Genomic DNA, 115,343 nt, shown 5'->3' on the forward strand with positions numbered 1-115,343 from the left:
CCATAAATCGCCCGCATTACCTTATCGTTTTGAGTTTCCGGGCTTGGATATAAGACGTCTAAATGATCCAGGTACTTTTCGAAAAGACCTGTTTCCAAAGTTCCACTAGTAGCCAGAACTCCGATTTTTTTAGCGCTTGGATAATTATCACTTATATATTTTTTTAATTCCAGAAAGGCATTTAGCAGTGGAAAAGAAACTTCCCTTTGAACTTGCTCAATAAAGTAATGAGCAGTCATGCATGGAATACACGCTACTTCAACTTCTAACTTTTCCAGATTTTTTGCCGCATCCACCATTTGAGGGACGGGATTTGGCCCTCTCCCTGCAATTGCTTCTGTCCGGTCTGGGATTTTTGCATTGCTGTCAATGATTACACGGAAGTGTTCCTGGTCCTTTGTTGCATGAGTAGCTCGAATGATTTTCATATAACATTCAGCTGTTGCCTCCGGTCCCATTCCACCTAATATACCTATAACCTTGTCATTCATATAATGCCTCCTTACGAACGACTGTATTGTGGTCTGTGATGTTTACAAGATTCCTGCTACTCTGTTCTTCAGAGGCTTGAATAATTTTTCTTCATCCATCTCAGGACGCTTTTCACTTAGCTGTTCTAATGCAATTTTCGCTCCTGGGTCCATGCCCTGACAACCAGCTAATAAGACTACATCGTCTTTTTCAGCTTCTGAAATGGCATGGTTGATTGCATCATCGATTTTTCTATACAAGTGAACTTTTATTCCTGCCTTATCCATCACATCTTGGAATACACGCAATTCTTCTTCAGTCACTTTATCTTTCTCTGAGACATGGGGTTCACTCAAGGTTGCAATGACTTCCCTCAACCCTAAAGTTTCAGCCCACTCAGCAATTGCTTCTGCATTCTCGCGGTTGACCGTGACTCCACGACTTCCTCTTATAGCATAAACAAGTTTCAAATTGGAGTATTCCATTTGTTGCAGCGTACTTAAAGTTACATTGATGTTTCCATAATTAGCGAAGTGATCATCAAGTATTTTGAAGTCATCTTCAAACACCATTTCGAAACGGCGCTCTACACCACCAAATGCTTTCAACCCTTTCTGAATTGTCGAAACCGGGACTTCATTCAATAATCCTGCCGCAATAGCAGCCATTGAATTGTATACAGAATGGTACCCTGGTGTTGACAGCTCAACATCGAACTCCATCGGTTCATATGAGGTGTCACCAACCTTAAACGGCTTCCTTACTTCCACCGTAAATTTGGCGCGTCCAGAAGAAAGGTCAAGATCCTTACATACTAAGTCGCCGTCCCTCGTTTCTACACTGTAAGTTAATACATTAGCTTCGGTTTCTTCTACAAGGGAAGCAGAATATGGATCATCTAAGTTCAATATCGCCCATTTACCAGGACCAGCCTCCCTGATGAGGCTTGCTTTACAATTGAAATACTCTTCAAAAGAACCGTGTAAATCGATATGTTCCCGACTAATATTATTTAACGCGACGATATCAAAATCTACACTGCCGACCCGGCTTAAATCTAATGCTGATGATGACACTTCCATTGTAACGTGGGAAACATTCTGCTCTCTCATTTGTGCAAAATAGTGGTGCAGATCCAATGATTCGGGAGTTGTCAATTTTGTAGGTTCTGAATAGTCTCCGAACTTCACAACGACTGTGCCGATAAGACCTGTGTTCAACCCATGTTCCTCAAGAATCGCATTGGTCATAAACGAAGTGGAAGTTTTACCATTTGTTGCTGTTATTCCGATCGTCTTTAACGCTTGAGACGGATGACCATAATAGGCATCACTCATTGCCGCTAATGCCTTACGACTATCTTCCACACGAAACTGAGGGATATCCTGCCAGTCTTCTTGATAATCCTCTACAACAAGGGCAGAAGCACCTTTAGATACAGCTTCTAAAATATACGCATGCCCGTCGGTTTTAAAACCTTTTATACATACAAAAACATTTCCTTTTTCTACTGACTTGGAATTATAAGCAAGACCTGTAACTTCTAGATCTTTTTCATTCCAAGACTCCAACACATTAACGGATTTTAGCAAGTCGTAAAGTTTAGCCATTCTATCTACCTTCCTACTCTATTGATAACTTGTCCAACATTGGACCAGACGTATATTCATACTTAATACTTTTCGTATCACTTTAATTTTTTGTAACGGTCTACGCTGAGGTATTCCCCGCTTCCACCTATGATTAAACCGTCAACTCCGCTTTATAACCTTACCTTTAACTAAACCGAACATTTTTTTACCGAATGCCATAGCAGGTTTAGGGTCTTTAGGATCCCATATCGCTGGAGCTTTTGGACGGAAATAGGAGGTGATTACTTGTTTGATGGATAACTGACCTGTTTTGATGTATTCCCTGACAGCTAACAGATCCTCATAGGCATACCAGAACACCATGTTCTTATCTTCTTCGACAGCCTTCGGATCAAGTGGTTCTCCGATAAGCTCACGGTAAGTGATCCATGGAATATTGATTCCGGTCTTGTATAATAAATGGTTCAAGTTCGTAATCCTGACATTGATTTCAATCAAGTAGTAACGCCCTGTTTGAGCATCCTTCTTAAATTCAATTTCTGCAAAACCTTTGTATCCAATTCCTTCAAGAAATTTCGCTCCAAGCTCATACAACTCCGGCACATGCTTTTGTTGAGTATATACGGAAGCCCCGTAATTGATAGGGAACTGACGGAGCTTTTGGCAGGTAACCCAATGGGTAACCTTCGAATCCTGATTCAAATACGCATCGAACGTATACATGTGGTCATCAAATCCAGGAATGATTCTCTGAACGATGACTTCGATATTGGACTCTTTCGCCAAATTAACTTTTTCAACCAATTCTTCTTTATTGTAAACCTTGAATAATTTTCTTCTAAATTTAGAAACAAAGGCAGGGGAATCAACCGGTTTTACTAAACACGGATAGTCCATCATCTCTTCAACTTTTTCAACAAAGTTTTCCTGGTAAACATTCACGGTTTCAGGTACAGCCACTCCATGTTGAGAAGCTAACGTGTGAAGTGTACCCTTATCCATAATCTTTGTATAAAGTCCCTGCTCTTTTTGTGGAATGAGAAAATGCTCTCGTAATTCAGGTAGATAGTCATCCACAAATTCGACATATGGGTCAGCTGTCGGGATCAGCACCGGAGTATGATCCTGTCTTTTTGAATAATCAATCAAAAATGATAAAAGTCCTTCAGGATCCTCTTTATAATGTGGTCCTATCAATGCTTCCGAGCAGTACTTCGACTCTAATCCATAAGCACCATCCCAGGAATAATCCACGGCTGCCACGTGTACATCGTGTACACCTAAACAGCGGATCGTGCTTAAACCGATATAATAATTCGCACCTAGAACAACCGCTTTGTTTTTCATTCATATACCCCTTTTTCAACGAGTCACTTTCAATGTCTTATACTCATTTTTCCGAAACTACTTAAACATACCTATTTTATCATAATCTTAACTGTAAAAAAATGATGACGCCCCGTCTTCCATTTGATGATACCAATAATTAAGGTGACCTTCCTGTGATGGAAGGTCACCTTAATGTCAATAATGGTTGGGTCTTGAGAATTCCATTTCTGGTGTAAATTCAGGTTTTGAAGATTTATATTCAACTTTCTTCAACCTTGTCACCAATTTATCTATAGAATAGAGGGCCAAAAACGTAATCAAAACAGTCAGTGATAACATGAATAAAGATGTAACCATGTCTCTTGTTTCCCCTTCTTTTTATATTGGAATAAATATCATAAAATCCTTTTATATAGTATCAAATTTTAGCGTGATGTAAAATAATATTCTTATTTCTTTCAAATACTTAAAAATAATAAAAATAGCGAATCAATCCTCCAAAAAATGATTTTTTTATAAGTTCTTATGCAACAAATGGGGCGCTGCAATAGAAAGAAATAAAAAAACGCGCTTCTCTTCGAAGCGCGGAACCTGACTACTGCTTACCCAGTTTTTCATAATAATCGCAAACCGTTTCTATGCCTTTTCTGAAGTTTTCAAGATGGAAATGTTCATTAGGCGCATGAAGGTTTTCCGATGGCAGACCAAACCCCATCAAGACTACCGGTGATTTCAATACACGTGCAAACACCTCTACTATTGGAATGGAACCTCCTTCTTTAGGAAACAGAGGCCGGGTTCCATACACCTTTTCATATGCCTCTGCAGCTGTTTGAATCATAGGGTCCTGTGAATCCAGTGATACGGGGCTGGCTTGAATGTACTTTATCAGTTCTGCTTTGGCTCCAGTCGGGCATTGTTTTGTTACATAATCCGTTAATAATTCATAAATTTTTTCTGGATCTTGGTCACCCACCAATCGGCAGCTGATTTTAGCACTTGCCTCACAGGGAACAATCGTTTTCAGTCCTTCCCCCTGAAACCCTCCTGTAACTCCGTTGATTTCCAGTGTGGGACGCACCCCTACTCGTTCTTGGAACGTAAATCCTTCTTCACCAAATAAAGCATCCAACCCTAATTCTTGTTTGATCCGCTCTTCATCAAAAGGAACTTCAGCCACTTCTTTCTTTAATTTTTCCGTTGGCTCAGGTACTCCTTCATAAAAACCTTCAACAGCTACTTTACCGCTTGAATCATGCAGTGAATTTAGAATTGTTACTAAGGCGTGTACGGAATTAGGGACAGCCCCCCCATAAGTTCCAGAATGTAAGTCTGTATTGGCGGTTTTCACTGTGAGCTCCATAGCCAGAGCTCCCCGCAATGACGTGCAAATAGCAGGCTGTCCTTTGTCAATAAAGGAAGTATCACTGACGACCACTGCATCTGCATGCAACTTCTCTTCATTTTCGTTAATATATGGAGGCAGATGAGGGCTGGCCACCTCTTCTTCTCCTTCAATGCATAACTTCACATTTATCGGGAGCTCTCCATATTCTTCAAACAACATTTCAAGTGCTTTTATGTGAATAAATAGCTGCCCTTTATCATCTGTAGCTCCTCTGGCATAGATCTTATCGTCTTTAATGACCGGTTCGAAGGGAGGGGTTTCCCATAAGTCAACTGGGTCTTCAGGTTGAACATCGTAATGTCCATAGATCAATACAGTCGGTTTACCTTCTGCATGAAGCCAGTCTCCATATACAATTGGATGCCCATCAGTCTGAATCACTTCTACATGCTCCAAACCGATCCGCTGCAATGATTGTGCCGTCCACCGTGCTGCCTCTTGAACATCCTGTTTGTGCTCTGACTTGGAAGAAATGCTGGGAATGGATAAGAAATCTTTCAACTCTTCTAAAAACCTTTGATTATGTAAATCACTGACTCGTTTCACAATTATTCCTCCTTTATTCATATTATAAGCGACCCGCCACATACATAACAGCAGATAAGAAAGTAAAAAACTCACCATAGAGGTGAGTTTTTTAAGGGATTATAATAGAGAAATAATAAAACCGATGACGACGACCAAACCAATAATCATTAAAATTGTACGAATCATTTGACCACCTTCTTTTCGTTTATTTATTACTCCATTCCTTACAATCTATACAATGAAACAGGTTTTCTTCGTTTTATAACAAAATGCCCAACAAATTAACCTTACACCAGGTTGCGATTCCAGTGTCTATGAGCTTCAACAGCTTTAGTAAAGGTGCTTATAAATGTGTCGGCATCATCTTCGGCAACCACCCCTTCATGGTTTAGTACATCACCTTTTTCAAGGAAAGATACACCTTGGTGGGTAGCACCTATAGGTTTATAATGTTTAAAAGCTTCATGGATATAATATTCAGTACTCTGAGTGAAAGCTTTATCATGGGATTTTCCTCCGATGATATAGACAGCATCGAAAAGGACTGGGTCAGCTGTCGTAAATGTATGGTCTATTTTCAATTCAACCCCATCTGACCCACTCAATACACCTTGTTTGTTACTGATAATAGAAGTTTTCAATCCTTTGTCTGCCAGACCATCAAGAACTTTCTCAACTTCCTCGCCATTAAACCCTTCACCCATAACCACTGCAACTTGTCTTGTTTCTGCTTTGAAGTTCGTATTCGCCTGGCTTAATGCAGGAGAGGCTTTAGAGGTGGTCGACCCTCCACTGACTGGTGGTTTAACTCCAATATTCTCAGCGAACCCTTGAGCAAGCTCAAGACTTACATTTGAAAACATCTCCACCACCTGCTCTCTTACTGACTCACTTTCAACTTTACCAAGCTCAAAGCTGAAGGCCTGGATCAAATGGTCTTTCTCATGCGCACTCATACTGTTCCAGAATAAAGCCGCTTGAGAGAAATGGTCTTTGAAGCTTTCACTACGCGCCCTCACTTTGCGCCCTTCTACTTTTTCATGGTAATGTTCATATCCTCCCTCTTCCGGTGAGGCTGTTTCGGGAGTATTATTTGCAAGAGAATTGTTATGGTAACTGACCTGCCCCTGATTGATCGTATGGCGGCCATAGCCGTCCCGCTGATTATTGTGAAAAGGACAGACAGGCTTATTTATCGGTAGCTCGTGAAAATTAGGACCCCCAAGCCGGATCAGCTGTGTATCTGTATAAGAGAATAAGCGTCCTTGTAGAAGCGGATCATTCGAAAAATCAATACCTGGAACTACATGACCCGGATGAAAAGCGACCTGTTCGTTTTCTGCAAATACGTTATCTACATTCCGGTTCAATGTCATTTTCCCTACAATTTCAACCGGAACATCTTCTTCAGGCCAGAGCTTGGTCGGGTCTAAAATATCGAAGTCGAATTTGTCTTCATCCGCTTCAGCAATAACTTGAATACCTAATTCGTACTCAGGAAAGTCCCCATCTTCTATTGAGTTGTATAAGTCCCCCCGATGGAAATCAGGGTTTTTTCCGGAAATTTTCTGGGCTTCATCCCAAACCAGTGAGTGAGCACCCAGCACCGGTTTCCAATGAAACTTGACGAAATGAGACTTTCCTTCGGCATTCACAAGTCGGAACGTATGTACACCGAATCCCTCCATCATACGGAAGCTTCTCGGAATAGCGCGATCTGACATCGTCCACATCACCATATGGGCAGACTCCTGATTGTTCGCTACAAAATCCCAAAACGTGTCATGAGCAGAAGCTCCCTGTGGCATACCGTTATGCGGCTCAGGTTTGACTGCATGAACTAGATCTGGGAACTTAATCGCATCTTGGATAAAGAATACAGGAATGTTGTTTCCGACTAAGTCATAATTCCCCTCATCCGTATAAAATTTAGTCGCAAATCCACGGGCATCTCTTACTGTTTCTGCAGAACCTTTGGATCCTGCAACTGTAGAAAACCTTACGAAGACAGGCGTAGTCTTCGAGGTATCATTTAAAAAGTCAGCTTTTGTATAGTTCTCCAGTGATTTGTACAACTCAAATTCTCCGTGCGCAGAAAAACCACGAGCATGAACGACTCGTTCAGGAATACGTTCATGATCGAAATGTGTCATTTTCTCACGGAAATGAAAATCTTCCATTAGTGTCGGTCCACGTTCACCGGCTTTAAGAGAAAACTCATCTTCCGACATCTTCAGGCCCTGGTTCGTCGTTAAATGCTTTCCCCGGTCATCGACTCTGCTTTCATCAAGTTGTTCGTTCTTCTTAGAATTGTTGACGTTATGTTTACTCAACAAGAGTTCCTCCCCTTCAAAAAATTCCATTTATTTCATCTTTTACGTCTTCCCTCACCTGCTTATCGTTAAACTATTTGAGACTTTATGATAATAAACCTCTACTTCGTATACTTAAGTAGGACGGCCTGTTGTGGCGGGCAGTTATAGATGGCTTTGGATAGAAGCATTCTTTATGAAGTAGTAAGATTGGACTTCAAGTGAATTGAAATTGAACATGAAAAAACCCAGAGTAGAGACTCTGAGTTTTTTAAAATCTTTCCATATGAATATTGTCTTACTTTTCTACTACGATTGAAGATATTTCGATTAAGGCAGTTGAGTGCTTCCCATCATATATCGATCCACTTCACGGGCAGCTTCACGTCCTTCATTAATCGCCCAAACGATCAAGCTCTGCCCTCTTCTCATATCTCCTGCAGCGAATACTCCGTCGATATTCGTTTTGTACTTTCCATATTGAGCAGCTACATTTGTTCGTACTGTCGTTTCTACTCCAAGCTTATCAATCAAGTCTTGTTCAGGTCCGCTGAAACCAATAGCCAGTAACACCAAATCCGCAGGCCATACTTTTTCTGTTCCAGGAATTTCTGTTCTCACTTTATTGCCTTCATCATCATAAGAAAGAGCGACATTGATGGTATGAACTTCTTTAATACGTCCATTTTCATCCCCGACGAACTTTTTAGTCATGACAGCATATGCTCTTGGGTCATCGCCGAATAAAGCTTCTGCTTCTTTTTGTCCATACTCCACACGGTGAATCATTGGATACTGCGGCCAAGGGTTTTCTTCATTGTCCCGCACTGATCCTTTTTTATCGTATATATCAAATTGAGTGAGGCTCTTGCACCCATGTCGAAGAGAAGTTGAAATACAATCGGTACCTGTATCTCCACCACCGATAACGATGACATCTTTTCCTTTTGCACTGATATAGTTTCCATCTGCATGATCGGAATCAAGCAGACTTTTTGTATTTGCATGCAGGAAATCCATAGCATAATGGATACCCTTCAGATTACGCCCATCAACCTCAAGGTTCCTGGGAGTGGTAGCTCCTCCACAAAGAACGACGGAGTCGTACTCTTCCCGAAGTCTGGAAACAGGGTAATCTCTCCCTACTTCTGTATTCGTGAAGAAATGAATGCCTTCTTCTTCTAAGATATTTACTCTGCGTTCGACTACCGAATAAGGTAATTTCATTTCAGGAATGCCGTATGTCAACAAACCACCAACACGGTCATTTCGCTCATACACAGTCACCCAATGTCCTGCCTTATTCAGTTGAGCAGCTGCAGCCAAGCCTGCTGGCCCAGATCCGACAACGGCCACTTTTTTACCCGTTCTCTTCTCTGGAGGCTCCGGTTTCACCCATCCTTCATCGAAGCCTTTTTCTATAATCGAACGTTCTACTGATCGAATAGCTACTGGTGGTTCATTGATCCCCAGCACACATGCACCTTCACAAGGTGCCGGGCAGGCAAACCCGGTGAACTCAGGAAAGTTGTTCATTTCATGCTCTTTCTCAAGTGCTTCTTTCCATTGACCACGGTAGACTAAATCGTTCCATTCTGGAATCAAATGATAAACAGGGCACCCCGTAGTGATTCCATTGATCTCCATTCCGGAGTGACATGTAGGAACGCCACAATCCATGCACCGCGCCCCTTGTTTCTGCACTTCTTCGTCTGACATAGGTAGTGTATAGTCGTCCCAGTCTTTCGTACGTGTTGCAGGATCACGTTCAGGTATCGATTGGCGTTCGTATTCCTTGAATCCTGTCGACTTTCCCATAAAATCTCCCCCCTCAGTTATTTCACGGTCTCTACAGGTTTATTACTTTCTTCAAATGCTGTCATTTCAGCATCAAATTTCTCCATTCCACTCTCTTTGAGGTGTTTGATTCGTTCTTGCATTGCCAAGTAATCACGAGGTACAACTCGTACAAATCTATGGACATAATGGTTCCAATTGTTTAAGATCCGCTGAGCAAGGCCACTGTTCGTGTATTGGACATGCTTTTCTATCATTTCATAAAGTTCCTGAATCTCTTCGGCATTGGACAACGATTGTAAATGGACAAGGTCCTTATTACACTTCGTTTCAAATGGTTGTTCAGATTCATCCAACACATATGCAACTCCTCCGGACATCCCGGCTGCAAAGTTTCGTCCTGTCCCTCCGAGCACAACAACCTTTCCACCTGTCATATATTCACATCCGTGGTCTCCTACACCTTCGACGACTACATGAGCACCACTATTACGCACACAAAAACGCTCGCCGGCTAGTCCGTTAATATATGCTTCACCCGAAGAAGCCCCATAAAAAGAAACATTACCGATAATCGTATTTTCTTCAGGTGCAAATGTAGATCTCGGAGATGGATGTACAATGATTTTTCCGCCGGATAACCCTTTTCCGACATAATCATTTGAATCTCCGACCAGTCGTAGCGTCATGCCTTTTGGAATGAAGGCTCCGAAGCTTTGGCCGGCTGACCCTTTGAATGTCAATTGAATGGTATCTTCCGGCAAACCTTCCTCTCCGTACTTCCGAGTCACTTCACTCCCCAGAAGGGTACCTGTAACACGGTGGATGTTCCTGATTGAACCCGTTGCTTGTACAGGCTCACCTGTCTCAATGGCCTGCTTACATAAAGGAATCAGTTCTTCTATATCCAAAGTTTTTTCCAATTGGTGATCCTGAGTTTCTGTTGCATAGCGTCCATAGTTGTCTGGAACTTGTGGTTGATAAAGAAGAGCGGAAAGATCGATCCCCTTCGCTTTCCAATGATCAACAGCTTCATTTGTTTCTAATACATCGGTACGACCGATCATTTCGTTGATGGAACGGAAACCGAGTTCTGCCATCAATTCTCGTGTCTCTTGAGCAATAAAACGCATGAAGTTTTCCAAATGGTCGGCTTCACCTGTGAACTTCTTCCTCAATTCTGGATCCTGCGTTGCTACACCCACAGGGCAGGTGTTCAAGTGACAGACACGCATCATGACACAACCTAAGACCACCAAAGGTGCTGTTGAGAATCCATACTCTTCTGCTCCAAGTAAAGTAGCGACAACAACATCCCTGCCCGTCATCATTTTCCCGTCTGTTTCAACAACTATACGATCTCTCAAACGGTCAAGGACAAGGGTTTGATGTGTTTCTGCCAATCCGATTTCCCATGGAAGTCCAGTGTGTTTAATACTTGTTCGAGGAGCGGCTCCGGTTCCTCCATCATAACCACTGATCAAAACTAAATCTGCACGACCTTTTGCCACACCTGCAGCTATAGTACCTACCCCGACCGCAGATACGAGCTTCACACTGATTCTCGCTTTTGGATTGGCATTCTTAAGGTTATAAATAAGTTCAGCCAAATCCTCGATCGAGTAAATATCATGGTGAGGTGGCGGCGAGATCAATTCGACCCCGGGAGTCGACCCACGGACTTCTGCAATCCAAGGGTATACTTTCTTTCCAGGAAGGTGTCCTCCTTCTCCCGGTTTTGCTCCTTGAGCAATCTTTATTTGAATTTCATCCGCATTCACTAAGTAGTTGCTCGTGACTCCGAAACGTCCGGATGCTACTTGCTTGATTGAACTTCTACGCAGGTCTCCATTTTCGTCAGGTGTAAAACGGTCAGGGTCTTCTCCTCCTTCACCCGTATTACTCCTTCCTCCTACACGGTTCATGGCAACAGCTAAAGCTTCGTGTGCTTCCTTGCTAATGGAACCGTAAGACATGGCACCTGTTTTGAACCTCTTACAAATATCCTCAACAGACTCCACTTCATCTATTGGAATGGAAGGACGGTCTTTGAAAGATAACAGGCCTCTCAGAGACTGCAGGTTATTCTTTTCATCTGTGAGCAATTGTGAGTATTGCTTATATAATTTGTAGTCGTTCTTACGACAAGCGTGCTGAAGAGTAGCAATCGTTTGTGGATTGTATTGATGATCTTCACCGTTTTTACGGTACTGGAATTCATCCCCCGCTTCTAATGTGCGGTTTCCTCCACGTTTTTCACTGTAGGCGACTTCGTGACGCATCAATACTTCCTTCTCGATGATATCTAAACCAATTCCACCTAAGCGTGAAGATGTACGAGTAAAGTACTGATCGATGACATCCTTATGAATACCAACCGCTTCAAAAATCTGCGCTCCACGGTAACTTTGAATCGTAGAGATCCCCATCTTTGATAAAACTTTTATTATTCCGTCTGTAACAGCTTTTACATATGTTTCAACCGCAATGTCATGGGATTCAACTTCCAAATCGCCACGATCCTTTAGATGACGCAGTGATTCAAATGCCAGGTATGGATTGATTCCTTCCGCTCCATAACCTAAGAGAGTTGCAAAATGATGGACTTCGCGAGCTTCCCCAGTCTCAATCAGGATGCTGACTTTCGTTCGTGTTCCTTGTTTGATCAAATGGTGGTGCAGTCCTGATACAGCAAGCAAAGCAGGGATAGCCGCATACTCTTTACCCATACCTCTGTCTGAAAGCATCAATAATGTCGTTCCATCTTCGATGGCCTGATCCGCTTCTTCGAATAGACGGTCGAGCGCTTCTTTCATTTTATTTTCTTTCGCTTCAAATAAAATGGAGAACGTTTTCGGTTTGAAACCATCTATTGTTTGTTGTCGTAATTGTTCAAACTGAACGTTGGTCAAGATGGGCGTCTCTAACCGAATCTGCCGGCAGCTTTCAGGTTTCGGATCCACAAGGTTACCTTCAGCACCTATAGTCGTTTCCACCATTGTAATCAATGATTCTCTGATAGCATCAATAGGAGGATTCGTTACTTGTGCGAATAACTGTTTAAAATAGCTGTACAATAGTTGCGGTTTCTTAGAGAGCACCGCTAATGGAGAGTCATAGCCCATTGACCCGACTGGATCTTTTTTGCCTGTCACAAGCGGCATAAGAATTTTATTCAATTCTTCATTCGTATAGCCGAATGCAAGCTGTTTATCAATCAGTGATTCAACAGGACGATGCTCAACCGTCGGCTGTGGAAGGTCTTCCAAATTGAACTTATGCTCATCGATCCATTCTTTATATGGCTGCTCTCTGGAAATTTCAAGCTTGATTTCTTCATCTGGTATGATTTTGCCCTTTTCAAGATCGACAAGCAGCATTTTTCCAGGGTGGAGGCGGTCTTTGTATAAGATATCGTCTGCAAAGATATCCAAAGCTCCTACTTCAGAACCAAGTACGATCATTCCATCTTTCGTTACGTAATAACGGGCAGGTCGAAGGCCATTCCTATCGAGACAGGCTCCGATCTGCTTACCGTCTGTGTAAGCAAGTGCAGCCGGTCCATCCCACGGCTCCATCAAGCAGCTGTGATATTCATAGAAATTCTTTTTATCTTCTTGAATCGTTTCATCATTAGACCATGGTTCCGGCACCATCATCATTGCCGTGTGAGCAAGAGAGCGACCAGAGAGGTATAAAAACTCAAATGCATTATCAAACATAGAGGAGTCACTACCATTGGAGTCGATGACAGGAAGGATTTTCTGAAGATCCTCATCACTGAAATATTTAGAGGAGCATAACTCTTGGCGAGCCCTCATCCAATTGACGTTTCCTCTTAAGGTATTGAATTCCCCATTGTGGATGGTATAACGGTTTGGGTGTGAACGTTTCCAACTAGGGAAGGTGTTCGTACTGAAACGAGAGTGCACTAATGCGAGGGCAGTCTTAAAATCAGGGTGGTTCAAATCAATATAAAAAGAATCCAATTGCTCAGGAATTAACATCCCTTTGTAAACAATTGTATTTGAAGACAAACTGCTGATATAGAAGTCATCAAAACCATCTCTACTCGAGATCTCAATCTCTGCCCTTTTTCTTATAATGTATAGACGTCTTTCCAAGTCCATTTGATTATTTATGTTATCTGCAGGCGCTACAAAGGCTTGAAGAATATAAGGTTTCGTTTTCTTCGCATCTTTCCCTACAAAGGAATCATTGATAGGAACTGTTCGCCAGCCTAAAAATTTCTGCCCTTCTTCGTGGACGATCTTTTCAAAGGTACGTCTGCATTCCATACGCTTATCACGGTCTTCAGGAAGGAATAACATACCGATCCCATACTTCCCGGCATTCGGTAGTTCAATATCTTCTTTTTCACATTGCTTCTCAAAAAAATGATGCGGAATTTGTGTTAAGATTCCTGCACCATCACCGGTACTTACATCTGCGGACTGACCTCCGCGGTGTTCAAGGTTACATAAAATTGTGACAGCATTTTCAACGATGCTATGAGATTTCGTACCGTCAATGTTGGCAATCATCCCTATTCCACAGGCTTCATGTTCGTTCTCAGGGTGATATAACCCTTGAGGTACTGGATATCCATGTTTCTGCATAATCATTCCCCCTGATCAGCTATTTGATTGATTTTAGTCGATTATAAAAAATTCTGTCTTTTCAGTTTTTTACTAGTATAGCACGAAAAAACCTTCGTATCATGCTTGAACAGCGTGTTTAGAGGGAATTTTCATTAAAATTTGACAATTTAAAATGCACCTGAACTCTTATATATAGATGATGTAAGCGCAACCATATTTTTCGCTTAAAATTTTTCAAATTTTTTCTGAAATTAACTCAAAATCACTTAATTTCATTCTTGAAAATGTATAAAACAGTCGCTTATTGTATAAAAATACACCTTTACTGAATGAACTCTTATTGAAATCATTTATAAAACACTAAAAGGGTAGGATGAGGAAAAATTACTCATTTCATCCATGAATTGTATGGATTTAAAGGAAACGAAGGTGAAATTGAAGAAAGAAACAAACAGGGAGGTTCACCTACTATGAATTTAAGAATAAGAGACTATGGAGTAAAGATTGGATCACTAGAAACAGGAAAACTGAATAAAATCACAGATGTAGCAGGTGTCAAAGTAGGGCATACGACCTTAAGTGAAGGAAGCTGTCAAACTGGTGTCACAGCAGTCATCCCCCATGAACGAAACCTTTTCAAAGAAAAATTGATTGCTTCCACTCACGTGATTAATGGTTTCGGAAAAACTATGGGGACCATACAAATCAAAGAACTTGGTACCCTTGAAACTCCGATTGTACTAACTAACACATTAAATATAGGTGTGGCAGCCGAAGCAGTCATGGAAAAAACTCTTGAAACAAACCCTGACATAGGCCGTTCTACAGGAAGTATCAACCCTGTGGTCGGAGAGTGCAATGATATGTATCTAAACGATTTACGGGCGATGTTTGTTGAGAAAGAACACGTACATAAAGCTATGACAGAGACCAAGATTGATTTTGAAGAAGGTTGTGTAGGGGCCGGTACAGGAATGCTCTGTTACTCATTAAAAGGCGGGGTCGGTTCATCTTCCAGAACAATTCCGCTGGAGCATGGAAACTACACGCTTGGAGTTCTTGTGGTCACCAATTTCGGCTACATCAGTGACTTGAGAATTGATGGGAAACCTGTCGGAGAGCAATTAAGCAGGTATGTCATTCCTTCTGGAGAAACAAAGGATCGAGGATCGATCATGGTGATCATTGCAACTGATCTGCCTGTTTCAGAGCGCCAGCTAAATCGAATCATTAAAAGAAGTGTTACCGGACTGTCCCGGACAGGTTCTGTCATCACTACGGGGAGCGGAGAGGTCGCCATCGGCTTTTCTACAGCAAATAAAATCCCTCATGAACCCAATGGAGACTTACTCTCGACCTCCACAATTCATGATGATGAAATCGATGAAGCTTTCAGAGCAGTAGGGGAAGCGACGGAAGAAGCTGTTTTGAACGCGCTGATTATGGCAACTCCTGTTAAGGGGAGAGGTGGAAATGAACGGCCTACCCTTTCAGAGCTTATTGAAAAATATAACTTATCCCTAAACTAAGAAAACCCCGGTCAAGGACCGGGGTTTTCATTTAAGCAGCCTTACTTGCTCCGCCACCATGTTTGCGATGATAAATGACATTGATTTCAGCTCCTACCATCAAAATAATGCCCGTAAGGAAGAACCATAGCATTAAGATGATGACGCCGCCTAAACTGCCGTATGTTGCTGTATAGTTACCGAAATTGCTTACGTAAAAGGAGAATGCTAAAGAAATGACCTGCCATAATATTGATGTGATAATAGCTCCAGGTAAGACATGTTTAAATGGAATGTTTTTGTTAGGAGCAAAATGATATAAAGCCATCAAAATGGCACTCATTACTACAATTCCAATTGCCCATCTTAAAACTTGGAAAAAGATTACTGTCTGATCAGGCAGATTCAACGTACGATCGATGGCACCAATAATTACGTCCCCAAAGACAGGCAAAGCCAGGGCTACAACAAATCCAATAATCATTCCAAGTGTAAGAATGATAGAAAGCAGCCTTACTTTTATAAAAGAACGCGTCTCTTCGACGTCGTACGCTTCATTTGCTGATTTAATAAAAGCATTAATTCCGCTTGAAGCTGACCACAGAGTACCAAGTATACCAACGGTCAATAAGCCGCCGTTAGGTTTATCAACGACATTAATAATATTTTCTCGAAATACTTCTGCCGTGTCTTCAGGAAGAAAATTGGTAACAGTGTTCATAGCGGCTTCCGCACTAATGTTCAAGTAAGGAAGAATCGACAAGAGTAATATAAGCATAGGCACGATTGATAATAGATAATAATAGGCTTGGGCAGCCCCTAATAAGGGAATATTATCCTTTTGAAATTCTTCAATCAAATCTTTTACATAGTTCACAACCTTCTTCACTATTTAAGCCTCCTCCAACATCTTCTAGTAGTCTATCCCCTTTTTGACTACTTATTAACCTATGAATCGTTTGAAAATGTGTTTAAATATGGAAGCAGGGCTATTCTTTCCTTTTCGAAGAGGCTCTTATATTCATGGATTCTCTATATTTTGCCACCGTTCTCCTTGATATGGTAACAGGGTGAATTTCCTTGATTTTATTGACGATCTGTTGATCAGAAAGTGGATTGCCCTTATCTTCACCCTCAATCAAACGCTTTATCATTTGTTTCACTTCACTGGAAGAGATGGGAACATCCCTCCCATTCTTTAATCCTGGTGTGAAAAATGCTTTCAAATCATAAGTCCCTCTTGGAGTTTGTATAACTTTATGAGCAACTGCCCGACTTACTGTAGACTCATGTACCCCAATCATTTCGCCCACTTGTTTATAATTCATAGGAACCAGGTGGTTTCCATAAAAGAATGAAGATTGCTTATAGAGTATAGCTTCGACCACTTGGATAATTGTTGCTCTCCTTTGTTCGATACTATTCATTAACCAACGAGCTTCCTTGTAACAATCTTCTATGAAACTTTTCGCATCAGAGTTTATATCCGTAAGAGATGCAAGCTGTGAATTTAGGTTTATTAGAGGAGTTAAGGAATTTGTGTCTTTCAGAAAAAACTCTCCCCCCTTCTCTTCAACGATGATATCCGGAATCAAATAGTCTACAAATCGGTTTCCTTCATCGACCTTTGGTTGAGGGTTTAAGTTTTTCAAGAGCGAAAAGGCTGCTTTCACTTCTTCCTCACTGACATTCAGATTTTGAGCAATAAACTTCCATTTCCGATCAGACGCCTCTTCAAGATAATCGGACACTAGCTTATGTAGTATATAATTGGAAGGATAGTCATTTTCAATTTGATAGAGTAAGTACTCCCTCATATTAAAACAGCCAAGTCCCATAGATTCATATACTTTAAGTTTGGTTATCTGTTTCTCTATCTCTGAACGGGTAGACGACATAGATGCAGCGATTTCTTCAATGGTAAGTGGGAGAAATCCTTTCTCATCCAGATTTAATATTAGATACTCCATGATTTGAAAAGGTTTTATGTTTTCTTCATTCCACTTGAAATAATCAATTATTTTTTCCCTCCACCCTTGTTCGCTCTCTACAAAGATACCAGCAGGGTTAAACATAGGCCTGGTTCGCGAAGGTGTCCCGTTGATCCCCCTTGGATTTTCAATGGAAATAAGAGGGTTTTCCAATGACTTTTCTTCTATAAATTCTATAAGTTGAGCTTGAGAATACTGCAGAATTGTGACCGCCTGACGCATTTCTGTAGACATATATAGTTTTGTCGTTTGATTTTGAGTTAATTGAAGCTTCATGTTGAACTTCCTCCCACTCGTTGTCAGCGCTTTCAATGTAATTTAATTCTATTATAACAAAGTAGGAGGACCGGAATGAACGCTGCTGAGGGATATAATTTTCATCTCTATTCTCACAAAAAAACCGACACCTGAAGGCATCGGCATTAATTGTTTCACGTGAAACAATAGATTATAAAACATATTTGGCTAAAGTCTTTTGAACTTCCTGGATAGGACTGTCTTTTTTGAATAGCTTTCCAATCGGTTCATTGGTGCCGGATAACCAGATTTTCAATTCAGAATCCAAATCGAAGCCACCCGCTGTTTCTACACTGAAATGGGTTATGCTTTTGTAGGGAATGGAGTGATATTCTACTTTTTTACCTGTCATTCCTTGTTTATCTATCAATAATAAACGTTTATTCGTAAATATAAATGAATCTCTCAATACTTTATATCCACTTTGAACTTCTTCTTGATCGACTAAAATATCTTTGATTTCTCTCTCCAATTTATCTTTATCCACTTCGCTGGCGTTACCCATCAGTCCGTCTAAAAAGCCCATTCAGCTCTCCTCCCTTAATGGAGATGTCTTAACAGCATACATTCACAAGGGGCTAAATCAATCGTTAATTTACCCTTCTTCGCCTTGAAAATCCTTTTCTTATTCTCAAGCTCCTGCCACTTCCCTCTTTCAACATTGAGACTGACTTTCTTTTGTTCATGATAGCTGCGGTTCATAATATAGATGAACTGCTCATTGTTTGCTTGTTCACCAAATACATCTTTTTCATTCGAAATCCATCGTTCAAACCCGTACACATCACTATTCACAGCAAATGAGTTCCAATTACCGGTTCTCAACGCTGCGTGTTCTTTACGCCACTTTCCGATATCCTTATACCACTCGATTAACGTCGGGTCTTCTCTACCCCAAGGATAAGGCTTTCGATTATCAGGATCAGCACCACCAGTAAGACCCGCTTCATCCCCGTAGTATAGTGACGGAATTCCAGGGAATGTATACATCCATAAGCTTAATGCTTTGATCTGCTTTTTCACGATGTTTTCCTTTTCTTCTTCTCCAAAATGATCAGGCAGATAACCATCCAGCATCGTTTTGATTCTTTCGACGTCATGACTGGATAACATGTTCATCAACGCATAGAAGTATTGCAAAGGATAGTGTTCGGAAAGAGTCTTCAAACGTCGGTCCACGTAAAGAGCATCAATATCACCTTTCATAAAGTCCAGCATCAATTTACGCATCGGATAATTCATCACTGAATCAAGAACTCCACCTAAAAAGTAATCCCTTCTGTTCCCACCGGAAATTTTATTGGATGCATCTTCCCAGACTTCTCCGAGAAGTACACTGGATGGATCATGAGATTTCAACTGACTGTTGATCTGCTTGATCAAGTCATCCGTCAGTTCATCTGCAACATCCAGTCTCCAATGCTTCATCCCTGAATTCTGCCATGTTTTTATGACACTATCCGGGTTATGGATCAAGAAGTCCTGATAATCCTTATTCTCTTTATTCAGTGTAGGAAGCGTCCCCACACCCCACCACGCTTCATAATCATTCGGGTAGTTATAAAACTGGTACCAAGGGTAATAAGGAGAATCCTTAGATTGATAAGCTCCTAAAGAGTCATATTCCCCTTCTCGGTTGAAATAGATACTATTGCTGCCAGTATGGCTGAACACTCCATCCAGCATTATCTCTATACCGTGTTGACCAGCTTTTTCAATGAGTTCTTCAAAATCTTCTTTGCTCCCTAAAAGAGGGTCAATGGTATGGTAATCCCCGGTGTCGTATCGATGATTACTTTCTGCTTCGAAGATAGGGTTCAAATAGATGACAGTTACCCCTAATGACTGAATATAGTCCAGCTTTTCAGTAATACCTTTGAGGTTTCCTCCGAAGAAGTCCCAGCGTATGACTTCTCCTCTCTCATTTCTGATGTATATCGGATCGTTTTCCCAATGTGCATGAACCAAGCTTGATTTAGGGGCCTTGCTCCTATCTATTTCTCCCGCTGCATAAAATCGATCAGGAAAAATTTGATACATCGTTGCATGTTTCCACCAATCCGGAGTCTCATAATCCGGATCATAAACAGTGATCTGCCAGGAAGGAGGGATATGGTCATAAACTTTGCCCTCTCCACTTTCAAAAATGTTCTCCCTGCCATAAAAAATCTTTCCATCTTCCAGTACTATTTCGAAGAAGTACCAAATCAATTGGGGCTTCTTCGGCATTTCTACAGTCGTTTCATAGGAGTTGTAGTGGTGTTCTTCACTATAAAGATCCATCATCTTCGTCCGTTCATGATCTGTCCTATCCAGGATGTAATGTAAAATGACACGTGTTACCCGGAAATGTTCATGTACATCAATGGTCAAAGAAACATTCGAACCCTTCGGTGCTGCACCGAAAGGCTCTCTGTATTTCAAGTCAAAACTATTGTGATACACATCATAATGTCTCACGATTGGTCCCTCCAAAACATCATTTCAGCATTTGAACACGTTCAATATTCCAAATTTGAGAGGCGTATTCTTGTATCGTACGATCACTGGAGAAGTGGCCGGATTGGGCGATGTTAACCAGGCTCTTTGCGTTCCAGAGTCTCTTATTTTGGTAATCCTGACTCACTTTTCTTTGAGCCATTACATAATCCGCGAAATCTTTCAAAACGAAGTACTCATCGTTATGGTGGATAAGAGCTTCGTAAATCGGCTGAAAATCCATCTCTCCCTTAGAAAAAGGACTATAGTGAATGAGTTGTTCTAATGTATGCCGCAAACGTTCATCTTGGTCAGAAACCTGTTTGGAGGAATACCCTCCAGTTCGGTAATACTCAAGGACCTCTTCTGAACTCAGACCAAATGTATAAATATTTTCATCACCTACAAGATCATGGATTTCTACATTCGCTCCATCCATCGTTCCGATCGTTAGTGCTCCATTCATCATGAACTTCATATTCCCCGTCCCGGATGCTTCTTTACTTGCAGTGGAAATTTGTTCACTGACGTTGCTTGCAGGAATGATTTTTTCAGCTGTTGAGACCGAATAGTTCGGTAAGAATACAACTTTGATTTTGTCATTGACCTCATCATCTTTGTTGATTACTGCTGCGATTCTATTAATGAGCTGGATGACCTTCTTGGCAAAATAATATCCTGAGGCTGCTTTTGCCCCGAAAAAGAAGGTTCTAGGTACCATATCCAGGGTAGGATCCGCCTTTAACTCGTTGTATAAGTGCATAATATGAAGAGCATTAAGCAATTGACGTTTGTACCCATGTAATCTTTTAATATGGACATCGAAGATAGATTGCGGGTCTACGGTAATCCCTTGAGTTTCTTTAACCCAATCAGCAAGTGCGATCTTATTGTTCTGTTTAACGTCATCAAGACGGTCTAAAAATGACAAGTCTTCTTTCTTCTTCAAGAGGTCCTTCAAACGATCCGGTTCATTCATCCACTGATCGCCGATAGCTTCTGTAATTAAATTGCTCAATGGTTTATTTGCATGCATCAGCCAGCGACGGTGGGTAATGCCATTCGTTTTATTATTGAATTTACTAGGAAATGTTTCATAAAAACTCTTCATTTCACGTTTCTTAAGTATCTCTGTGTGCAATTTTGCGACACCGTTAATACTGTGACTGCCTACAATGGATAAATGGGCCATTTTCACCTGCCCATCTGCTACAATCGCTAAATTAGCGATGCGGTCAAAGTCACCGGGATATGTTTTCCATAACGCCTGGCAGAACCGTTCATTTATTTCTTCTATAATCATGAATAGTCGTGGAAGCAGAGTTCGAACTGTATTGACCGGCCACGATTCTAAAGCCTCACTTAGTGTCGTGTGATTCGTGTAGGAGACGACAGATTGAGTAATCTCCCAGGCTTGGTCCCAGCCGAGACCTTTTTCATCGACTAATATCCTCATAAGTTCGGGAATCACTAGGGCAGGGTGTGTATCGTTGATGTGGATAGCTGTTTTGTCAGAGAATGCAGACCAAGGGAGGCCTGTTTTTTCAAATGATTGTATGATGGATTGAACGCCTGCAGAAACAAGGAAATATTCTTGTTTCAACCTCAATCTACGTCCTTCTTCTGTGGAATCATCCGGATACAAGAACTCTGATACCGACTCTAAAGCCCGTCTGTGATTCAAGAAGTAACCCATTTCGTTTTTTCTCTTCGCTCTGACCATAATGTCTTCTGTCGTGGCTTCTGCAGACCACAACCGAAGCGTATTCACAGTTTCATTATTATAGCCTACAATCGGTACATCGTATGGAACTGCACGGATTTTCTCATAATCAACATACTCAAATTTCCAATTTCCAGAAGAATCTTCTTTGAAATCGACATAGCCTTCGTATTTCACTTCGATCGCTTCTTCAGGTCTCCGCACTTCCCATATGAAGTCTTTGGAAAGCCATTCATCCGGCAGCTCTACCTGCTTGCCGTCGATGATATGTTGATCGAACATACCATATCGATAGCGCATTCCATATCCATGTCCAGCTAAATTCAGAGAAGCTAATGAGTCCAGAAAACAAGCAGCCAGTCGTCCGAGACCACCGTTACCAAGCCCTGCGTCATTTTCGTTTTCTTCAAGGCTGTCGAGGGACAATCCCAAATCTTCCAATCCATCCTGTACAAGCTTTAAAAGATTCATATTCAGTAAATTGTTCCCCAGTAATCTCCCCATCAAAAACTCCATGGAAAAATAATAAACCTGCTTCGTTTGGTCTTTTTGATACCGCTCTTCCGTCTCCATCCATTTCTTGGTTATTTCATCTTTCACCAAAGCACCGAGCGCTCGGTATGTGTCGTACTCTGAAGCTGTCTCTACTTTTTTCCCGAAGTTCGTTTTCAACTTCTCAACCAGTGCCTGTTTGAACATCTCTTTATTGCTGAACATTACCAATAAGTTCTCCCCCTCTAATGAAAAGCTATTCAAGCATCGTTTGATACAAATCCATATATTGGTTTGCGGAATCTTTCCATGTAAACTTGCTCTTACAAATATTCTTGACTAACTTCTGCCATTCAGACTGGTCCTGATAGAATTCAAGTGCGCGACGAATCGTATACAACATATCGTGCGCATTATAATTAGCAAATGTGAATCCATTCCCCTCTCCGGTCGACTTGTCGTACGATTGAACTGTATCTGCAAGTCCTCCTGTTTCACGAACAATCGGTGCAGATAAGTATCTTAATGCTATCAATTGACCAATTCCACATGGTTCAAAGCGGGAAGGCATCAGGAACATATCGCTTGCAGCATATATTTGTCTTGAGAGTGCTTCTGAGAAGGTAATATTCGTTGACATTTTTTCTGGGTGTCGGTCTTGGACCCACTGGAGCATCTGCTCGTATTGATATTCCCCTGTACCCAATAAGACGATTTGCAAATCATCGTGATACAATAATTCATCAATTACACGCCCGATAAGGTCGAATCCTTTTTGTTCAACCAGCCTGGAAACGATGCCAATCATAGGAACATCTTTTCTTACAGGAAGACCCAGCTTCTCTTGCAGCCACATTTTATTCTGAGCTTTCTTGATCAACGAACTTCGGTAGGGAAACTCGAGCGCTTCATCTTTTAACGGATTGTAATCTTGGTCATCAATTCCGTTTACTATACCAACCAACTCATCGGTGCGCTTTCTCAACACTCCATCAAGGTTCTCCCCGAAATAAGGCGTCTGGATCTCTTCAGCGTACGTTTCACTGACCGTCGTAATGAAGTCAGAAAAGTTCAAAGCAGCTTTCATAAAATTAATGTTTCCATAAAATTCTAACGTGTCGTCTCGCAGCATGCTTTCATCGAAATCCATTAAATCATGCAAAACTGACGGCGCGAACACACCTTGATACTTCAAGTTGTGAATGGTAAATGCCGTTTTCATACCCTGGAACTTCTCTACATCTTTGTAATGGGTGTGCAGATAAAGAGGGATTAAACCTGTGTGCCAATCATGGCAGTGCAGAACGTCAGGCGTCCAATCCAAATCGATTAACATTTCCATGACTGCACGGTTGAAAAATACGAATCGCTCTGCTTCATCATCAAATCCGTATAAATTGGATCGCTTGAAGTAATACTCGTTATCTATGAAATAGACAGGGATTCCGTCATATTCGATATATTCAATGCCTGCATATTGATTGCGCCAGCCTAACTGCACATTCAGTTCCCCCAGGTGGGTCAGTTGCATCTTCCATTCATCAGACATATTTTCATACTTAGGAAGAACAACGCGGGCATCCACCCCTTCTTTTTTCAACGCCTGAGGAAGAGATCCCAGCACATCTGCCAATCCTCCTGTTTTTATAAAAGGCGTACATTCTGATCCGATCATCAATACATTCACACTGATACACTCCTTCATATTGTGAAATCGCTCACTTATATATCTATGATTTTCCCTTTCACTGTTTAAGTGAAAGGGACTGCCTCTAGACAGCCCCTTACCCCATTTATTTACATACTTTTTCTTTTCGGTACCACGTAAGGCTTCTCAGGGGCACCAATAAGTGTACGGCCCTTCGAAATCGTACAATCTTTATCCAGAATGACATTTTCAAGCACTGCATCACTTTCAATCTCGCATCTCTGCATGATGATGGAGTTTTTAATTACAGCCCCTTCTGCAACTTTCACACCTCTGAACAAAATGCTGTCTTCCACATGACCTTCAATTTCACAACCGTTCGCTACTAAAGTATTTGTTACGTTGGAAGAAGACAAATACTTGGAAGGTGCTTCGTTTTTCACCTTCGTGTAGATCGGGTTATCGTCATTAAATAAACGATCATGTTCTGTCTCGTTCAACAGATTAAAGCTGTTGCGGTGATAGCTTTCTACGGAATTAATCAACGCATGAGCTCCGACATATTCATGTGCATTCACTTTCAAACGGTCCAGCTGCGCTTTGATTCCATCTTGGAAAAAGTGTGAACAACCATGTGCAATACACTGTTCTATCAATTCATGAAGAAGGTTCTTGTCTATTAGATACATATCCATATAGACGTTTTTGTTTTTCAAATCATTATTTATAGAAGTGACGCGATGATTTTCATCGATTTCAAGCTTATGGGCACTCTGATGTTCAGGGTAGAGTTCATCCACTTTTGTATAAACCACGGTGACGTCTGCCCCGGACTCTTTATGGTCTGCAAGAACATTTTGATAATCGATATTGCAGATATTTTGCGAACCGGATACGACAATATAGTCTGCCAGCGTACGATTAATAAAGTCGATGTTGTTATGGAAATGCTGCAAATCTCCTTGAGAGATATCAGTAGGGTCATTCCAATCTGGAGGAAGGATGAATAAACCTCCACGTTTACGGTCTAAATCCCACGCCTTTCCCTGCTCGAGATGATCCATCAATGAGCGGTATTTGCGACGGGCAAAAACCGCTACGGAATCAAAACGGGAGTTTGTCATATTCGAGATAGCAAAGTCGATCATCCGGTAACGTCCTGCAAATGGGACAGCTGCTCCACACCGGAAGTAAGTCAGTTCATCCAACATATCTTGTTCATGATCCAAATTTATAATTCCAGCTACACGATCCATAAAATATAGAAGCCTCCTCTTAGCAATTGGTTACATAACTTGAAGCAAGGACACTGCCTTCTTCAGCTACAAGTGTGATTTCACTATCAGGTGCCGGGTCTCCAATAACAGCCCCATCTTCGATGACTGCACCCTTGGAAATGATCGCACGATGGATTTTTACATTTTTGCCGATTTTCACATCAGGCATAATGACTGAATCTTTAATTATTGAATCTTCATCAACGTGTACACCATAGAAAACGATAGATGTGTCCACAGTGCCTTTGATACGGCACCCTTCATTGATTAATGCATTATTGACCTTCGCCTGAGGAGCAATATACTGCGGAGGCTGATTCGGGTTTTTAGAATAAATTCTCCATCGTTGATCGCTTAGATCCAGCTCAGGCTCCTTTTTCAATAAATCCATATTGGCCTGCCATAAGCTTTCTACCGTTCCTACATCTTTCCAATATCCTTCAAATGTATAAGCCATAAGTTTTTTATAATCATGAAGCAAAGCAGGGATGATATCTTTTCCGAAGTCATGAGAAGAGTTTTCGTTTTCTGCATCATCCACTAAGTACTGCTTCAGTACATCCCAGCGGAAAATATAAACGCCCATAGAAGCTAAATTGCTTTTAGGTTCAGCCGGCTTTTCATCAAACTCGGTAATACGACCGTTTTCGTCTGTGTTCATGATTCCGAATCGACTTGCATCTTCCCAAGGGACTTCTATGACAGAAATCGTAGCGTCCGCTCCTGAAGCTTTATGATGATCCAGCATGGCGCTGTAATCCATTCGGTAAATATGATCACCCGATAAAACCAATACGTGCTCGGGATCATGTTGGTTCAAGAACTTGATATTCCGATAAATCGCATTTGCAGTTCCTGTATACCAACCGCCACCTTCTGCCTGCATGAATGGCGGAAGGACAGAGACTCCTCCGAATTTCCGGTCAAGGTCCCACGTATCTCCAATTCCGATGTAGTCATTCAAAATCAAAGGTTCGTATTGGGTCAATACGCCTACTGTGTCGATTCCAGAGTTTGTACAATTACTCAGTGGAAAATCGATAATCCGATATTTACCTCCGAAATAAACAGCAGGTTTAGCAATTTGTTTCGTCAAGGATTTAAGTCTCGTTCCCTGCCCACCAGCTAAAAGCATTGCTACGCATTCTTTGTTTTTCATGATTTTTCCTCCTTGGATACTGAAGTTCTTTTTAAGAAGCTCACGCCGAGTGGGGGAATCGTCATGGATATATGTTGGTCTTGTCCTTGCCAAGGTTCAGAAATAGTTTGCAGTGCTAAACCATTTGTTTGACCAGAACCTCCGAAGTGTTCCGCATCACTCGAGAATATTTCTTTGTATGAGCCATGTTTCGGTACGCCTACTTTATAATCGTGATAAACTTCAGGAGTGAAATTACAGACCACGATCAATTCTTCGTTTGAACTACGGCCATTACGCGCGAATGACACAATGCTCTGCTCATAATTATTTGGATCGATCCAACTGAACCCTTCCTCTTTATGATCCAGCTCCCATAATGAAGGATTGTCGTTATATAATTGATGCAATTGCTTCATGTATTCCTTAATCGCAGAATGTGAGTCGTAACCCAGAAGCTCCCAATCCAAGTCCTCTAAATCTTTCCACTCATCGAACTGACCGAATTCACTACCCATGAATAATAACTTCTTGCCTGGGTGTGCATACATATAGCCAAGGAAAGCACGAAGGTTTGCGAATTTCTGCCAGTAATCCCCCGGCATTTTATTTAATAACGATTTCTTTCCATGAACGACTTCATCATGAGAGATCGGGAGTACAAAATTCTCAGAGAAGGCATAAAAAAGTGAGAATGTAATCAGGTTGTGGTGGTACTTGCGGTGGATTGGATCAAGCTCCATATACTTGAGCATGTCATTCATCCATCCCATGTTCCACTTGTAGTTGAATCCAAGCCCTCCTATATAAGTCGGAGCACTGACAAGCGGCCACGAAGTTGACTCTTCAGCCATCATCAGAGTATCGGGTATTTCTTCAAACACAGCTTCATTCATTTTCTTAATGAAAGATACAGCTTCTAAATTTTCACGACCGCCGTATTCATTCAATTCCCACTGCCCATCTTCTTTACCGAAATCCAAGTAAAGCATGCTTGCTACTGCATCTACCCGGAGCCCGTCCAAGTGATATTCCTTCAACCAGTAAATGGCGTTGGAGATTAAAAAGCTTTGAACTTCATTTCGAGCAAAGTCGAAGGTTAACGTGCCCCATTGTGTCTTTTCTGCCTTACCAGGGTTTTCATATTCATAAAGATGCTCTCCATCAAACCTTCTTAATCCGTGCTCATCTTTACAGAAATGGCCTGGAACCCAATCCAGGATCACTCCGATTCCATGCTGGTGGCACTGGTCGACGAAGTATTTGAAATCATCAGGAGAACCATAACGCGAAGTTACTGCAAAGTAGCCTGTGATTTGATAACCCCAGGATCTGTCGAAGGGGTGTTCCATAATGGGGAGTAACTCAATATGGGTATAGCCAAGCTCTTTCACATAAGGAATGACCATATCAGCATATTCACGGAAGTTATAGAAGACCTCCGGTTCTATGTATCTCCACGATCCCAGATGAATTTCATATATCGACATTGGGGATTCATAAGGATTTTTGGCTTTTCGTTCCTTCATCCAATCTTCATCGTTCCAAGTATAGTTATCCAATGAATGAACAACTGAAGCTGTATCCGGACGAAGTTCACTTGAAAAAGCATAAGGATCCGCTTTCAACCTCAAGTGACCATGTGGTGTCAATATTTCGTATTTATAGATGACACCTGCTTCCAACCCAGGAATGAATGTCATCCAAATTCCATTACCATTCACTTTTTCCATAGGATGCTCTCTGCCATCCCAGTCATTGAAGGTACCTACTACACTTACTTGTTGAGCGTTCGGAGCCCACACAGCAAAACGTATGCCCTTTTCACCATTTCTGGTTTCAACATGAGCACCAAGAAGCTGGTAGCTGTACCTCAGATTCCCCTGATGAAATAAATATATGTCGTGTTCTAAAGCTGTGTCATTAACCACGCCACCACTCCTCTTACAAAGAAATTTATGTTTAAAATATTTGAAAAACATGTAGAATTTTTTAATCTCTATATTAATCATAAAATTCCAACTGTGCTTTTACAATTAAAATTAGGAAAAAATTCTGAAAAGTTTTGTCGATAAATAGGGCTTTTTGTAAACGTTTTATTAAGCTTCTTAATATATCTACAAAGATAGCGCTTACAACATTTTGGAGGGTCTTAGAGAAAAAAAAGAAAAAAAGTAGTATTATAGTGAGGAAAATAATTACAAAAACATTTATCTTTCTAATGTCACCTTTGGATGGACATGTGATATCAAAACCTATAAACTACACTACCTTCTATTACGCTTATTCAAACCCAATATTTTCTAGGTGGCAGATTTCACCTGATGCTCCGGCCACGCAACTTCCATATACAGGAAGACTCAAGGTGGGAATTCAAGGAAATTATTCCATGAGTAAATGTGTTTCATTGGTTAATGTTAGTGGTATAGCAAACTAAACATGTAGAAGAGGTGATAGAGAAATGACATTAGCAGGCATCAGTTTACTTATTATTGCATTATCTTTTGCATTCATAGCTGTTTTTGTTGTAAAAACATTAAAAGCTGCCTCCTCCACCATGACGAGCGTGTCAAACACCTTAGAAAAAGTAGAAGGTCAAATGCAGGGAATCACATCCGAGTCTGAAAATTTATTGAAAAAAACCAATAACATCGCATCAGACTTAGAGAAGAAAACCCAGTCCATCAACGGATTTGTAGATTCTTTACAAAATGTCGGGTCCACTATGGGAAATGTTAACCACACCTTGAATGGTATGGCCGAAAGTGTAGCCCACGCTTCTGATCGATCCAGCGATCAAGTAGCAAAAGCGATGCGATGGGGAGATGCAGCGATAGAATTATACTTAAGATGGAAAACCAAAAAGAATAATACAGGAAAGAGAGGGTAAAAGATGGACTTTTTAGGAATTGGAGTACTAATTATAGGAATTGCTTTCGCCGTTGTATCTATTTTTATAATAAAAGCGTTGAATAACTTGGCAAAAGTTCTTGGCGGAGTGAATAAAACCGTAGAACAACTTCCGGAACAGCTTGATTCTGTAATGAAGGAAACATCGAATGTCATCCACAATAGTAATGATACGTTAGCCGACGTCAATGAAAAAATCCGAGCTTTAAGTCCATTGTTTTACATTGTCGGGGACATTGGAGAATCCTCCAGGAAATTAACGTCGTCCCTGGTTGATATAACTTATTCAATGAAAAATAGTACGCACGAAGGGGAGCAGAAAGTAAATGAGGAAGGCTGGCGCGGAATCTATGGCGCTCTAGCATTATCCTACTACCTGATTCAAAGAAGAAAGGCTTTAAAATCTGTCCAACTGGATAGTCAAAACCTATGAAACGTCTCGAATGGTTGGTAGGTGCTTCATTAGGAGTGATCAGCGGCGTTTGGATCCAGGCTGTGACAAAAGAGCTTCCCATATATAAAATGAAAGTCGAGCGCAAGAAAGAAGAGTTTTATGAAGTAGGTAAAATACATCATCACATTTTGGAAGCTTCTAAGGAAAAATTGAGAAATGAAGCACAACAAAACATACTTGGAGAGGAGAATGAAATTGGCACAACAAACACAAGAAACTAAAGGAAATAAAAAGCTGCCACTGGCTATTCTAGCAGGTGCAGTAGTCGGAGGAGCATTGGTCTTAATTAAAGATTCTAACGAAAGAAAGCGTCTTAAAGAGGGAACCTCATCAACCAAAGAGGCCCTTACAAATTATGCATCAGAAGTAAAGGAAGATCCTTCAGCGAAAAAAGATGATTTAGTCTCTAAAGTGAGAAATATCGTATCTATTACGAATGAAGCGGTAGCTACAGTACAAGAAGTTTTCAACAACCAAGGTAAGGAAATCACTGAGAAAGCAAAGGATATTAAAGAAGAATCAGAAGAAATCATTTCTACAGCTAAAGATGCTGGAGAAGACCTGCAGGAAGTCACAGAAAAAGCGCAGGAAGTAAAAGAGGAGATTACTGATTCTGAAGAAGAAACGCTGACAGCAGAACAAAAAGAAGTGGAAGTTAACCCTAACCGATAAAATTCAATATTTTAACCTTAAAAAGCTGGGCTTATGCCCAGCTTTTTCTTAATGATTCTTTTTATCCAAGTACTCGTTCGGCTCTGCACCAAATTCAGTACTATGGTTTTTAAACTGAGCCAGACGGCCGTTTCTGTGTTCGCCATTGTTTTTATTTTCTTTAAATTGACGATTGGGCTTCTTGTCTTTCTTACTCAAAGTTCATCTCACCTTTACTTTTTGTAGTGGAGGGGTATTATTATTGTCTATCGTCCCGGTGAGGTTATGCATTTTTAATGGAAGCCACTTTACTGCCGACCTCTTTTTCACTTGAATAGTTCATCATTTTTTCTAAATGCTTTCTGAATAAAGCCATAATGATCAAATGAGCTTTTGCTTGTGTGTACTTATAAAAGAACCAAGGCAGGGATGGCATATAATCATGGATAGCAACTATGGCCTGGTTTTTATGTGGAATTTTTCTAAACTCAAGCCTCCCTCTTACATTTTTTTCTGTGTCCGTAAGCCACCCACCAGTTATATAATAAAGCGATCGATCTGTGTTGCTTCGTTCGTATGAATAAGTAAGCTCCAGTAAAGGGGTATTTGAATATACGAATCCGATTTGACAGCTCAGTTTTTGATCCACCGTCGTTTTAATCCACGGATTCAACACATCCTCCAACCATTTCACATAATGTTTCGCCACCCAATCCACGTTCTTCCCTTCAGGAATAGGAACGCGTTGGACAGACCTCACATCCTCCTGAATATCAGTCAGAATGGAAGGTTTACCCCCTTCTTTTTCTCTACTCTGTTCTTCTTGAATTAAAGCATTCTTCGCAGCTTCTTCAAAACGGACAGAACCAAAACTGATGGGCTTGACTGTATTTTCTTTCTGCACAACCATGGGGTGAACAAGGCTTTCGATTAATGGATAAACCATTTCTTTGGGAGCTCCTGATACGAGACGGACCCATAACCTTGATAAATGAATGGTCAAAAAAGGAAAATGAATCATCTTTGGTTTGTTTCCCATGACATCCGCCAACTTAGTCATCATCGTTTGATAGGTCATGACTTCAGGTCCTCCGATATCAACCGCCCGGTTTTCAAGCTCTTTATTCCCAACACTTTGACTAAGAGCACCTAAGACATCCTCCAGCGCAACAGGCTGCGTTTTCGTGCGGGTCCATTTAGGAAGCAGCATAAACGGAAGACGCTTGACGAGTTTTGCCAATATAGGAAATGAAGAACCTTTAGGTCCCACAATCAACCCAGCACGAATTGTGGTAACAGGGACTTGATAGGATTTTAAAATCCTTTCTACTTCCAATCGACTTTTAAGGTGCCTCGACAGTTGGGGAGAATGTTTCGGGATTATACCGCTCAAATAAATGATTTGTTTCACACCTTGTTTCTTGGCAGCTTTTGCGAAATTATCAGCAAGGATAACATCCATGTCTTCAAAAGATCCTTGAGTCAACTTCGCTGACGGCATCATGGAATGAACCAGATAAACCGCAATATCCGCACCTTGCAATCCCTTTTCAGCATCTGACAATGAATATAAATCACAGGAACGCCAAGTTACATGCTTCTTATTGTCTCTACGTTCTCCATTTCTCGATAGGGCTATTACTTCGGCATAACCCTCCATTTTTTTCATCAAATTGCCCCCTATGTACCCACTAGCACCTGTAAGGGCTACTACTGGTCTTTGACCAGACATAACACTCCCTCCTTTTTGATTCATTTATTAAGAAATACCCTAAATCCAAACCTTATAACATAAACTTCATCTGTAATATTTCCAACAAAATTTTAAATTACTGACAATAACATAAGCTCATGTAATTGCCTGATATAAACAAAAAATAACTCCCCTACTGAAGGTGAGTTATTTTCTACGGATAAGCCCACTTATAAATGAGGTTATCGAATAGCGTCCTTATATCTTTGATAATAAGAAGAAATGTTATTTAAGAGCAATAATTCTGTATATAAGTAGGCTTTCATATTAAAATCATTAAAGTCTATTGAAGTTAATTCCTGTATTTGTTTAATGCGGTAATTCAAAGTGTTTGGGTGAATAAAAAGATTTTGAGCTGTCTGTTTTCCTTTTCCGTTATTAGCTAAATACACTTCTAAGGTTCTAAGTAATTCCGTTTGTTTTTCAGAATCGTTCTGAATTAACCGTAAAAGATCTTCACTGTAGTAATCATCTGAACTATTCTTCTCATACAGAGTTGCTAAATGCCTATAGATTCCCAGCTCAGCAAATTCACGAGGCATGGTTTCAGGTCTTGGATTAAGAAAGTTTGCTGTTTCAATGACCTCCAGAGCTTCTAAGAAGCTTTTTCTCATATAATATAATTCCGTATACTCTTTACCAATTCCAATTAAAAAATGATAAAATTGTTCATCTCCAAGATCTTTCTTCACTTCATCGACTAGGCGGCGCGCTACATTTGTAGAAGAAAATTTCTCTCTTGAACTACCCTCCACGACTAAAATTAATTGAAATTCAGACTTCAAATATTGGTATTGGCGGTGAAATTTAAAGCGGTCGACAGTTCCTTCTAAATAATCAAGCAAATACTTGTGCTGCGGAGCACTGACAGAAAAAACGATGACAGAAAAACGATTCGGGATTTGAAGTTTTGCTTGAGAAGCTTCATTACGGAATTGGCTCTCATTCCCGTATTCATGATGCAGCAATTGCCAAAGCAGCTCTTCTTTTCTTCCTTCTTTGACATTTGCTTTCGTATACATATCATAGATTAACTTGCCCAGGTGGGGGGCGACTTCTCCTAAAAAATCAAGCTCCGTTTGGTTCAGGTTCCGATCCGCTTCCTGCACCCAGATGAACCCCATCGTGTGGCCTAAATGCTTGACTGCGACAACTATTCTTTGCTGGAAACCAAATTCTTCTATTGGCTCAATTCTGATAGGATCTGATTTCTTTTCTAACCGCTGAACAATCCCTTCTTTTTTTAACCGTTCAATGATAAAGCTTGGACACTTTTTTGATAAAATCGTCTTCTGTTGCGTTAAATCAAATTCATAAGATGAAGAACTGTAGGAAACCAATTCAAAGTTTTTGTTCTCAATTATAATAGGTTCCCCTATTTTAGAACTGATCAGTTCCGTCGCCTTATGAATATCTTCTACTTGAAGAATCAAATCTTTGACTTCCATATGAAATCATACCTTTCCGTTACCACTGATCCTGTTTCCGCATCTCTTGTTTGTCACCATTATAGCGGCTTCATATGGAAATAAAAAGCAATATCCCGGAAAGGATTCTAAGGCTCTATTAAAGTTTACCTGTTCATTTATTCACTTCGAGAGGTTGTTGAGTGTGTGAGTGCCTTAGAAAGCGGACCCTTATCCGCACTCGTCACGAGATGCAATTAGAATCGATCCCAATACTTGCCTAGGGTTGGATAAATAAAAACGACACTAGATATTAACAGAGCTTTAAATAAAGAAAACACCCCGAACTCATTAGGCTCGGGGTGTTAAGATTCTATTGAATAGTATTAATATCTTTCAGAAATGGTCTTCGCCTGCATATGCAGCGCTAGATAGTCCGGTCCGCCAGCTTTGGAGTCTGTACCTGACATCTTGAAGCCTCCGAATGGCTGATAACCGACGATGGCACCTGTGCAGTTACGGTTGAAATACAAGTTTCCGACGTGGAAGTCGTATTTCGCTTTTTCCAAGTGGTCTCGATTGTCTGAGATCACTGCGCCGGTAAGGCCGTACTCCGTGTTGTTGGCAATTTTAATGGCTTCATCAAAGTCCTTCGCTTTTGTGAAGCAGACGACAGGACCGAAGATTTCTTCCTGCTGCATACGGGAATTAGGGTCAAGGTCTGCGAAAATCGTCGGTTCAATGAAGTAACCTTTGGAGTCGTCCCCTTTTCCTCCAGTTACAAGACGTCCTTCTTGTTTACCGATTTCAATATAGCTCATGATTTTATCATAAGCGCTTTGATCTACGACAGGACCCATATAAACATTTTCTTCAGAAGCGTTCCCGACCGTAAGTTTTTCCGCGCGCTCTTTCACCATTTCCAACACTTCATCATAAACATCTTCATGAATGACGGCTCTGGAACCGGAAGAGCATTTTTGTCCTGAGAAGCCGAATGCTGATATGATGATCGCTTCTGCGGCTGTTTCAAGGTCCGCTTCCTTATCAACGACGACAGTATCTTTACCACCCATTTCAGCAATTACTTGTTTAATGTGATTCTGTCCTTCCTGGATGACAGAAGCACGTTCCATGATCCGTGTTCCTACGTCACGGGATCCAGTAAAGGAAATAAGGGCAGTTTTCGGATGGTCGACAAGGTAATCGCCTACTTCTTTACCGCTGCCTGGAACAAAATTCAGCACACCTTTCGGAAGACCTGCTTCTTCAAGCACTTCTACGAATTTCGCAGCTATGACCGGGCTGTTACTAGCCGGTTTCATGACTACGGTGCTTCCAGTGACTAGAGGAGCTACTGTCGTTCCTGCCATGATTGCAAGTGCCAAGTTCCATGGTGGAATGACAACGGCTACACCTGTAGATGTGTAAATATAGCGGTTTTCTTCACCAGGGCGGCTTTCTACTGCTTTTCCTTCTTTCAACTCAATCATTTGGCGTCCGTAATATTCAAGGAAGTCAATCGCTTCTGCCGTATCGGCATCGGCTTCTTTCCATGGCTTTCCTACTTCATGAACAAGATATGCAGAAAACTCATGCTTGCGGCGTCGAATGATATTTGCAGCACGGAATAAAATTTCCGCTCTTGCTCTTGGATCCCATTTTCTCCAGCTTTCAAACGACTCGGACGCTGACTGCATCGCCTTTTCTGCTAGATCTTCATTCGCTTTTGATACCGTTCCGACCACTTGTTTCGTATTTGCCGGGTTGGTAGAGGTGATAACATCATCCGTACGAATTCTTTCGCCATCAATCAACAAATCGTAATGTTGACCTAATTCCCCTTTCACTTTCTTCAACGCTTCCTCGAAAGCTTTTTTATTTTCCTCTACTGAAAAATCTGTGAATGGCTCATGTTTATAAGCGGTGACCATGTTGACATACTCCTTTCCATAATCAATGATTTATTTGCAAAATATTCCTTTGATCGCAAAGGCAATATTCGCCGGCCTTTCTGCTAAACGCCGCATGAAATACCCATACCAATCTTCTCCGTAAGGCATATACACACGGACGTTATACCCTTCATTCAATAAATCTTTCTGCATCTGATTACGCATTCCGTAAAGCATTTGAAATTCAAAACGCTCATTCGGAATATCATGTTCTTCAACCAGTTTTTTCGTGTAATCGACGATCGCATCATCGTGACTGGCAATGGCTGTGTAGTGACCATTCAGAAGGTTCTTCTTGATTAAGTGCTTCAAATTCTTATCGACACTTTCTTTATCAGGAAAAGCTACTTTCCCTGATTCCTTATACGCCCCCTTCACAAGACGCAGGTAAGGTTTGCAGGCATCCAACTCATCCAAATCTTTATCTGAACGATATAAATAAGATTGGACGACTGTACCCAGATTTTCATACTTGTCTTTCAACTCTTTATAAATTTCAAGTGTAGCTTCACAACGCGAAGAGTCCTCCATATCAATCGTTACCGTTACCCCTCGTTTCTCAGCTTCCTCGAGGATCGTCTCCATATTTTCAATCACAAGTTCTCGGTTGATATCCAGTCCAAGTGACGTCAATTTTAAGGAGACTTCTGAATTCAATTGATGATTGGCAATTGATTGTATGCAGCGGGTGCACTCCTGTGCTCGGTCGCGTGCTTCTGCTTCACAATTTACAAATTCACCTAAATGGTCGACAGTGACCTGTAACCCTTCATGATTCAATTGCTGAATTAACGGAATTGCTTGAGAGAATGTTTCCCCTCCGACTATCTTGTCAGCCCCAAATCTCTTTCCAAAACGCTTCGCAAAGCGGTCTAATAATTTGTTGTTGGATAGGTATAAGAAAAAATTCTTGCTGATGGCTTCCAAGATCACCACACTCCTTTCGTCTTTCTCCTATCAGGAACCATGTGGTTACTTCAGGTGAAATGGCTGAATTATTTAACTGTTGTGAAAATTATAACGTTATTGTAAGTGCTTCCACAACGTGTCAAGACCACAAACATCCGACCATAGTTTTATAGTTTAAGCACAATCAAAAAAGACCCTGGACGAATTCACCCAGGGTCTTCCTATATTTTCTAGTTCATATTTTTTATAAAACATCATGTACGACTTGGACAGCTGCAAATGCATTTTTTCCACACCATTTGATCAGCCTTTTCGGAACACAGATTACAAATCCTCTGGTTAAATTAGATCCTCTTAACGAATCATGTCTATGAAGTGATTCAACACTTTAGCAGTCAGCCCCCAGATCACCTTGTCTTCATAAAAATAAAAAAGTTCCTCGACAGGCCGTGTCTGCCACTTATAATTTTCCCCTCCCGGTATTAAGTGATAAGGAAAATCTTCATCCGGCTTCACTTCGAAATGAACGTGGTGGACTTTTGGCTCGTTCTCTAGAAAAAAGGCAAGGGGAACTGTAAACACCTCTTCTACTTCATCAGGGTTAGGATTCATATCTGTCACTTCACAATTCATAAAGCCTACATAAGTGTGAACCATCATCCTGAATGGAGAAACTAAGTAATCGAATGGATACACATGAGTGATATGTTCAGCTCCTACCCCTAATTCCTCTGTCGCTTCACGGACGGCGGCATCTTGTTCCATATCATCTTCGGCATCCACTTTTCCTCCTGGGAAACAGATTTCACCAGGCTGACGACGCATTTTATGAGACCGTACTTCAAACACAAGATGCAGTTCTCCTTCTTTTTGAATCAGCGGGAGGAGAATCGAATACTCAGAAACGGAATTTTTCCCCAGCACAGAAGGGCTGTGCTGTTTCATCTTCTCTAAAATGGACTCGAAATTCATTCCTTTCACCTCGTCATCTCTTTTTCTCATACTATAACAGACAATATCAATTTCAGAATAAAAAGATGGGCGGCAAAGCAAAGACCTTACTCTTTACCGTAAGGTCTTTTTCATTTTATTGTGCACTCAGAGCTGTGAGGGCATCTATTTCATTAAATTGAGTTTCATCCTGAAATGCTGCCATATCCCAACCACGAGCGAAAGACCAGTGATGTATGTCCGAAACCATATAGGAACGTGTCACGTCAGTACTTTCGTCTTCATACTTTTCCATTGCCAACACAGAACTTTCTCCAAGGACAAAAACCAATAACTCCAGGCTTCCTGTCAAACTTTTCTGTTCTTCCGTAGCTTGATAAATCGTTCCAGGGAAATCATTGATAAAGGAATCGGATAATAATTTACCATCTTCCATACTTGAGTCCGCTTGAAGATAGTTGACTCCGAGATCATCGAAGACAACCATAAGCTTCTCACTATACCAGGCATCAATAAAGGTATAATCGTACCGTTCATTGTCCATCTTCTCTATAGGTTCGCCCAACGTTTGGATCACTTGATTATTGGAATCACCCGTGAAGACCCCATTCATACCAAAGGTGTTCGTAGAAAGATCTATTCCAATATCAATGGAGGGCATAGGTTCTCCCATCTGTTCTGAAAACTCATCAGATGAACCTTTTTCTGAAGTTTTACTTTCGCTCTTTGGTTCACCAGAAGCTGGTGTAGTCTCACTTCCCTCTTCTTCAGGTTGGTCTTGAGAACTCTCCTCCCCAGGTTTTGAAGTCTCTTCTTTATTTTCTCCTGATTCAGTTACATCCATCGAAGTCACTGCTTCGGGTGTCGATGTGTTGCAGGCCACTAATGTCATGAGAATAATAGTCATAAGCATCAATAAAAATCTTTTCATGTTTTTAGCTCCTTAAAAATACTCTATGAATAAATCTATTTTACTTTGAATCGAGAAATATAAAACTAGGGTATAGGACCTGTTTTTTTATTTGCTTTGCAAGTTTTTTTCTGGTAACTTTATGTTAACTGAATATTTCTTATTCTAAGACAATTAGGGTAAGGATAGAGGTGCAAATACATGAGTACACAAGAGGAGGAGAATGGGCTCCAGAGATTCTTGTGGAAAGGGGAATTTGCCGAAGCGGATGAAATCTCATTTTTCTGAAGCTGGTTCTGAAGCTGAATAAGTTCAGGACTGTCATATAGGAAACTATATGGAGGGCTATCGTACGCAGAAGCGGTAAACATGTTTCTACGGCAGCAACGAAGCCTTCGTTGCTGCCTTTTTGTTTTCCTGCATCCAGCCCTCACGACCTCGAAAGTATTTCAAATCTTACAAAGGGTGTGAGGTAATGAATTTCGGAGAAGTAATTACAGCCATGGTCACCCCGTTCGACCAACAGGGAGACATTGATTTTGAAGCAACCAGGAATCTGATCGACCACTTACTAGCCAATGGTTCGGATGCTCTTGTGATCGCAGGTACCACAGGGGAATCTCCAACGCTTACAACTGAGGAAAAAGTACGTTTATTTAAGTTTGTCGTTGAATATGTCAACAAACGAGTACCTGTCATTGCAGGCACGGGATCGAATAATACTCAAGCATCCGTTGAACTGACAAAACAGGCAGAGAACGCAGGGGTGGACGCCGTCATGCTCGTGACCCCATATTACAACAAGCCATCCCAGGAAGGAATGTACCAGCATTTCCGTACCATTGCAGCAGCAACCTCTCTTCCAGTGATGCTGTACAATATACCAGGTCGAAGTATTGTGAACTTACTTCCTGAAACGATTGTCCGTTTAGCTGAAATTGAAAATATCGTTTCTGTGAAAGAAGCAAGCGGTGACTTGGATATGGCTACAGAAATCATCAGCCAGGTACCAGAGGATTTTTCTGTATACAGTGGTGAAGACTCGAACACTCTTCCATTCATCGCCATAGGAGGAACCGGCATCGTTTCAGTTTCTGCTCACGTCATCGGTAATGAAATGCAGAAAATGATCCAAAGCTATCGTAATGGAGATGTTCTTTATGCCGCGAGTCTTCATCGAAAGATCGTACCCGTCATGAATGCGGTTTTCTCAGCGCCAAGTCCCTCTCCAGTCAAGGCGCTTTTGAATAGAACAGGTATCGAAGTCGGATCTGTCCGTCTTCCTATGCTGCCTTTGAATGACGAAGAAACGGATGCTTTAGTGAAAATCCTTGATACGGTACAGGAAAAAGAAATCAGTGTTGTGTAAATAAAAAAACAGCCTTCAATTACTTTGAAGGCTGTTTTTCATATCAATCATCATCTTCGTCTTCGTCTTCATCTTCTTCATTCTCTTCTTCGTCTTCATCTTCTTCATAATGATCCTCATCATCATATTGGCTGGAAGAATTAGAAACTAATAATTCGGCGTAATTATCTTGGATGAAACCGACTAAAATACCAAGCGTCTGCCCTTTGAAGCGATCCGGCACTGACTTCCCACCTGGATCAGAAAAATATAGTGTATCTTTATCTTCACTATAGTAATAACCTATGTCTTGTAACGCATGTTGAAGATCCACAGGCAGTTCTGTCATCCCTGTTTGATTCATAAAGTATGTTGTCGGGTAAATCCACACATCAACATCATCAATGCCTGTCTCTACTACAAACAAATCGTAGTCATATTGAGTGATCCACTGATTTTTTGAGAATATGGAGACACCTGTACCTTCAAGAGCGGAGATCCCCGTCAGATTGGTTCCGAAGATTTCGTTAATGATGTTCCTGATTGTTCCCCCATCCATTTCCCCGTTATACGATTCGAAATACAAGTCCATAATTTCAACTTTGGATAAAGATAAAATGTATTCATCTAAAGGTTCGTCTATCTCATCTTCATCCAAAGAAGCTTTGACCCCTTCAATGATGAAGTCTTCGAACGTACTAACCTGCTTTCCGGCATCCAATTGAGAGATTTCCTCTAGATCAATGCCATAAATTTGTTCGACGGTTTCACGGATTTTCTTAGGTTCTACTTTCTTTTCATAGGATTCGAGATAATGGTCCATCGCTTCCGCTTTGGACATCTGGTTTACTAAGACCAATGCTTCCTCGAACTCAAGCTCTTCTTCACGATTCTTTTCTAAAACTTCAATAATTCCTTTAGTGATCTCTTTTGTATATTTAAGATCTTCTTTATCAGCTTCTTCTACTTCTTCCTGCCAGTCATCAGCATAGATATGTACCGGCGCCACCGTTCCAAATGTTCCTAGAGCTAATACTAAAGTCATGATGATGAACCATTTCGATCGTTCATTGTTCCATAATTCCATCATTTCATCCTCCTTGGTAAAAATTAAAACTAAAGTAACCCCCTAAAACACCTATAACCTATATTGTAGATATCGGTCGAACTTCCACTTTTTTTAGAAAATTTTTCAATAATATAAGGATATATTTTCATTTTATTCAGCTTGTATTATATTGCACACTGCGTTTGAATATAATTAACCTCTATACTCCACCTTGGGTGAGGAGATGATGGATTGGATCACACCTATTTCATGAAAAAAGCTATCCAAATGGCCAGTGATAATGTGTCAGACAACAGTGGTGGACCTTTCGGCGCCATCGTTGTTAAAGATGGAAAAATCATCGGCCGAGGAAAGAATGAAGTGACCAAAACAAACGACCCTACCGCTCATGCCGAAGTGCAGGCAATAAGGGAAGCATGTGATACATTAAAAGATTTTCAATTGACCGAGTGCATCATCTACACCAGCTGCGAACCTTGCCCGATGTGTATCGGGGCGATTTACTGGGCGAGACCGAAAGCCGTTTACTATGCGTGCACGAAAGAGGAAGCTAAAGAGATCGGATTTGATGATCAGTTTATTTATGAAGAAATCGAGCTTCCCGTAGGAAAGCGGAGAATAAAGATGGAGCAGATCATAACCGACAATTACAATGAGCCGTTCAGGTTATGGGATGGTTCTACTACTAAGAGAGAGTACTAATAGATGAGAACAGTAAAGAAGCCTACGGTGCAGTCAACACCGTAGGCTTCTTTATATTTAGTCTTCATCTTCTTCATTATCATCATCGTTTTCATCTTCAAAATGACCTTCGAAGAAGTCTTTTTGTTGAATGGACTTCCAGAATTCATCTGCTATTACCTCGTATCCTTCTTTACTTAGGTGGATATCAGCAGGGTTAGGAAGGTACTTTACGTAATTTTGAGCAATAACTTCTTCAGCAGGTATAAAAGTATAACCGTAAAAATCTGTATATATTTCTATTATACTATTTAAATTATTTAGCAGAGGAATTATTTGCGTTTGTTCTTCTATACTCTTATAAGGAAAAGCATTATAGTAGCCCATAACATAAACATTTGCATTTGGATTAGTTCTTTTTATTTTATCTAGTGCTTCAGGGAGATTATTAGATACATTATTTAGAGCACTAGTAAAGGCTGGTGGATCACATGTTTTAAAGTCAATCTCATTTTCTGTTATATCACATGTTTTAAGAGCGTTTATAAAATCATTCGCACCGATCGTAATGGTTATAAGCTCTGCTTCTTCAATCTCTTCTATCACGTCTTCATTTTTAAGTACTGATAGTAAATGTGAAGTTGTATGACCTGCGACACCAAAGTTTTCATAATCTACATCGTAACCCGAACTTTCCATTTTGGCAGCCAGATAATCCACATAGCCTAAATCATAACCGCCGTAATATGTCATTCCTGCAGTCACAGAATCTCCCAAAGCTACGTAATCGACTTCCCGCTCGTCCCCATCAGCATAAACGGCAGGCGCCAAAGAACCGAACATAATAAAAACGACCATGAGAACAGACAACTTTTTCAACCAATTCATTAATAAAAGCCCTCCCCATCAATTCGTTATATAGAATAAATTAATAATACCATTATATTCCATAAACAGAACAGGACCTTTGACCAGTTTTCTATTGTGTCTATATTATAGAGTCCCCTGCTCAATTCCACACTTGCTCATGCACTATTGGCTGCGTTCCTTTTTAATCCCTCATTTAATAGGACTCCATTCATACCTTTTGAAGTAATTGCTATCTACCCTTACAATAAAGATAAGGGTCATTTTCAGAGTCCCCATTTATACTTTGTAAGATAGAATGGAATCGTTACCAACGAAACTCCACTCTATCTAAAATGAGGAAGATCGTGAGAATATTCGTCAAACGGTTATTTGTTGACAAATATCTCTTTGCATTTAATAATAGTTATTGAATTAAAATTATTATAGATAAGCACTTCATGTGCTGTCTCTATAAAAAACACTTTTCAGGAGGAATTCTTTTATGTCTCTAATCGGTAAAGAAGTACAACCATTCCAAGCTAAAGCATTCAAAAACGGTGATTTCATCGATGTAAGCGAAGAAAGTTTCAAAGGTCAATGGAGCGTTGTATGCTTCTACCCTGCAGACTTCTCTTTCGTATGCCCTACAGAACTAGAAGACTTGCAGAACAACTATGAAACATTGAAAGAAATGGGAGTAGAAGTATTCTCCGTATCAACAGATACACACTTTGTACACAAAGGCTGGCACGACAGCTCTGAAAAAATCAACAAAATCGAATACGCGATGATCGGTGACCCATCTCAAACTCTATCCCGCAACTTCGACGTATTGAACGAAGAAGAAGGTCTCGCAGATCGCGGTACATTCATCATCGATCCAGATGGCGTTATTCAAGCAGTAGAAATCAACGCTGGCGGCATCGGCCGTGACGCAGATACACTTGTAAACAAAATCAAAGCTGCTCAATATGTACGAAACAATCCTGGTGAAGTTTGCCCGGCTAAATGGGAAGAAGGCACTGAGACCCTTACCCCAAGCCTTGATCTTGTAGGTAAAATTTAAGGAGTGGAATAAATGGTTCTTGATGCACAAATTAAGGCACAATTAGACCAATACCTTCAGTTGATGGAAGGTGAAGTCGTCCTGAAAGTCAGCGCCGCAGAGGATGACGTTTCCAAAGAGATGCAAGCTCTCACAGACGAGCTTGCATCCATGTCATCTCAAATTACGGTTGAAAAAGCAGAGCTCAAACGAACACCGAGCTTCAGCGTCAACCGGCCTGGCGAAGATACCGGTATTACATTTGCCGGTGTCCCTTTAGGTCACGAATTCACTTCCTTGGTTCTAGCGCTCTTACAAACCAGTGGACGTGCCCCTAAAGTGGATCAAAGCATGATCGATCAAATTAAGAATATTTCTGGTGAATACCATTTCGAAACCTACGTCAGCTTAAGCTGTCATAACTGCCCGGATGTTGTCCAGGCACTTAACGTGATGAGCGTTCTCAACCCGAATATCACCCACACCATGATCGACGGGGCTGCTTATAAAGAAGAAGCAGAAAGTAAGAACGTCATGGCGGTACCGTCCGTACATTTGAATGGTGAATTTTTCAAAGGTGGACGTATGACACTTGAAGAAATCGTTGCTGACTTAGGTGACGGACCAGACCCGGAAGAATTCAACAATAAAGATCCTTATGAAGTTCTTGTAGTAGGTGGTGGACCTGCAGGAGCAAGTGCGGCAATTTATACCGCACGTAAAGGGATCCGCACAGGCATCGTAGCTGAACGCTTCGGCGGTCAGGTGCTGGATACAATGAGTATCGAAAACTTCATCAGTGTGAAACAGACGGAAGGTCCTAAAATGGTTGCTAGTCTGGAAGAGCACGTGAAGGATTATGAAATTGATGTCATGAATCTTCAACGCGCCAATCGTTTAGATAAAAACGAAATGTTCGAACTGGAACTTGAAAATGGCGGCGTTCTGAAGAGTAAAAGTGTCATCATTTCTACTGGTGCTCGTTGGCGTCAACTCGGTGTCCCTGGAGAAGAAGAATTCAAAAACAAAGGTGTCGCGTACTGTCCACACTGTGATGGACCATTGTTTGAAGGTAAACACGTGGCAGTCGTCGGCGGAGGTAACTCCGGTGTCGAAGCGGCCATTGATCTTGCAGGCATCGTGAAACATGTCACGGTTCTGGAATTCGGTGCTGAACTTAAAGCCGATGAAGTGCTGCAAAATCGCTTGAACAGCCTTCCAAACGTGACGGTTCACACTAATGCTCAAACAACGGAAATCACCGGTGACGACAATGTCAATGGACTGACCTACGTCGATCGAGAAAGCGGACAAGAAAACCACATCGAACTTGAAGGTGTATTCGTCCAAATCGGACTGATTCCGAACACTGAATGGTTAGGTGATTTCGTTGAACGTTCGAAGACTGGTGAAGTTGTAGTCGATAAATACGGCTCAACCAACGTCCCAGGGCTGTTCGCAGCCGGTGACTGTACTGACAGTCCGCACAACCAGATCATCATTTCCATGGGTGATGGAGCGAATGCTGCCTTAGGTGCGTTCGATCATTTAATCCGTAACTAATAGAACATTTTATAATATTAAACCTCCCCGTTCCCGGGGAGGTTTTGCTTTTTTGTAAGAATAAAGGTGTCACGGCAATACAAAACGCCTCGTCACTTGCACTTTTCGCTTGATACCATTAAAGTATATATTGGTTGAAATCTGTCCTATTTGGGGATAGATATGACAAAACCATTTTCACTTTTAATTTTGGGAACACGTTTCCCTTAAGGAAAGGGTTCAGATATACTATGAAACAAAATTTTTGGCATGAGTTGCCTCGACCGTTTTTTGTTCTGGCACCGATGGAAGCTGTGACGGATGTTGTTTTCCGTCACGTAGTAAGTGAAGCAGCGAGACCTGACGTGTTCTTTACAGAGTTTACGAATACGGAAAGCTACTGCCACCCGAAAGGAAAAGACAGCGTAAGAGGGCGTCTGACGTTCACGGAAGATGAACAGCCGATCGTTGCGCACATTTGGGGAGATAAACCTGAATACTTCCGTGAAATGAGTATCGGTATGGCGGAAATGGGGTTCCGTGGAATCGATATCAATATGGGATGTCCTGCACCTAACGTTGCACCTAAAGGGAAAGGATGCGGACTGATTCGCCGCCCGGATGTTGCAGCGGAAATTATCCAGGCTGCCAAAGCTGGAGGACTGCCCGTTAGCGTGAAGACCCGCCTAGGATATACTGAAGTCGATGAATGGAAACACTGGTTGAAGCACCTTCTTGAACAGGACATCGTCAACCTTTCCATCCATCTACGGACGAAGAAGGAAATGAGTAATGTCGATGCTCACTGGGAACTGATTCCTGAGATCAAGAAGCTTCGTGATGAAGTGGCTCCAGAGACGCTTCTTACTATAAACGGTGATATTCCTGATCGTCAAAAAGGACTTGAGCTTGTCGAAAAATATGGTGTCGATGGAGTGATGATCGGAAGAGGAGTCTTCCATAACCCATTCTGCTTCGAAACTGAGAAGAAAGAACATACGAGTGAAGAACTACTCGATCTTCTGCGTCTACAGCTCGATCTTCACGATAAGTATTCCGAAGAATTGGAGCCGCGACTCTTCAAACCGCTGCGCCGCTTCTTTAAGATTTATGTACGTGGCTTCCGAGGTGCAAGTGAGCTCAGAAACCAGCTGATGAGCACAGAATCTACAGATGAAGTGCGAGCTCTGCTTGATGAGTTTGAAGAAAAAGGTGGAGTGAAGGAAGAGGAAAGCTTTTCTATTTCTTGAAGAACTTCTTTTTCATTTGCCCCATAAAACGTTTAAAAGAGAGAAGAGCCTAAATGGCTCTTCTCTCTTTTTTTACCGAACTTATATAAAAATCAGTCTGCATAAGTTGGAGAGTCACTTTAGCAGGACAACCACCTTAGCTTTTAATTATCATGCTCTTTCTTATTTATGGTAAGGTTCATTCCTCATTATCTTAAACGCACGATACACCTGCTCCACCAGCATCAAACGCATCAGCTGATGCGGGAAAGTCATTTTGGAAAAAGATAAGCCGTAATCGCTTCTCTTCAGTACTTCATCACTCAACCCAAGTGAACCACCTATAACAAAAGCAATTTTACTCTTACCGTAAGTCGCCAGCTCATCCACCTTTTTGGCAAGCTTTTCTGAAGTCAGCTGCATCCCTTCAATTTCTAATGTGATCACGTACGTGTCTGGTGAAATTTTAGAAAGGATGCGCTCCCCTTCTTTTTCTTTCACCTCAAGCATTTGTGCTTCACTTAAGTTTTCAGGTGCTTTTTCATCAGGGACTTCTATGACATCTACTTTTGCATAAGGACCGAGACGTTTCACATACTCGGCAATCCCCTGCTTCAAATATTTTTCTTTCAGTTTTCCAACCGTCACTATTGATATTTTCATAACTCGATGTCCTCCACTCATTGTTCCTACCCATAGTTTAACATGAAAAATAAAAGCACCTCAGCCCTTTAGTAACAAGGGTGAGGTGCTATCTTAATTAAAGAATTCCGATGGTGTTCAGTAAAATGACGACAGCAACAGAGATGACTGGAATCAATACAGCAACGACGAAAATTTCTTTATAACTGTCTTTATGAGTCATCCCGGTGATTGCAAACAGGGTTAAAACCGCCCCGTTGTGCGGAAGTGCATCAAGTCCACCCGATGATAGAGAAGCGATACGGTGGAAAGCCTCTGGACTGATTCCTGTATTCATTGCGATCTCATAATACTTCGATCCCAGCGCTTCAAGGGCGATCCCCATCCCTCCTGATGCTGATCCTGTGGCTCCTGCCAGGACGTTGACGGCTATTGCTTCTGAAATGAGCGGGTTTCCTTTTACACCCATCAACAGTTCGGTTAGGCGTTCAAAACCTGGGACTTCACGGACGACGGTACCGAAACCGACGGCAGCACTCGTATTGATGATAGCAATTACGGATCCACTGGCCCCTTTATTCATAGACGGGATGAATTTTTTAAACAAGTGGACATTCAAAAGCATGATCAATACGATACCTGAAATTAAAGAAGTGACAATATCCCAATCAAACACGTTCAATGTCACCAAAACCGTTAACAGCGGCAAAACGGATAGGAAAAAATTCGGCATGTGTTCTGCTTCTTCAACGACTTTTCCCCCTTTTGGCTCGACGAAAGTATCTCCTTGTTCCGTTAGTTTCTTCTCACGATACCTAAGATAAAGATAACCTCCGACAGCCATAACGATAGCTGCGATCACTCCCATTACAGGGGCTGCAGTTGCAGAGGTTTGAAAATACTCCATTGGAATCAGGTTCTGTATTTGTGGAGACCCTGGTAAAGCGGTCATCGTAAACGTAAACGCTCCGAGGGCTACAGTTGCTGGTATTAGTTTTCTGCTGATATCAGCTTCCCTGAATAAGGATAAAGCTAAAGGGTAAACGGCGAATACAACGACGAAAAGACTGACGCCTCCATATGTAAGTACAGCTGAAGAAACAAGCACACCGAGAATAGCGCGTTTTGTCCCGATCACCTTTGTCAGTGCGAGCGCGACGGAACGAGCCATGCCTGTGTTCTCCATCAACTTACCAAAAATCGCACCCAGCATGAAAACAGGGAACCAGGCTTTTGCAAAGTCTACAAACCCTCCCATGTAGGTATCTTTATATGCCTCAAGCAAATCGAGGCCGCCCGTTAAGGCGACGACTCCGGCAGCAATCGGTGCCACCCATATGATGGACCACCCGAGGTATGCCAGAGCCATCAAAACGACAAGACCGAGTAATATTCCGAACATAGTTTTTTCCTCCTAATTGATGAATGTTCTAAGCAGCTTTAACGACCATGGCAATTCCTTGACCGCCGCCAATGCAAAGTGAAACGACGCCGTATTTCTTATTTCTCCGCTTCAGTTCTTTCACCAGTGTATACAGCACTCTTGTTCCGCTTGCTCCTATCGGATGACCAAGTGCGATGGCTCCACCATTGACATTGGTTTTTTCCCTCGGAAGATCAAGCTCTTTTTCTACAGCCAGATACTGTGAAGCAAATGCTTCGTTCACTTCAATCAGGTCCATATCATCAAGGGTAAGTTCCGCTTTCTTTAAAGCTTCACGAATCGCATCGGCAGGACCTATACCCATATAATTAGGGTCGACTCCTACGACAGACCAGGAAACGACCTCCGCTAAAGGATCAGATTCATTTTCCTTAACAAACTGTTCACTGGCAAGAACGACTGCTCCAGCGCCGTCATTGATCCCACTGGCATTTCCTCCTGTAACGGTTCCATCTTTCCGGAAGGCCGGTTTTAAATTGGCCAGCTTTTCAGTTGTCGTGTCTTTACGAATGTGTTCATCGCGATCGATGCTGATTGACCCTTTACGAGACTTCACTTCTACAGGAACGATCTCTTCGCTCATGATCCCGTCTCGAACCGCCTTCGCTGCACGTTGGTGGCTCAACGATGCATATTCATCCTGTTCTTCTCTAGTAATCTCATATTTCTCAGCCAGGTTTTCCCCTGTCGCTCCCATCCCTTCACCGATGTACTCATCAGTCAGAGCAGCCCAAAGCATATCTTCCACTTTAGGAGAAGATAACTTCGTGCCGAAACGACTGCCTCTCATGGCATGAGGGGCCATGCTCATACTCTCTGTACCTCCAGCCAATGCCACATGTCCTTCCCCCAAGAGAATAGACTGGGCAGAAGAAACTACAGATTGGAGTCCTGAACCACAGAGACGGTTCAAAGTTAAAGATGGACTGCTTGTCGGAATTCCTGATTTCAATGCGATATGTCTTGCAATATAAGGAGCATTGGAAGAAGAGTGAATCACATTGCCCATAACGCTGAAATCAATTTGTTCAGGTGTAAGACCACTTCGTTTTACTGCTTCCTTACTTGCGGTCACGCCAAGTGTAGTCGGGTCTACATCTTTCAGAGAACCTCCAAATGTACCGAAAGGGGTACGTGCCCCTTCTAATATGTAAACAGAATTCATTATCATCTTTCCTTTCGTAAAGTTATTGTGTTGTGTAGCCTCCATCAATCACGACCGCCTGCCCTGTGATTCCTTTAGCTTGATCACTCGCTAAAAACAATGTGTAGTCAGCGATTTCCTGAACAGATAGCAGACGTTTTTGAGGTACCAGTGGGTAAATGACTTCTTCCAATGCTTTTTCTAAAGAAACTCCTCTGTTTTGTGCAAGGTCTTCCAATTGATTCCTGACCAATGGCGTATCGACATAACCAGGGCAGACCGCGTTGACTGTAATCCCATCTTCCGCCCCTTCCAGCGCAGAAACTTTCGTCAAACCAATGACACCATGTTTAGCGCTGTTATAAGCAGATTTACCTGCGAATCCAATCAAACCATTAATGGATGCCATATTGATGATTCTTCCAAAACCCTGCTTTTTCATAATCGGGAAAGCATGCTTTGTAGCCATGAAAGGAGCGATGAGCATTACTTTTGTCATAAGCTCGAATTTTTCAGTCGGGAATTCTTCAAGGGAGGCGACATGTTGCAGCCCCGCATTGTTGACCAATACGTCCAGTCTGCCGTACTTTTCCACCGTTTGATCGATCGCTTCCTGCAGCTGACTTTCATCCGTCACATCACATGTCAAACCAATACATTTATAACCTTCATCTTTCAACATCTCTGCTGCTTCGTTCACTTTGTCTTCATTGATATCACTCAAAGCGACTTTCGCTCCTTGACGAGCGAACTCCAACCCGATTTCAAATCCAATTCCGCTCGCTGCTCCTGTAATGAATACAACTTTGTTTTCTACCATTTTTCTGCCTCCTAGTTTGATTGTTGTAATAAACGATCACTCACGACCAATTCCGCTTCTGTCGATTCGACCACTTCTTCAACTGTCCACCCTTCTAACACATCAACTAACACTAGTCCTTTCGGTTCTACGTCAATAACTGCGCGGTCTGTAATGATGCGGTCAACGACACCTTGTCCCGTTAAAGGTAGGCGGCACTCTTTCAATATCTTCGGATCTCCATGCTTATTCACATGATCCATGATGATCACGACCTTTTTTGCTCCATGGACAATATCCATGGCTCCGCCCATACCTTTGATCATTTTTCCGGGGATCATCCAATTCGCTAAATCACCATTTTGTGCGCCTTCCATCCCACCTAAAATAGCAAGGTCCAAATGTTCCCCCCGCACCATCGCAAATGATTCAGCACTGCTGCAGTAAGCCGCACCTTTTGAGGCAGTTACGGTTTCTTTCCCGGCATTGATCAAATCTGGGTCCACTTCAGATTCATAAGGGGAACGCCCAATTCCTAAAAGACCATTTTCTGATTGTAAAACCACTTGTTTATCATCCTGAATATAATTGGCGACCATCGTCGGCATTCCGATTCCAAGGTTTACGTAGTAACCGCTTTCAATTTCCTGTTCAGCTCTTTTTGCAATTTTTTCTCTTACTGTCGCTTTGTCTAAGTTTGCTGCCATTTTTATCTGCCTCCTATTATGCTTGTTTTTTTATCGTCAGCCGTTCGATTCGCTTTTCCTGATTCCCTTCAACCAGCCCCTGCACGTAAATTCCAGGAGTATGGATACGATCCGGGTCCATCTCTCCAATGTCTACAAGATTTTCTACTTCTGCAATCGTCACTTCACCTGCCGTGGCGATTTCCGGGTTGAAGTTTCTTGCTGTCTTATTGTAGATGAGATTTCCAGCATGATCTCCGTACTCAGCTCTTACAAGACTGAAGTCAGCTTTCAGACCCGTCTGTAACAAGTAATCTTTTCCGTTAAAAGTCCTTACTTCTTTTCCCTCAGCTATCGGAGTTCCGACACCAGCCGGCGAATAAAAGGCAGGTATACCAGCACCACCGGCACGGATGCGTTCCGCCAGTGTACCTTGAGGAGTGAGCTCTACTTCCAATTCCCCAGCCAGCACCTGGCGCTCAAACTCTTTGTTTTCACCGACATACGAACCTATCATTTTATCAATCTGCTTGTTTTTCAAAAGTAACCCGAGTCCCCAGTCATCAACCCCGCAGTTGTTGGAAATGACCGTCAGATGCTTCACTTCGGATTCTACTAATGCCAAAATCAAATTCTCGGGGATTCCGACCAAACCGAATCCACCCACCATAATCGTTGAATGATCTTTAATATCTTTCACAGCTTCCTGAAAAGTGGAATATATTGTTTTCATTGTCCACACTCCTTCCACTTATCTATATACGCAAGAAGTGTGCCAACTTGAAAAGTGCATGGAATCAAGAGATTAATATTCGCTTTTTCAGAAATCTGGAATAAAGAATCCAACCCTTATTGAGAACCCTTTCATTTAAAGTAAAAAAGAACCATTCCAGAAATCCGGAATGGTTTCCGAATTTCTGGAATGGTTTATAGACCATACTTTTTAACTTTATCGTATATACTGGATTTTCCAATTCCCAGCCGTTCTGCGGCCAGGGATTTGTCTCCTTCCGTCATTTCTAAAACTTCCTCTATGAAATTTTTCTCTGTATTTTCCATCATTTCTTTTAAACTGAAAGCTTTATTGTTATCTCTCGTTCTTGGTTTGAAGTGCTGCGGTAAATCATCAAGGGTGATTTTTTGGCCGTCAGATAAATGGACCGCTGATTCAATAACGTTTTCAAGCTCTCGAATATTTCCCGGCCATGAGTAATTTTCTAATACATCCTGAACTTCAGCGCTAACCTTTCCTATACGTTTCCCTATTCGCTGACTCGTTTTTTCCAAGAAATATATCGTAAGAACCCTTATGTCTTCAATTCTTTCACGTAAAGGTGGAACCTCTACTTGTAGAACGTTGATGCGATAATATAAATCCTCTCGAAATAGATTTTTTTCAATCAATTTTTCTAAAGGTTGGTTGGTAGCTGCAATGATTCGTACATCCACTTTCTGTGATTGGACGGACCCAAGAGCCTCTACTTCTCCCTCCTGAATTGTCCGTAGTATTTTCACCTGTGCGTGCATGGGCATATCGCCTATTTCGTCTAAAAAAAGCGTTCCCCCATCAGCCAGCTGAAATTTACCAGGCTTACCGCCTTTCTTCGCTCCAGTAAAGGCCCCATCAAGGTAACCAAAAAGTTCGGATTCAATCAGGTGCTCTGGGATCGCTGCACAGTTCACTTTTACAAATGGCTGGTCACTACGATCACTCAATTGGTGAATACTGTGAGCGAAAAGTTCTTTCCCTGTTCCACTTTCGCCTCTGATTAAGACAGGGATATCGGCATGGGCGATTTTTTTAATTTTATCTTTCACATCATGTATTTCTTCTGAACTACTGACAATATCATGGAGGGAATAACGGGCACCCGTTCGGCTGCTTGACCGATTACGGTAGGTTTCAAGTTCAAACAGCAGATCCTTGATGTGTGTATTCATGATTTCCCATTCTTCTGTATCACGAAATAACACCATCCCAAGAGCACCTACAACTTGTCCATCTGAACGTAAGGGAATACGGTTCGCAATCATATACTGACCTCTAATATGCTGCAAGTCTGCCATTTCTTCCTTACCAGACTCTACTACAAGATGCATCCTGGTATTCTCTATAACTTCCGTCACATGCCTTCCGATGATTTCTTCTTTACCCACATCTAAAAACTGAATATAGCTCTCGTTCATATAAGAGATGTTTCCTTGATGATCGACAATGACAATACAGTGATCGACATTTCCAAAAAACGTTTCAAAAATACTATCACGGTAATTCTCCAGTACAGTTATCAAACTATTCACCCCTGCAACCCATGGTAACGTTTTCATTGAATTAATTAGAATTCTATCACTGTAAATGGAATGAAACCACCTCAGGTCGACATCCCCCTTTAATTCCTGCATGCTCATGAAAAATTATACAACTTTGGTACTACACTGATTTATATCCTTTGGTGAATTGGTGATTCAGACAAAATTTGTAATAATGGTAAAGACAAACCCCATTTCGGTTTGGCCCCACAATTGGTCAGTGGTTTTCCATTCGACTAGTTATGGGGTTATTTAATTTGATTTAAAGCCTTCCTTTTCGGGAAGGCTTTTTTGTTCTATTAGAGCTGCTATTTATCTTCTTTATTTAGTTACTGGATTAAGGTAAAATTATAAATATAGAAAATTCAGACACTACACCAGGAGGTTGCAATGGGACAAACATCAAAGCTCCAAAATAAAGATAAGCAGGCGAAGTGGTTCATATTGATTGTTTCCCTTGTCGGTTGGAGTACCATCGGTGGATTGGCTTTCCAAATAGACCGACCGGATAACATAGCTGTCTTCTTACTGCTCGTTTTATTTATGGGAATTACGGAATACTATCCGATCGCCATTTGGAAAGGTTACACTTCTCTCAGTTTTCCACTTCTCTATACCATGTACATCGTGGATGGGCTGCCTTTGGCGGTCACCGCTTACGCTTTGATCATGGTGATTGTGAACATCGTTCAACGACGTCCTTTACGAATCATTCTTTTCAATCCATCCCAACTGACTTTGAGTTTGATTGCAGCTGTATTTGTCGCTGATTGGTTTCAATCCACGTTCAACTTATTAGAAACAGGTTCCTTCCTTTTCATCATTTTCGTAACCTTGCTTTATTATTTCTTCAATAACCTCTTTGTCGATTTAGTTCTTTTGATTCGTCCTCAGCCATACACGTTTACCATATGGAAGACGAAAGTAATGACAGAAGTGGTCAGTGCTTTGATATCCATTACATACATAGGGATTATGTTTTATATGGGCAGTCAAAACCGCGGGGTCATTGATGTATTCACCTATTTCTTCTTCTTCTCGCCATTGGTCGGTTTCGCACTTTTGAGTTCAATTATTGTACGCCTCCATATGGAAAGAAACCGAATTAAAGCTTTGTTTGCCATTTCTACAGAATTGAACAGACGGATTCCCACGAAAGACTGGGTTCAATCCATAGAAGAGAACTTGAATGATATTGTGGATGTCGATGCCAGCATCTTATGGGTGAAAGAAGAAGGAAAATGGAAAGCGCGTTTCCACTATGGACAAGTGGATCCAAATAAAAAGCTCACTCCTGATTCTGTTGCAGCCTTCGAGAAAATTGAAGATGTCGTAAGTTTCCAGAATGGAAGACGGAGCGATGTGCCTGTTCCGAAGAGCTTTCACAAAGCTTTGAAAGCTTTCATATTTGCTCCGATCATATTAGAAGGTAAATCTCTCGGCATGTTCGTTGTGGCAAGAAGCCGGACTCATAGCTTCAGAGAAGATGATGTCCAGTCTGTAGCAACTTTAGCCAACCAATTGGCGATTGCTATTAAGACGAGAATGCTGATCTCCGAGCAGGAAAAGCGAACGGTCTTGGAAGAACGCAATAGAATTGCGAGAGAAATCCATGACGGAGTAGCGCAATCACTAGCTGGTGCTGTATTGAAGCTTGAAACAGCCAATCGTAAATTTCATCAAAAGCCGCAAGAATCCCAGAACATCATAATGGATAGTCTGGATAAACTGCGTTTCAGTTTAAAAGAAATCCGGGAGTCCATATATGCCTTACGCCCCTATGAAACTGAAAGGGTAGGTTTGAAGCAGGCCATCGTCAAAAGGATTGAGGTCATTCAAAAAGAAACAGAATTGGAACTTACTTTTGAAGAGCGTGGAAAACCGATTGCGCTAAGCCCAATGGTAGAAAAAGTCATGTTTGATATTTTTCAGGAAAGTGTCCAAAACACAATCAAACATGCAGGCGCGTCTCAAATTCACGTACTTCTCAGTTATCAAAAAGAACATGTGTTACTGAAAATCACGGATAATGGAGTAGGTTTTTCATTACTGGGGGCTATGGTGAAAGCGAAGAAAGATCCACACTTCGGGATATTGAGCATGAATGAACAAGCAGAGAAAATAGAGGCATCGCTTCAAATCAATAGTGAGGAAAACGAAGGCACTGAAATTGTCCTTACTATACCGAAGCTCGGCTTTGAAGGAGGTATGGAACATGATCAACGTCATGCTAGTGGATGATCATGCTGTATTAAGAGATGGATTGAAAAACATCATTGAAACAGAAGAAGATATCCATGTTGTTGGAGAAGCGGTAAATGGACAACAATTCATGGAACTTCTCCCTGAATGTGAGCCTGATGTCGTTTTGATGGATATTAATATTCCGGACAAAAACGGGATTGAGCTGACAGGTATGCTGAAGAAAAATCATCCAGATATCAAAGTTCTGGTTTTGACGATGCACAGCCATGATGAGTACTTTATGGCTGCAATTCGTGAAGGGGCGGATGGCTACCTACTTAAAGACCTCCCCTCCGACCAGGTCGTAGAAGCGATTCGGACGGTAGCTAAAGGAGAATCGATCATCGACCCTTCGATGACTAAAAAGCTTCTCGGTTTTTATAACCAGAAAGAAGAATCCTCTCAGCAGTCCGAACTGACAGAAAGAGAAAAGGAAGTTTTAATCTGCCTTGTCAGTGGAATGAGTAATAAGGAAATCGGTGAAAAGTTGTATATCAGCGATAAAACCGTAAAGATCCATGTCAGTAAAATATACAAGAAGTTGAATGTTAAAAGCCGCTCGCAGGCAATCATTCACGCAGTACAAAACCAGCTGGTGCCACTTCCATAAAAGACAAGCTCCTCATTACGAATGAGGAGCTTTTTTTGTATACACCTTTCGTACTATACACCGTAGGACCCTTGGACAACAATTTACTCCTTTCGAGCAATAGCTAAACAGATAAAAAATAAGGATAATAAATACAATACTAAAAATTCTGAATTCAGGAGGAAATCGTATGAAACTTAAAGCTATATTGCTGGCAGTCCTTTTGGTCGTTTCCACCTTCTCCCCCAGTGCTTTTGCTCAAAGTACAAGTGGTGAGGCAACCATAGGTCCTAAACTGAAAAACTTGATGCAGCAAACTACAGAAAGTCTTGAAGTCGTTGTCGCATTTCATGGGGATGGCGGTCCTACAGAAACACAAATGCAGCTTCTTCAAGACGTAGGAGTTACAAAAGGTATTTCATTCCAAAGCTTACCGATTGCTGGAGTTTTAGCAACTAGTGAACAAATCACTCAGTTAGCTCAAAATTCTGATGTCCGTTCCATTTACTTCAATAGCGAGCTTGAATATGAGAATGCTGATGCAACAGCTTTGACAGGTGTTGATAAAGTACGTACTGACGACGATATGAGAAAAGAAAATGGCGGACTACCTGTTTCAGGTAAAGATGTAGGTGTTGTAGTCAATGACAGTGGTGTAGACGGTACGCATAGTGATATCAAATTCGGCGACCACTTAGTACAGAACGTCCTTGGATCTACAAACTTGCATGCGTTAAGTGATTTGCTTCCAGTTACATACGTGGAAGACGTCCCGAACACAGACAACAATTCCGGCCATGGTACTCACGTAGCTGGAACAGTTGGAGGAAATGGTTCTAAATCCGGCGGAAAACACGAAGGTGTAGCCCCTGGTGCCAACCTGATCGGTTATGGTTCTGGAGCAGGCTTAGCGATTCTTGATACAATCGGAGGTTTCGACTACGCGTTGACGCACCAGAAAGATTACAACATCCGTGTCATTACAAACTCCTGGGGTGCGACAAGTGATGCGGGTACAGCATTCGATCCTGAAGATCCAATCAATATCGCAACGAAAAAGTTATATGATCGCGGCATCGTAACGGTTTTCTCAGCTGGTAACTCTGGTCCAGGAGAATCAACAATCTCTGGTAATTACAAAAAAGCTCCATGGGTCATTACTGTTGCAGCAGGAGACAAACAAGGTAAACTTACAGACTTCTCTTCCCGCGGTTTGAAAGGTAAAGGCGGTACAGTGACTGTAGATGGTGAAACATTTGAATGGGTCGACGCACCAACGATTACGACTCCAGGAAAAGACATCATTTCCACTCGTGTCGTGTCCCCGACTACAGGGCTTTCTGCTGATAAGGATGTTGAAATGATCGAACCTGCTTATCTGCCTTATTACACAACGATGAGCGGAACTTCCATGGCAGCTCCTCACATGGCTGGGATCGTCGCTTTGATTTTAGAAGCGAACCCTGAACTTTCACCGATGGAAGTGAAACAAATCGTCCAAGAAACAGCTACAAACATGCCGGGATATGAGGCATGGGAAGTCGGTGCTGGATACGCAAACGCTTATGCTGCTGTCGATAAAGCGTTCCATATGAACAAAGAATACGGAAAAACATTGAATGCAACGAATACGCACAATGCCAATGTAGAAATGAAAATCGAACGTGAACCATTTACAATCGACTATTCTACTGCCAACGACAATACAAAAACGTTTGAAGTACAAGAAGGCCTTAGTGAAATCGTAGCTAAAGTGAATGCCAGAGGTTTAGCTGGTGAAACAGGCAATACGATCAACTTGGTGTTAATCGCTCCTGATGGTACCGAATATACTTCAGGGATTTACCTTGCTTTCACCCTTTACCAGGATCGCACAGTCCAAGTCACTTCTCCTATGCCTGGAACATGGACAGTTGAGCTAAGAGGTTTGGACGGAGCAGCTCTTCCTGAATCCGTAGACGGGGAATGGACCACAAAAGTAGCAAGTGGATTCAGTGGTCTGGATGATATCGCAGGCCACCCGGCGGAAGATGCAATCAAAACTGGAGTATCTGAACGTCTGTTAGATAGTAAAGCTAATGGCAGCTTCAACCCTGATGAGAAATTGAAGCGTAAACACCTTGCCCAATATTTGACGATGGGAGCAGGTGTGGTCCAGTCTGGTGAGAACACATTGTCAGATGTCAAAGACAGCTACCTTCCTTTTGTAGAAGCAGTTACAGCGAAAGGGGCTGCATTGAAAGACCTTCAACAAAATCATGATGGTGTAATGAAAACAACCGATGGTAAATTCGATCCTAAAGGAACGGTCACACGTTCAGATTTGGCTTACTCCTTGGTTCAAAGTCTTGGACTTCAAGAAGAAGCTCAAAGCCATGAGGGTCCTCTTACTGTCCAATATAAGGATGAGCGTATCGCTCTAGCTGATGCAGAAAGCGTACCGGCTGAATACAAAGGTTATGTACAGCTTGCTCTGGATCTGAACATCTTGAATGCTTACTTTGATGTGACACAAGGTCCATACGATCATGAGCCAACAGTCACAGCGAGCTTTGAACCTACTAAAGAAATTACTCGTGGTGATTTCGCGGTAGCGATTTCCCGCTACTATGCCACATATTTAATGCCTTAAATAGAACGAAAGAACCCCGGTTTGAGATAAAACTCAGACCGGGGTTTTATTATGCATTTCTATCAATCTAGGATGATCGCATTTAGAGAGAAGCAGTTATAACAAACCTACAACAATTAATTAATACCTATTCTACATCTAACCTGGTAGAGGAAGAATTGGGCCACGGTATATCCTATCTTCACCCTTAAAAGCGGTCTGAAGTCTGGTAAATAACTTGCTCATCAAGGCATGCGCCACCGCTCCTAAGATTCCATATTAAGTGACACACATGAACTTACGCTACCCAAATATCCCCCTCATATTGAAAATTATTGATAAACAAATTCCTTACATTACTCTCTCTAAATCACCTATGACATTAAAGATAGTAATATTCGTGGTAGAATGTATTATTTATAACTTACCAACATCCTTAGAAAAAGTTCCATACGTAACCCTTTTGTTAGCCGGAAACAGGGAGACACCAGGGAAGAAAGACTTGGCCAAGGTGTTAAACATGAAGAAGCATGCAGGGGCCCCAAGCCCACCTCTAACTTATTAACACAAACAGTCCAAGCACACCGAAATATTATCTTAAACATCAGAAGGATTTGCATAAATGTAATTGAATTAAAAGAGTCGTACACTTTTTCAGGGTGAATTTCATAAAGAAAGAGCGAGCTTGATGGACAAGCTCGCTCTTTTTAGAACTTAATATGGGCTGGTGGCTGTAAATGTGAATGGAACGTCTGCTCCAGAATAGAGACCGACATATACATATTTCGTTCCACCAGGGATGACACCTGCTTCATTCGCACCCGCAGTGGCTACACCACCGATTTGTTGGAAATTCTTATCGTAGAAATATACATCATAATCGTATTCAGTATTGCTGGAACCTTCCAGCTTAAAGTTATGAATACCATCACCGTAAGGCTTCGGTAAAGTGATGACATACCCGTCAGCTCCCTGTGAAGCCGGCTCTGGATTCTGGGTAGTCACAAATTCGTTTTCCGTTACAGCCAAAGATGCTTCAGCACCAGCAAGGCTCCCTACACCCGTTCCTGCGTTACCGGCAGTTACCGTACCTTCTGCCACAAACGGCTCTTCCGGGGTGATTTCAATCGGCTCGACCTCAGACTTTTTAGAGAAAGCTTGAACTTCTGCGATTTGCACATACCCTTTGCTGTTATCTTGAGTGTCGTGGGCAATGAGTTTAAGATACTTCGCATCTACAGGTTGATCTAAGTCGAAACCTTGGTAATGCAAGTCTGCGATTGTAGGGCGTGGTTTTAGAGCTGTGAATTTATCCCTTACAACAGTAGTCCAGTTCTTACCATCCATAGATGTTTGAACAGTGAAGTTTTTCAGTGTAGCAAATCGGGATTTAGATATATCTTTCAAAGCACTCACTTGAACGTGGGAGATTTTCACTGCTTCATCGCCTGCCAGGTCAACGACAAACTCAGAACCTTTGAAACCATTTTCCTGCGTATCAGAAGCATAGACACTTGCTTCTGTATCATCAATGGCGAATTTCACGGGATTGCTGTCTGCTTCTCCTGATACTTCATCGATCTTCGCACCATTGAATGAGGAAGCGACGTTCGGAGATAGCTTGAATGACATTTTATTTGCTTTTCCAGGTTTGATTGCCACATCACGGATTGTTCTAGAACCATATCCTCTTGCCTGGATCGTAATATCATACGTCCCCTCAACGATATAATCAGCAAAGCTGCCTTCATCGCTGGATACGGACAATGGAGTGGTTCTTGCTTCGAATTCACCGATCATGATTCGTGCATCTTTGATAGGCTCACCTGTAGCAGCGTTCAAGACTTTTCCGACCAGCTGTCCGTTATGTTTTCCATCAGGGTGATTGAACGCAGGTGTCGGATCGGTATCGTCGCCACCTTCAGAATAAGCATCTGACCCTAGACCACGCTGGGCGAAAGCTTTCCAAAGAGTATCATAATGCGCTCCATCATATCGTTCGAAATCAGCAGCAATGATGGCAGTTCTCATCGCTTCCATGGACGGATCAGGTACAGAAATCGGCATTGCATCAATGACTAAATGCTCAGCAATTGATTCACCTTCAGCTTTTCCATATTCCGCAATCAATTGTTCGCGTACATGCCATAAGATCGCCGCCCAAATATCGCCGTCAGAGTGAACCTCAGGGCCACCGACATCATAGCCGATATCTCCATAGTTATAAGGTGCTTCATCAAGCGAGTAGCTTCGAATACCCGCTTCTTCATTTCCTGTAACATAAGCTCCTACTACAGGTTTATCTTGGAACCCTTCTTTGATCAAGTAGTGCATGCCGTACCAGTCGCCCCAGCCTTCGCCCATAGACCCGGACTGGTGGCTTCCTAATGCTTCACCACCGGCTACTAGACGATTGGATAAAGCATGGGAGTATTCGTGGTAAATGATTCCTGCATCAAAGTCACCATCTGCATACTCTCCTTCAAATGCACCTTCGATCGGCTCCCATAAGAACATTCCACTCCAGGAAGGAACACCATCAGGTAACGTCAGCATGTAAGCATTGTCACGACCTGTGTAGGTAGGAGCACCGCCGGAAGCTGCGCCAGCCTGCACAAGACCGAGAATCGCGTCGCCGCCAAGGCCGCCTTTGCCGTAGTTATTGTATTGCAGGTTGCCTGCTTCTTCTGTCCATCCAAGATTATAAAAATAATCATGGAACAAGTTGTGATGATAGAATAAGTTCGTTGCTGCACTATTCAGGTCATCAGCATAGGAAGGAGGGGTCGTCTGCCCTTTAGTTTCCTGCCAGGAGTTTTTGAATGTGAAACTGAACTCTCCCATAGGTGCCACTGGACGCACAGCTTGATCAGCAGGTGCCAGGAAGTTACTCCAGTTGGCATAGGAATTGGCGTTGTTCCCGAATGTGGTTACGCCGAGTGGAGATCCTGGTATCAACCATCCGTCTGGAGAAGCATCGGGGTCTCCATTGAATGATTTAAGCACTTGTGTACCACCTTTAGGAGCACCCGGATAGTTTTCAAAAATCAACCCTTCCGGATCTGCCAGGTGTTGGACAAGGGAACGTTTGTAGAGCTGTTTCCCATTCACAGCATCAATGACGATTTCATAGCCTTCATTCAACTCTTCAATGTATAAGACTCGATAAGCCGGTCGTACACCTTCTTCAGTGATGAATGCAGCTTTCTTCACACGCTGTTTCGTGGGCAGCACATCCGCTCCATCAAAGACGTCCCATCCATTTTCTGTTCCTAACGATTCTGGTGTATATGAAAGAGATGCGTTTTCCAAGCTGATTGCTTTATTTAGTGCATCAGAAGCCGTCAATTGGAAGTCATCAGCCATCTGTTTTGCTGGGCTCGCGTTTCCTGTCACAGATAGGATTCTTCCTTCTTCATTGACTGCCACAATCACACGACCGCCATAGACAGATTCTACTCCTCCAAACGTTTGCTGGAATGTTACAGGATGAAGTCCTGTTCCCTTCATCGCGTAATCACGGATGACATTCATGTTGTCGATATCTGCAGGACTCAGACCAAATATAGAAGCATGTTCTTTCAACCACTCCCGCGCTACAGTTTGCGCGTTTTTATTGGACGATTCCGTCAAATAACCTTGATCTCTCATGATTACAGACGGTGTACCGAATAAGGAATTCCATTTGACTCTTACTCCAGCCCCCACCTGCTCGATCAATTGATCAGCAGCTTTAAGTTGGTCTTTCGTTGGCAAAACACCGGATGTGACATCGCGTACATCAATGTTCAAATGATCATGCTGCTCATGAACATCACTCACCATAGGACTTGAAGTCAGAGCTTGGCTTCCCGTAGGATTGAGAAGCTGACTCGCTAAAATACCCGCCCCTAAAACGGACAACAGTTTGCGTTTTTTCATATGGTCGATAGCCTCCTAAGATTTAGCATTATGACAATTTTCTTCATCGATTGTTAAACTCCTATGTAAAAAACTCCATTTACTGACATGTGCCTACCAAGTTCATGTCTTAGGACTATACATGGGTACACCAAAAGGCGTAGAGGCATATAGGTATTACCCGGGAAATTAGAACTATTTAATAATGGCTCTGTTAAAGATTAATGTTGATTTATTCTTTTTGATCCTTTGTGAGTGGAAAGGCACTTTAGCCAACTTAACTTCCATTTAAAAGGTTTAATTTACAAATGAGAACCACTTATATAGGATGTCGTATCCTTTTTGGTTTTCACTCTTTTAACGAAATAGATGATTTCAATAAATAATCATGAAAAGGGTCGTCGGGGAAGGGGGAGACTCCCGCGGGAGAAGGAAACAGGCTCTGGTCCCACAGGGCTTTTGCCCGAGGAAGCTTGCCGGTTCCCCCTCTAGGTGCGCGGACCCTTCCCCGACGACCCTTCACTTCATATGTGGTTTGAATTCATTTCTGTCCAAACAGTTTTTTAAAACAGAGAATATCAACACCAGCCTTTAACAGAGCCTTAATAATAAAAATCCCCCGCTTCTCAGTTCATCTAAAGGTTAGATGGCCTGAAAAACGAGGGAATTTTATTAAGGTCATTTTTTCTTGTGGTCGTATTGCTCGAGCATATAAATCCGCTCCATCATCGTCGGATGACCATATCTCAAATATTTGACCAGAGCAGGAGGGTTCACCTCACTCAGCCCATTTACGGTTAACTCTTGAAATGAGCCGACTGCAGCTTCTTTATCTTGTGTCATCTGGATGGCGTATTCATCAGCCGCTTTCTCTGCTTGACGGGAAACGGCCAGTTCGATCGGACTTGCTGCAAATGACAGCAGCGAAAGTATCAAAAATAAAACTGGAAGTCCTGCAATATCAGATACTTTGTGGAAGTTCCATTTCCTTCCACATTTGCTCACGGCGAAGTTCATCAAATAATAAGCAAATAACAATCCGAAGAAAGCGGCGACAATAGCTCCGATTAAATTCCAATAAAGATGATTCATCACATAGTGGCCGATTTCATGTGCCATGATGAATAACACTTCATCCTCTTGCAGACGATTCAAAGTCGTATCCCAAAGCACGATACGCAAATTGGATCCGATCCCGTTTACATAAGCATTCATACTGTTTGTTTTCTCAGACATATTTACTTCGTATACGCGATCCGCGGGTATATCCGCCTGATCAGCCAGAGTGAGAATCTTATCTTCCAGCTGTTTATCTTGAAGAGTTGTGAAGTCATTATATAAAGGATCGATGACCACCGGCTGAAGATACATCATGAATACAAAAAACGGGATCATCAGCAGCCAAGCATACAACCACCACCGTTTTTGGGACCATTTCATTAACTTATAAAGTACAGTGATCAATAACGCCATGATGGCAAATCCAATCCAGAAGCTTATAATCTCATCCCGCATCCAACTGGAAAAACTTTGTGTTGAAATCCCATAATGTAGTGATAACTTTCGCTTAATATAGTCCAAGGGGAACATTATAAACCATGAGATTGTGGAAAGGAGCAGCACATAAATCGGGATTTGGATGGCTGAAAAACGAGAAACACCTTCACTGAAACGCTTAAAGACTACAGAAGCACCCATGAGCATGATACCTAGATATAACAACCATTCCAGTGGCTGACCAAGAAAAGAAAGAAAATACCTATATCTTGAATATTCCTCAGTAAGTTCAAGTTCTCTTGGAGTCATAAATGTTTCCGGGTCTGCAGCAGTGCCTTTGTATGCTTCGGGCACGCCGAATTCGCTCCATTGGAATAGGTAAAGCCCCAAGAGCAAAGCATAAATGCCGAATCCTAACAACGACCATAAAACAAAACGTTTTTTCACTTTCCCACCTCCGCTGCGTACGCTTCCCCTACATTGTACGAGCCTGTCCTGCCGTTTTAGAACCAATAGTATGATTATACCTCTTCTGCCCTGGATCTATAATCTCTTTTTCAAAAGTATAAAGCCTACCGCCTCCATTGAAGGGGACGATAGGCTTTGTTGATTACAATTGTTGATGAGCCCAGGCAGCTAAAATAGCGGAACCATTCGGCAACGCTTCCTCATCTAAATCGAACATCGGGTGATGTAGTGGATATACCGCATCCTTTTCTTCATTTCTTACTCCTATACGGAAGAAAATCGCCGGGATTTCATTCGCATAAAAAGAAAAATCTTCACCTCCCATGGAAGGCTTTACGATGGAAAAACGATTTTTTCCTAAGACTTCATTGACTGTTTGTTCAAGACCTGGGATCAAGGAGGAGTCGTTGAAAAGCGCTGGGTAGAAGTATTTATAATCGAATTTATAATTCATATCGAATCCTGACGTCACACCACCAATGACACGCTCCATCTTTACTTCCATTTGACTGCGGACTTCCGGATCAAGCGTGCGGACCGTTCCACCGATACGAACCCGGGGAGCAATGGCATTATCCGCACTTCCCCCGTGAATTTGTCCGATCGTCAATACCGTTGGAGCTAGAGGATCGGTCTGACGGCTTACCACTTGTTGCAATGAACTGATAACTTCAGCACTGACAGTTATGGAATCTGCAGCTTTATGAGGATGAGCCGCATGTCCGCCTGAACCAATAATCTCTAAATCAAAAAAATCAGCTGCAGCACATGTTTCTTTTTCAGTGCACGTTACGTATCCCGTTTCCACATCCGGATTCACATGCAATCCTGCGATAGCTTTTACGTCTGGATTTTTTAAAACTCCTTCATCAATCATTGCCCGGGCACCGAACAACCCTTCTTCGGCTGGTTGAAAAATCAGTTTCACATTACCCTTTTCAGGAGGATGATCCTTCAATAGCTTGGCAGCTCCAAGCAGCATTGTCGTGTGACCATCATGTCCGCATAAATGAGCTTTCCCTTCAATTACAGAAGCATACGGGGTATCTTTTTCATCTTGAATAGGAAGAGCATCCATATCGGCGCGTAGTGCTACAGTCTCTCCTTTTTCTTTACCTTCAGCTAAAGCTACAACTCCTGTTTTCGCAAAGACTTTTGGCTCATAGCCAAATTCTTTTAATTTATCTTGAACAAATTGAGAAGTTTTATATTCTTCAAAACCAGTTTCGGGATTTTGGTGCAGGGTTCTGCGCCATTCTGTCATCTGGTACTGTAAATTTTTCGCTTGTTGTAAAAATTCACTCATCTGCCTCACTCCTTGGTGACGAAAAATCATAAATCCCAGTATTTCACAACGATCTTCATGTTTTCAATTATTTTTTATATTTTTCTCAATACTGGGTTTTTTTCGTTTTTTTCCCTTTAATACAAAAATATAGTCTCTTATAATTCAAAACTGTATTCTTTTCAAACAATTTCAAATTTTAAAATGGTTAAAATAAAGGAAGGAGAAACACCATGGAACACTTCGGAATCTTATCATTACTCCCTTCCGTACTCGCTTTAATACTAGCGATATGGTCTAAAAGGGTCGTCCCATCGCTTCTATTAGGTATCTTGGTTGGAACGATCATGATTGACATACAGAATAACGGGGTCATTCATGCATTTCTTTTCTCGATTGTGAATTTGTTCGGAGCAATTGCCGGACATCCTGCTGACGCTGATGCAGGAATCAGGGGAATGGGGCTGGTAAAAGGGCCGGGAAGAGCTGAATTAGTCATCATCGTCTTATTACTCGGTGCATTTATCGGCGTATTGAATAAATCAGGGGGAGCTTACGCTTTCGGTCACTGGCTTGCAAATAAAGTACGTGGCAAAAAAGGGGCTCAGCTTTCTACAGCTGCAATGGGAAGTTCATTATTTACGAGTGCTTACTTCAGCTCTCTTGCAACAGGTACAGTTTTCCGCCCCATCTATGATCGAATGAACATATCAAGAGCTAAGCTGGCATTTTTCCTGGACTCTACTTCCTCTCCAATCAACGTTCTAGTCCCTATTTCAGGCTGGGTAGCATTTATGGGAGCGTTGATGGTGGACAACATCCAGAGTGTAGAAGACCCGATTGTAGGTATAGCAAAAACCGTGCCTTACAATTTCTATAATATTGTCATTTTGCTTGTCGTATTTTTAGTAGCTGCAGGAAAGATCAAAGATTTCGGCCCGATGAAACAAGCGGAAGAAAAAGCAAGATTCGAAAATAGAGCGTTCCAGGAAGTTGCAGCTTCCAAAGAGAAAAATGAGGAAGAAGAAACAAAACACAATGGGACTGTATCTGATATGGTCTTACCTTTAGGCATTTCCATTGCTCTTCTTGTCGTTTTAGGTCTCTGGAATTATACACTGACCTACTTTGCAGATATCCCTACATTGCCGTTGGATGGAAACAAGATGCTTCTCATCAGTTTTTCTGTCGGCATTGTCATAGCATTCATCAAATACATCGCCAAAGGATTGATGAGTGCCAAAGAGTTTTTGAATGAACTATACGATGGAAGCAAGTCCGTCATCCTGGGTGGTGTCATCATCATACTAGCCGTGACTTTAGGAGACATCATGCGTGCGACCGCCCCAGAAGGGGTGGGTGCAGCGGCCTATATTTCCGAAGTAGCTGAGGGGGTCATTCCAAGCAGCATCATTCCCGTAGCCATCTTCTTGATTTCAGGTTTCGTAGCTTTCTCTATGGGAACTTCTTTCGGTACATGGGCCATAATGATGCCGATCGGCGTGTCCTTGATGTATGCGACCGGCGGGGATCCCATCCTTGCAGCAGCTGCAGTATTATCCGGGGGCGCATTTGGTGATCATACGTCACCAATCTCCGATACAAGTGTCATGTCTTCCATCGGTGCAGACGTAGAACACATGGAACACATCAACACCCAGCTTCCTTATGCATTGATGGCAGCTGGAGTCGCTTCCGTACTCTTTTTGATAGCAGGTTTTATCATTTGAACAAACCATTACCTCACTCCATCGCATTCTCTGGTTGGAGTGAGGTTTTAATTTCATATCTTCTTGTGAAATATTGAACAAATAGGTTGCATTTCACCGATCCCCCTATTATAATAAAGTCATAATCAACATTGTGAAATAATTCACATGTGTTTTCAGTATCAATAACCCGACAAACAAAACACATTTTATTTACTCTTGTGAAATAGTGAGCAATAAAGTATATTTCAAACTCTTCTTTTTTTATTTTTATATGTGAAATTTTTCACAATATACTATGGAGGTAATCATTTATGAAAATTGCAGTCATTGGAAGTACTCACGCAGGTACAGCTGCAGTCACAAATATGGCAAATATGTACCCCGAGGCTCAAATCACAGTCTACGAACGTAACGATAATGTCTCCTTCCTGTCCTGTGGTCTTGCTTTATATGTTGGTGGGGTCGTGGACAATGCAGAAGAATTGTTTTACTCTTCACCCCAAAAATTACAAGAGCTTGGGGTAACGATGAAGCTGAAGCATGATGTAAAAGATATTGATACTGACCACCAAACCATTAAAGCCCAAAATTTGATCACAGGAAAAACGGTTACTGATTCTTATGACAAACTTGTGATGACTACGGGGTCCTGGCCGATCGTCCCTCCTATTGAGGGAATACAATTTGAGAATATTTTATTAGCTAAAAACTACGACCAAGCCAATACCATCATTGAAAAATCCAAATCAGCTGAAAAAATAACCGTAGTCGGTGGCGGCTATATTGGTGTAGAACTTGTCGAAGCTTTCGAAAAAGCCGGTAAACAAGTCACTCTGATTGATGGAGCAGACAGAATCCTTAATAAGTATTTGGACCCTGAATTTACAGATATGGTGGAAGAAGATTTTAAATTCCGAGGAATTACTTTAGCTTTGAATGAAACAGTGAAGAGCTTCCAAGGAGAATACGGATTTGTGAAACGTGTAGAGACCAATCACAACATTTATGAAACAGACTTAGTTGTCATGTGTGTCGGGTTCAAGCCAAATACGGATCTTTTAAACGGAAAAGTCGATATGCTGCAAAACGGTGCCATTAAAGTCGATGAATATATGAAAACAAGTGATCCAAATATTTTTGCTGCCGGGGATGCATGTGCTGTCAAATACAACCCGACAGGTAACCATGTATATATTCCTCTCGCAACAAACGCTGTACGCATGGGAACATTAGTTGCATACAACTTAATGGAACCGAGGATGAAACACATTGGAACCCAGGGCACATCTGGACTCCATATTTATGATTGGAATATGGCATCTACAGGTTTGACCGATACTTCCGCTCAAGCGGGTCATGTGAAAGTGGAAAGTGTCACGGTTGAAGAAGTACACCGTCCTGGATTTATGCCTACTGCTGAAAAGGTGAAAATGAAAGTGAGTTTCGATCCACTCACACGTCGTGTTTTAGGTGCTCAAGTCATTTCCAAAGCGGATGTCACCCAATCCATCAATACGATGAGTGTATGTATACAAAGCGGAATGACGGTTGATGAATTAGGGTTTGTTGATTTCTTCTTCCAGCCTCATTTCAATCAACCTTGGAATTTCATCAATAAGGCCGGGCTAAAAGCGGCACAATAACGATCAGACTCCTGGCTTGACCGGGAGTCTTTTCATGTATACGGCAAAATTTTTTTGTAGAGAAAAAAACCAAACGCTTATAGGAGTAAGCGTTTGGTTTCAACTCCGTTGTTTTTTCGCTTTTCTATATTTCTTCGTACTCCTCACATGTTTTCTTAGCTCATCCAAAGGGATACCATCGAGAAAAAACCCTTCTCTTGCGAACAGATCAGCAAACTGATGCTCATGGGTCAACGGCTTTTGTCTTACACTTTGACCAGCCTTGAATTCCGGCAAGGAATCCACCTCCAATGGTTGGATTTACTCTTTTATTCCCTTGGCTATTCTGGAACAAACCGCTGGATGTGCGATGAGAAGTTTCACTATTATGATTATGATTTTTAGAAAACGATTATGAACAGCGCTTATAGTTTTTTTAACTGGTTGACCATTTCAGCCATGCGCCTTACCGTAATTTGTATTTCCTCTTCACTCACATCAAAATGTGTAACAAAACGAATGGTATAAGGTCCAAAAGGTACAGCTAAAATACCACTCTCCTTTAACTGATCAAGAAATTGCTCAGCCGTTTTTTGACATTCTTCTACATTGACGAGGACGATGTTGGTTTCAACCGCTTTTTCTACTTTCAAACCATGGATATTCCCAATACCTTCCGCCAAAAGCTGTGCATTGGAATGATCCTCTTCCAGGCGGTCTACCATTTCTTCCAATGCTATCAGACCTGGTGCTGCGATCATCCCCACTTGGCGTAAGCCACCACCAAGGCGTTTTCTCCACTTCCTCGCTTTTCTAATAAACTCTGTGGAACCTGCTATAATGGATCCTGCAGGAGCTCCCAGTCCTTTTGAAAGACAAAATTGAACACTGTCTGTTTGGTCTGCAAATCTGTGAACAGAGATTCCACTTGCAATGGAAGCGTTAAATAAGCGAGCACCATCTAAGTGAACTGGAATTCCATGTTCACGGGCGATTTCATAAATGGCTTGCATGTTTTCCAAGGGGACTACAGCTCCGCCAGCTTTGTTATGAGTATTCTCTATACAAATCAAACTGGTGTCCGGGAAATGTACGTTTTCGGGACGTATTTTTGATCGGACTTCTTCCGGGTCCATGGCACCGTTAGTTCCTTTAATTGTTCGTGGCTGTACGCCGGCGAGAGCAGACATCGATGCTCCTTCATATAAAAAAATATGGGCCTCTTCCTCCATCAATACTTCATCACCAGGCTGACAGTGCGTCAAAGCCGTGATTTGATTGCCTTGAGTACCACTTGTCACAAACAACGCCGCTTCCTTACCCAGCATTTCTGCTGCTTTCAATTCCAGTCGTTGAACAGTCGGGTCTTCTTCAAATACATCATCTCCTACTTCTGCATCAAAAGCTGCCTGACGCATTTTTAGAGTCGGCTTTGTCACCGTATCACTTCGTAAATCAATCATATGTACAACCTCCTTATGTCTATTGTACGAGAGTTGCAGGTTTCCATAAACAGCAAACACAGTTATCCAAGATGTCGAAATAAAAAGGAAAAGAACTTTCGAAAATCGTTACTTAAAAAGAAGGGGGTGAAGAAAGAAGCATGTAAAGGCGTTGAGCTAAACATTGAGAGAAAAGATACTTGTTATTTTTAAGGTTTAACTTTATTCACATGTGGAAGAAATAAGTAACGAAATTAGTTACCCACAATTGTCCACAGACTTATTCACAATAATTGTTAATTTTCCGATATTCACAGGTTTCCTCACAATATAAACAAATTATCCACAGTTTAATCCACATATTCACATATCCATAGGTGTATATGGTAGTAGCATGTATGTTCGCTACCATATATGCTACTTATCCATAGCCTTATTCACAAGCTGTGGATATGACAAACTTCTTTAAAATACGACAAAATAAAAGGGTATCCCCGGTGGAGGATACCCTTTTTTCACTTTATTCCTGTGAACCTAGTGTTATAGTCAACGTGTTTTTCTTTCCATCGCGGTAATAAGTAATCTCTAATTTATCGCCTGGATCCTTTTGACTGTATAAATACTTTCTCAAGTCAATAATGTCTTCGACTTTCTCACCATCTAAAGCAGTAATGACATCAAGAGGCTTTAATCCAGCTTTTGCAGCCGGGGACATTTGTTTAATGCTCCGAATGTACAATCCGCCTTTCACTTCTTCAGGAAGGTTCAAAGTGTTGCTCCATTCTGCACTTGGAACCTCATTCAAGCCGTATGCTTCAATACCGATGTACGGTCGATTGACTTGACCGAATTCTTCCAATTCGTCAATAATCGGTTTGGCTGAATCAATCGGTATCGCGAAACCGATCCCTTCCACTGCCGATTTAGCGATTTTCATGGAATTGATGCCGATCAATTGACCTTCAATATTGATTAATGCTCCACCACTGTTCCCAGGGTTGATGGCTGCATCGGTCTGAATGACTTCTGCCTGCCAATCTTCCAGGCCGTCCCTGTTGAAATCTTGAGGAATGGCACGTTGCTTTCCACTGATAATCCCTTTTGTAACAGACCCTGAAAAACGAAGTCCAAGCGGGTTACCAATCGCAATAGCTGGTTCGCCAACTTTCAAGTTATCAGAACTGCCAATTTCTATCACATGTTTCACCTGATCATCAGGCATCTTAAGGACAGCTAAATCGGTAAAAATATCACTGCCGACAAGCTGGGCTTTGATTCGTGTCTCATCTGATAAAACGACTTCAATCTCATTAGCACCTTCGATGACGTGATTATTGGTGACCACATAAGCTGATCCATCTTCTTTTTTATAGATGACTCCCGACCCTACTCCTGCTTGCTGAGAAGAAGAGTCACTATCCTGCCAGAAATTTTGTTGTGATTGAATATTAACGACTCCAACGACGGAAGGTGTGACTTTATCAACCACTTCTGTGATCTGGGTCGTTACATTGACTTCTACATTCTTCGTATTATTACCGGTCAGACCTTGATCGTCTTCAACTAATCCACTTTCATCTTCCGGAATAGTAATATCATACGGAAGCAAATCGGTTTGTACGAGCGCCGGAAGTGCTAATAAAATGAGAACAGCTCCTAAAATGACACCGACAATGGTTGGCATTACCCAGCTGCGCCGTTGCTTTTTATTCTGAGTGGCTGCCGAATGGTCATCATAATAACCCACAAGTCTTCACCTGTCCTTTCTGTCCTACCCTGACTACTTAGGTATTCTTTCCTTTTTTATTGAAAAATAAAACGCTTTACACTTCATAAATCGGAGTCGCTTCTTGAGGATCGGTGTCATGAAGCTCGATTCTGCTCCCAACCTCGAAACCTCGCTCTTTTAAAATATTCGTTACGGACATTCGGGCTAAATCTTTCATATTATTATCCAAACTCAAGTGGGCTAAATACACTCGTTTCGTTCGATCAGTCAGAATGTCGGTCAAAGCCAGCGCACAATCTTCATTGGATACGTGGCCGGAATCCCCAAGGATCCTGCGTTTAACATTCCATGGGTATCTCCCCATGCGCAGCATGCTGACATCGTGATTGGATTCAAAAATATAAGCATCTGCATCTTCCACCGTTTTTTTAATACGTTCAGATACATAGCCGAGGTCCGTAACAAGCGCTACTTTTTTGCCCTCATGGTGAAATGTGTAGAACATAGGGTCTGCCGCATCGTGCGAAACCGCGAATGATTCTACATCAATTTCTCCGAAAGTCCGGGTCGTTTCCATATCAAAATGAAATTTCTGATCGATTGGTATTTTACCAATTTGATTTTCCATCGCTGTCCATGTTTTTTCATTCGCATAGATCGGAAGCTTATACCTGCGAGCCATGATTCCCAATCCTTTGATATGATCGCTGTGTTCATGAGTCACTAAAATACGTGAAAGGTCATGGGGATCGATATCGACCTGCCCAAGCAGATTTTCAATTTTCTTTCCACTCAATCCTGCATCAACAAGGATCTTTTCATTGCCCGATTCTATATAAAAGGCATTTCCAGTACTACCAGAAGCAAGTACACTAAATCTTAAGGACATGTGTTTGACACTCCATCTAATTAATTTCTCCAGAGCTTCTTTGATTATTAGCTGTTAAATCACTGATTTGTTTCGTTAAATTATAGGTCGCCTCGATTTCTTTGATGAAATCTTCTTCTTCAATCGTGATAATCGTACCATCAATGGCATAAACAAAGTGATTTTCACTTTCATTGACAGTTACTTTCCATGTCGGCCCAAAAACCTGCGGTCCGCTTTCCTGGCCCGGAGCCAGGTTCAAACTGTTATGATAACCGATCGTCATTTTCGTCACTTGATCGCCTGAAGTGATTTTTTCTTCTTCATACAGCTGTTTGACAACCCTCTTGGAGTCGATCAAGTCTACCATCTGTTCCTTTTCAGAGTCTTCTCCGGGAGAATCAGAAAAGGCCAATAAAGTAGCGATATAACCAGTGATTTTATTGTTTTTTACCTGGACCATCAAAAATCCGCCTTTATTAAAGTAAACCGTACGGTCATTCACCTTTTGGAAAAACAATAAAACCCCATTGTCTTTATTCCAGCCCCAGTACGAATATTGGTTACTGAAAGGAAAGACAGAATTCACCTGTTCCAGAACGTTTTCACTGGTCACTTCTACCGGTTCTTCCAATTGTGCTTTCAAAACATTTCCACTGGGCAGAGAGACGATCTGTTCCCCCTCATCTTCCAAAGTTTTCATCTTGGAGATGATTTCTTCAGAAAACTTACTTTCCTCCGAAATTAATATCGGTACTTCAGGGGTTTCTTTCGGAATAGCATCCGGCGCAAAAGTTACATCATTATTTTCTAATACTGTTTCTATATCTTCGGATGCCGAATAAGTGATTTTTCCTAATTCAGCTTCTTGCTGCTTCTCTAAGAATTGTTGAAGTAAATATAAATCAAGAATAAGAAAACTTAGAATGAACAGAACTTTGATTTGACCCCATTGCATTTACATCGCCCCCCTCCTTAAGACACTTCTTCATTTTGAGAAAGCTCTGTATTTTCGGTGACAGCTATCCACTGACCATCAATATTTACAAACCACTGGGGAATCAAATAATAAGCAAGACCATGTTCTTCTTCTTTAAGTTCATAACCGATCCGTAAGCCTTGAATATTTTCATATTTGAATTTGGATTTTTTCAACCTCTCAGCGATATCTTCCCCGGAAAGTAACTCTCCCACCGAATCAGCGCTGTTAATGTTAAACCTCGACTCTTTGAATTGTAAAAGAGGGCGGGCATATGCTTGAATCGCTCCTTGCTCATACTTGATGTACATGGTGGCCACATCCACATAATCCAAGCTCTGAAGTATAGGAAGACCCTCGAAATACATCCTGTAATTGACTTTTGCACTAAATTGTAAAATATCTTCCAGCTTAAAATCATTCGTCCAGCCTAAATGTTCATTGATATCCTCACGGCTTTGCTCCAACAACTCGAACTTACCTAAATCAGTAGCATTCGCCTCATTAGGAATTTGATAAATATACTTCAGCTTTTTATCGTTGCTCATCACTTCAAGGTGACGGTATACATCACGAATCAACCGCTCCCCCGTAGAGGAGGTTGAATCCGTCACAACTGATGAGGATGGGAATAGATAATTCTGCAACGGAGTTACCGGTATGGAATCGGCCTGCAATACGACAGAAGGATACGTCCGCTTTTCTTTTGAAATATAAATATGATTGAATCCATCATCTGACGTGTTTGCTTCGTCCATGTAATCAGCTAAGCGTACTTGTTCAACCATATCTTTTTCGGTAGATGTACTAAATAAACTATTTCCATCGACTTCCTCTAGCTGAGCCCGCAGTTTTGTTCCATTTACTTTTTCTTTTGAATTGATGACAAACAATTCGTACTTCCCTGCAGACTGTTCCTCATGGTTATGAGTAACTACGATACGATCGAAACTTTGCGATTGATTCAAAATTTCGGCAGAAGGAATCGAAACGAGTTTCTTCAATGCCAACATCGGAATTTCTGTCGGGAAAATGATTTCAACCATCTCTTGCCCTTCACTTGGTTTGGCGGCATTCGGGTTTTTATTTATACTCGACAATTTCCACTGCTTCATATCAGTGTAAGCATCTTTCAAATCTCCCGTGTTCGCGTATGAATAATACCCCTGATCTTTGTGGAACACATATTGTTCAGGTTCAATAAGGGTGAGTAACTCGTTTGTTTCTCCAATCCCCTCTAATTTTGTATCTTCAACAACTTTTTCTTTTTGCAGCTCATCCACACTAGGCTGATAATTCCATAGTGCAACACTCAAAATCAAACTGAAAGCTATTAAAATCACCAAAATCACGGACTTAAGTGCTTCTTTATTCATGATTTCCCCTCCGCTTCTGACTCATTAGCGGTAGAGTAAAGAGAATGGTCGTCCCTTTACCTTCTTGACTTTCAGCCCATATCTTTCCATGATGGGCATCAATCATTTCCCGGGCAATGGCAAGCCCGAGTCCAGTTCCGCCCATCTGTCTAGCGCGGGACTTGTCGACTCGATAAAATCGATCGAAGATTTTATCTACGGTATCAGCAGGCATCCCGATACCTTCATCTGCTATCGTTACCCGCATCTGCTTTTTAGTAGAGTAGGCCTCAAAGCGGATCGTACCCCCTTCCGGTGAGTACTTGATCGCATTGGAGATGACATTATCCAACACTTGCGTAATTTTATCTTTATCAATCCATACATACATTTTCTTTTTCGGTAAATGACGGACGAATGTAACGTTCTCATCTTTGTTCATTTCAAACCGATCGATGACTTGGTTGAAATATTCGACAAACTCCACTCTTTCCTTCACTAAGCTCGTCTCTTTATGATCCATTTTCGTTAATTGAAGTAAGTCATTGACTAAGCGAATCATCCGATCCGTTTCATTCTGAGTGACATCAAGAAACCTTGGAGCGATGTCTGGATCCTGCCAAGCTCCATCATTCAAAGCCTCGATATAACTTCTCATCGTAGTCAATGGCGTACGGAGTTCATGGGATACATTGGAGACGAACTCCCGCCGCTCCTGTTCGACCTTCTCTTGTTCGGTTACATCACTGATTACAGAAATGAACCCGTTCATTTCATTGTTCTCATCTTCTATCACTGAAAAATTGGCCTTCAATAAGAGGTGCTTCTCATCCGTACTCAAATCAATGATTGTCGACCCTGTCTCCTCGACTTCAGAGATATCCTCCATCTGATCGTTCAAATCAAGGACATCCACCAGTGACTGCCCCTGGACTTCATCAAATGTCTGACCAAGAAGTTTAGACGCCGGCTCATTCATCAGAATGATCGCTCCGAGCCGATCTGTTGCTATGACACCATCCGACATATTGGAGAGAACAGAACTCAACTTTCGGCGTTCCCCCTCGGTTGTCGCCTGGGCTAACCGCAATTTATCATTAAGATCATTGAACGTAATTCCCAGCTGTCCGATTTCGTCATTTCCTTTAATATCGACTTTCTGAGAAAAGTCTCCCGTTGCCATAATTTGAGCTTGTTTCTTCATTTGCGTCAGTGGATTCGTGATCGTACGTGCAACTAAAATACCAAGAATCGCCGTTATTGTAATGGCAAGCAAAGTTCCTCTGGCAAATATTCCATTGATCGACTGAAGTTGATCATAGATGTCTTTCATGCTCGTTTCAAAGCGTAAAACCCCGACGACATTGCCGGACTCATCCGTAATGGGTTTTGAACCTACCCAGAGCCGCGTGTTCGACTCTTTATCGACATAAACCTGCTGTTCGGTTTCTCCAAGCATAAACACTTTCGTAATACGGATATCCGTCACCTTTTTACCGATGTTCTTCTTATCTCCTCCAGAAGAGGCAATAAGGTTAGGTCCATCGTCATAGACGGACAGTTTACGAATATCATCTGTATCATTAAAATCATTCAATAACGAATTGATTTCAGATTTAAGAGTTGGATCCGCCTCTCCGCGTTCGGCTTCAAATGCACTTTGCAAGCTGAAAGCTAAAGAGTCCAAACGGCCGTTCATCGAGGTTGTGAAATTCTCAACCAATTGTTCCTCCAACTTCCCAACAAAATAGGCACCAATGACTTGGATGCCTAATAAGAGAAGCAATATATAGATGACAACAAACTTCAGCCGGACCGACTGAAAGAAACCCACCTTTTTCATAAGACCATTACTCCTGCTCTGGGTTTCTCAAATAATAACCGACTCCTCGACGGGTCACGATCCAGGAAGGGTTACTAGGATTTTCTTCAATTTTTTCACGAAGGCGGCGAACAGTCACATCCACTGTACGGACGTCTCCATAATAGTCATACCCCCAAACCGTTTCCAGCAAGTGTTCACGGGTCATTACTTGACCGATATGACGAGCTAAGTAGTGCAGCAATTCGAACTCACGATGAGTTAACTCGATATAATTTCCATCTCTTGTAACCGTATAGGCGTCAGGATGAATCGCCAAACGACCAATCGTAATATCCTTAGGTTGATCATTATCTTCCGGCTCTTGCTGCTGGCGGCGCAAGTTTGCTTTCACCCGCGCAATCAATTCACGATTGCTGAAAGGTTTGGTCACGTAATCATCGGCTCCCATTTCCAAACCAAGCACTTTATCAATCTCAGCATCTTTAGCCGTAAGCATGATGATCGGCATATTATGCTTTTTTCTCACTTCACGACATACTTCGTTTCCGTCTTTATTCGGAAGCATGATATCAAGTAGGATTAGATCCGGCTTTTCATCGTATGCCTTTTGAATGGCTTCATCACCATCATGGGCGCATACCACTTCATAACCTTCTTTTTCCAAGTTGAATTTCAATATATCCGCTATCGGTTTTTCGTCATCGACTACTAAGATTTTCGGTGCCATAGAAAGTCACATTCCTTTCTTTGTCTACTATACTTTCTCTCATTTTAACTTATTTAGATGCAAATGTCTTTTTTAACCACAAATGTTACGAATTCGTAATGATAAGTGTGATGTAAAAATCCGCTATGATCATCTATCATAGCGGATTGGTTTCTAATAAAAGGACATAGGATTTTTTATATTTCCCTCTTTATGAATTTCAAAGTGTAGGTGAATGCCGGTAGAATTTCCGGTAGTACCCATAACACCGATTTTGCTTCCACGTTTCACTGTATCTCCTACCTCCACATCAAAGGAAGATAGGTGGGCATAAATCGTTTTATACCCGTTATTGTGATCAATGACAACTTTGTTACCGAATCCACTTTGACGTTCTGCGACAATCACCTTTCCGTGGTCGGCAGCTTTGATGGTACGGTCGCTTACACCGGCAATATCAATACCTTTATGCATGCGGCCCCATCGCTGACCTAGTTCACTGGTAACCGTGCCTCCGACAGCAGGCCATACAAAATCTCCTGTCCCTCTGGATGGAATTACCTTTGTTCCTTCCAGAATGATTTTATTTTGTGGTTCCTTCGTTGTTTCTTCTTTTGTAACCGTCTCTTTTTCTAACTGTCCATTTTTGAAAACTTTTGTAAAGGAAATCGATTTTTCTCCGTCTTTACCTTTTTGTTTTACTTCAGACTCTCCCTTATATAGGTCATCTGTTTTCTTGACTTCCGTTTCAAAAGGAACCTTTTCCGTTTTAATTCCTCTCTCTTTTACAATCACTTCCGTCAAAGGAGACATCTTTTCAGATTTTTTTACAACTTTATCTTCTTCTGATTTATCACCATCAGAATCTTTGTTCATAAGGTGATCCTTGGATAAGTCATAATGAACTTCAGCTTTTCCTTTTTCAATAAGGTCAACGGTCTCTTCAACTGTGGAAAGCTTGTCAGGGGAGACCTTTGTTTCTTCACGATCAATCGCTTCACTCATGCTTACATGTACTACTTCGGATTGATTTTCTTGAATAGCAGGTTCCTGGGCTTTCGCTTTTCTTTCCTCTAATTTTTTTAGAGTGTCCGGATCGACATGTTTTTGTTTCAATTTCTGTTCGACTTGTTTGGCTTGTTCTTCTGTCGGGAGGTAAGCAATGGTATTTCCATCAATGTTCAAGCCTACGGCATCAACTTCTAACGTCACCTCATCTTCAAGCGTATCCATGACTTCGTCGTTATTGAATTCTGGAGAAAATTGTCTTTCTAATTTGAATGAGACTTCTTCTTGTATTTGGGCATCCCAATGATCATTCTTCTCTTCTGTCTGTTTGATTTTTTCCTCAACGTAATTTTTCACTTTTTCTTTTTCATCAACTAAACCGACATGTTTACCATCCACATAGACGTGGTATGTAGTTTGTAGATTACTTTCTGCATATACGGTTCCTACAGTTAATAACATACCTAAAAACACGACAGCAGCTACTCTCTTACTGAATCCTATATATAAAAACATGCTGTTTCCTCCTGTTAAACTTTACCCTTGTCAAACAAATGAATATACAATCGTAGTTTTTCACTCATATAATCTATCATAGCTGCAGACTTGTTAAAATAGATTTATCAAGATGTAATGTATATATAATATTCTTTCAAAAAAATAGAAATTAAGAGTGTAATTTTAAACAAATAGAGTCATTCTAAAATACATATTTTACAAATGAGTAACATTAATAATATGAATAATATGGTAAATGATTAAAAACCTGAGAAATTGGATTAGTTCTACCAATTTCTCAGGTTTTTCAGCGGCAAAACGAAAAAAACGTCTGCGTAAGTACGCAGACGTTCAAAGTGGCTCGGGACGGAGTCGAACCGCCGACACACGGAGCTTCAATCCGTTGCTCTACCAACTGAGCTACCGAGCCATCATGTTTGCATTTCAAATTTTTACTACATCTTTCAAGTTTCGATGACATATTCGATAACAGATTGCTGTAATTTCGAGTCATTTCACATAAAAGAGAGAGTATAATGAAAGTGGCGGTCCGGACGGGACTCGAACCCGCGACCTCCTGCGTGACAGGCAGGCATTCTAACCAACTGAACTACCGGACCAAAATAGTGTTGTTTACCGCAACGAATAATATCATACCATAGGATACCGATCCATGCAATATACTTTTTCATAATGATATAGAATGAGCATCCACTTGTTGATAATCTCTTAAAATGAAAGGAGGGTGAGTAATGAAAAAAGTTTTGAAACCGGCCTCTTTTTTTATCATCCTGTTTTTCTCAATTCTTTCCCTCTATCTACAGTTCAGTCCGCCTTTGAGTCACGGGTTCGTTGGTTCTACAATGGATAAAGAATCAGTGATTGTATCACTTGTGAATAATAATATACTTGGAAAGGTCCGCATCACAAACGTTAAGGTTAATGGTAAAGAACCTCCTGTTAAAATGATGATGCAAGTCAGTCATAAAGACAAAGGATTTTCTATATCTGACTCATATGAAGAAGCATATGGGATGAACAACATTTCTGATTCAAGTGCTAGACATGTACGTACGATCTTCCTGTCCTCTCAAAAGTCTCAACCCGAGAAAATTTACGGCTTAAGCATCTCTCAAGGAAAACCTATCAATAGAATCGAGGTTTCTTATCGATACCTTGGATTATCTTTTGTGAAAACGATAAGTTTATAAGATATTTACGAAGGAAAAGAACGACTTACGATTCCATCCACTTCAATATTTGATGAGGATCTTCAGACTCAAATATCAGCTCCTTGTTTTGTTCAGGAACGAAGCCTGCTTCAATTGAATGCTCGATCAACTTCATCAATGGCGTATAATACCTATGGATATTGAATAATGCCATCGGTTTTTTATGCAAGCCAATTTGTGCCCAGCTAACTGTCTCAAATAATTCCTCAAAGGTCCCGAAACCTCCTGGAAGCGCAATATACCCATCAGCTAATTCGCTCATTTTCGCTTTCCTTTCATGCATCGTTTCCACTTCAATAAGCCTTGTGATATCTGGGTGGATGATTTCTTTCTCAAATAAATGGGTCGGCATGATTCCCGTCACTTTGCCGCCATGTTTTAAAATGCTGTCTGCCAAAACTCCCATCAATCCGCTCTTCGCACCACCATAAACAAGTTCAATGCCTTTCTCAGCGAATACTTCACCTAACTCTTTCGTTTTACTTTCATACGATGGATGACTTCCCTTACTTGATCCCGCAAACACGCAAATCCGTTTCACGTGAAACATCTCCTTTCCTTCCATATGTTAAACAAAACACGCCTGACCTAACCCTGTCAGACGTGTTCCTATTTTTATTCACTATAAACGCTTCGAACCACATTCGTCTGGGCACGATCCGGGCCTACGGAAAAAATGGATAAAGGAATTCCTGTAAGCTGTGAAACACGTTCAATGTAATGACGTGCATTTTCAGGTAGATCGCTTAACGTTTCTGCCCCTGTAATATCTTCTGTCCACCCCGGCATCTCTTCATAGACAGGCTCGCATTCTGCCAGAACTTTTAAGCTGGCAGGGAATTCTTCCATGATTTCGCCTTTGTACTTATAAGCTGTACAGATTTTTAAAGTTTCAATGCCAGTCAAGACATCAATGGAGTTCAAAGATAAATCGGTGATGCCGCTCACTCGACGGGCGTGACGTACCACCACACTATCAAACCAACCGACTCTTCTAGGACGGCCTGTAGTCGTTCCATATTCATTTCCTACTTCACGGATCTGATCCCCTGTTTCATCCTCTAATTCTGTAGGGAATGGACCGTCTCCTACACGCGTGGTATACGCTTTGGATACACCAACGACATGTTTGATTTTTGAAGGTCCTACCCCTGATCCAATGGTTACTCCACCAGCAATTGGGTTGGAGGAAGTGACAAACGGGTACGTCCCCTGGTCGATGTCCAGCATGACGCCTTGTGCACCTTCGAATAGAATTCTACGCCCTTCATCAAGATTATCATTCAGTACGACAGAAGTATCACATACATAATGCGCAATTTGCTGGCCATACTCATAATATTCTTCTAGAATTTCATCGACAGTAAACGGCTCTATACCATAGACTTTTTCCAACAGACGATTTTTTTCTGCCAGATTTTGCTCAAGTTTCTCACGGAAACTCTCCTTGTCTAGTAAGTCAGCGATGCGGATTCCCATCCGGGCTGCTTTATCCATGTAAGCAGGGCCGATCCCTTTCTTTGTCGTACCTATCTTATTAACACCTTTATCTTCTTCTTGAAGAGCATCCAGTTTTAAGTGATAAGGCAGGATAACATGTGCACGATTACTGATTCGTAAGTTATCCGTGGAAACCCCTTTATCATGTAAATACTTCAACTCTTCCAAAAGAGCTTTAGGATCAATGACCATTCCATTTCCTAGAACACAAATTTTATCTTCAAAAAAAATCCCGGAAGGAATTAAGTGCAATTTATAAGTTACTCCATCAAATTTAATTGTGTGACCTGCATTGTTACCACCCTGATATCGAGCTACAACTTCAGCATTTTGAGAAAGAAAATCGGTGATTTTCCCTTTTCCTTCGTCTCCCCATTGGGTTCCGACTACAACCACTGACGACATAAGGCACCTCCGCCAAAAATTTGTTTTTATATGTTTTCCACCGTCAGTTTATCAATGATAAAAGGACAAGTCAATCTAATATCCGAACATTATAAATTAAAAATAAAATATCGTTCGATAATTGGTTTGTTCCAACAAAAACCTTAACACTTATTAACACTTATATAACTTGTGTTTAATTATTTTTTTACTTATAATGACTTAAAAAGGATAGATGTGGAAGGAGGAAGGGGAATGTATCAAGAAGAACGTATCATTGGAATTCTTCAATTCTTAAAAGACCATAGACGTATATCTGTGGAACAAATTTGCGAGAAATTCAACGTTTCCAGAGATACAGCAAGAAGAGATTTAGTAAAGTTGGAAGATCGGAAAGCCATCGTTCGTACAAGAGGCGGTGCCATCCTTCCTTCTTCTCACAATCAAGTGAAGAATTACAGTCATCGTCTGAAGACTGTATCTTCAGAGAAGCAGCGAATCGGCAAAGAAGCAGCAACTATGATTCATGATGGGGACAGAATCATCCTTGATACTTCTACCACAGTACAAGCATGTGCCAACCATATGGGTGCCATCGACTGTACAGTCATTACCAATTCCATTCATCAGGCGGAAAGCCTCTCAAATAAAGAACACGTCAATATACAGCTTCTAGGTGGCCAATTAGAGAAAGAACACCGTTTTTTATATGGTACATCAGTGATTGAACGTCTAAAAAAATTTAACGTCGATAAAGCGTTTATTGGCGTAGTCGGCATCTCGGACAAAGGTCTGACGATTGCCCATGAGGAAGATGGAATGGTCAAACGGAATATGATGGAGCAGGCCAGCGAAGTCATCGTTCTTGCTGATCACACGAAGTTCGGTACTACCGAGTTCTTTCAATTTGCAAGTTTAGATGATGTCGATGTAATCATCACTGATAAAGCACTCGATTATCAATATCAGAAATTAATGGATGATCACCATGTACAACTGATTGTTACAGAACGATTCAATTAATACCGTCCAGTTTCTATAAGATTAATACAGGATTCATCCATCATTCCAGCGTAACTCATTAGAGGCGTGATGGTATGATGATGAAATAAAAAAGTCGTCTATTCCATGTTGAATAGACGACTCTTTCTTTATATCTGCCACAATCAGCACTACTTTAAGCTGGTGGAACATCGGCCTCGCTGTATCGGTGATCAAGGTCAACGAATTTGTTGTATTCTTTCACAAACGCCAACTCGACATTCCCTACCGGACCATTACGCTGCTTCGAAATAATGATCTCGATAATGTTCTGGTTTTCAGACTCCTGATCGTAGTAATCATCCCTGTAAAGGAAACCTACGATATCAGCATCCTGCTCAATAGAACCCGACTCACGCAAGTCAGACATCATCGGCCGCTTGTCTTGTCGAGATTCTACTCCACGTGAAAGCTGGGATAAAGCGATTAGAGGTACATTCAATTCCCGGGCTAGTCCTTTTAAGGAACGGGAAATCTCTGATACCTCCTGCTGACGGTTTTCTTTTGAATTTGCGCTTCCTTGGATCAATTGAAGATAGTCAATCAGAATCATTCCCAGACCGTGTTCCTGCTTCAAACGACGGCATTTGGACCGGATTTCACTGACGCGGACGCCGGGCGTATCGTCGATAAAAATACCCGCATTGGACAAGCTCCCCATCGCCATCGTCAATTTGTTCCAATCCTCTGCTTCCATATGTCCCGTACGTAACCGTTGTGCATCAATGTTCCCTTCTGCACATAACATACGGGAAACCAGCTGATCAGCACCCATCTCAAGACTGAAAATCGCTACATTTTCATCTGTATGAACGGCCACGTTTTGAGCAATATTCAAAGCGAAGGCTGTCTTACCCATGGAAGGTCGTGCAGCGATGATAATCAAATCATTACGCTGGAATCCAGAGGTAATGTTATCTAAATCACGGTATCCAGTAGGTATACCGGTGATTCCGCCTTCGTTATTGTGCAATTGCTCGATATTGTCATAAACATCGATCAACACATCTTTAATGTTTTTGAACGCCCCGGAGTTCTTTCTCTGAGAGACTTCCAGAATATCTTTCTCTGCAGAGTTAAGCACATCTTCTAAATCTTCTTCTTCTGAATACCCTGTAGTGACAATGTTCGTAGCAGTGCGTATTAAACTTCTGAGCGTAGATTTCTCACTGACGATTTTTGTATAGTAGGTGATATTGGCAGCTGTCGGTACAGCATTTGCAATATCCGTTAGATATGAAACGCCCCCGACCTCTTCCAATACTTTATTATTGGAGAGCGCAGTTGTAACTGTGACAAGATCGATCGGCTCTCCTTTATCAGATAGATTCAACATCACTTCAAAGATACGCTGATGGCTAGCTCGATAAAAATCTTCTGGGAGTAAATACTCCGCTGCTGTCGACATCGCTTCAGGTTCTAAAAAGATCGCACCAAGGACCGCTTGCTCCGCTTCTATGTTGTGGGGCGGTGTACGATCATTCCATAATTCACTCACTAGCAGTTCCTCCTAGTTTGAAAAGGATCCTCATTTTTCTTCTACATGAACACGAATGCTACCTGTCACCTCTGGATGAAGTTTGACCGGTACGTCTGTGTATCCAAGCGTACGGATCGGTTCATCCAATTCAATCTTACGCTTATCGATTTTTATATCATGGTTTTTCTTCAACTCTTCAGCAATCTGCTTACTTGTGATGGAACCGAATAAACGTCCCCCATCACCAGATTTAGCACTAAGTTTCACTTCTAAATTGGAAAGTGTTTCTTTAAGCTTCTCAGCTTCTTCCACTTCTTCTTGTGCAAGTTGTTCTTTTTTCGCATCTTTGGCTTTCTGTGCTTGTACGTTTCCTTTTGTTGCTTCTACTGCAAGGTTATTTTTCAAAAGGTAATTGCGGGCATAACCATCGTTTACGTTCTTGATTTCACCCTTTTTCCCTTTGCCTTTTACGTCTGCTGTAAAAATTACTTTCATTCTGCTTCTCCCCCTTCAAAATATTCGTCAATAATATCTTGCAACAATGCTTTGGCATCTTCAATCGTTGTGTCCTCAAGCTGGGTGGCAGCATTCGTCAAGTGCCCTCCCCCGTTCATCCGCTCCATAATGACTTGGACATTGATATCTCCTAATGAACGGGCACTGATTCCGATGCGACCATCATCTCTTTCAGAAATGACGAAAGAAGCTACGATTCCACTCATCGTCAATAATGTGTCAGCTGCTTGAGCGATAATGACCGGACCATAGGTCTGCCCCTCGTCCCCAGCGGCAATGACTATGCCGTCACGATAAATATCAGCTTTTTCTATTAATTTGCTTCGCCTTACATAGACATCTAGATCTTCTTTCATAAACTTCTGGACTTGTACGGTATCTGCTCCCTTTGATCTTAAGTAAGAAGCGGCATCAAAGGTCCTTGAACCGGTACGTAACGTGAAGCTTTTCGTATCTACGATAATTCCTGCTAAAAGAGCCGTCGACTCAAGCATGGACAGCTTCAATTTCTTAGGCTGATACTCCAGGAGCTCTGTAACCAATTCCGCAGTAGATGAAGCATAAGGTTCCATATAAACGAGCGTCGGGTCAGAAATGAATTCTTCTGCGCGTCGGTGATGATCGATAACCACCACATGCTCTGTTTTTGACAGAAGCTTCTCCTCCATCACGAGCGAAGGTTTGTGGGTATCAACGACCACGAGCAAGGATTCGTTCGTGACCAGTTCCATAGCATCCTCTGGTGTAATGAAGTGCGGCCACAAATCTTCGTCTTTTTGAATTTCTTCTACCATGCGCTGCACGCCTGTACCAATATCATCAGGGTCTAAGACGATCGCTCCTCTTTTCTCATTGGCTTGAGCGATTTTCAAAATACCGATTGAAGCACCGATCGAATCCATATCCGGCGACTTGTGCCCCATGATCAAGACGGTTTCGCTCTCCTGGACAAGCTCTTTCATCGCGTGGGAGATAACTCGTGCACGCACACGGGTACGTTTCTCCATTGGATTCGTTTTTCCACCATAAAAACGCACTTTTCCGGAATCATCTTTAATTGCGACCTGGTCTCCCCCACGTCCTAAAGCTAAATCCAAACTCGATTGAGCCAGCTCTCCAAGTTCAGGTAAAGAGACCTCTCCAACCCCGATTCCGAAACTTAACGTCAAAGGAACATTTTGATCGGTAATCAGTTCACGTACTTCATCTAATATTTCAAATTTCGCTTTTTCAAGCGACTGTAAAATTTCATGGTTCATAACAGCAATGAAGCGCTCTTGAGAAGTCCGCTTCAAATAAATTCCATAATCTCCCGCCCATTTGTTCAAAATGGAGGTCACTTGAGAGTTAATATGACTTTTTGCGGTATCATCCATCCCCTGGGTGATTTCTTCATAGTTGTCCAAAAAGATGATCGACAACACCGTTTGTTCATTCTTATAGAGATTGTGGATTTCCGTTTGTTTAGTACGATCGAACAAATAAAGCAAACGTTCTTCTTTTTTGATAATGGTCTGCATTTTGTATCCATCGACATTGATCCAAACTTCATTTTCATCCTCTTTGATACGAGGAATCAACTGATCTGACAATTTTTTCAGAGATTGACCTACTATAGTATCTTCGTCAGTAAACTGGTTCATATATGGGTTCGCCCACTCTATTTTGTAATCCTCGCTATAAAGGATGATTCCGAGGGGCATACCCAGCAAAGCTTCTTCTCCGACCTTTTTCACTCGATAGGACAGGGTCGATATATATTCTTCTGTTTCGTGAATCATATGTTGTTCTGTTCGGACACTATAAAAAATAGAAGCAGCTAAAAACAGGGTCATCATCAATCCCAGCATCCATTGATAATACCAAATGAATGCAAGCAGAATGAGAGAAATCACATAGATGATCCATAAATGACCGCTCATTGTTGGTTTTTTGAAAAAGTTAGGCATTTCTTTTCAGCTCCTACCGTCATCTACGAGCTATTTTTATTTCTTTTCCTCGACTCGTTGTCTCAAGGAGAATCCTATATCAATTATACCTAAGATTCTTACCAGGTACAGAAGGATTTGCGGAAGCAGAAGGGACAAGACAATAACAACAATGGGAATCGCTTTCGACCATTTTTTCACTTGTGCGTAAAACACGATGAAAGAAAATCCCTGCAGAACAAGCAGAATTCCTGTCAACGTGAAAACATTGATTGCAGCTAAATAAACCATCCCATTTTCACTTGAAACGATGTAATTCAAGATCAATGAGAAGAAGTAATACCATAAGATGGATGTAGGTAGCTGCATTTCTCTGAACGGAGAAAATTTGAACTGTGTTTGTTCGATTCGATTTACAAGTTTATAAGTCAGCCATTGGCTGATGAACGCATACACGATTCCAGTAATCGCTAAAACACTTGGAATAATATCTGGTAAAACATTGAGTTGTTCACGTACCATTTGCAATTGTTCTTCAGCATTCTCTTGGTCCAGCATGCCGCTGAACATGCTCTCTGTCATTGTAAATGCTTGGTTTAAACTCTCTCTTACCTGGTCAGCCCAACTGATTCCAAAGAACAATTGAGTAATCAGGTAAATTCCTACAATACCGATAATAAAACCGACCGAGCCGATCGCCCAGGTTTCATAGGAGGACCTTTCCTTATACATGGCTTGACCTAAGGATATTCCCCCAACCCCTGCAAGCAAGGTGATCGGAAGCGATACGACGGTTGCAAATAACATGGTGAAGATCAGAGAAGCAATGAACATTAATGCACCTGATTTCCATCCATGGCGATATGTGTAAAAAATAAATGGAACAGGGAGTACAAATAACAGGAGAGATCCGATAATTCCTGGCATGAAAATAATTACCAATAACAATAGCAGATAAACGCCTGTCATTAAAGCCCCTTCCGTTATTCTCTTTGTGTTATTCATTTCCAACTACACCTCAATTTCATTCGGGCCTTCTCTAACTTATCCATTTTAACATATTCCCTTTACTTCATCCTTCTTAGACCATGAATCGATATAATTCTTTCAGTGCTTTGGCTTGTTTGATATGCTATATGAAATCAAATGAACGAGGAGGGCGTTTATGAGGACCGATTACCATGTTCATATGGCGGAAACAGGGAACTTGGATGTCGATTATTTGAAAACCTACATAGACAAAGCAGAAAGTGAAGGTATCCAAGAGTTAGGAATATCTGAGCATGCTTACTTTTTCAATGAAACGAGGGAAATCCTTTCAAATCCATGGGTGGAAAACCGGCGGACTTTGGATTTCAAGACCTATCAGGATATGTTCGACAAGGCTCATGAAAAAGGATTATCAATTAAAATGGGCATTGAAATGGACTATATGCCCGGGAAAGAAAAAGAAATGAAAGCATTTATCGACTCCCACTCTTTTGATTATGTGATTGGATCGGTTCACTGGATCGATGAATGGGGTATCGACTTAGCGATTTACCGTGATGAATATGAAAAGAGGGATTTGAAAGAGGTCTATCGTCAATACTTCGACCGTGTGGTCACCTTGGCAGAATCAGGCTTGTTTGATTTCATCGGTCATATCGACGTGATTAAAGTTTTCGGGTACCGTCCAGAAGACCAGGACTTTCTTCGAGATCAATACCAGCGTGCAGCTGTGGCCCTTGCTTCTACAAACACTTGCATTGAAATCAGCACGGCTGGACTGAGAAAACCTGTAGGTGAAATTTACCCTGACCCTGAACTGTTGAAAATTTGCAGGGAAGCCGGAGTTGGAATCGTCCTATGCTCAGACGCCCATAAACCGGACCATATCGGGTACCGATATGAAGAGGCCATCGACCTGGCGAAGTCCGTCGGATACGAGGAAGTCCATACTTTCCATCAACGAAAATCCGTTACGCATCCTTTAAAATAAAGACTGCATTGACCTTCTAATCAACAATACTCCCGTAATTTTTAAAAACGATTTCCGAATTTATGTTGTCGACGAGGAAATGGATTTCCTGTGGTGGAACCTCCTCCAAATTTAAGACAGATTCAAAGATAAACGTTAACAGAGTCAAAACAAAAGGGTGACAGCCATGTATGGTCTTGTCACCCTTTTGTTTATCTTATATATTTCTATCATAACGTCAAACACTGGACTTGCTTAATATCATTTATACCAGCCAACTTTTGATGACAATCGACTTCGACTTCTTTATCCACCGTCAACACCATGACCGCTTCTCCACCGATATTCGTCCGTCCAACTTGCATGGTAGCAATGTTGATTGTGTGTTCTGCCAATAAACTCCCGACTCTTCCTATGGCTCCAGGTTGGTCCATATGATGGATGACGATTAAATGCCCATCAGGAACAACGTCGATCGAATATTGATCCAGTTGAACGATTCTTGCTCCTAATCCATTCAAAAGAGTTCCTGCTACAGAACGCTTTTCATGATCTGTCTCTATTTCCACTCGTATCAGATTCGTGAATCCCTTGGTAGATGTGGACTTTTGTTCATTGATTATAATCCCTTTATCTTTCGCAGTTCGGAATGCGTTGACGTCATTCACACGATCTCCCATGTGACGCTGTAGTATACCTTTGACTGCTATCCTTGTTAATGGCATGGTATCTACATCTAAAAGATCCCCGGAATAATAAACATTCACACGCTCAAGAGTACCCTCAGACAATCTGGATAGAAAACCTCCAAGTTTTTCAGACAGCTGGAAATAAGGTGAAAGTTTATCCATCATCTCGGAAGATACAGACGGCATGTTGACCGGATTTTTGACTGTTCCCCCTCTTAGCAGCTCCATCACATCATAACAAACATCTGTGGCGACGTTTTCTTGTGCTTCAACCGTACTAGCACCTAAGTGGGGAGTGGCTATGACTTCCGGAAGAGATAGTAAAGGATGATCGATTGCAGGCTCTTCTTCGAATACATCCAATGCAGCTCCTGCAATCCTGCCACTTTTAATCGCTTCAAACAGGGCCTCTTCTTCAATGATTCCTCCCCTTGCACAATTCAATATCCGCGCCCCGGGCTTCATCAATTGAATCGACTCTTTATTGATCAAGTGCCTGGTCGCTTCAATAAGCGGAGTATGAACGGTCAAAAAGTCCGCTTGCTTAAGAACATCCTCCAACTCCCCATGTTTGACACCAGCTTTTTCGGCTTTTTCCTCATTAAGGAATGGATCGAAGGCAATGACATTCATCCGGTGGCCTTTGGCACGTTGAGCGACCTCGTTACCAATCCTTCCAAAACCGACAATCCCTAGAGTTTTTCCTTTAAGTTCTACCCCGACAAACTTTTTCCGCTCCCATTTTTTCTGTTGCAATTGATGATAGGCTTGCGGAATGTTTCGGGCTAATGACATTAACATCGCCATCGTATGTTCAGCTGTGGAAATCGTATTTCCGTCAGGTGCATTGACGACGATAATCCCCCGTTCCGTAGCGGCATCCAAATCGATATTGTCGACGCCTACCCCGGCCCTTCCAATGATTTTCAGGTGTGGAGCATGTTCGATCAGTTCTCTCGTCACTTGTGTTTGACTTCTGACAATCAATGCATGACTGGTACTGATTTCTCTCAACAAATCTTCATGAGAAAGAGACGGGGCTATCACTGGTTCTATATCTTCAGATTCGAGTAGAGGTCGTATTCCTTCTTCACTTAACGGATCAGAAATCAAAACTCTCAGCATTCTTGAACCTCCTTAATAATCTCTAAATAAGCTTCTTGAGCAGCGGCGACCCCGGCCCCTGATGTGAAATCATGGCCGAGACGTTTCAAAATAATTTCTAAAATACCGATATATTGTAAAACCTGGCTGGATCGACAATACCCCATATGACCGACCCTGAAGACCTGCCCCTTCATATGTTTCTGTCCTCCGGCTAAAATCAATCCGAATTCTTCTCTAGCCATTTTACGCAGATCTTCGGCTTGGAATGTATTGGGCTTCACAGAAGTAACCGTAGCGGATGCCGCTTCCTCGGAAACTAATAAAGGAAGATTGAGAGCTTTAAAAGCTTCCCGTGTCATACCTTTCATCAGTTGGTGTCGATGATAAACGTTCTTCAGTCCCTCTTCATCTAATAAATTTAAAACCTCTGATAACCCGAATAATAAAGAAAGGGGAGGGGTGAATGGAGTCTGCCCTTCTCCTAAGCGGTTACGGTAACTCCTCAAGTCCAAATAAAAGCGCGGCCTGTCGTTTTGTTCAACGACTTCCCAACCATATTTGCTCACAGCTGCAAAAGCTAATCCTGGAGGCAGCATCATTGCTTTTTGCGAACCGGTCACTACGAAATCGATTCCAGACCTGTCCATATTAATTTCTACTCCTCCAATGGAAGATACACCATCTACAACAACAAGAGCCTGGCTTATTTCTTTTACTCTTAGAGCAATTTCTTCTACAGGATGAATGACCCCTGTGGAGGTTTCACAATGAGTTAAGAAAACAGCTTTTGTATTTTCAAAAGCCTGGAGGGTCGATTCCACTCGTTCAACATCTACAGCTTCGCCCCATTCGACTTCGATTCGATGAACCTTGAGTTCATAAGTCTCACATATTTTCGCGAAACGATCTCCGAATGCACCAGCAACTACGACGATGACTTCATCTCCAGGTCGGGTTGCATTCACTACAGCTGCTTCCAAAGCTGATGTTCCACTCCCTGATAAAATGAGTACGTCTTCTGATGTTCCGAATAATGGCTTTAATCGTGGAGCGATTTCCTTCAATAAGTCTTTACACTTCTGCCCCCTATGACCAATCATAGGTTGATTCATTGCCCTTTCTACACTCGGTGGCACCGGAGTCGGCCCTGGCGTATGTAACAAGTCCCATTCTCGCTTCATGATTCGAAACACCCTCCTAAGTAGACTCAATTTCCCTATTTTTCTTTCCTTTTATTCAAAAAGCCCTGTTAAAATTCTTTGGTGATAAATCAACAAGGAAACTTAACAGAGCTGCTCGAAAAGAAATGATATTCCTTTATCCTATCAAAAGATTAAACGATGTCAATTTAATTTGAATTTTCTGCTTTATTACTTTTTTTCTTTTTTTTCTCTGGATTTTTACCTGAAAAGTTTTTCTATTCAATGTATAATTCAAAAAGTAGTCATTTTTTAGAAAATTTACAATTCGAGGGGGATTACATTGAGAAAGCATTACAGTTTATGGCTTCTTTCGGTGCTTATGCTGGTCTTGGTACTTGCAGCGTGTAGTGGAGGCGGAAGTACAACAGAAAGCAACGGTGAAGGAAATGAAGAGAATACTGAGAAATCCTCAGAAGAAAATAATGCAAAGCAAGAAATCACAGTAACAGCAAAGAGTGAAATTCCAAGTATGGACCCTCAACTGATCACTGACTCCGTAGGTTTCCAGTGGGCAGGAGAAACGTTAGAAGGTTTGTATCGTCTTGATGAAAACAGCCAGTTAACAGAAGGTATGGCTGAAAGTTCTGAAGTCAGTGACGATGGTTTGACTTGGACTTTCAAACTTCGCGATGCCAAGTGGTCCAATGGCGACCCGGTAACAGCAAATGACTTCGTATATGCATGGAGAAGAGCTGTAGACCCGGATGTAGGTTCTGAATACGGCCCTTATTTCCTTGGTGGTATCATTAAAAACGCAAGTGCCATCAGTAATGGTGAAAAAGATATTGAAGAGCTCGGCGCCAAAGCCGTTGATGAAAAAACGCTTGAAGTACAGCTTGAAAAACCTGTACCTTACTTCAAATCTATGACTGTATTCGTGACATTCATGCCGATGAATCAGAGTTACGTTGAAGAGCAGGGTGAAAACTTCGCTACAGAAGCTGAGTACACTCTTGCAAACGGACCTTTCAAAATGACGGAATGGAATCACGGTGAAGGCTGGACAGTAGAGAAAAACGAATCTTACTGGGATGCTGACACAGTACAACTAGATAAAATCAATGCGAAAGTAATCAAAGAAGTATCTACTGGCGTAAACTTATATGAATCTGGTGAAATTGATCAAACAGAACTGAACGCTGAATTCGTCGATCAATACCGTACAAATGAAGCATTCGAAGTAGTTGAAAAACCATACCTTTACTTCTTCAAATTCAACCAGGAAGCTCACCCAGCTTTAGCTAATGTTGATGCTCGTAAAGCGATCTCTCTTGCCATCGACCGCCAATCCTTAGTCGATGTCATTCTGAATGATGGTTCTGTACCAGCAGAAGGTTATGTACCATCAAACTTCGTATCCATGCCTGAAAGCGGTAAAGATTTCCGCGAAGCTCAAGGTCCATTGGTAGGATCTGATGAAGAAAAAGCGAAAGAACACTGGAGCAAAGCTCTTGAAGCTCTAGGAGAAGAGTCTGTAACCATCGAATTGCTTGGTGATGATACAGGAACATCGAAAAATGTACTAGCTTATTACAAAGATCAACTAGAATCCAAACTAGATGGTTTGACGATCAAACTTGTCGAAGTACCATTCAAAGAACGTGTACGTCGTGACAGTGCTTCTGAATTCCAAATCGAAGCAGCGACATGGGGTCCTGACTATGTCGATCCAAACACATACTTGAACATGTACTTGACAGATGGTCAGAACAACAACATGAACTATTCAAGCGAAGAGTATGACGCTTTAATCAAAAAAGCGAATGACGAATATGCGCAGCAACCTGAAAAACGTTTTGAAACTTTCCTGGAAGCAGAACGTTTACTTCTAGAAGAAGACGCTGCGGTAGCTCCGATTTATCAGGATGCTAAAGCACAACTCTTCCGCCCATCCATCAAAGGTGTATTCACGACTGCAACAGGTCCTGAATTCGAATTTAAATGGGCTTACGTTGAATAATTAATAAAAACCATGAAATCCATAAGCGCTCTTAATCGAGCTGCTTATGGATTTATCTTTTTCTTGAATCCTTTCCTACTTCACGTTATAGTGATGTGATAATCAACACTGAAGTCAGGAGGGGAAGACATTGAAGCGGATTTATATAAGAGCTCTTTATTACTTTACAGGTATCATACTGTTAACTTTCGGTATCGCTTTGACAATCCAGTCAAAATTAGGTACTTCCCCTTTTGATGCCCTTCTCGTAGGCTTATACAGAACTTATGGATTGACGATAGGAAGCTGGGAAATTGTTGTAGGTTTATCGATGATCGTCTTCAATTCAGTGGCTGAAAAAAGGCGGCCTGAGATGATTGCCCTGGCCACATCTTTTCTCACAGGTCTTGGAATTGACTTTTGGATGTTCACCATCAGATCTTGGCTGGACCCTGAAACTGTTCTATTGCAATATATTGTTCTGATCCTTGGAATTCTTTTCTCTGGATTAGGTATTGCCATAAATCTGCAAGCTGATTTCGCTCCGAACCCCTTCGACCGAATGATGCTCGTCGTCCGGGACCTAACTGGGTGGTCGGTTACTTTTTCAAGAGCTTTAATCAGTATCGTCCTTGTCATTCTGGCACTTATATTCGGAGGTTCAATCGGAATAGGAACAATACTCATAGCCTTATTCAGTGGAGCAATCATTCATCAATTCATGAACCGCATTCATCGATTAGACAAAAACTTACTGCTTATCGATCATTAATCCTGAGTTTGGCTAAACCATATTGTAAATAAATCTTGAAACCACTCTTTTTATTAGAAGGATGATCTGCAAGAGGAATTTCAACTTCTATCCAAGTTTTGAACTTCCAAATTCAATGAAAAAGGCTGACAACACAAAAAAGCCATGGGATCTAAATAGATCCCATGGCTTTTTTTCGCGCTACTCTTACTCAGTAGAGTAAGGAAGTAGAGCCATTTGACGAGCGCGTTTGATAGCTTTCGTCAATTTACGTTGATATTTAGCAGAAGTTCCAGTTACTCGACGAGGAAGAATCTTCCCACGGTCAGAGACGAAACGTTTCAGCAAATCAACATCTTTAAAGTCGATGTGTGTGATTCCATTCGCAGTGAAGAAACACACCTTTTTACGTTTTCCGCGTCCACGACGTGCCATGTAGCATTCACTCCTTCCTTTTTAGAATGGTAAATCGTCGTCTGATATATCGATTGGCTCCCCATTATCAGCAAATGGGTCGTCATCTCGTTGATTATTGTTGTTAGAACCGAAGTTATTTCCTGATGGTTGTTGATTCTGATTAGGTTGGAATCCTGAGCCTCCACGATTTCCTCCACCTTGGGAAGAACCTTTGGATTCTAAGAATTGTACGCTATCTGCAACAACTTCTGTTACAAATATACGCTTACCTTCCTGGTTATCGAAGCTGCGTGTCTGCAAGCGACCATCAACTCCGACTTGACTGCCTTTACTCATAAAGTTGGCTAAGTTCTCTGCAGCACGTCTCCAAACGACACAATTGATGAAGTCTGCATCTCGATCACCTTGGTTATTCGAGAATGGACGGTTCACTGCAATTGTGAAATTAGCGACGGCTACTCCGTTAGGCGTATAGCGTAAATCAGGATCCTTCGTTAATCTGCCGACTAATACGACACGATTCAACATCAGAATCACTCCTTATTTGTCATCTTCGCGTACAGCGATGTGGCGGATAATATCATCCGTGAACTTCGCTTGACGGTCGAATTCGTTGATCGCTTCACGTGTACCTTTGAAGTCGATCGTTACATAGATCCCATCACGGTAGTCGTTAATTTCGTAAGCAAGGCGACGCTTGCCAACTTCTTTAACCTCTTCAATCTCCGCGCCTTGATCGGTTAGGATAGTGCTGAAACGATCCATGACAGATGTTTTAGCTTCCTCCTCGATATCTGGGCGGATGATATACATGATTTCGTATTTTCTACTCATCCGTTTTCACCTCCTTATGGACTTAGCGGCTCCTATATCGTATAGGAGCAAGGAGTAATTTTTCTTAATTACTCACAATGAAGTATTATATCAAAGTTGTCCTATATTTACAATACTTAAACGGAAGGATCCTGTTTTACGCTTATACGTTGAAACGGAAATGGATAACGTCACCATCACGGACTAAATATTCTTTTCCTTCTAAACGGACCCGTCCACGGTCACGGGCAACACTCATAGACCCCGCATCAACTAAATCTTCATAGGAGACTGTCTCAGCACGAATGAATCCTCTTTCGAAGTCGGTATGAATGATGCCGGCTGCTTGAGGGGCTGTCATTCCTTCTTTAAATGTCCAAGCTCTTACTTCCTGTTCACCCGCTGTGAAATAAGTTGCAAGTCCCAATAAATTGTACGTAGCCTTGATCAATTGATCCAGACCTGACTCTTCGATTCCTAGATCTTCTAGAAATTCATCTTTTTCTTCCCCATCAAGTTCAGCAATTTCAGATTCGATTTTCGCACATACGACGATGACTTCAGCATTTTCTTTAGCTGCAAACTCTCGAATTTGCTTCACTTTGTCGTTGTCTTCCTGACCGATTTCATCTTCACTCACATTCGCTACGTAAAGGATCGGCTTCGAAGTCAATAAATGAAGTCCTTTGACGATCTTCTCTTGATCATCACTGAAATCGATGGCACGTGCTGGTTGTTCAGCTTCTAAGGCATCCTTCAACTTCTCCAGCACTGCATATTCAGCTACGGCTTCTTTATCTTTTTGGCGGGCCATTTTAGCTACTCGCTCCATTCGTTTAGAAACGGTCTCTAAGTCGGCAAGAATCAATTCTAAATTGATTGTTTCAATATCGGTAATAGGATCCACCTGTCCTGACACGTGAGTGATGTTTTCATCCTCGAACGCACGCACGACATGGCAGATCGCGTCAACCTGGCGAATATGGGATAAGAATTGGTTTCCTAATCCTTCCCCTTTACTAGCACCTTTTACGATTCCTGCAATATCGGTGAATTCAAAAGCTGTGGGTACGGTTTTCTTCGGGTTGACAAGCTCGGTAAGCTTTTCTAGACGACTATCCGGAACTTCCACGATCCCGACGTTCGGATCTATTGTGGCGAACGGATAGTTGGCTGATAAAGCACCAGCTTGAGTAATTGCGTTAAATAACGTAGATTTCCCTACGTTCGGTAAACCTACGATTCCTGCTGTTAATGCCATATAAGACTTTCACTCCTTAAGGATTTACATACATGCATGTTAGTCATTTCAATTATAGATACTGAATAGGAAAATAACAACCGATTGAAAATATAAATCTATGCATGAATAGACTGGTTTTTACAACTTTTTCTAACCAAATAAGAAAGTTTTAATACTGATAATCACACATAATCTCTGTTTCTTAATTGTAGGCTCTGTTAAAGTCTGGTGTTGTTATTTCACATGTGAGCTCATATCAGCACTTTCTCTCCTGGAATTTGTGGGAGGCGGCCTTTTAGAATGACTCCCTTTCCGTGGGGTACCGCGAGCCTCCTCAGGCTGCGCCTTCCGGGGTCTCACGATGTACCTTTATCCCACAGGAGTCTCGCCATTCTAAAAGGCCGCCTCTTCAAAGTAGAAGTGTCAGAAAGGCCATAACCGAAGTCCGTTACACCAACTTCGAACGGGATGGCAGGGAAAACAGGTAGACTCCTGCGGGAATAAGGAACAAGGTGAGACCCCGGAGAACAAAGTTCGAGGAGGCTCAAGCGTCCCCCGCGGAAAGCGGACTGTTTTCCCTGCCATCCCATGCTGTGAGTAAATAAAGGACCGAACACCTAATCTCAGACGGGGATTATTTAGTAATCGTTTAAGATATCAACAACAGACTTTAACAGAGCCTAATTGTAAATAAATAAAATTTAGAGATCTATCACTAACTTAACAAGAGAAAGCCTGCCGGAAGGGCAGGCTTTTCTTCAGCAATATTCATTGTTCATTATGCTCAAGGACTTTCTTCATTTTTGTTTCGAATTTACGTCGGGGTACCATCACGCTATGACCGCATCCCTCACACTTGATACGAATATCGGCACCCATACGGATGATTTTCCAACGATTCTCTCCACAAGGATGGGGTTTTTTCATTTGTACGATATCATGTAAGTCATACTTTTTATCGGTCATGTGATCTGAACTCCTTTTCAATCAAGCTTGTTTTTGTTCTGCTTCATCGTGCCTGGAATACATCACCATACGAGGGAATGGAATCTCTATTCCGACTTGATCCAGACGGTTTTTCACTTCTTTTCTTAGTATACGAGCGACTACCCAGTGTTCCATCGGCTGCACTTCACTGATAATCCTCATTACTACGTCGGATGCCCCCAGGTTTTGGACGCCCAATAATTGAGGAACTTCAGTAATTTGTTCGTACCGTTCAGGCAGTTCCTTCAATAGCTCTAAGATTGCCTCTTCAGCTCTTTCAATGTCTTCTTCATATGCAACACTGACGTCTACTACAGCGATACTGTTGTAAATGGAATAGTTAGTTACTTGGGTAACATTTCCGTTTGGAAGGATATGAACCTCACCCGTCCAAGATTTGACTTTACACGTTCTGAGACCGACTTCTTCAACAAAACCTTCTACACCTGATGTCTTAATATAATCGCCGACTGAAAACTGATCTTCAAAAATGATGAAGAAGCCCGATATAATATCCCGGACCAGGTTCTGCGCTCCAAAACCGATGGCTAAACCTGCCACACCGGCACCGGCAAGGAGAGCACCCACTTCGAGGGTGAACGTCTCGAGAATCATGATGAAAGAGATAAAATAAACAACGTAGGAAAGCGTATTGATAATCAACTTTTTCAGCGTAGCTTCGCGTCGCTGAGTAATTTTGAACGGACCTTTCTTACGATTGTCAAAGAATCTCGTAACCAGTCTCGATCCAAATTTGATAATGATCAGCGAGACCAGCAAGATCAAGCATATCTCCAAAGCGCCCAAGCCGATCGTCACCCAAAGCTCAGGACCCGTGATATACTCGACCGTTCTGTCCACTTGAGTTTGTATATCCTTCACCAATTCCCCTCCTGAAATAAAATGATTGTAAGAATCATTTTAACAGGTTCTCAACGAATTTTGAATTTAGAAATCAAAGGATGGATTAAAAGGGACGAAAGTACGTATAAGTTCAAAATCCCATACAACGGATATAAGATTTTAATCAATGTAGAAAACCCGAATGAAGTAAACGGAAGCATCAGAGCGATCATTGCCATCGCCAATATCCATAACGGCTGATTCAAATAGCTCCGGAACCTCGTTACCAGTCCCAGGGTCCCTGATGCTGCAGTGGTAAAAATAGCGATCCACAGCATAATCGACATAAATATCATCATTTCGTACGGATAATGTTTTAATATGGCGAATAAGGGAATTTCATATAAAATGATTTGTTCAGAAATTTGAATCAAGCTGTTGTTATATAAATAGGAAATGATTCCGAGAACAGCCCCGCTTCCCAGTGCTGCAATCCATACCTCTCCTTTATGTTTCATCTGGTTCCCTATCGCTCCTAACACAGCAATCAACGGCAGGATATTCAAAGCCGTGAATGGAAAAGCAGCCATCCAGTTACTGGTTTCCCTCACGTGACCGAAGAGAGATAAATTTTGATCACTGATGAATAAGATCAATACAAACAATAAGCCTGAGATCAAAAGCGGTAATACGAAGCTGTTCACGACGACAAGCCCTTTGACATCCCACACAAAAAGCAAGATCAGCGGAATCACGATGGCAATGACACCTAAACGGTAAGAATAATGAAACGCCTGCCACGTCGCACCACTGCCTGCAAGCATGACCACCGTAGTTGTAAATAGATAAAGGATGATCATCCAATCGTAAATACCTGTAAGACGCTTACCTACAACTGCCCTTAAGACTGGGAGATAATGCGTGGATTGTTTCTCAAAACTGATGTTCATAATCGTAAAACAACAAATAGTAAACATTACTGCAAACAACAATATGGCTAAACTACTATCTTGTCCAAAGAACTGCCAAAGCTCTCTTCCCGAGGCATATCCCGCTCCGATCATCGTCCCTATTATTAAAAACATCCATTTCATACCCGCTTTGATCATAGTCGCTCCTCCAGGTCTATGTATTTGTCACGTATAGAACGAGGGAAAACCTTATATACTGTTACTACTATGAGTTTGGAGGAGAAGCTATGAATCTAAAGGACAAGTTTTCTAAAGAAGAACGACGTGTCAACATTGAAGAACCGGCAATGAGTGAAACGTTAAGTCTTCATTTGAATGATTGGCTTCCCCATTCAAGAGAAGTAGTAATAGCGTGCATAGGGACAGATCGTTCCACAGGTGATTCATTCGGGCCGCTGGTCGGATCCATGCTTGAGGACCAACATTTAAAAACATTTCACGTTTATGGAACTCTTGAACATCCACTACATGCATTAAACCTTAAAGAAAGAATTGAATTGATCTACCAAGTCCATACCGACCCTTTCTTGGTTGCCATAGACGCCTGTCTAGGTAAAGCTTCATCTGTAGGATATGTGGTGCTTGGGCAAGGATCGATATCTCCAGGGTCTGCATTGAAAAAAGACCTGCCTCCTGTTGGTGATGTCCATATCAGCGGCATGGTCAATGTCTGCGGATTTATGGAACACGTCGTTTTGCAGAATACTCGTCTCCATACGGTCATGCAAATGGCTGCAAAGGTGGCTGCTTCTATTAAAATAGCTGATATAGAAAGACACAAAAAACGAGTAGAGATACCTCCTTTTTCTACTATAAAAAGAAACACTTTCAAGAAAAAACGCGCTTGAATCAAAAAAAAAACGAAGCATACGGCTTCGTTTTTTTGTCTTTACTTTATTGAATTTCCCTTAATACAAAGACAATCAACCCTACAACAATCAATCCGGGAAGAAGGTTGGCAACTCGTATCTTTGTTATTTTAAGGATGTTAAGCCCGATGGCAACGATCATTAACCCACCTGCAGCAGTCACTTCATTGATCAACATTTCAAGCATACTCTTAGGAATCCATTGATTGATTTGAGTGGCTAATAGTGCAATGGATCCTTCGTAGAGAACGACCGGAACAATGGAAAAAATGACGCCGATCCCTAACGTTGTGGTCAAAACGAGAGAAATGAATCCATCAATGATTGCTTTCGTGATTAAAATTTCATGATCATTGCGCAGGCCGCTGTCTAATGCTCCAATGACAGCTAATGCACCAATGACGAAAATAAGAGAGGCTGTAATAAAACCTTGGGCAATCGTCGATTTTTCATCAGGCTTCGTGAACTTCCTTTCGAGGGACCGCCCTATTCCCTCCAGCTTCTCTTCTAAACGCATAGCCTCTCCAATGACTGCTCCGAATAAAAGGCTCAATAATACGATTACGATGTTTTCAGTTTTAAATGCCATCTGGAGACCGATCAACATCACCGTTAGTCCTACGCCGTGCATAACGGTTTCTTTATATCGTTCAGGAATTTTTGTGAAAAATAAACCGATTATAGTTCCGACAAATATACATAAGCCATTGACGATTGTTCCGAATAATACCATGCCCTACTCTCCGATACTTTGTTTCACGTGAAACATTTAATAATTATTTGTTGAACAACTACTTCTCCGATGGTGACTCAAACCACTTCAAAATACGCTCAAGATCGTCCTCATTCATAAACTCAATTTCTATTTTTCCTTTTCTCTTCCCTTTATGAATGGTTACTCCTGTCCCTAAGCGTTGTTTCAAATGCTCTTCCTGTTCTTTCAAGAAAATATCTCTCTTATCCTCTTTCTTTTTCTCTGTCTTTTCTTGATTGTAATCGTAGACCATTCGCTCCACTTGGCGGACATTGAGCCCCTCTTTTTCAATTTTTTCTACAAGAGGGAGTAATTTTTTCCTATCTTTCAAGCTGAGGAGTGCTCTACCATGACCCATCGATAATCCACCATCATCCATTCGCTTAATAACATCTGCAGGCAGAGAAAGTAACCTTACAAAATTGGCAATGTGTGACCGGCTCTTGCCAATCCGATTAGCAAGCATGTCTTGGGTTAAATCTAATTCATTCATTAGACTTTGATACGCTTTCGCTTCTTCAATCACTGTCAAATCTTCCCTCTGAAGATTTTCAAGCAGAGCGATTTCCATCATTTGCTGATCGGACATTTCACGTATGATGGCAGGAACAGCCGTCAAACCAGCCATTTTGGCTGCCCTGTATCTCCGTTCACCGGCGACGATTTCGTAGCCTTTAATACTCCTTCTCACAATTAACGGCTGAAGGACACCATGCTTTTCAATCGAGTGTTTCAACTCAAGAATCGATTCTTCTTGAAAATGCTTCCTTGGTTGATAAGGGTTCGGTCGACAATCTTTTAATGGAACTTCAGTCATATGTTCGCCTTTTTGTTGTTCGACATCCGAGAAAAAAGCACCAAGGCCTTTACCTAACCCTTTCGCCATTAGCGATCACTTCCTTTGCGAATTCTAGATATACTTCAGCACCACGGGACTTAGGATCGTACAATATAACAGGTTTTCCATGGCTGGGCGCTTCACTGAGACGTACGTTTCTTGGAATAATGGATTGGTAAACACGGTCTTGGAAATATTTCTTCACTTCTTCAATGACTTGTATCCCTAAATTTGTACGAGCATCAAACATTGTCAGGAGTACACCTTCTACCATCAATCGGTGATTCATATGTTTTTGAACCAGGCGTACGGTATTCAACAATTGACTCAATCCTTCCAGCGCATAAAACTCACATTGGACTGGAATGATGACCGAATCAGAAGCTGTCAACGAATTCAAAGTTAATAATCCTAAAGAAGGTGGACAATCAATAATGATATAGTCATACTCATCTTTGATCTTATCAACCGCTTGTTTTAACCTTACTTCTCTGGATATGGTCGGTCCAAGCTCAATTTCAGCACCTGCCAACTGGATTGTGGCCGGAATGGCGTCCAAGTTTTCCACCATGGTGGATGTAAGAACGTCATGGGCGCTGGCGTCTTCTACAAGGACATTGTAAATGCATTGGTCGACGCCACCCTTTTCTACTCCTACGCCACTTGTCGCATTGCCTTGCGGGTCGATATCGACTAAAAGAACTTTATGGTTGTAATATGCCAGGCATGCACTTAAATTAACGGCCGTTGTTGTTTTTCCAACCCCGCCTTTTTGATTAGCAATCGAAATGACTTTCCCCATAAAGTCACCTGCCTTTTCATTCGTTTTCCTTAATAGTACCTTTAGTTAAAAAAATCCCCATCTCACAACAGTCAAGATGGGTAGTGAAGCCTATGATTTTTTCTTCGGTATCTTTATGGTGATTTGATAGTAATCCTCGTGATCTTCTTCATTCGTTTCTAAATCTATTCCTGTGTCCGTCACCATGCTCAACGATTGTCTTATCGTGTTCATAGCAATTCGCATATCTTTATTGACACCTTTGAGTTTCGGTTTTTTCTTTTTCTGTTTTGATTCGTTCAACTTTGCAATCCGTTCCTCGGTTTGCTTGACGTTTAGCTGTTTCTCAATAATTTCATTAAGAATGTTCTCCTGAATTTCAGGATCTTTCACAGCGATTAATGCTCTTGCGTGTCTTTCGGTAATCTTTTTATCCATCACGGCGAGCTGCACAGCTTCCGGGAGCTTGAGCAAACGCAGTTTGTTGGCAATTGTTGATTGACTTTTTCCTAGTCGCTGCGCCAGGGCTTCCTGGGTGAGCTCATGAATTTCAATCAATTTCGCATAAGCGACAGCTTCTTCAATAACTGTCAATTCTTCCCGTTGCAAGTTCTCGATCAATGCCACAGATGCCGTTTGTGAGTCATTCATTTCTCTTATGATCGCGGGAACGGTCTCCCACCCAAGTGATTGAACAGCACGCCATCTGCGCTCTCCAGCAATCAATTCATAATTTTCTTCATCTAACCGACGGAGAACGATCGGCTGAATCATCCCATGCGTATGTATCGTCTGGGCTAGTTCGCTGATCTTCTCGTTGTTAAAAATAGCTCGTGGTTGGTAACGGTTTGGCTGGACTCGTTCTACTGGGATTTGCACAACTTCATCAGGGTTGTACACTTCCTCTTTGCTGTCATTCTCAGTATCCGTTTTTTCCCCCAGCCCAAACAAACGACCAAAAGGATGTAACACGATCAGACACCACCTTTATACGATCAAGCACACGTCGGATTCTTCTCTCTGATTAGAGAATCTCGAATAGAAAAAAGCGCTGCAGATCTTCGGGCTGCTGCGCATACGTATGCCGATTTTTATTCTTTATTCATTTTATCATATTTAATCTAGTAAAAGTATCTTCAAGATTGATAAATTGGATTGTAATCATGTCGAAAAATAGCAAAGAAATGTAGGAATCATTGGAATTTCATTTATAAATGCCTACTCGACCTTCCATTTTTATAGCAGAAAAAGTCGATATATTTCTAAAATCTTCTTGGGAACGGAAAAAATCTTCACATCAAATGTGAATATGACATTCTCCTTTCTTTAGTCTCATTTAGTTATAATCTGCATTCATTTATGATTCGAGGAAATAAAAAAGTGAACAAAGCATAATGCTCTTGTTCACTTCTATTCCTGAGTTTATTTTTTAAATTATGATCAACTATGATGAAGATCGTCCCTGATCAAGCCATATACGTCTATATCTTTATATTCATCCCTGTGAAGCAGATCTTTTCTTAATGTTCCTTCATAACTCAGCCCGGCTTTTTGCATAACTTTGGTTGATCCCGGATTACCCGAAAGGGCTGCAGCCCATATTCGCTGCAAATTCAATACTTCAAAACCATATTCGATCATCCGTACGGCCGCTTCTGTCGCCAAACCTTGATTCCAGAAAGGTCTGCCGACCCAGTAAGCTAACTCACCCTTGTTATGTAGGGTATCGATACGCAATGTCATCGTTCCTACAAGGGCTCCACTTTCTTTAAGAGTCATTGCCATGGGGTAGGCCTTCCCTTCATCAAGCCACTTCTCATGAGATCGGATCCAATCCATGGCATGGTCAACGGTATATGGATGAGGCACGAAAGTAGTGGCTGCTACCTCTTTGTCTCCTGCAAGTTCACTCACTTTTTCAGCTTGTGAAACAGAATAAGGTTTAAGGTGCATACGGTGGGTTTCTAACTGTATGGAAGCTGCCATTTCTATTCCTCCTCATCAAGTTATTCATTATATCTTTTCATAACCGACGTGAAATGAAAACCTGCTTATTGTAATAATTTAATGTTTTTGTGGAAGAATGAGCACAAAACTGAAAAGTAGGTGTAGGCATGGATCTTCAACAAAATCAGTATCAACCCGGGGATGTCGTTTATGTCATATATCGAAACCCCCACACATATGATGTGGCCAATATACAAGAAGCTGCTGTCGTCAATAATCCTGAACAGCCTGGTGAACTTGCATTATTTCTATACGAATCCTATTTTCCACTGGACTCCGCCATTGCGGTTTACGCTTCCCAAAGAGAGGCTGAACAAGCATATTTCGATACTTTCGGAGGAACGAATACGGAGGGACAGTTGTGGTAAAACCTTTTATTCCAGAGTTGGTCTATATCGAACCAAGAGCTTTAGAGTATCCACTGGGGCGCGAGTTGAAAGAGAAATTTGAAGGTATGGGTATAGAAATCCGTGAAACGACCTCCCATAACCAAGTAAGAAACCTGCCAGGTGAAAACGACTTTCAAAAGTATCGAATGGCGAAATCGACGCTTGTCGTCGGTGTCCGAAAAACCCTTAAATTCGATACCTCCAAACCTTCAGCGGAATATGCCATACCACTGGCTACCGGTTGTATGGGACATTGTCATTACTGTTATTTGCAGACGACGATGGGGAGCAAACCGTACATCCGTACGTATGTGAATGTGGAAGAGGTATTCGATGCCGCAGAACAATATATGAAGGAACGAGCACCAGAAGAGACGAGGTTCGAGGCCAGTTGTACTTCAGATATCGTGGGAGTGGACCACCTTACTCATACACTGAAACGAGCGATTGAATACTTTGGTGAGTCGGAACGCGGCCGTCTACGATTTGTTACTAAGTTCGCTCACGTCGATCACCTTCTGGATGCAAAACATAATGGGCGAACTCGTTTCCGGTTCAGTATGAATGCTGATTATGTCATCAAATACCTGGAGCCGGGGACCTCCAGATTAGACGATCGGATCGAGGCCGCTGCAAAAGTAGCCAAAGCCGGTTACCCACTCGGATTCATCATAGCTCCCATTTACCTTTATGATGATTGGAAGGAAGGGTATCGAATCCTTTTTGAAAAGCTGCAGGACAAGCTTCCTGATTATGCGACGAAAGATTTGACATTCGAGTTGATTCAGCACCGATTTACGAAGCCGGCGAAAAGAGTGATTCAAAAGAATTACCCTATGACGAAGCTGGAAATGGATGAAGAGAAGCGAAAATATAAGTGGGGTCGTTATGGGATCGGAAAATATGTTTATCAAAAAGATGAGCAGGAAGAAATGAAAGACACATTAGGCGGTTATATCAACCAATACTTCCCTGAAGCTTCTCTGGAATATTTCACTTGATACAGCTCCCTTCCTATCAAAGGAAGGGAGTTTTATAATTTTTTTCGAACACACTCACGGTAAACTTCAAATCCATTGTTCATATAAAATCTCCTCGCCTCCTCATTTTCTATCCAATAATCCAGCTCCACGTATGCACATTGCTGGTCGGCCGCCATGCGCTCGACCGCTTCCATCAATCTTTTTCCGTAACCACAATTTTTTATCGAAAATTCATTTGTTTGATATTTTCCTGAAAGTGGAATGCTTACTATACCAAACAAATTTAAGGAGGCACACTATGGACTTTATGAACCGCCAGACAGAAGGACAGCCAGCTCAGCACCAAAACCGACAACCTGGTATAGAAAGCGAAATGACACCAAGACCTGTACAGGCAGATGAAGAGTACCAAAGTGGTAATAAGTTAGCAGGGAAAGTAGCTTTGATTACAGGTGGAGACAGCGGCATCGGCAGGTCTGTTTCTATCGGTTTTGCAAAAGAAGGTGCAGATGTAGCGATTTCGTACTTAGAAGAGCATGATGATGCTGAGTATACGAAGAAAATGGTCGAGGAGCAGGGACGTCGTTGTATATTGATTCCAGGTGACATCGGAGATGAGTCCGTCTGTCAGGAAGCCGTAGAGCAGACTGTCAATAAACTAGGTAAGCTGGATATCTTAGTAAACAATGCTGCGGAACAACACCCGACGGACGACATCATGAACATTACTTCTGAACAACTGGAACGAACATTCAAAACGAATATCTTCGCCATGTTCCATATGACAAAAGCAGCGCTGCCTCACCTGCAGAAGGGAAGTTCTATCATAAACACAGCTTCTGTAACACCTTATGTAGGAAGTCCTGATTTAGTAGACTATACATCTACAAAAGGAGCAGTCGTAGGATTCACTCGTTCATTGGCCAAACAATTGGTGAGTAAAGGGATTCGAGTCAATGGAGTTGCACCCGGCCCCATTTGGACACCGCTGATCCCATCGACATTCTCAGAGGATAAGGTGGCTGAGTTCGGTACCAATACTCCAATGGGACGCCCTGGACAGCCGGTGGAACATGTCGGAAGTTATGTGTTACTGGCATCTGAAGACTCCTCATACATGACAGGCCAGTTCATTCATATCAATGGCGGCATGTATACGTCCAGTTGACATATTCTTTCTTGCAGTTTTTCTCCTTCCTGCTCAAACTAATATTTAAGGAGGAGAAAACGTATGCCTGAAGGTCCTGAAATAAGACGTGCAGCAGATCAAGTAGAAAAAGCTGTGATTGGACGCCCTGTACTGGATCTTTCATTCGCTTTTGAACATCTTCAACAATATGAATCGATGTTACAAGGCTCTTTTATCTCCCGTGTGGAAACGAAAGGAAAAGCCATGCTCATTCGCTTCGACAACGGGTTCACGATTTATACGCATAATCAACTCTACGGGAAATGGGTGATCCGTAATGCTTACAATTATCCGAAAACAAATCGCCAACTACGTTTAGCCATCCACAACGAAAAAAAGTCAGCTTTACTTTACAGTGCTTCGGATATTGAAGTCATGCGTTATGAAGAGGTCCCCCATCATCCGTTCATTGCGAAAATAGGACCTGATGTACTGAATGAGCGAGTCAGTGCTGAAGATTTAAAATCCAGATTCATGGAAAAACGATTCCGAAACCGCAAATGGACATCACTTCTTTTAGACCAATCATTTATAGCGGGCATTGGAAACTATTTGAGAAGTGAAATCCTATTTGTTGCAAACATCCATCCCGATCTTCGTCCGGTCGATTGTACAGAAGACCAGTTGACGAAGGCAGCAGAAGCTACGATAGATTTGATGTGGCGTTCTTATGAAAATAAAGGGATAACGAACGACATTGAGTTGGCGGAATCACTCAAAGCAAAAGGTGCAAAGCGATATGAATATCGGCATTGGGTCTTTAATCGAGCTGGGCAGCCATGCCGCATTGATGGAACTGAAATTATAAAATTCACTGCTGGTTCACGAAGATGCTATTACTGCCCGACATGTCAAAAAAAACCGTAATCCCCTTACCATTTGTTCAGGGGATTACGGTTTTTCTCATGTCTACTCTTCTGTGGTTTTAAAAAAGATATGTTCAGCTTGAATTTCTTCGCTGACTGTCAATTTACCAAAAGAGTAATAAGGTAGCTTGCGCTTGTCTGTCACAGAGCCTGGATTGAAAAGGAGCTTATTCTTGTAATAGCGAAGAAGGGGAAGATGGGAATGACCAAAGATGATCAAACTTACATCTTCTTTTTCGAAAGCTTCTATGACTCTTTTTTCAGTCGTTTTTTTCTCACCATGCCCATGAATGACTCCAATTTCATGCCCATCAGCGTCAAATACCAGTTGTGAAGGAAACAACCGTTTGATGTCTTCCCCATCAACGTTTCCATAGACACCTCGAACGGGTGCGTATTTTTTCAACTCATGATAAACCTCTACGGTCTGCCAATCCCCTGCATGAATGATTAGGTCAGCATCCTTTAACTCTTCAATCAAACGACCGGGAAGCTGTTTGGCTTTTTTCGGCATATGAGTATCTGAGAGGACAATAAGTTTCATTTTTCCTCTTCCTCCTATCTTGAATTATACACTCAGCCCGTGAATTTGTTCTTTTCATGATGTCGAAATGACAAGTATGAAAGTAGAAACCCCCTCGAGATCTTCGAGGGGGCCCTGTTATTGGATGGGTGCTTTATTTGGCGTACCTGCTTTTCGCGGGTACTTCTTGGGTGTTTTTCTGCGCTTTTCAATAATGGCGATATTGCGTTCACTTTCTTCTTCCGGAAGCGAGAAGGTATGAATATCCTTCACTTCTCCTCCTACCGTTTGAATCGCGACTTTCGCATCTTCCAATTCTTCTGCAAGACCCGGCCCTTTCATAGCCATGAAATGACCGCCTTTCGAAGTAAGAGGTAGACAAAGCTCACTTAGAACTGACATTCTGGCGACTGCTCTCGCCATGACAAGGTCATAACCTTCTCGAAACTTAGCGTTTTTTCCGAAGTTTTCAGCTCTGTCATGATAAAAAGCGACATCATCCAGTCCCAATTCATGAGCCAGGTGATTCAAAAATGTGATTCTCTTCTTCAAAGAATCCACAATCGTGACTTTCACATGCGGAAAGGCGATTTTAAGCGGTAAACTCGGAAATCCAGCTCCCGCTCCTACATCACAAATGCGGAGCGGTTCACTGAAATCAAAGTACATTGCTGCCGTCAGTGAATCATAAAAGTGCTTAAGGTAAACACCTTCTTGGTCCGTAATCGCAGTCAGGTTCATTTTTTCATTCCATTCGACAAGAATTTCAAAATAACGCTGAAACTGCTGAAGCTGATTGTCGTTTAATTCGATACCTTGTTCTTTCAGTGCTTTTAGAAAGGTGTTTGTATCCATAAGTCCATCCTTTCGTTATTATTCACCAGACACGCGGGCGATATTTCCTTGTTCAATATACACAAGAAGAATAGAAACGTCCGCCGGGTTGACTCCTGAAACACGAGAAGCTTGTCCTACTGATAGTGGACGAACATTTTTCAATCGATCACGTGCCTCTGTAGCCAAACCATGAATCGCATCATAATCGATGTCTTCCGGAATCTTCTTATTCTCCATTTTCTTCATACGATCGATTTGCTCCAGAGCTTTCTTGATATAACCGCTGTATTTCACTTGAATCTCCACTTGCTCTTTTACATCTGCAGGAAGATTCACGTCACTAGGAGTCAGCTTTTCAATATGCTCATATTTCATTTCTGGACGTTTCAGCAGGTCGATGGCACGGATTGCATCTTTAAGTTTCGATCCACCCGCTTCTTCGATGACCGCCTGTACTTCATCGGTTTCTTTAAGAATGACTTTATCTATGCGTTTTTTCTCTTCTTCAATCAACCGTTTTTTCTCCTTGAATCGCTCGTATCGATCTTCAGGAATCAACCCAAGGTTATAACCGATTTCGGTCAATCTCAAATCAGCGTTGTCGTGTCTGAGCATCAAACGGAATTCAGCACGAGATGTCAGCAAACGGTATGGTTCCCCTGTACCTTTTGTAACAAGGTCATCAATCATGACTCCGATATACCCTTGTGAACGGTCAAGGACAAGAGTTTCAAGGTCAAGTGCCTTGGCAGCAGCGTTAATTCCTGCCATCAGCCCCTGACCGGCTGCTTCTTCATAACCAGAAGTTCCGTTCAACTGACCCGCGGTAAACAATCCTGAAATCTTCTTCGTTTCAAGGGTCGGCCAGAGCTGGGTAGGCACGATTGAATCGTATTCGATAGCATAACCCGCCCGCATGATTTCTGCATTCTCAAGGCCTGGGACCGTCTTCATCATTTCATTTTGGACATATTCAGGCAGTGAAGTAGAAAGACCTTGTACGTAAACTTCCTCTGTGTCTCGACCTTCTGGCTCGAGGAAAATTTGGTGACGCGGTTTATCGTTGAATCGGACAATCTTATCTTCAATGGAAGGGCAATAACGAGGCCCTGTCCCTTTAATTGCACCTGAATACATAGCTGACAATCCTAAGTTGTCATTGATGATCTTATGCGTCTCCTCGTTTGTGTAAGTCAGCCAGCATGGAATCTGATCGGTAATGAATTCCGTAGTTTCATAAGAGAATGACCGGGGCTCCTCTTCTCCTGGTTGAATCTCGGTTTTCGAATAGTCAATCGTATGACTGTTCACACGCATAGGTGTACCAGTCTTGAATCGAACCATGTCGATGCCGAGTTCCTCCAACTGCTCTGAAAGTGAAACGGTTGAGCGTTGGTTATTCGGGCCGCTTTCATATGAAAGGTCACCGATAATCACGCGGCCACGCATGAATGTCCCTGTCGTGACGATGACAGTCGGAGCATAATACGCAGCTTTTGTCTCCGTAACGACTCCTTTGATTTCATCATCTTCAACAATCAAGCTGTCGACCATCGCTTGACGAAGCGTTAAATTCTCTTGGTTTTCCAGGATACGTTTCATCTCTTTAATATATAAAGGTTTGTCGGCTTGTGCTCTTAATGCACGTACGGCCGGTCCTTTACGAGTGTTAAGCAGACGCATTTGGATATGCGTTTTATCAATGACTTTCCCCATTGCACCGCCTAGTGCATCCACTTCACGGACAACGATTCCTTTTGCCGGTCCTCCGATTGACGGGTTACACGGCATAAACGCAACCAGGTCAAGGTTAAGAGTCAACATCAAGGTTTTCGCACCTCTTCTTGCTGCAGCTAACCCAGCTTCAACCCCTGCATGACCGGCACCAACTACAATAACGTCATAATGCCCTGCATCATATGTCATTTGGTTGTCTCTCCTTTTTAATGTTATTTCCCTAAGCAGAATTGTGAAAACAATTGATCAATTAAGCTTTCATGGACCGTGTCCCCAACAATTTCTCCGAGGATCTCCCAGGTACGAGTCACGTCGATTTGTACCACATCTAAAGGTACACCCATTTCCATACCGTTTTGAGCATCCTCCAGAGCTTGTTTCGCTTGCTTGAGCAATTGCACATGGCGAACGTTGGATACATAGGTCATATCCCCACTGTCCAGTTCCCCTTCAAAGAATGTATTGGCTATCGCTTCTTCCAGCTGATCGATCCCTTCTTCTTTTACTAGTGCAGTGGAAATGACCGGATGATCGCCTGCCAATTCTTTGACTCGCTCTATATCTAACTTTGGCTCTAAATCCATTTTGTTTACAATTACGATGACATTCATGTCTGAAATGGCTTCAAACAGCTTCTCATCCTCATCGTTCAATTCATCCCCATAGTTTAACACAAATAAAATCAGGTCAGCTTCTTTTAAAACTTGACGAGATCGCTCGACACCTATTTTTTCAACGATATCTTCTGTTTCCCTGATTCCGGCTGTATCGATCAGACGCAAAGGTACTCCTCTGACATTCACATATTCCTCGATGACGTCTCGAGTAGTTCCTGGAATTTCAGTAACAATCGCTTTATTCTCATGGACAAGGGCGTTCATCAATGAGGATTTCCCGACGTTCGGCCGCCCAATAATGGCTGTACCTAATCCTTCTCTGAGAATTTTACCTTGGCGGGCAGTTTCCAACAGCTTTGTCACTTCTTCATGGACTTCTCTTGTTTTTTCTTTCATCATTTCATGCGACATTTCTTCTACATCATCGTATTCGGGATAATCGATATTCACTTCTACGTGAGCAAGCGTCTCCAATAACTTTTGACGGAGCTCTTGAATCAATTTCGACAAACGACCATCCATTTGCTTCAAAGCGACATTCATTGCACGGTCTGTTTTGGCCCGGATCAAATCCATTACAGCTTCAGCTTGTGAAAGGTCGATACGCCCATTCAAGAACGCTCGTTTTGTAAACTCTCCAGGCTCAGCAAGGCGAGCACCACTGGCAAGCACTATTTCAAGTACACGGTTGACAGACACCAGACCGCCGTGACAATTGATTTCTACAATATCTTCTCTCGTAAAAGTTTTTGGCGCACGCATGACGGATACCATCACTTCTTCTGCCATTTCACCCGTCTCAGGATCGATGATTTTACCGTAATGCATCGTATGGGAATCGACTTCATTTAAATCCTTCCCTTGAAAAAGCGCTGCTGAAATCGAGACGGCTTGTGGTCCACTCAATCGTACGATTGCAATGGCACCCTCTCCCATAGGGGTTGATATGGCGGTTATTGTATCTGTTTCCACACGCGCTCACCTCCTTGATTTTTTTCCATGATTTATTTATCCACATAAAAAGAAATTTTAGTAGTCACTAACTTATTAGATTACCACACACCCGTGTGTTTTGAAAAGATATCAACATATTTTTTGAATAGATATCTTAAAATCCATTATCCACATGTGTATAACTCCTTATTCAATCTTTAAAAGCAAAAGAATTCATGCAAAAAAAGTACTTCTATCCAGAAAACCGGATAGAAGTACTTATCAAAAAGCTCAAGATGGACGGATCACTACATGTCGACGTGGGTCATTACCATCTGAGTCTGTATTTACTTTTTTATGATTCTGCAAAGCGGTATGAATAATTTTTCGTTCATACGAAGGCATAGGTTCTAGTCTAACGTCTTTACCGGTTCGGATGGCTTTATCAGCCAGGCGCTGAGCCAGGTTTTCAAGTGTCTCCTTCCGCCTTTCTCGATAACCTTCAGCATCGAGCATGACGGTGAAATACTGATCAGACTCCCGGTTGACGACTAATTGAGCCAGGTATTGTAAAGCATTAAGGGTTTGACCACGTTTGCCAATCAGAATCGCAATTTTTTCTCCTTCTAATTGCATCGCTATATCACGATCTTTGACTACTGATTGGATTGAAACAGGAGCCCCCATTTGTTCTGCTACTTCTGAGATGAATGATTCGGCATCCTGCACTGGATCTTTTTGAATGGATACTTTTACGATTGCGGGTTTGCTCCCAAATCCGAGAAATCCTTTTTTTCCTTCATCAATGACATCGATATTCACTTGGTCCTTCGATGTTTGCATTTGTTCTAGTGCTGATTGGACCGCCTCTTCAACTGTATTTCCAGTAGCAGTTATTTGCTTCACTCGCTTGCTCCTCCCGTCGCTTTATCCATCATAGGTTTACGGATGAATATCGTTTGAAGAATCATCACGATGTTACCGACAATCCAGTACAACGCAAGTGCTGATGGGAAGAAGAATGCGAATGTACCGATCATAAGCGGCATGATATACAGCATCATTTGCATTTGCGGGTTTTGAGCTGCTGCTCCGCCTGCCATCATCAACTTTTGCTGAAGGAATGTCGTTCCAGCTGTCAAAATCGCTAGGAATGGATCAGCTGTCCCCAGCTGCAGCCAAAGAAAGTCATGAGTCTGAATGGCATCCGTTCTCATGATTGCATGATAAAAGCCAATCAAAACAGGCATTTGCACAATAATCGGTAAACAACCTGCTAGTGGATTGACCCCGTGCTTTTGGAAAAGCTGCATCGTTTCTTGCTGCAGTTTCTGCTGAGTTTGTGCATCTTTAGATGAATATTTTTCACGCAGCTCTTTTAGTTCAGGCTGGATGTCCTGCA

Annotated in this window: 97 protein-coding genes, 2 tRNA genes and 1 riboswitch (2 of these 100 cut by a window edge); of the genes, 25 read left to right on the top strand and 74 right to left on the bottom strand. The window is 41.8% G+C overall.

The genetic code is table 11. The features are described from left to right. The 8 genes from LCL89_RS12165 to gltB form a co-directional block, all read right to left on the bottom strand. Nucleotides 1–491 carry the 5' portion of a cysteate racemase gene (locus LCL89_RS12165; RefSeq protein ID WP_224810332.1) on the bottom strand. Its footprint begins 220 nt before the window's first position, so the window shows 491 of its 711 coding nt (coding positions 1–491); the start codon lies at nucleotides 489–491; the stop codon falls past the left edge of the window. Between the two features lie 42 nt (nucleotides 492–533). Beyond that, nucleotides 534–2,081, bottom strand: a complete 1,548-nt coding sequence (locus LCL89_RS12170) for a Mur ligase family protein (RefSeq protein ID WP_224810333.1) — start codon at nucleotides 2,079–2,081, stop codon at nucleotides 534–536. Between the two features lie 141 nt (nucleotides 2,082–2,222). Beyond that, nucleotides 2,223–3,410, bottom strand: a complete 1,188-nt coding sequence (locus LCL89_RS12175) for a carboxylate--amine ligase (RefSeq protein WP_224810334.1) — start codon at nucleotides 3,408–3,410, stop codon at nucleotides 2,223–2,225. Between the two features lie 177 nt (nucleotides 3,411–3,587). Further along, nucleotides 3,588–3,731 carry a hypothetical protein gene (locus tag LCL89_RS12180; protein ID WP_224810335.1) on the bottom strand — a complete coding sequence of 48 codons (144 nt, stop codon included), beginning with the start codon at nucleotides 3,729–3,731 and terminating at the stop codon, nucleotides 3,588–3,590. 256 nt (nucleotides 3,732–3,987) lie between these two features. Further along, nucleotides 3,988–5,346, bottom strand: coding sequence for a dipeptidase (locus LCL89_RS12185; protein WP_224810336.1), 1,359 nt, complete (start codon nucleotides 5,344–5,346; stop codon nucleotides 3,988–3,990). Between the two features lie 269 nt (nucleotides 5,347–5,615). Next, nucleotides 5,616–7,691, bottom strand: a complete 2,076-nt coding sequence (locus tag LCL89_RS12190) for a catalase (RefSeq protein WP_404813429.1) — start codon at nucleotides 7,689–7,691, stop codon at nucleotides 5,616–5,618. A 279-nt stretch (nucleotides 7,692–7,970) separates the two neighbouring features. Further along, nucleotides 7,971–9,458 carry a glutamate synthase subunit beta gene (locus LCL89_RS12195; RefSeq protein WP_224810338.1) on the bottom strand — a complete coding sequence of 496 codons (1,488 nt, stop codon included), beginning with the start codon at nucleotides 9,456–9,458 and terminating at the stop codon, nucleotides 7,971–7,973. Between the two features lie 17 nt (nucleotides 9,459–9,475). Further along, the gene (gene gltB, locus LCL89_RS12200; protein WP_224810339.1) at nucleotides 9,476–14,056 is read right to left on the bottom strand and encodes a glutamate synthase large subunit; all 4,581 of its coding nucleotides are present in this window, start codon (nucleotides 14,054–14,056) and stop codon (nucleotides 9,476–9,478) included. Between the two features lie 452 nt (nucleotides 14,057–14,508). Between gltB and LCL89_RS12205 the strand changes: the two genes are divergently transcribed. Next, nucleotides 14,509–15,567, top strand: a complete 1,059-nt coding sequence (locus tag LCL89_RS12205) for a DmpA family aminopeptidase (RefSeq protein ID WP_224810340.1) — start codon at nucleotides 14,509–14,511, stop codon at nucleotides 15,565–15,567. A 31-nt stretch (nucleotides 15,568–15,598) separates the two neighbouring features. Here LCL89_RS12205 and LCL89_RS12210 read toward each other — a convergent pair whose 3' ends face one another. From LCL89_RS12210 to glgB, 9 genes are all read right to left on the bottom strand, one after another. Beyond that, complete coding sequence (locus tag LCL89_RS12210; RefSeq protein WP_197316965.1) at nucleotides 15,599–16,435, bottom strand: YihY/virulence factor BrkB family protein; 837 nt, start codon at nucleotides 16,433–16,435, stop codon at nucleotides 15,599–15,601. Between the two features lie 100 nt (nucleotides 16,436–16,535). Beyond that, on the bottom strand, nucleotides 16,536–17,813 hold the full coding sequence (gene rpoN, locus LCL89_RS12215) for an RNA polymerase factor sigma-54 (protein ID WP_224810341.1): 1,278 nt from the start codon (nucleotides 17,811–17,813) through the stop codon (nucleotides 16,536–16,538). A 172-nt stretch (nucleotides 17,814–17,985) separates the two neighbouring features. Next, a complete protein-coding gene (locus LCL89_RS12220) occupies nucleotides 17,986–18,360 on the bottom strand; it encodes a PH domain-containing protein (protein ID WP_224810342.1) in 375 nt (124 codons plus the stop codon). A gap of 14 nt (nucleotides 18,361–18,374) precedes the next feature. Continuing rightward, nucleotides 18,375–20,294: a glycoside hydrolase family 13 protein gene (locus LCL89_RS12225; protein WP_224810343.1), complete on the bottom strand. Its 1,920-nt coding sequence runs from the start codon at nucleotides 20,292–20,294 to the stop codon at nucleotides 18,375–18,377. Nucleotides 20,295–20,313: 19 nt separating this feature from the next. Further along, nucleotides 20,314–22,752 carry a glycogen/starch/alpha-glucan phosphorylase gene (locus LCL89_RS12230; protein WP_224810429.1) on the bottom strand — a complete coding sequence of 813 codons (2,439 nt, stop codon included), beginning with the start codon at nucleotides 22,750–22,752 and terminating at the stop codon, nucleotides 20,314–20,316. A 31-nt stretch (nucleotides 22,753–22,783) separates the two neighbouring features. Beyond that, nucleotides 22,784–24,214 (bottom strand): glycogen synthase GlgA, encoded by a 1,431-nt coding sequence (glgA, locus tag LCL89_RS12235; RefSeq protein WP_224810344.1) that lies wholly within the window; start codon nucleotides 24,212–24,214, stop codon nucleotides 22,784–22,786. A gap of 110 nt (nucleotides 24,215–24,324) precedes the next feature. Then, the gene (gene glgD / locus LCL89_RS12240; RefSeq protein WP_224810345.1) at nucleotides 24,325–25,431 is read right to left on the bottom strand and encodes a glucose-1-phosphate adenylyltransferase subunit GlgD; all 1,107 of its coding nucleotides are present in this window, start codon (nucleotides 25,429–25,431) and stop codon (nucleotides 24,325–24,327) included. A 19-nt stretch (nucleotides 25,432–25,450) separates the two neighbouring features. Next, the gene (locus LCL89_RS12245; RefSeq protein WP_263620712.1) at nucleotides 25,451–26,611 is read right to left on the bottom strand and encodes a glucose-1-phosphate adenylyltransferase; all 1,161 of its coding nucleotides are present in this window, start codon (nucleotides 26,609–26,611) and stop codon (nucleotides 25,451–25,453) included. Continuing rightward, a complete protein-coding gene (gene glgB, locus LCL89_RS12250; RefSeq protein ID WP_224810346.1) occupies nucleotides 26,608–28,521 on the bottom strand; it encodes a 1,4-alpha-glucan branching protein GlgB in 1,914 nt (637 codons plus the stop codon). Before glgB ends, LCL89_RS12245 begins: the two co-directional genes overlap by 4 nt. A gap of 530 nt (nucleotides 28,522–29,051) precedes the next feature. On the opposite strand from glgB, the gene LCL89_RS12255 reads away from it, so the two are divergent. From LCL89_RS12255 to LCL89_RS12270, 4 genes are read left to right on the top strand one after another with little or no spacing between them, the layout of a single operon-like run. Beyond that, a complete protein-coding gene (locus tag LCL89_RS12255; RefSeq protein ID WP_224810347.1) occupies nucleotides 29,052–29,480 on the top strand; it encodes a DUF948 domain-containing protein in 429 nt (142 codons plus the stop codon). A gap of 3 nt (nucleotides 29,481–29,483) precedes the next feature. After that, nucleotides 29,484–29,933: a DUF948 domain-containing protein gene (locus LCL89_RS12260; protein ID WP_224810348.1), complete on the top strand. Its 450-nt coding sequence runs from the start codon at nucleotides 29,484–29,486 to the stop codon at nucleotides 29,931–29,933. Then, nucleotides 29,930–30,175, top strand: coding sequence for a hypothetical protein (locus LCL89_RS12265; protein WP_224810349.1), 246 nt, complete (start codon nucleotides 29,930–29,932; stop codon nucleotides 30,173–30,175). Before LCL89_RS12260 ends, LCL89_RS12265 begins: the two co-directional genes overlap by 4 nt. Next, the gene (locus LCL89_RS12270; protein ID WP_224810350.1) at nucleotides 30,150–30,626 is read left to right on the top strand and encodes a hypothetical protein; all 477 of its coding nucleotides are present in this window, start codon (nucleotides 30,150–30,152) and stop codon (nucleotides 30,624–30,626) included. Before LCL89_RS12265 ends, LCL89_RS12270 begins: the two co-directional genes overlap by 26 nt. A 48-nt stretch (nucleotides 30,627–30,674) precedes the next feature. On the opposite strand, the gene LCL89_RS12275 is transcribed toward LCL89_RS12270, so the two are convergent. From LCL89_RS12275 to LCL89_RS12305, 7 genes are all read right to left on the bottom strand, one after another. Beyond that, nucleotides 30,675–30,824, bottom strand: coding sequence for a hypothetical protein (locus LCL89_RS12275; RefSeq protein WP_197316957.1), 150 nt, complete (start codon nucleotides 30,822–30,824; stop codon nucleotides 30,675–30,677). A gap of 64 nt (nucleotides 30,825–30,888) precedes the next feature. After that, nucleotides 30,889–32,337, bottom strand: a complete 1,449-nt coding sequence (locus tag LCL89_RS12280; RefSeq protein ID WP_224810351.1) for an NAD(P)H-binding protein — start codon at nucleotides 32,335–32,337, stop codon at nucleotides 30,889–30,891. Nucleotides 32,338–32,540: 203 nt separating this feature from the next. Continuing rightward, a complete protein-coding gene (locus LCL89_RS12285; protein WP_197316955.1) occupies nucleotides 32,541–33,806 on the bottom strand; it encodes a PucR family transcriptional regulator in 1,266 nt (421 codons plus the stop codon). 344 nt (nucleotides 33,807–34,150) lie between these two features. Further along, nucleotides 34,151–35,698 (bottom strand): L-glutamate gamma-semialdehyde dehydrogenase, encoded by a 1,548-nt coding sequence (gene pruA, locus LCL89_RS12290; RefSeq protein WP_224810352.1) that lies wholly within the window; start codon nucleotides 35,696–35,698, stop codon nucleotides 34,151–34,153. A gap of 30 nt (nucleotides 35,699–35,728) precedes the next feature. Next, the gene (locus tag LCL89_RS12295) at nucleotides 35,729–36,646 is read right to left on the bottom strand and encodes a proline dehydrogenase family protein (RefSeq protein WP_224810353.1); all 918 of its coding nucleotides are present in this window, start codon (nucleotides 36,644–36,646) and stop codon (nucleotides 35,729–35,731) included. A 336-nt stretch (nucleotides 36,647–36,982) separates the two neighbouring features. After that, complete coding sequence (locus tag LCL89_RS12300) at nucleotides 36,983–37,600, bottom strand: NUDIX hydrolase (RefSeq protein ID WP_224810354.1); 618 nt, start codon at nucleotides 37,598–37,600, stop codon at nucleotides 36,983–36,985. A 115-nt stretch (nucleotides 37,601–37,715) separates the two neighbouring features. Continuing rightward, entirely contained in the window at nucleotides 37,716–38,510 is a 795-nt protein-coding gene (locus tag LCL89_RS12305; protein ID WP_224810355.1) for a hypothetical protein, read from the bottom strand. A 157-nt stretch (nucleotides 38,511–38,667) separates the two neighbouring features. Continuing rightward, nucleotides 38,668–38,845: riboswitch (Lysine riboswitch) on the top strand. A 119-nt stretch (nucleotides 38,846–38,964) separates the two neighbouring features. Here LCL89_RS12305 and dapA point away from each other — a divergent pair. Further along, nucleotides 38,965–39,858 carry a 4-hydroxy-tetrahydrodipicolinate synthase gene (gene dapA / locus LCL89_RS12310; protein WP_224810356.1) on the top strand — a complete coding sequence of 298 codons (894 nt, stop codon included), beginning with the start codon at nucleotides 38,965–38,967 and terminating at the stop codon, nucleotides 39,856–39,858. Between the two features lie 43 nt (nucleotides 39,859–39,901). Here the strand turns inward: dapA and LCL89_RS12315 are convergent, their stop codons facing one another. Next, nucleotides 39,902–40,924 carry a hypothetical protein gene (locus LCL89_RS12315; RefSeq protein WP_224810357.1) on the bottom strand — a complete coding sequence of 341 codons (1,023 nt, stop codon included), beginning with the start codon at nucleotides 40,922–40,924 and terminating at the stop codon, nucleotides 39,902–39,904. A gap of 213 nt (nucleotides 40,925–41,137) precedes the next feature. On the opposite strand from LCL89_RS12315, the gene LCL89_RS12320 reads away from it, so the two are divergent. Beyond that, a complete protein-coding gene (locus LCL89_RS12320) occupies nucleotides 41,138–41,608 on the top strand; it encodes a nucleoside deaminase (RefSeq protein WP_224810358.1) in 471 nt (156 codons plus the stop codon). 57 nt (nucleotides 41,609–41,665) lie between these two features. On the opposite strand, the gene LCL89_RS12325 is transcribed toward LCL89_RS12320, so the two are convergent. Further along, the gene (locus tag LCL89_RS12325) at nucleotides 41,666–42,475 is read right to left on the bottom strand and encodes an SGNH/GDSL hydrolase family protein (protein ID WP_224810359.1); all 810 of its coding nucleotides are present in this window, start codon (nucleotides 42,473–42,475) and stop codon (nucleotides 41,666–41,668) included. Nucleotides 42,476–42,938: 463 nt separating this feature from the next. Here LCL89_RS12325 and ahpC point away from each other — a divergent pair, with 463 nt between their 5' ends. From ahpC to LCL89_RS12340, 3 genes are all read left to right on the top strand, one after another. After that, complete coding sequence (ahpC, locus tag LCL89_RS12330) at nucleotides 42,939–43,502, top strand: alkyl hydroperoxide reductase subunit C (protein ID WP_197316947.1); 564 nt, start codon at nucleotides 42,939–42,941, stop codon at nucleotides 43,500–43,502. A 12-nt stretch (nucleotides 43,503–43,514) separates the two neighbouring features. Then, entirely contained in the window at nucleotides 43,515–45,044 is a 1,530-nt protein-coding gene (gene ahpF, locus LCL89_RS12335; RefSeq protein WP_224810360.1) for an alkyl hydroperoxide reductase subunit F, read from the top strand. A gap of 230 nt (nucleotides 45,045–45,274) precedes the next feature. Further along, nucleotides 45,275–46,273 (top strand): tRNA dihydrouridine synthase, encoded by a 999-nt coding sequence (locus LCL89_RS12340; RefSeq protein ID WP_224810361.1) that lies wholly within the window; start codon nucleotides 45,275–45,277, stop codon nucleotides 46,271–46,273. 162 nt (nucleotides 46,274–46,435) lie between these two features. On the opposite strand, the gene rlmH is transcribed toward LCL89_RS12340, so the two are convergent. The 7 genes from rlmH to LCL89_RS12375 all read right to left on the bottom strand — a co-directional run bounded on the left by rlmH (nucleotide 46,436) and on the right by LCL89_RS12375 (nucleotide 53,295). Continuing rightward, nucleotides 46,436–46,915, bottom strand: a complete 480-nt coding sequence (gene rlmH, locus LCL89_RS12345; RefSeq protein ID WP_224810362.1) for a 23S rRNA (pseudouridine(1915)-N(3))-methyltransferase RlmH — start codon at nucleotides 46,913–46,915, stop codon at nucleotides 46,436–46,438. Nucleotides 46,916–47,012: 97 nt separating this feature from the next. Then, nucleotides 47,013–48,296, bottom strand: a complete 1,284-nt coding sequence (locus LCL89_RS12350) for a GntP family permease (RefSeq protein ID WP_224810363.1) — start codon at nucleotides 48,294–48,296, stop codon at nucleotides 47,013–47,015. A 28-nt stretch (nucleotides 48,297–48,324) separates the two neighbouring features. Further along, entirely contained in the window at nucleotides 48,325–49,503 is a 1,179-nt protein-coding gene (locus LCL89_RS12355; RefSeq protein WP_224810364.1) for an acetyl-CoA C-acetyltransferase, read from the bottom strand. Nucleotides 49,504–49,525: 22 nt separating this feature from the next. Then, on the bottom strand, nucleotides 49,526–50,302 hold the full coding sequence (locus LCL89_RS12360; RefSeq protein WP_224810365.1) for a 3-hydroxybutyrate dehydrogenase: 777 nt from the start codon (nucleotides 50,300–50,302) through the stop codon (nucleotides 49,526–49,528). An 11-nt stretch (nucleotides 50,303–50,313) separates the two neighbouring features. Continuing rightward, complete coding sequence (locus tag LCL89_RS12365; protein WP_224810366.1) at nucleotides 50,314–50,988, bottom strand: 3-oxoacid CoA-transferase subunit B; 675 nt, start codon at nucleotides 50,986–50,988, stop codon at nucleotides 50,314–50,316. 16 nt (nucleotides 50,989–51,004) lie between these two features. Next, nucleotides 51,005–51,700, bottom strand: coding sequence for a CoA transferase subunit A (locus tag LCL89_RS12370; protein ID WP_224810367.1), 696 nt, complete (start codon nucleotides 51,698–51,700; stop codon nucleotides 51,005–51,007). Nucleotides 51,701–51,894: 194 nt separating this feature from the next. Then, a complete protein-coding gene (locus LCL89_RS12375; protein ID WP_224810368.1) occupies nucleotides 51,895–53,295 on the bottom strand; it encodes a sigma-54 interaction domain-containing protein in 1,401 nt (466 codons plus the stop codon). 372 nt (nucleotides 53,296–53,667) lie between these two features. On the opposite strand from LCL89_RS12375, the gene LCL89_RS12380 reads away from it, so the two are divergent. The 3 genes from LCL89_RS12380 to LCL89_RS12390 all read left to right on the top strand — a co-directional run bounded on the left by LCL89_RS12380 (nucleotide 53,668) and on the right by LCL89_RS12390 (nucleotide 58,742). Further along, on the top strand, nucleotides 53,668–55,518 hold the full coding sequence (locus LCL89_RS12380; protein WP_224810369.1) for a GAF domain-containing sensor histidine kinase: 1,851 nt from the start codon (nucleotides 53,668–53,670) through the stop codon (nucleotides 55,516–55,518). Next, on the top strand, nucleotides 55,493–56,131 hold the full coding sequence (locus LCL89_RS12385) for a response regulator (RefSeq protein WP_197316942.1): 639 nt from the start codon (nucleotides 55,493–55,495) through the stop codon (nucleotides 56,129–56,131). Before LCL89_RS12380 ends, LCL89_RS12385 begins: the two co-directional genes overlap by 26 nt. A 169-nt stretch (nucleotides 56,132–56,300) precedes the next feature. Continuing rightward, nucleotides 56,301–58,742 (top strand): S8 family serine peptidase, encoded by a 2,442-nt coding sequence (locus tag LCL89_RS12390; protein ID WP_224810370.1) that lies wholly within the window; start codon nucleotides 56,301–56,303, stop codon nucleotides 58,740–58,742. Between the two features lie 693 nt (nucleotides 58,743–59,435). Here LCL89_RS12390 and LCL89_RS12395 read toward each other — a convergent pair. The 3 genes from LCL89_RS12395 to LCL89_RS12405 form a co-directional block, all read right to left on the bottom strand. After that, nucleotides 59,436–62,642 carry a M36 family metallopeptidase gene (locus LCL89_RS12395; protein WP_224810371.1) on the bottom strand — a complete coding sequence of 1,069 codons (3,207 nt, stop codon included), beginning with the start codon at nucleotides 62,640–62,642 and terminating at the stop codon, nucleotides 59,436–59,438. A 657-nt stretch (nucleotides 62,643–63,299) separates the two neighbouring features. Beyond that, nucleotides 63,300–64,565 (bottom strand): M48 family metallopeptidase, encoded by a 1,266-nt coding sequence (locus LCL89_RS12400; protein WP_224810372.1) that lies wholly within the window; start codon nucleotides 64,563–64,565, stop codon nucleotides 63,300–63,302. 163 nt (nucleotides 64,566–64,728) lie between these two features. Further along, the gene (locus LCL89_RS12405; protein ID WP_224810373.1) at nucleotides 64,729–65,892 is read right to left on the bottom strand and encodes a M20 metallopeptidase family protein; all 1,164 of its coding nucleotides are present in this window, start codon (nucleotides 65,890–65,892) and stop codon (nucleotides 64,729–64,731) included. Between the two features lie 212 nt (nucleotides 65,893–66,104). On the opposite strand from LCL89_RS12405, the gene LCL89_RS12410 reads away from it, so the two are divergent. Further along, nucleotides 66,105–67,601: a Na+/H+ antiporter NhaC family protein gene (locus LCL89_RS12410; protein ID WP_224810374.1), complete on the top strand. Its 1,497-nt coding sequence runs from the start codon at nucleotides 66,105–66,107 to the stop codon at nucleotides 67,599–67,601. Between the two features lie 293 nt (nucleotides 67,602–67,894). Next, nucleotides 67,895–69,226 carry an FAD-dependent oxidoreductase gene (locus LCL89_RS12415; protein ID WP_224810375.1) on the top strand — a complete coding sequence of 444 codons (1,332 nt, stop codon included), beginning with the start codon at nucleotides 67,895–67,897 and terminating at the stop codon, nucleotides 69,224–69,226. A gap of 99 nt (nucleotides 69,227–69,325) precedes the next feature. Here LCL89_RS12415 and LCL89_RS12420 read toward each other — a convergent pair whose 3' ends face one another. The 11 genes from LCL89_RS12420 to LCL89_RS12470 form a co-directional block, all read right to left on the bottom strand. Then, complete coding sequence (locus LCL89_RS12420; RefSeq protein ID WP_197316935.1) at nucleotides 69,326–69,502, bottom strand: hypothetical protein; 177 nt, start codon at nucleotides 69,500–69,502, stop codon at nucleotides 69,326–69,328. Between the two features lie 128 nt (nucleotides 69,503–69,630). After that, nucleotides 69,631–70,668 carry a low-specificity L-threonine aldolase gene (ltaE, locus tag LCL89_RS12425; RefSeq protein WP_224810376.1) on the bottom strand — a complete coding sequence of 346 codons (1,038 nt, stop codon included), beginning with the start codon at nucleotides 70,666–70,668 and terminating at the stop codon, nucleotides 69,631–69,633. Nucleotides 70,669–71,167: 499 nt separating this feature from the next. Then, complete coding sequence (locus LCL89_RS12430; protein ID WP_318245624.1) at nucleotides 71,168–72,394, bottom strand: S1C family serine protease; 1,227 nt, start codon at nucleotides 72,392–72,394, stop codon at nucleotides 71,168–71,170. 76 nt (nucleotides 72,395–72,470) lie between these two features. Continuing rightward, entirely contained in the window at nucleotides 72,471–73,265 is a 795-nt protein-coding gene (locus LCL89_RS12435) for an MBL fold metallo-hydrolase (RefSeq protein WP_224810377.1), read from the bottom strand. Between the two features lie 16 nt (nucleotides 73,266–73,281). Then, the gene (locus LCL89_RS12440) at nucleotides 73,282–74,202 is read right to left on the bottom strand and encodes a two-component system regulatory protein YycI (RefSeq protein ID WP_197316932.1); all 921 of its coding nucleotides are present in this window, start codon (nucleotides 74,200–74,202) and stop codon (nucleotides 73,282–73,284) included. Nucleotides 74,203–74,219: 17 nt separating this feature from the next. Further along, complete coding sequence (locus LCL89_RS12445; protein WP_224810378.1) at nucleotides 74,220–75,599, bottom strand: YycH family regulatory protein; 1,380 nt, start codon at nucleotides 75,597–75,599, stop codon at nucleotides 74,220–74,222. Beyond that, nucleotides 75,592–77,421 (bottom strand): cell wall metabolism sensor histidine kinase WalK, encoded by a 1,830-nt coding sequence (gene walK, locus LCL89_RS12450; RefSeq protein ID WP_197316930.1) that lies wholly within the window; start codon nucleotides 77,419–77,421, stop codon nucleotides 75,592–75,594. The genes LCL89_RS12445 and walK overlap by 8 nt, the downstream gene beginning before the upstream one ends. Nucleotides 77,422–77,428: 7 nt before the next feature. After that, nucleotides 77,429–78,130 (bottom strand): response regulator YycF, encoded by a 702-nt coding sequence (yycF, locus tag LCL89_RS12455; protein WP_197316929.1) that lies wholly within the window; start codon nucleotides 78,128–78,130, stop codon nucleotides 77,429–77,431. Between the two features lie 153 nt (nucleotides 78,131–78,283). Continuing rightward, the gene (locus LCL89_RS12460) at nucleotides 78,284–79,633 is read right to left on the bottom strand and encodes a peptidoglycan DD-metalloendopeptidase family protein (protein WP_224810379.1); all 1,350 of its coding nucleotides are present in this window, start codon (nucleotides 79,631–79,633) and stop codon (nucleotides 78,284–78,286) included. A 339-nt stretch (nucleotides 79,634–79,972) separates the two neighbouring features. Continuing rightward, a tRNA-Phe gene (locus LCL89_RS12465) sits at nucleotides 79,973–80,045 on the bottom strand. Between the two features lie 113 nt (nucleotides 80,046–80,158). Then, nucleotides 80,159–80,235, bottom strand: a tRNA-Asp gene (locus LCL89_RS12470). Between the two features lie 132 nt (nucleotides 80,236–80,367). Between LCL89_RS12470 and LCL89_RS12475 the strand changes: the two genes are divergently transcribed. Further along, on the top strand, nucleotides 80,368–80,826 hold the full coding sequence (locus tag LCL89_RS12475) for a hypothetical protein (RefSeq protein WP_224810380.1): 459 nt from the start codon (nucleotides 80,368–80,370) through the stop codon (nucleotides 80,824–80,826). 25 nt (nucleotides 80,827–80,851) lie between these two features. On the opposite strand, the gene LCL89_RS12480 is transcribed toward LCL89_RS12475, so the two are convergent. Together LCL89_RS12480 and LCL89_RS12485 are read right to left on the bottom strand one after the other, a co-directional pair. Beyond that, nucleotides 80,852–81,388: an LOG family protein gene (locus tag LCL89_RS12480; RefSeq protein WP_224810381.1), complete on the bottom strand. Its 537-nt coding sequence runs from the start codon at nucleotides 81,386–81,388 to the stop codon at nucleotides 80,852–80,854. Between the two features lie 74 nt (nucleotides 81,389–81,462). Continuing rightward, complete coding sequence (locus LCL89_RS12485; protein ID WP_197316925.1) at nucleotides 81,463–82,752, bottom strand: adenylosuccinate synthase; 1,290 nt, start codon at nucleotides 82,750–82,752, stop codon at nucleotides 81,463–81,465. Nucleotides 82,753–82,986: 234 nt separating this feature from the next. Between LCL89_RS12485 and LCL89_RS12490 the strand changes: the two genes are divergently transcribed. Then, nucleotides 82,987–83,754 (top strand): DeoR/GlpR family DNA-binding transcription regulator, encoded by a 768-nt coding sequence (locus tag LCL89_RS12490; protein ID WP_224810382.1) that lies wholly within the window; start codon nucleotides 82,987–82,989, stop codon nucleotides 83,752–83,754. Nucleotides 83,755–83,908: 154 nt separating this feature from the next. Here the strand turns inward: LCL89_RS12490 and dnaB are convergent, their stop codons facing one another. The 4 genes from dnaB to LCL89_RS12510 are packed head-to-tail and all read right to left on the bottom strand — an operon-like array spanning nucleotide 83,909 to nucleotide 88,701. Beyond that, nucleotides 83,909–85,270, bottom strand: coding sequence for a replicative DNA helicase (dnaB, locus tag LCL89_RS12495; RefSeq protein ID WP_197316923.1), 1,362 nt, complete (start codon nucleotides 85,268–85,270; stop codon nucleotides 83,909–83,911). Between the two features lie 30 nt (nucleotides 85,271–85,300). Continuing rightward, nucleotides 85,301–85,747 carry a 50S ribosomal protein L9 gene (rplI, locus tag LCL89_RS12500; protein WP_197316922.1) on the bottom strand — a complete coding sequence of 149 codons (447 nt, stop codon included), beginning with the start codon at nucleotides 85,745–85,747 and terminating at the stop codon, nucleotides 85,301–85,303. After that, a complete protein-coding gene (locus LCL89_RS12505) occupies nucleotides 85,744–87,717 on the bottom strand; it encodes a DHH family phosphoesterase (RefSeq protein ID WP_224810383.1) in 1,974 nt (657 codons plus the stop codon). Before LCL89_RS12505 ends, rplI begins: the two co-directional genes overlap by 4 nt. A gap of 36 nt (nucleotides 87,718–87,753) precedes the next feature. Continuing rightward, on the bottom strand, nucleotides 87,754–88,701 hold the full coding sequence (locus tag LCL89_RS12510; RefSeq protein WP_224810384.1) for a YybS family protein: 948 nt from the start codon (nucleotides 88,699–88,701) through the stop codon (nucleotides 87,754–87,756). Nucleotides 88,702–88,861: 160 nt separating this feature from the next. On the opposite strand from LCL89_RS12510, the gene LCL89_RS12515 reads away from it, so the two are divergent. Beyond that, a complete protein-coding gene (locus tag LCL89_RS12515; protein WP_224810385.1) occupies nucleotides 88,862–89,677 on the top strand; it encodes a histidinol-phosphatase HisJ family protein in 816 nt (271 codons plus the stop codon). 209 nt (nucleotides 89,678–89,886) lie between these two features. Here LCL89_RS12515 and serA read toward each other — a convergent pair whose 3' ends face one another. Together serA and LCL89_RS12525 are read right to left on the bottom strand one after the other, a co-directional pair. Continuing rightward, complete coding sequence (gene serA, locus LCL89_RS12520; protein WP_224810386.1) at nucleotides 89,887–91,470, bottom strand: phosphoglycerate dehydrogenase; 1,584 nt, start codon at nucleotides 91,468–91,470, stop codon at nucleotides 89,887–89,889. Beyond that, nucleotides 91,464–92,633 carry a pyridoxal-phosphate-dependent aminotransferase family protein gene (locus LCL89_RS12525; RefSeq protein WP_224810387.1) on the bottom strand — a complete coding sequence of 390 codons (1,170 nt, stop codon included), beginning with the start codon at nucleotides 92,631–92,633 and terminating at the stop codon, nucleotides 91,464–91,466. The genes serA and LCL89_RS12525 overlap by 7 nt, the downstream gene beginning before the upstream one ends. 340 nt (nucleotides 92,634–92,973) lie before the next feature. On the opposite strand from LCL89_RS12525, the gene LCL89_RS12530 reads away from it, so the two are divergent. Next, nucleotides 92,974–94,614 (top strand): peptide ABC transporter substrate-binding protein, encoded by a 1,641-nt coding sequence (locus LCL89_RS12530; RefSeq protein WP_404813431.1) that lies wholly within the window; start codon nucleotides 92,974–92,976, stop codon nucleotides 94,612–94,614. A 130-nt stretch (nucleotides 94,615–94,744) separates the two neighbouring features. Then, nucleotides 94,745–95,365 (top strand): YczE/YyaS/YitT family protein, encoded by a 621-nt coding sequence (locus tag LCL89_RS12535; protein WP_224810389.1) that lies wholly within the window; start codon nucleotides 94,745–94,747, stop codon nucleotides 95,363–95,365. A 186-nt stretch (nucleotides 95,366–95,551) separates the two neighbouring features. Here the strand turns inward: LCL89_RS12535 and rpsR are convergent, their stop codons facing one another. From rpsR to LCL89_RS12570, 7 genes are all read right to left on the bottom strand, one after another. Continuing rightward, nucleotides 95,552–95,779, bottom strand: a complete 228-nt coding sequence (gene rpsR / locus LCL89_RS12540; RefSeq protein WP_085027175.1) for a 30S ribosomal protein S18 — start codon at nucleotides 95,777–95,779, stop codon at nucleotides 95,552–95,554. A gap of 21 nt (nucleotides 95,780–95,800) precedes the next feature. Beyond that, nucleotides 95,801–96,289 carry a single-stranded DNA-binding protein gene (gene ssb, locus LCL89_RS12545; RefSeq protein WP_197316914.1) on the bottom strand — a complete coding sequence of 163 codons (489 nt, stop codon included), beginning with the start codon at nucleotides 96,287–96,289 and terminating at the stop codon, nucleotides 95,801–95,803. A 12-nt stretch (nucleotides 96,290–96,301) separates the two neighbouring features. Next, nucleotides 96,302–96,595, bottom strand: coding sequence for a 30S ribosomal protein S6 (rpsF, locus tag LCL89_RS12550; RefSeq protein WP_197316913.1), 294 nt, complete (start codon nucleotides 96,593–96,595; stop codon nucleotides 96,302–96,304). 142 nt (nucleotides 96,596–96,737) lie between these two features. Then, on the bottom strand, nucleotides 96,738–97,835 hold the full coding sequence (gene ychF / locus LCL89_RS12555) for a redox-regulated ATPase YchF (RefSeq protein ID WP_224810390.1): 1,098 nt from the start codon (nucleotides 97,833–97,835) through the stop codon (nucleotides 96,738–96,740). A gap of 750 nt (nucleotides 97,836–98,585) precedes the next feature. Further along, nucleotides 98,586–98,783 (bottom strand): DUF951 domain-containing protein, encoded by a 198-nt coding sequence (locus tag LCL89_RS12560; protein WP_197316911.1) that lies wholly within the window; start codon nucleotides 98,781–98,783, stop codon nucleotides 98,586–98,588. A 21-nt stretch (nucleotides 98,784–98,804) separates the two neighbouring features. Then, the gene (locus tag LCL89_RS12565; RefSeq protein WP_224810391.1) at nucleotides 98,805–99,686 is read right to left on the bottom strand and encodes a mechanosensitive ion channel family protein; all 882 of its coding nucleotides are present in this window, start codon (nucleotides 99,684–99,686) and stop codon (nucleotides 98,805–98,807) included. Between the two features lie 50 nt (nucleotides 99,687–99,736). Further along, entirely contained in the window at nucleotides 99,737–100,756 is a 1,020-nt protein-coding gene (locus tag LCL89_RS12570) for a YkvI family membrane protein (RefSeq protein WP_224810392.1), read from the bottom strand. A gap of 89 nt (nucleotides 100,757–100,845) precedes the next feature. Between LCL89_RS12570 and yyaC the strand changes: the two genes are divergently transcribed. After that, on the top strand, nucleotides 100,846–101,466 hold the full coding sequence (gene yyaC / locus LCL89_RS12575) for a spore protease YyaC (protein WP_197316909.1): 621 nt from the start codon (nucleotides 100,846–100,848) through the stop codon (nucleotides 101,464–101,466). A gap of 46 nt (nucleotides 101,467–101,512) precedes the next feature. Here yyaC and LCL89_RS12580 read toward each other — a convergent pair whose 3' ends face one another. From LCL89_RS12580 to LCL89_RS12600, 5 genes are all read right to left on the bottom strand, one after another. Further along, nucleotides 101,513–102,220, bottom strand: coding sequence for a DUF554 domain-containing protein (locus tag LCL89_RS12580; RefSeq protein ID WP_224810393.1), 708 nt, complete (start codon nucleotides 102,218–102,220; stop codon nucleotides 101,513–101,515). A gap of 58 nt (nucleotides 102,221–102,278) precedes the next feature. Further along, complete coding sequence (locus LCL89_RS12585) at nucleotides 102,279–103,127, bottom strand: ParB/RepB/Spo0J family partition protein (RefSeq protein WP_224810394.1); 849 nt, start codon at nucleotides 103,125–103,127, stop codon at nucleotides 102,279–102,281. Further along, nucleotides 103,108–103,881: a ParA family protein gene (locus LCL89_RS12590; RefSeq protein WP_224810395.1), complete on the bottom strand. Its 774-nt coding sequence runs from the start codon at nucleotides 103,879–103,881 to the stop codon at nucleotides 103,108–103,110. The genes LCL89_RS12585 and LCL89_RS12590 overlap by 20 nt, the downstream gene beginning before the upstream one ends. 90 nt (nucleotides 103,882–103,971) lie before the next feature. Next, nucleotides 103,972–104,832 (bottom strand): nucleoid occlusion protein, encoded by an 861-nt coding sequence (gene noc, locus LCL89_RS12595; RefSeq protein ID WP_224810396.1) that lies wholly within the window; start codon nucleotides 104,830–104,832, stop codon nucleotides 103,972–103,974. Between the two features lie 468 nt (nucleotides 104,833–105,300). Beyond that, nucleotides 105,301–105,846 (bottom strand): GNAT family N-acetyltransferase, encoded by a 546-nt coding sequence (locus LCL89_RS12600; RefSeq protein ID WP_224810397.1) that lies wholly within the window; start codon nucleotides 105,844–105,846, stop codon nucleotides 105,301–105,303. Between the two features lie 128 nt (nucleotides 105,847–105,974). Here LCL89_RS12600 and LCL89_RS12605 point away from each other — a divergent pair, with 128 nt between their 5' ends. After that, complete coding sequence (locus LCL89_RS12605; protein ID WP_224810398.1) at nucleotides 105,975–106,235, top strand: transcriptional regulator SplA domain-containing protein; 261 nt, start codon at nucleotides 105,975–105,977, stop codon at nucleotides 106,233–106,235. Beyond that, complete coding sequence (gene splB / locus LCL89_RS12610; protein WP_197316902.1) at nucleotides 106,229–107,257, top strand: spore photoproduct lyase; 1,029 nt, start codon at nucleotides 106,229–106,231, stop codon at nucleotides 107,255–107,257. Before LCL89_RS12605 ends, splB begins: the two co-directional genes overlap by 7 nt. Before the next feature lie 32 nt (nucleotides 107,258–107,289). On the opposite strand, the gene LCL89_RS16890 is transcribed toward splB, so the two are convergent. Beyond that, complete coding sequence (locus LCL89_RS16890; RefSeq protein ID WP_224810399.1) at nucleotides 107,290–107,520, bottom strand: GNAT family N-acetyltransferase; 231 nt, start codon at nucleotides 107,518–107,520, stop codon at nucleotides 107,290–107,292. Between the two features lie 17 nt (nucleotides 107,521–107,537). On the opposite strand from LCL89_RS16890, the gene LCL89_RS12620 reads away from it, so the two are divergent. Continuing rightward, nucleotides 107,538–108,407, top strand: a complete 870-nt coding sequence (locus LCL89_RS12620) for an SDR family oxidoreductase (protein WP_224810400.1) — start codon at nucleotides 107,538–107,540, stop codon at nucleotides 108,405–108,407. Nucleotides 108,408–108,470: 63 nt separating this feature from the next. Beyond that, nucleotides 108,471–109,295 carry an endonuclease VIII gene (gene nei, locus LCL89_RS12625; RefSeq protein ID WP_224810401.1) on the top strand — a complete coding sequence of 275 codons (825 nt, stop codon included), beginning with the start codon at nucleotides 108,471–108,473 and terminating at the stop codon, nucleotides 109,293–109,295. 42 nt (nucleotides 109,296–109,337) lie between these two features. Here nei and LCL89_RS12630 read toward each other — a convergent pair whose 3' ends face one another. From LCL89_RS12630 to spoIIIJ, 6 genes are all read right to left on the bottom strand, one after another. Next, on the bottom strand, nucleotides 109,338–109,838 hold the full coding sequence (locus tag LCL89_RS12630) for a metallophosphoesterase family protein (protein WP_224810402.1): 501 nt from the start codon (nucleotides 109,836–109,838) through the stop codon (nucleotides 109,338–109,340). 117 nt (nucleotides 109,839–109,955) lie between these two features. Further along, entirely contained in the window at nucleotides 109,956–110,672 is a 717-nt protein-coding gene (gene rsmG / locus LCL89_RS12635) for a 16S rRNA (guanine(527)-N(7))-methyltransferase RsmG (protein WP_224810403.1), read from the bottom strand. A gap of 18 nt (nucleotides 110,673–110,690) precedes the next feature. After that, nucleotides 110,691–112,580 carry a tRNA uridine-5-carboxymethylaminomethyl(34) synthesis enzyme MnmG gene (gene mnmG / locus LCL89_RS12640; protein WP_224810404.1) on the bottom strand — a complete coding sequence of 630 codons (1,890 nt, stop codon included), beginning with the start codon at nucleotides 112,578–112,580 and terminating at the stop codon, nucleotides 110,691–110,693. Nucleotides 112,581–112,603: 23 nt separating this feature from the next. Continuing rightward, nucleotides 112,604–113,980: a tRNA uridine-5-carboxymethylaminomethyl(34) synthesis GTPase MnmE gene (gene mnmE / locus LCL89_RS12645; RefSeq protein WP_224810405.1), complete on the bottom strand. Its 1,377-nt coding sequence runs from the start codon at nucleotides 113,978–113,980 to the stop codon at nucleotides 112,604–112,606. 252 nt (nucleotides 113,981–114,232) lie between these two features. After that, nucleotides 114,233–114,847: an RNA-binding cell elongation regulator Jag/EloR gene (gene jag, locus LCL89_RS12650; RefSeq protein WP_197316894.1), complete on the bottom strand. Its 615-nt coding sequence runs from the start codon at nucleotides 114,845–114,847 to the stop codon at nucleotides 114,233–114,235. Next, nucleotides 114,844–115,343, bottom strand: the 3' portion of a protein-coding gene (gene spoIIIJ, locus LCL89_RS12655; protein ID WP_197316893.1) for a YidC family membrane integrase SpoIIIJ. It continues 262 nt past the right edge of the window; 500 of the gene's 762 nt are visible here — the last part of the coding sequence; the start codon falls outside the window, past its right edge; the stop codon is at nucleotides 114,844–114,846. The genes jag and spoIIIJ overlap by 4 nt, the downstream gene beginning before the upstream one ends.

It is taken from the genome of Halobacillus yeomjeoni, from assembly GCF_020171525.1.
Lineage (GTDB): Bacteria > Bacillota > Bacilli > Bacillales > Halobacillaceae > Halobacillus > Halobacillus yeomjeoni.

Coding starts and splice junctions, on each gene's coding strand:
- rsmG (WP_224810403.1), bottom strand. CDS start 110,672: ATGGATACAAACACCTTTCTAAAAGCACTGAAAGAACAAGGTATCGAA.
- LCL89_RS12475 (WP_224810380.1), top strand. CDS start 80,368: ATGAAAAAAGTTTTGAAACCGGCCTCTTTTTTTATCATCCTGTTTTTC.
- LCL89_RS12285 (WP_197316955.1), bottom strand. CDS start 33,806: ATGGAAGTCAAAGATTTGATTCTTCAAGTAGAAGATATTCATAAGGCG.
- LCL89_RS12605 (WP_224810398.1), top strand. CDS start 105,975: ATGGATCTTCAACAAAATCAGTATCAACCCGGGGATGTCGTTTATGTC.
- gltB (WP_224810339.1), bottom strand. CDS start 14,056: ATGCAGAAACATGGATATCCAGTACCTCAAGGGTTATATCACCCTGAG.
- rpsR (WP_085027175.1), bottom strand. CDS start 95,779: ATGGCACGTCGTGGACGCGGAAAACGTAAAAAGGTGTGTTTCTTCACT.
- LCL89_RS12205 (WP_224810340.1), top strand. CDS start 14,509: ATGAATTTAAGAATAAGAGACTATGGAGTAAAGATTGGATCACTAGAA.
- LCL89_RS12340 (WP_224810361.1), top strand. CDS start 45,275: ATGAAACAAAATTTTTGGCATGAGTTGCCTCGACCGTTTTTTGTTCTG.
- LCL89_RS12385 (WP_197316942.1), top strand. CDS start 55,493: ATGATCAACGTCATGCTAGTGGATGATCATGCTGTATTAAGAGATGGA.
- rlmH (WP_224810362.1), bottom strand. CDS start 46,915: ATGAAAATATCAATAGTGACGGTTGGAAAACTGAAAGAAAAATATTTG.
- LCL89_RS12175 (WP_224810334.1), bottom strand. CDS start 3,410: ATGAAAAACAAAGCGGTTGTTCTAGGTGCGAATTATTATATCGGTTTA.
- LCL89_RS12440 (WP_197316932.1), bottom strand. CDS start 74,202: ATGCAATGGGGTCAAATCAAAGTTCTGTTCATTCTAAGTTTTCTTATT.
- LCL89_RS12360 (WP_224810365.1), bottom strand. CDS start 50,302: ATGGTAGAAAACAAAGTTGTATTCATTACAGGAGCAGCGAGCGGAATT.
- LCL89_RS12180 (WP_224810335.1), bottom strand. CDS start 3,731: ATGTTATCACTGACTGTTTTGATTACGTTTTTGGCCCTCTATTCTATA.
- LCL89_RS12390 (WP_224810370.1), top strand. CDS start 56,301: ATGAAACTTAAAGCTATATTGCTGGCAGTCCTTTTGGTCGTTTCCACC.
- LCL89_RS12325 (WP_224810359.1), bottom strand. CDS start 42,475: ATGAATTGGTTGAAAAAGTTGTCTGTTCTCATGGTCGTTTTTATTATG.
- LCL89_RS12230 (WP_224810429.1), bottom strand. CDS start 22,752: ATGTTCAGCAATAAAGAGATGTTCAAACAGGCACTGGTTGAGAAGTTG.
- LCL89_RS12375 (WP_224810368.1), bottom strand. CDS start 53,295: ATGAAAACGTTACCATGGGTTGCAGGGGTGAATAGTTTGATAACTGTA.
- LCL89_RS12490 (WP_224810382.1), top strand. CDS start 82,987: ATGTATCAAGAAGAACGTATCATTGGAATTCTTCAATTCTTAAAAGAC.
- LCL89_RS12220 (WP_224810342.1), bottom strand. CDS start 18,360: ATGGGCTTTTTAGACGGACTGATGGGTAACGCCAGCGAAGTGGATAAA.
- LCL89_RS12380 (WP_224810369.1), top strand. CDS start 53,668: ATGGGACAAACATCAAAGCTCCAAAATAAAGATAAGCAGGCGAAGTGG.
- LCL89_RS12530 (WP_404813431.1), top strand. CDS start 92,974: ATGCTGGTCTTGGTACTTGCAGCGTGTAGTGGAGGCGGAAGTACAACA.
- LCL89_RS12305 (WP_224810355.1), bottom strand. CDS start 38,510: ATGAAAAGATTTTTATTGATGCTTATGACTATTATTCTCATGACATTA.
- ltaE (WP_224810376.1), bottom strand. CDS start 70,668: ATGATTGATTTACGAAGTGATACGGTGACAAAGCCGACTCTAAAAATG.
- LCL89_RS12515 (WP_224810385.1), top strand. CDS start 88,862: ATGAGGACCGATTACCATGTTCATATGGCGGAAACAGGGAACTTGGAT.
- LCL89_RS12485 (WP_197316925.1), bottom strand. CDS start 82,752: ATGTCGTCAGTGGTTGTAGTCGGAACCCAATGGGGAGACGAAGGAAAA.
- ssb (WP_197316914.1), bottom strand. CDS start 96,289: ATGTTGAATCGTGTCGTATTAGTCGGCAGATTAACGAAGGATCCTGAT.
- LCL89_RS12245 (WP_263620712.1), bottom strand. CDS start 26,611: ATGAAAAACAAAGAATGCGTAGCAATGCTTTTAGCTGGTGGGCAGGGA.
- ahpC (WP_197316947.1), top strand. CDS start 42,939: ATGTCTCTAATCGGTAAAGAAGTACAACCATTCCAAGCTAAAGCATTC.
- nei (WP_224810401.1), top strand. CDS start 108,471: ATGCCTGAAGGTCCTGAAATAAGACGTGCAGCAGATCAAGTAGAAAAA.
- LCL89_RS12585 (WP_224810394.1), bottom strand. CDS start 103,127: ATGGCGAAAGGGTTAGGTAAAGGCCTTGGTGCTTTTTTCTCGGATGTC.
- LCL89_RS12405 (WP_224810373.1), bottom strand. CDS start 65,892: ATGAGTGAATTTTTACAACAAGCGAAAAATTTACAGTACCAGATGACA.
- LCL89_RS12510 (WP_224810384.1), bottom strand. CDS start 88,701: ATGAATAACACAAAGAGAATAACGGAAGGGGCTTTAATGACAGGCGTT.
- LCL89_RS12600 (WP_224810397.1), bottom strand. CDS start 105,846: ATGGCAGCTTCCATACAGTTAGAAACCCACCGTATGCACCTTAAACCT.
- LCL89_RS12315 (WP_224810357.1), bottom strand. CDS start 40,924: ATGGAATTATGGAACAATGAACGATCGAAATGGTTCATCATCATGACT.
- LCL89_RS12195 (WP_224810338.1), bottom strand. CDS start 9,458: ATGGGAAAGTCGACAGGATTCAAGGAATACGAACGCCAATCGATACCT.
- LCL89_RS12395 (WP_224810371.1), bottom strand. CDS start 62,642: ATGAAAAAACGCAAACTGTTGTCCGTTTTAGGGGCGGGTATTTTAGCG.
- LCL89_RS12265 (WP_224810349.1), top strand. CDS start 29,930: ATGAAACGTCTCGAATGGTTGGTAGGTGCTTCATTAGGAGTGATCAGC.
- LCL89_RS12410 (WP_224810374.1), top strand. CDS start 66,105: ATGGAACACTTCGGAATCTTATCATTACTCCCTTCCGTACTCGCTTTA.
- LCL89_RS12505 (WP_224810383.1), bottom strand. CDS start 87,717: ATGCCTAACTTTTTCAAAAAACCAACAATGAGCGGTCATTTATGGATC.
- yycF (WP_197316929.1), bottom strand. CDS start 78,130: ATGGCACCGAAAATCTTAGTAGTCGATGACGAAAAACCGATAGCGGAT.
- rpsF (WP_197316913.1), bottom strand. CDS start 96,595: ATGAGTAGAAAATACGAAATCATGTATATCATCCGCCCAGATATCGAG.
- LCL89_RS12300 (WP_224810354.1), bottom strand. CDS start 37,600: ATGAATTTCGAGTCCATTTTAGAGAAGATGAAACAGCACAGCCCTTCT.
- mnmG (WP_224810404.1), bottom strand. CDS start 112,580: ATGACATATGATGCAGGGCATTATGACGTTATTGTAGTTGGTGCCGGT.
- LCL89_RS12630 (WP_224810402.1), bottom strand. CDS start 109,838: ATGAAACTTATTGTCCTCTCAGATACTCATATGCCGAAAAAAGCCAAA.
- LCL89_RS12415 (WP_224810375.1), top strand. CDS start 67,895: ATGAAAATTGCAGTCATTGGAAGTACTCACGCAGGTACAGCTGCAGTC.
- LCL89_RS12260 (WP_224810348.1), top strand. CDS start 29,484: ATGGACTTTTTAGGAATTGGAGTACTAATTATAGGAATTGCTTTCGCC.
- LCL89_RS12580 (WP_224810393.1), bottom strand. CDS start 102,220: ATGGTATTATTCGGAACAATCGTCAATGGCTTATGTATATTTGTCGGA.
- rplI (WP_197316922.1), bottom strand. CDS start 85,747: ATGAAAGTAATTTTTACAGCAGACGTAAAAGGCAAAGGGAAAAAGGGT.
- LCL89_RS12365 (WP_224810366.1), bottom strand. CDS start 50,988: ATGGCAGCAAACTTAGACAAAGCGACAGTAAGAGAAAAAATTGCAAAA.
- LCL89_RS12170 (WP_224810333.1), bottom strand. CDS start 2,081: ATGGCTAAACTTTACGACTTGCTAAAATCCGTTAATGTGTTGGAGTCT.
- walK (WP_197316930.1), bottom strand. CDS start 77,421: ATGAAAAAGGTGGGTTTCTTTCAGTCGGTCCGGCTGAAGTTTGTTGTC.
- LCL89_RS12445 (WP_224810378.1), bottom strand. CDS start 75,599: ATGAATAAAGAAGCACTTAAGTCCGTGATTTTGGTGATTTTAATAGCT.
- LCL89_RS12190 (WP_404813429.1), bottom strand. CDS start 7,691: ATGGAATTTTTTGAAGGGGAGGAACTCTTGTTGAGTAAACATAACGTC.
- rpoN (WP_224810341.1), bottom strand. CDS start 17,813: ATGAAGCTTCAATTAACTCAAAATCAAACGACAAAACTATATATGTCT.
- LCL89_RS12435 (WP_224810377.1), bottom strand. CDS start 73,265: ATGTCCTTAAGATTTAGTGTACTTGCTTCTGGTAGTACTGGAAATGCC.
- yyaC (WP_197316909.1), top strand. CDS start 100,846: ATGAATCTAAAGGACAAGTTTTCTAAAGAAGAACGACGTGTCAACATT.
- LCL89_RS12570 (WP_224810392.1), bottom strand. CDS start 100,756: ATGATCAAAGCGGGTATGAAATGGATGTTTTTAATAATAGGGACGATG.
- LCL89_RS12460 (WP_224810379.1), bottom strand. CDS start 79,633: ATGTTTTTATATATAGGATTCAGTAAGAGAGTAGCTGCTGTCGTGTTT.
- LCL89_RS12350 (WP_224810363.1), bottom strand. CDS start 48,296: ATGTTCGGAATATTACTCGGTCTTGTCGTTTTGATGGCTCTGGCATAC.
- LCL89_RS12255 (WP_224810347.1), top strand. CDS start 29,052: ATGACATTAGCAGGCATCAGTTTACTTATTATTGCATTATCTTTTGCA.
- ahpF (WP_224810360.1), top strand. CDS start 43,515: ATGGTTCTTGATGCACAAATTAAGGCACAATTAGACCAATACCTTCAG.
- dapA (WP_224810356.1), top strand. CDS start 38,965: ATGAATTTCGGAGAAGTAATTACAGCCATGGTCACCCCGTTCGACCAA.
- pruA (WP_224810352.1), bottom strand. CDS start 35,698: ATGGTCACCGCTTATAAACATGAGCCATTCACAGATTTTTCAGTAGAG.
- LCL89_RS12620 (WP_224810400.1), top strand. CDS start 107,538: ATGGACTTTATGAACCGCCAGACAGAAGGACAGCCAGCTCAGCACCAA.
- LCL89_RS12590 (WP_224810395.1), bottom strand. CDS start 103,881: ATGGGGAAAGTCATTTCGATTGCTAATCAAAAAGGCGGGGTTGGAAAA.
- glgD (WP_224810345.1), bottom strand. CDS start 25,431: ATGGATCGTGTAGCTGGAATTATAAATTTGGATCATGAACAAGATATG.
- LCL89_RS12525 (WP_224810387.1), bottom strand. CDS start 92,633: ATGAAGCGAGAATGGGACTTGTTACATACGCCAGGGCCGACTCCGGTG.
- serA (WP_224810386.1), bottom strand. CDS start 91,470: ATGCTGAGAGTTTTGATTTCTGATCCGTTAAGTGAAGAAGGAATACGA.
- LCL89_RS12560 (WP_197316911.1), bottom strand. CDS start 98,783: ATGACCGATAAAAAGTATGACTTACATGATATCGTACAAATGAAAAAA.
- LCL89_RS12370 (WP_224810367.1), bottom strand. CDS start 51,700: ATGAAAACAATATATTCCACTTTTCAGGAAGCTGTGAAAGATATTAAA.
- LCL89_RS12355 (WP_224810364.1), bottom strand. CDS start 49,503: ATGAATTCTGTTTACATATTAGAAGGGGCACGTACCCCTTTCGGTACA.
- LCL89_RS12280 (WP_224810351.1), bottom strand. CDS start 32,337: ATGTCTGGTCAAAGACCAGTAGTAGCCCTTACAGGTGCTAGTGGGTAC.
- ychF (WP_224810390.1), bottom strand. CDS start 97,835: ATGGCATTAACAGCAGGAATCGTAGGTTTACCGAACGTAGGGAAATCT.